The sequence below is a fragment of the Cryobacterium sp. Y11 genome (assembly GCF_002929535.1).
Lineage (GTDB): Bacteria > Actinomycetota > Actinomycetes > Actinomycetales > Microbacteriaceae > Cryobacterium.
This window is the reverse complement of sequence record NZ_PJJO01000057.1, coordinates 1-115,343: the sequence shown is the minus strand read 5'-3', so window position 1 is coordinate 115,343 and position 115,343 is coordinate 1. Positions and strand designations below refer to the sequence as shown.

Below are 115,343 nucleotides of genomic sequence, written 5' to 3'. Positions count from 1 at the left end.
CCGAACCAGAACTCACTGCCGGCTCCACCCGCACTCTGCGCGAACGTAGCGTCGGAGAGCAGCGCGGTGAAGATACCGAGCGTGATCGCGAGCTGTTGCAGCGAGCCGAGGCGCCCACGCATCTGCCGCGGCGAAATTTCGGCTATGTACGCCGGTGCCACAACGGATGCGAGACCGATGCCGAGTCCGCCGACCACCCGCCAGATGATCAGGTCGACGACGCCGAAAGCGAAGCCGGAGCCGATCGAGCTGACCAAAAACACCACGCCACCCAGAACCATCATGGGGATACGCCCGTAGCGGTCGGCGAATCGGCCACCGAAAAACGCGCCGGCTGCTGCACCGAGGAGCGCGCAGGCCACGGCGAATCCGGTCAGGGTCGCGTTCAGGCCGAATTCCTCCTGCACGGCGTTGACGGCACCGTTAATGACGGAGGAATCGAAACCGAATAGAAAACCACCGAGCGCACCGGCAACGGCCAGCGCGATGACTTTTCGGTTATTGCTGGGCGTTCCACGGTCTGAGGCCGGAATGGATGTGGTCATCGTGCTGTGTCGGTCAAGTGCCGCCCCCTGTATCGTGTATGCCCCGCGCGGGGCTGGATCAACGTGTGTGCAACCTGACCAGCCTACTTCGGGTGCCACTCATTTCTGACTCAGCTGTCTCCGCGTGCGGCGGGCGTTCAGCGGGGCCGGGCTACTATCCGAAGATGGGCAGATTCACGGACAGCTGGCGTTCGCATCTTCTGGTAACGCTCTCGGGCAACAGCGAGGGCCGCCCGAAATGGGTCAATCAGATCGCCACGGGCGATGACGCCGGATACTTCGGACCGGGGAGCGCAGCCTGGGCGGTGCACGGCGGAATGGCCACTATGGTCGCTGGTATTCGCGCCTTGCTCATGCAGACCCTGCACCCGGGCGCGATGGCCGGTGTGCACGATTGGTCTCGCTATCATGAAGACCCGCTCGGACGTCTGTCGGGAACGATTCAGTGGCTCGTCACCGTGACCTTCGCTGACACGGTTGTGGCCCAGCGCGAGTCGGGCCGGGTCGAACATTTTCATGAACGTGTCGCCGGAACCTACCTCGATGCGCGAGGAGATGAACGCCCCTATACCGCGGGCGACCCCGAACTTCTGTCGTGGGTGCACGTGGTATTCACCGACGCCTTCCTGCAATCCCACCTGCTTTGGGGCGACGCGATCCCCGGCGGTGCCGACGCCTACGTCAACGAATGGGCAACGGCCGGCGAGCTGATCGGCGTGCAAAACGCGCCGCATTCCGCCACCGAGCTCGCCGACCAGCTCGAAGGTTTTCGCAGCGCCGGCATTCTGAAAAGCGATTCCCGCGTGGCCGACGCTGTGCGCTTCATCCGCTACCCGCCGCTGAGCCGCGGCATGCTGCCGTTTTACCGCATCATGTTCGCCGGGGCCGTCGCATCGATCCCCCGCGAGTATCGGGACATGCTCGGTCTGAAACGCTCGCGCCTGCCCGTCGTCTGGGCAACTCGCCTCGTTCTGGGGGCCGTTCGCACCCTGCTCGGCCCCACGTCGACCTCAGAGGATGCCGCCCGCGCGCGTCTCGCGCGCATCGTTCGCACCGACAATCTCGCTTCCGAGACGTAAGTTTCAGCACCCGCCTCGTTTCGTTAGATCAAGCCGTGGCGGCGGAAGGCGTTCCAGACGCCGTCGTCGAGCACGGCGGTGGTGACCTCGTCGGCGTGCGCCTTGACCGCGTCGGTGGCGTTACCCATAGCGATGCCAACTCCGCAGACCTGCAACATTTCAATGTCGTTGGTGCTGTCACCGATGCCGATCGCAGCTGCTGCGTCGATTCCCAGGTGGCCCAGCAGCTGCACAATGGTGCTGCCCTTATTGACCCCGCCAAGGGTCACCTCGCCGCTGCCCCCGCCCATGTGCGGGATGGTGCCGGTGATCACGTGGAAGTCAGGGCTGAGCGCCTCAGCCACGCGGTCGTACGCCGTCGAGTCAGCGGCGAGGAAAACCGATTTCGCGATCCCGGTGTAGCTGAGCGGGCGCACATTGGCGAAGGCCTTCACCTTCGGGTGTTCGTGGCGGTCGGTCACGGACGGAAAATTGGTGCTGGCGTAGCCGCGTCGTTTCCGGTTGTCCGCGTGGTACGACGTGAAGCGCGCACCTACCCCGGGACTCGGGAACAGCTGGTTGAGCGACTGCAGGTAGAAGTCGTACCCAGATTCCTCGTAGAAGTCGACCATGCGCGCCACCGCTGCTTCGGGCATCGTGCGGGCGATCACGAGTTCGTCGCCGACTTCGGCGAACCCGCCGCCGGCGCTAATTGCGCCGTCGAATCCGATGTCACGAATGGCGGAGTAGATCTCGACCGAAGCCCGCCCGGTGCTGAGATAGACGAGGTGGCCGTTGGCCCTGGCGGTGCGCACCGCCTCGATCGAAGACGGGGCAATCGTCTCCCCCGAATCGATGAGGGTGCCGTCGACGTCGAGGAAAGCGATGCGCTGCGAGGTCATGAAGTGCTCCAAACGAGGTGGCCCCCGGAACTGCCCGGGAGACCACCGAAAGGTTTAAACGTATATCTCGACGCTATCGGGTAAGGCTCGCGCCGTTGGACGTGATGACCTCGGCATACCAATCGACGGACTTCTTCTTGTAGCGGTTTAGGGTGCCGGTGCCGTCGGCGATGGCCTCGCCCACCTGCACGAGGTGATCGTTGAAGTATTCAATGCGGTAATCGTCGATGACGGTCTTGCGGCCGTCGATCATGACAAGCTCGTCCGTGGCGCCCAGACCGTTCTCCACAATGAAGAGCGGCTTCTGCCAGCGGTCCCAGAACTGGTTCAGCACGATGCGCAGACCGACGGGGTCGATCTGCCAGCCCCACTCCGAGGCCTTGAGCGTCGGGTTCTTAACGCCCGGAAAGATGTTGCCTTGGCCCATGATGCGTTGGGAAACGTCAGCGGTCTCGGCCACGCTCACGTAGTAGCTGAACGAGACGAAGTCGACGGTGTTCTTCTTGAGAATCTCGCGGTCCTCGTCGGTGATCATCAGGTCGACGCCCTGGTCGCGCAGGCTGCGCAGGTAGTAGCCCGGGTATTCGCCACGAACGTGGATGTCGCCGAAAGCGAGGTTCGTGCGCTCGGTGGTGAGCGATGCCATGACGTCGTCGGGGTCCGGCGAGAGCGGATACACCGGCATCGCGAGGATCATGCAACCCACCTGGGCGTTCGGAGCGAGTTCCCGGGCAGCTTTGGCTGCCAAGGCGCTGGCAGCGAGCTCGTTGTGCACGGCCTGGTAGAGGTTGTCATCGGTCGGTGCAGCAGCGCGCGGCGTGGCGATTCCCTGCAGCATGACGTCCTGAATTGACAGGCCCTTGCCGCCCTGGTTGTATGCCCGCTCGATCTGGTTCGCGGCCGTGGCGCCGCCCCAGAGGAAATCTGCGGGGAAGGGTGATGAATTAGTCATTCGTGTACTCCTTATTAATCGGTGCATTTTCGATGCCGTGTAGGGGTGGAGGAGCGGTCGGGCAGCTCCCCCACCGGTGCCTACTGTGCTTTCTGGTTCAGGCGAGAGCCAGTTCTTCTTCGGCAATGGCGAGGAAGAGCGAGTCTCCATGCGCCACTGGGCCTGATGCGGGCGACCCGATGGTCGGGTATTTTTGGGGTTCGTGATGATGACCGGGGTGATCACGTCGTATCCCGCCGCGGTGATAGCAGCGATGTCGAACTCGACCAGAAGATCTCCTGCCTTCACCTGCTGGCCCTTTTCGACCTTCACGGAGAAGTGCTTGTCGCCGAGTTTCACGGTGTCGATACCGATGTGAATCAACGCTTCAGCGCCGTCGGCGTGCGTCAGGCCGATAGCGTGCCCCGTGTGGAACGCTACGACCACGACGGCATCGAACGGGGTGTGCACCGCGCCGACGCGCGGCAGGATCGCGACACTGTGGCCCAAGGTGCCACCGGCGAAGACCACGTCGGGAACCTCGGTGAGCGCGACGACTGACGGGTACACGAGGGCACCGGCAATCGCGAGTGACGTGAACTGATCCGCCTTGAAGTACTTCGCTGCGGTGATCGCGAGCGCGAGCGGTAGAAAGTTGATGAACGCATCCGAAAGCGCGCCCAGCAGCGTATAGGTTGTGGTTGTGTTGTCGATCCAACCGAAGGTGACCGCAGCGGCAAGGAAGGCCTTGAGCAGGCCGGTTCCGGCCACAGCCCAGACCAACGGGGTGAAGATCGCGGAGATCATTGCGATGAAGCGGTTCAGAAGGTTGCCCTGTGGGCCATCCGACGCTGACTTCTCAGTGGAAGGGTTCCAAGATTTTGGGCAAAAAAGACCTGAACTCCTGCACCGCGTGTATGCGGTTCGAGTCCAGGTTTTACCTGCTTGCGCAGTAACGATCCAAGATGCTTCCACGGGTCGTCTTCGACCTGTATGTGTATGAAATTGGGCTAAGACACTGTCACGAGGCCGCGCCATCGACCACCTGGTTAGCCAGACGCTCAAGGTGCACGATGACGCACAACAATTCTTCGTCGGTGAGTTCGGAGGCGGTGGCGGCGCTCACGTAGAGCTTGACGTCGGCGGCAATGGCGTCGGAGCGCGGATAGCTGCGTTTGGCGAATTCGAAGAATGACGTGTCGGAGCCGCGCAGCATCGATTTCGCACCCAGTCACTGCAACAAAAACTGGATGTGCAGGATGAACCTGGCATAGTCAGGGCTCGCGGGGTCGAGTTGCACGCCGAGGCTGCGGCCGAGCATCCGTTCTGCTTCGTCGACGGCCAGGGTGACGACTTCGATCACGGGTACGGCACCGATACGAGAAGTTGCCGGGCATGGTCGGCCCCACTGCACTGCTCGAGGATGAAGGTTTTCTCGACCTTGGCCGGGTCGACGGAATCGGTCGGCAGCAGCTGGAACCCCAGCCCCCGCCCCATCAGTACCCTCTCCTGACCCAACTCGTCGATGGAGATGACGACGTTGTTGAGTACTTTGTGCGCAATCGTTGCCTGAGAGCGCGCCACCCCGCGTTCCGTCGCCAGAGAAACATACTAGAGCGGATGCCTGACCAGCGACCGATTACACCTCAGGAGCAAAGAAAGCGGCCACGGCCGTGCGGAGCGCCTGTGGATCGTTGACGTGGCAGAGTTCCCGCGCGGAATGCATCGACAACAGCGGAACTCCCACGTCGACGACGCGAATGCCCAGCCGGGTCGCGGTCAGCGGTCCGATCGTTGAACCACAGGGCACCGTGTTGTTGGAGACGAATTCCTGGTACTCGACGTTGGCCTGGGCGCAGATGCGCGCCCAGAGGGCTGCGCCATGGGCATCCGTTGCATAACGCTGGTTGGCGTTGATTTTGAGCAGCGGACCTCCGCCGAGGATGGGCGTGTTGGCCGGGTCGTGGCGCTCCGGATAGTTCGGGTGCACGGCATGTCCGGCATCGGCGGAGAGACACCAGGACTCGGCGTAGGCCTGCAGCCGCTCTGACACGGTGGCACCCAGGACGGCGCCGATGCGGGTGAGGATGTCATCGAGCAGCGGCCCGCTCGCGCCGGAACGCGACTCGGAGCCGAGTTCTTCGTGGTCGAAGGCGGCGAGCACGCTGATCGGGCCAGTGGTCTGTTCACTCGTCGCGATGAGGGCGCGCAGCCCGGCATAGACCGAGGAGAGATTGTCGAGGCGCCCAGCGGCGAAGAGTTCATTGCGGAGGCCGAAGGTGGCTGGCGGGTTGGTGTCGGCGGTCAGGATGTCGTAACCGGCGACATCCGCTGCCGATAACCCTGCCAGGCCGGCCAGATGGGCCACCAGGTCGGCCTCTGATGCGTCGCCAACGCCGAAGACGGGAGTGAGGTGGCGTTGCCGGTCGAGGGTGAGGCCGTTGTTGACCTCGCGATCAAGATGCACGGCGAGCTGCGGAATGCGCAGGAACGGACCGGTCCGCACCAAATGTTCGGTGCCATCGCGGGTGACCAGCCGGCCGGCGAGTTCGAGCTCGCGGTCGAGCCAGGAGTTCAGCAGCGGCCCGCCGTAGACCTCGACGCCGGCCTGCAGCCAGCCGTGTGAGCCGATCGTGGGCTTCGGTTTGAGCTTGAACCCCGGGGAATCGGTGTGCGCGCCAAGAATACGAAACGGGGTGGTCGGACCGGCGCCGGCCGGTTGCGACCAGGCGATGACGGCGCCGTCGCGCACGACGTAGTGGCCGATACCTTCAAAAGCCTGAGTCCAGTCGTCTGACTCGCTCTGCCGGATGAATCCGGCCGCGTCGAGGCGTCGGGCGACCTCTGCGGCGGCGTGGTACGACGACGGTGATGCTTGGAGAAAGGCGGAAAAATCGGCAATGTACTCGGGCTGTGCATCCATTTATCCATCCAACCACTCGTGCCGGGCAGTGGATGCCGCTGGCCGGGCTATGAATCGGAGGCGGCGATGATCGGTGCGTTGGACTGCAGCGCAGCCCGGGCGAAGGCGGCACCGCCAACGGTGACTGCACTGCGATCGCCGTGCCAGGCATCCGTCTGTTCGAACACACTGAGCCGGTTGAGCAGGCGCCATTTGGTATCGACGAGGTGCCAGACCGACTCCGTCGTCGGTTCCTGACCGTCGGACTGCGCCCAGCCGAGCGAACCGAGCGCGCGCGCGAGGGTCACCAGGTAGTCCTCGTGACGGGTGAGACCGCGGGTCGCAACGAACAGCAGCAGCAGCCGGGTGGCGTCACTCACTGCGGGCGTACGGCTGTGGTGAATGGTGCGGGCGAGGTGCCACCAAAGATCGCGGGGATTGCCGACGAGGGCACGACCCTTTTTGGTGAGCAGCAGCAGCCCCTTGCTCATGCGCAGCAGCCCAACGTCGCGCAGGTGCCCACGCAGTTCCTGCAGCGGACGCAGGTGCACCTCGCGGTTGACGCTGATCGGCCAGCCCCAGTCGAGCTCGGCTGCCGCCTCCACGACAACGGCCGGCGGAAGGTGCCCGGCCTTGGTCAAACGGATGCCGTCGGTGCCGACCCGGTTCAAAATCCACTCTGCTTGCACGACCATGCGCGCCATGGCCCGTTCCTGCAGCAGGATCGGGTCGCCCACACGCGCCTGTCCGATGAGTCGTCGAAAACCGACAACCGCATCTTCCGGCAGCCGCGTTTCGATCTCCTGAATCACGTTCACCCACCGAGCCTACTGAGCGATCGCGTTCAGCGGTGACGAATGCCCCGCGACACGCACACGACACCGCGCCGCTGACGGGCACAGCATTGTCGCTGTCATCGCCTTGTTGTCTCGTAGCATCCGGTGAAAAGGCTCGCCCTGGCGCACAAAATCCGCAGCGGGACTATTTGACCGACGGTAGATCGGCGACCACCACCATGAACGAGGTAAATCAGCTGAGCTCTGGCAATTGATTGTTACAGTGTCTTCGTCATTTCTAGTTCCTTCTTACTGGGGTCGAGATTGTAGGCGACGGTGTGGCCCGTGGCCATAAACCCCCGTCGTACATAGGCCTTTTGTGCGCGAATATTGTCTTCGTGCACCTGAAGAGTCAGCTGGTCGCCCTCCTTGCGTGCCCAATCCTCCACGGTATTTAGCAGGGCATCGGTCAGGCCCATCTTGATGCCTCGGAAATCAGGTGCCACGTACACGCCCACCAGGATCGCTCCGGTTTCTGGATCCGGTACGAATCCGGCCATCGTCCCGATCCAGCGCCCAGATTCAGCGATCGCGGCAATCGCGATGCCGTTTCCGCTGGCACCACGCTGTGCGCGCATTCTCCACTCGGCCTCGCCGTGACTCACGGCTGTCTCAAGCGTCTCGGTATATGCCGTCGGGGTATCCCGAATCATCTCAAGCCGCAATTCGCGGATCTCACGCCAGTCATCAGCGGCTGTTGGTCGTATCAAGAACTCAGGGGTGCTCATTCGGCGAGCCTAGCGACATCAACTGGGTTGGAATCACCGCGCAGACGATGTGGACGCTGCCGCATTCATCCGCAACGTTCTGCCTGCAGTTCTCTAGCCAGGCTGAACGGCGACATTAATGGCGTCCACGACGGATCGGGGCTGATCCACGGTGAGCACCAGTCGTGCAAAGTGCTCGTCAAGGAGCTCGATCACGACTGATTCCCTTGGTGCGCTGACGTTCCACAACGACTTGTCGCCGTCCTTGTTGAACGTTCCCGCCCATTTGCCCGGTATCGCCACCCGGGGCCTGAACGCTACTCCAGGCATGAACCACCGCTGCCGTCCCGCTTGGGGACCCTCTGCGGGACGCTCTCCCCAAAGTGGATCCCGCGCGAGCGGTTTGTTGGCAGGGCGGCGCAAAATTGCATCACTGGGATGCCGGAAGGATTGCTAGGTTCATTTCTTGAAGGCAGAGACTGTTACCGTCGGTGTTCGTGATCTTGACCGTGCGATCGCGTTGTATCAATCGGCCGTCGAGCTGGGTGAAACTGACCAGATTACTCTGGACGGACTCGCCGAATTTGATCTCGGCGCGTTCTGGCTCCAGCTGGCCTTGGCCCCAGATCTCGCGGGTCGAGATGGTATCTCTGTGAACATCAGTGTGCAGAATGCTGCGGTGGAGCGCGAGAGGTTTGTGGACCAGGGCCTGACGGTCACCGAGTTGTAGCGTTTTACAGGGGTGGTCGAGTTCTTCGAGCTGACTGATCTGGACGGCAACAAGATCGGGTTCGTCACCGAGTTGAGCTAACAGGCCGACGACCGCACGGGGAACCCCTGCCGGGTACTTTGCTTCGTATTATTGCGGCAGCGTGAGGCTGAGCCATCGTTCTTCGATGGCGTAGCCGAGATGTTCATTCATGCGGATGCTGCCGGTGTTGACCTGCGCGCCACCCGTGCCGAAGATCCTGACGCCGTCATCGGCCAAGGCCAGGATCGACGCCGCCTTAACGGCCATGGCAAGCCCCCTGCGGCGGTATGAGGGGTCGACGGACGTGAATTCGGTTTCTCCGCGCGCGGTGATCAAGCGGATGACGCTGACTGCCACGAGTTGCCCGTCATCGATGGCGCCAAAGATGCGGCAACCGGACCTCCAGAGTTCGAGCACGTCGGACTCGTCGCGGTGCGGCACTTCTGTCGCTGGCGTGTATGGGTAGTCGGCGTAGTTCAGGGCTTCCAGTGCCGTGACCTGAGGCGCCCATCTGGCGTCGAGTTCGTGGATAAGGAATGCTTGTTCCGTTGCCGCGACGACGGCCGTGTTCAGTCTCGCCAGGTCGGGGGGATCACTGAGACGCAGGCGGGCACCCCACGATTCGCCGACAACGACGTATCCACTCTGCGTTAGATGCTGCATTCGCGGATCGTTGAATTGGACTATCTGTAGATCCTCAGTCACCAGCACAGTTTGTCAGAGTGACACTTGATTTCCGACTGCAGACGAAATAGTGCGCCCTCGTGAGGAAGTGCCCGCCAACCCTTTACGGGACACATGCTGGACGGGCGCAATCGTCCTGTCGTTGAGTTTTTGAGTCCTCTTGGCGTAATGAAGTGTCTACAGGTAAATTTGCGTGTAATTATTTTGGTACACGGGAGCGAGAGGTTGTTATTGGACAGGCTAGAGAGAATCGCTGCCACAAGCACGGCGAGCATTCCTGAAGCGTCATCAGTCCAGGAGCTGTCGCATCATTCACGAACGGCGTTGGTGGTCGTAGCGCTCGGCCATCTTCTCGGACAGCAGCTGCGCAGCATCCGCCGCGGTGAGTTCCAGGCTCGCGCTTTCGTCGACGCCGAGTTCGCTAAGCGCGCGAACGAGATATAGCGGTAATGGCTCTTTCTGGGTCAGGGTTTCGGGCGCCCCGCGGTCCGGCAACTTCTTGTCACGAACACAGGCCCAGAATGCCTCAGCGTCAACGGTGAGCTGGGTTCGCAGGATGTGGGTCCACATTCCAGCAGAGTACGTCGACCTGTCGACGGGCCTGGAGATTCTCGTGCGGAGGATGTGCCCGTCCCAGAGCGCCAACTCATAGGTGCGGTGATGCCGGACAGGCTGTCCGGATGCGCCGCGCACGAGCTGCCACTGCTCCGCCACGCAAAAATCATCGTGGTCCTCGCGGGTCGCGGCCGGGTACTTACTCACCGCCGCTCTCAAGCCATTCGAGGAGCTCCTCGTCGGTTGAAAGTTTGATGAGCTGCACAAGCGCCCAGTTGTCGGCGTGATTCGGAGCATGCTCCAACCGGTCGTCCCAGTCTTCGGCGTACTCACGAAGCGATAGGGCCAGGTCAGCAAGCGCGCCGTCAACGTCCCTACCCTCAGACACGAAGGGGCGACCATCCATCAACGCAATAGTGCGGTCATCTTCCCGAGTAACGCGAACGCGCGGCGATACAGTTCGAGAGAAATATGTACGGAGCCGATCCACTGGCATGATCGCCGAGAGCTGACCGTCGCGCTGCAGGGTGACGGTCCGCCCGCGCGCGGTCGCATCGAACACTTCCTTGAGATGTGAGCGCGCTTCTGTAAAAGACTTGTAATCGGCGACGAGTGGCATTTCAACCTTCCGGCGTAGGTGACCCCGCGCGTGCGAACGTACGTCGAGTACGTCACGTACATGTTAGCCCGATGCCACCTCTCATGGCCGTCTCGGCCAAGAACTCACCTGTGGACTTCGGCGCTCTTTGGCGGCGTTCTGTGATCGCTCTGTGTCGCTAATTCCCGATGACGAGGATGCTGGCGGCGGCTTCGATGACGTCGTCGGTGATGGTCTCAAGTTGGTTGATCTTGAGTACTCGGTTGATTTGGGGGAAGAGGCGTTCGAGGAGGCGGAAGTTGCCGCGCGTGATGCGTTCGATCGCGGCGATGGCTTGCGCATCGGTGAAGTCGTCGGGGTCGAGGGTGCGGCCGAGGTGTTTCCAGTGGCGGTCGAGCACGAAGAGGAGTTCGTCGCGGCCGAGGGCACGGTAGTGGTGGGAGAAGCCGAGTCGACTGTATAGCTGGGGATAGTGGCGGAAGCGCTGGTCGATTCCGGGCATGCCGATAAGGATCATCGCGAGGTGGGTTCGGTCGTGCCGGTCGCGGAGGAGTTCAAGCGCGACAGGGGTGAGTCGTTCGGCTTCGTCGATGATGAGCAGTTCCACCAGGTGTGCAGCTCTGCCCGGTTTGAGTGGCACGGGGTCGAGCGTGCGGAGGTGTTCGTCGGCGCATATACCGACCCTGGCCTGCCAGTGGTCGACCTCGTCCATAAGCGTCTTGGGCCTACAGAGGACCTCGGGTGTGTAGAAGACTGTGCGGGATCGGTTGGCGAGAGCGTAGTGCTTCGCGTCGTGATCGCCGCGTGGTCCCCATTCGGTGAGGTAGGGCTCGAGGGCGTCCCAGTTGGCGTATCGGCGGGCGGAGTTGGTTTTGCCAACGCCGGCGTCACCGTGGCAGATCCCGATGGTCTTCTCTTTCCGGACGGCGTTGGCGAACTCCGTGAAACGGCGGTGCTCCTTGGTGACGATGAAGTCCTGATTCATTGCTAGTCCTCTTCATACGTACGCAGCCGTCGCCGGTGCGGTGCCGGCTCTACGGCCTGGGTTTCCTCGCGAGCGGCGACCGACGGGATGCGGTCGTTGATGCTGTGGCGAAGCTCGCGGCGGCGCGCTCGGCGGGCTGTTTCGATGTCGCGCAGGCTGAGCCGGAGATTGGGGTGGGCTTCATCGACGGCGACGCAGACAAAAGTGTCGTGGTCGTAGACCCGGATTTCGGAAACATCGCGCGGGTCGTAGCGGATGGTGATGGTGTGCCCCACGAAGGGGGCGAGCGTCGGGGCGAGGTAGCGCTGGCCTTGAAAGTGGATGCCGTCCCGCTGCACTGTTCGGCTCTTGGGGACGGTCAGCAGAAGTCCGTCGAGTTCCTCGAGACTGTCAGGCATCCGAGGCAGCCACCCTTCAGCAACCCAGGCGTCATGCGGGGAGGCGCCGAGCTCGCTGTGAATTCGGGCGTTGTAGGTAGCGATGAACTCTCCGATCGCTCGATCGAGATCGGGGAGGTTCAGTGCGGGTTCCGGCTTCCGGCTGCCGGGACCGAGGTGTCCGGGGAGGGCAGTGAGTAGCTCGGTGTTGATGGTGCCGAAGAACCGCTCGATCTTGCCCCGGCCCTGGGGTCGACCGACGATGGAGTGGATGAGGCGGATGTGCAGTTCGATGGCGGTTCGTTCGAGGTGGTGGCTGGTGAAGTCGGATCCGTGGTCGACGTGCAGGATGTCGGGGATGCCGCACATCGCCCACGTCGGATCGGTTTTACGCCAGATCGCTTGCCGCAGCGCGAGCGCGGTGTTGAGTGCGGAGGGTGCGCCGGTGAAGACGGTGTACCCACATATCGCGCGGGAATGATCGTCCTCCACCGTGGTCAGCCACGGCCGGTCGGGCTTCCCGTTGGCGCCGACGATGAGGATGTCGAGTTCGGTGTGATCCGCCTGCCAGGTCTGGTTAGGGCGATCAGCGCGGCGCCGAAATACGAGCTCGTAACGATCCCGATACGACACGGGCCCCTCCAACGCGAGAGTGACGAGGGCCGGATCCAATGCCAGGACAATCTCCCGCACCGTCGAATAGCTCGGCGCGAGCGCGCCCTGGTGCCGCGATTCGACCACAGCGAGACGGTGCAGCGTCGCCAGGCTCGGGCGTGGCTTCGTCAGTGCGAGCCGTTCAACGAACGCCACGACCGTGGCCGCGGTGCGTCGCGTTCCAGTGTCGGCGCGCGGGCGAGGGTCAAGCGCCACGATGCCGCCACCCTGGTAGAGCTGGTGCCAGCGTTGTAACGTCCGCGCGCTGATCCCCGTGTCCCGAGCGAGAGCCGCAAGCGGCACCTGGTCCTCGACGTGAAGTCGAAGAACCCGCCACCGCTCATCGCCGTCCATGACGCCGCTACATCGCTGCGCTCTCGCGGGCGGCGAGGGCGTGCTGGTGGCGGTAAAGCGTTGCGCGGCTCCATCCGACGAGGTGGGCGGCATCGGCGGCGGTACGTCCGCGCTTCCGGGCGGCGTTGACGATCCCGAGCTTGTCGGCGATCACTGTCGGGTCCACGGCTGGCCGGCCGAAGCGGGTGCCGGCAGTGCGTGCCGCGGCGATGCCGGCATTGACGCGTTCGACGATGAGTTCGCGCTCATACTCCGCCAGTGTCGCGAGCATGTTCAGCATCAGCCGACCGTTCGTCGTGGCGGGGTCGATCCCATCCGAGATCGAGCGGACGAGCACGCCGCGCTCCCGGAGCAGGTTCACCGTGTTGAGGACATCGATGAGGGACCGGCCGAGCCGGTCCACCCGCCACACAACAATAACGTCGCCGGGCTCGGCGTAACCGAGGAGCTTCTTCATCCCTGGACGCTCAATGGCCGTCTTGCTCCCCGAGGTGATATCCGCGAAGACGTCTCTCTTTTGTACCCCGGCTGCAACAAGTGCATCGAGCTGCAACTGCGCATCCTGACTCGCCGTACTCACTCGCGTGTAACCCAGCATCCTCATAAATTCATTCTGCCTCACAAAGTCCCTTCTGGGCCAGTGAGACACGATGAATGGCGAGACGACTTTCTGAGACAAAATCGGCGCCTACACTTCCGCGTTTTCCTGCACTTCGTCCACGACTCAATTTGGGCAGGTTTCGTGTCTCGTGAATCTGTAGCTTTCTGAGACATCCACCTCGAGCGGTTGAGGCCCGCTTATCGGTCTCAATCTCGGGCCGGGAACGGGGACAGGGACAGGGACAGGGACAGGGACAGGGACAGGGCGGCCATTCTTCGCCCGGTCGAATCGATTCCACACGATGGTCACGCGCACCTCTGCGATCCGGGCGATGGACTCGCGCAGCAAGCCGCGAGAGAGTACTGAGCAAAAACCTTGACGATACCTTGCACCGCATGATAACTTTTGCCGCATGGTACAAAACACAACAAGTACTCAATTGCGGCGAGGAGTGATCGGGCCCTGCATCCTCGTCCTGCTCAGCACCGGGCCACGGTTCGGCTTGCAACTCGTGCGCGAATTGGACGCGGTCGGCGGGTTACTGACTAGTCAAGGAACCGTGTACCCACTCCTCAACCGTTTGCACGACGGAGGTCTCGTGACCAGCCACTGGGAAGTTGACAAGGGCGAACGCCCCCGTCGCTACTACCGCATCACAGACGCCGGACGCGCCGAGGCAGAAACTTTTCGCGGCGATTGGGAGCACTTCTCCCACTCCGTGAGCACCCTACTTACTCATCTGACTCCCGCGACCACGGAAAGCGAAACAAATTGACGAACATCATCCAGCACCCGGCAATTGTCCACTACATGGCCCGCTTTGATGAGGAAGCCAAAGTTATCGGGGCCGCCCGCCGCCTCGAGCTCCGGGAAGAAATCGAATCGCACCTAACCGACGCCCTTGAAACGAGCGCGACAACCGAAGCAATCGCTGTTGTCCTTGACCAGCTTGGCACCCCCGCCGAAATTATTAGCCAGGAACTGGACTCAGCACCGGCAGGACAGCCCCGTGTTGCAGCTACGACGGTTGCTGATCCTGCCGGTCGGATCCTCTTGCTCGCCATCGCCGGAGTCGCAGTCGTCTGGCTACTCCTCAGCGCCACGCCCTTCGTCTTCGCTCTCTCTGCCCCACTACCAACCTGGCTACTCACCACGTGTGCAGCCGTCATCGTGGTCAGCGTGTCCGCACTGGTCGTCAGCATTCGCCGGCTACGGCGCAAGTAACCGAAGTTCAACCGAAACTTCTCAGCGCCTAAACCGCAGAGAAGCGCTCGCACCCTAAAGATCGGAATGAAATGAATCCATCCAATTTGCTTACAGAGCCACCACGCATCAGCCCGTCTGACATTGACCTTCCACCCACCGAGCCAATCGACATCACCGCCCTCATCTTCGGCCAGGAGAACAAGAATCTTCCACCCCGGTAGTCAGCGCACTCTGTGGCTCATTGGAATTGACCGACAAAGCCCGGGGTGATTCCGCACTTTGCTGCCGAGAACGGCGGGCACCATTCCAAGCGTTCACGGTACTCAGCGCGTCCCGTAGGGGGTCACCTTCTGAAGCGCCGGCACCGCCACGAAGCCATCACAGAACGCCGCCAAAGAGCGCCGAAGTCCGATAAGAACTCACCGCAACTGCACGCCCGCACACATTGACTCGAAGGTTGCAATGTGCCCGTAAGGGGAACCCTCTACGGGACGGATGCTGACCTCGGGTTGTATGTCCGCCACCTCAGCGCAGGCCGGATGGCAGGCGAGCGACGCGAGACCATTGGAATGGATTGTTGTACGTCTACCATTCCGACGAGTATTGATCGTGTGGGCTCAATCTTTTGGGCGCAGCACGCCCATCTGGTCGACGGCTGGCGCCGGCGGTCCTAGCCGCGGCTTGCCGGGTCCGGTATCACCTGCTCCGACGCGGTTGCTGCGTTCGGTCAAGCTAACGAGGGCGAGGTGGCGGTCGGCGCTCCAGCAGATCAGTCGACCCTTCTGGTCCTTGTTGCGCCCCAGGATGCCCGCGTCGGCGAGCTGTACCAGCGCGCGATGTGCCGCTGCCGTGGACACTCCGTGCCGGGCAGCAACAGTTTCGATGGTCAGCACGGGCTCGCTGGCCAGCGTGTCCAGAATGCGCAAGATCACAGCATCCTTGCGCGGAGTGGCCGGCGAGATCTCGTGCTGTCTGCGGTAGTGGCTGAGTTCCTCGCGGACAGTCAGGTCAAGTGCCTCGATGTCGACAGACAAACGCACTGCGTTTGCGGCAGCCAGCTCAGCCGCGTGGGCGAAGCCAATGATCCACTCGTCCAGGCGAGAGGGCTGTACCCGGAAGGCCGTCAGTCCCTCGAGGTACGCATCCTTGTTACCCGCAAACACCGTACTAATCGGGATCAGCACGTGCCGCAGCGCATCCGTTCGGCGGAGGATCGTGTGGATGAGTGCACGTCCGGTGCGACCGTTACCGTCGATGAACGGGTGGATAGTTTCGAACTGGGCATGAGCGATCGCAGCCCGCACGATTGGATTGCCCGCTGTTGCACTCACGAATAGGCACAGATCATCGACCAGGCGCAGCACCTCAGTCTCCGGCGGAGGCACGAAGTCTGCCCGGAGCGGGCTCCAGCCGGGCCCGCCCACCCAATTCTGCTCAGTTCTCAGCCCGAGCTTGAGCGCGGGCTCGATGATGTGCTGCAGGCGCTCGATGTCGGCCGTGGTGACAGCGCGATCGCGATCAGCAAGCTGCGCGATCGCCGCCTCAGTAGCGCGCACGTTCGCAACGACGTCCACCGCAACGCGCGTTCCCTGCTGAAGGAGCTCGGCGATAGCGAGCTTCTTGGGGGTGACGCTGTTGCCTTCGATCCATGACGACGAGATGCTCTCGGAACGAATCAACAGGTGATTGAGGTAGCCCCCGCGGGCGCCGATGCGCTCGTCTGCACGCGCGAGCACCGCCAGAGCGTCTTCCGCAGCCTGCTGCGCTTCCCGGCCGAGTTGCGGCACCGGGGTGCCAAGCGCGTCGGGAACGTACGCTTGATAGTGCCCCGGCGCCCTGTCCTGACGGCCGAGGTGCGTAGCGTCTTCCGGGTTCCAGAGCAGGTCAACGTAGTGGGGCATGAGTCGCTTCTAACGTCAAGGACTGAGTAGGTATATTTACTTTATTAGTAATAAAGGTTATTTTACCCAATGACGCTTCTACTTGTCCGTTTTGCTCCCGTGAGTCTAACCGGGAGCAGGCTGATCGCCAGAATCTGACACAGCACCGTGCTCTTGGCAGGGGACGCCTCGTCGAAGGCCTAACCGTCACCAACTGGAAGCTCGCCCTCAACCAACTCGCCCTGGTCTACCCAGACCGAATCAACCCCCACCTATAACCAATTCCACATCACTTACACAAACTACTTGACAAGCTCGCGGAGTAATGTTCCGGCAACCCTCGGGCGCGGGTTCCTGACCGCGACCCGGTCAAAAAAAAGGGACCAACATTTAGAAGACAGCGACCTCATCGCCCTGAGCCTGCCCGAGATCAGACACCTCCTCGTCCGTCTGATCTTCAGCTAGCCGCCGAACCCTGAACACGTCTTCACCCGTTCACGCTGGCGACGCTGACATCAACAAACCGCGAAACGACATCACTATCGAACCCGCGGACACGCCCCGTAAACGCAGCTGTAGTACTAGGCCCACTTTCTGTTCGCCCATCTTTCGAATACCCCGACGATGGCATCCGTCAGTTTTCCGAGAATGGCCAACAGAATGATCGCCAGAAAAATGCGGTCGACTCGGCCATTGCTTTGTGAGTCGATGAGCAGGAAGCCGATGCCCATCGACGACGCGATCAGTTCGGCGGCAACCAGGAAAAGCCAGGCCTGGGCGAGGGCGAGTCTGAGGCCGGACACGACGGAGGGAATGACAGCGGGCAGTTGCACGAGGGCGAAGAGTTTGACTCCCTTCAGCCCGAAGGCGCGCCCGGCTTCGACGAGCTGGCGGTCGACGTGTCGAAGTGCGGTCGCGACGGTCGTGTAGACGGGGAAGAACGCGCCGATCACGATGAGGGTGATTTTGGATTCCTCGCCGATCTTGAGCCACAGGATGAGCAACGGAACCCAGGCGAGCGATGGAACGGCTCTAATGGCGCCGAGGGTTGGCGCGAAAAAGATGTCGGAGGCACGAGAGAGACCGACGAGGGCGCCGAAACCCAGTCCGAGGCCCGCGCCGACCACGAAACCGATGAGCACCCGCTGAGTGGAAATCGCCACGTACTGGCCGAGCAGGCCGCGCTTGGCCAGGTCGATGCCGGCCAACCAGACCATCTCGGGCGAGGGCACTTGCGAGACGCTGAAGATGCCGAGAGAAGTCGTGAGTTGCCAGGCCGCCACAAGGATGATCGGCAAGATAGCGCCGCTGCCGATGACGTACCACGCGCGTGCGGAGAGTCGACGTCCGACGGGGCGCTTCGCCCCGTCCTCCAGGTGCTCTGCACGTTCGGTCGCCGCCGGCACGTCGACTCGGGAGCGCACCCCGGCTCCGGGGCCGACCGACTGACCAGGCGACGCGCCGAGCAGCCCGCGGCGCTCTTGTCCGCTGTTGGTGAGCTTGTCGCGTGGCGGCATTCGTTTAGTCTTTCATTCGTGTATCCGGTTTCGCCCTTCATTCGAACCGAGGGCGCGAACGGCGAGCGAAGCTCAAGCAAGGAGAGTACGGCTAGCCAACTGCTGACGGGTCAGCCTTCGTGGCGAAGGTGTCGTTGATCAGGGTGTTGAGCGCATCGTCAATCTGGCTCTGCTCGGCGACGTCGCCTATGGCGACGAAGATCGGGCCGATCTTTGCCAGGATGGAAAGCTGCGCCTCACCGGGCACGTTGTCGACGCCGAGATTGCTACGCTCGGCGATAACCTTGGTGGCGACGGCCAGGTCGATGCCGGCGGCGTCGGCTAGGATCTGTGCGGTCTCATCCGGGTTTGCCAGTGCCCAGGCGCGGGCCTGCTCGTAGACGTTCACCACGCTCTGGGCGACATCCGGCTTCTCGGCGATGAATTTTTCTGTCGCATTGAGAAAGCCAAAGGTATTGAAGTCGACGTTGCGATAGATTAGCTGCGCATCGGCCTCTTCGGCGCCCGCCATGATCGGGTCTAGCCCGCTCCATGCGTCGACGGAGCTGTTCTGCAGGGCAGCCCAGCCATCGGCGTGCTGCAGGTTTTGCACGGTCACGTCGTCCGCGCTGAGGCCGCCGGCCGCGAGTGCCTGGAGCAGGAAAAAGTACGGGTCGGTGCCCTTGGTGGCCGCGACCTGCTTGCCCTTGAGGTCGGAGACGGATGTGATCGGCGAGCCCGCTGGAACGACGAGCGCCGCCCACTCCGGCTGCGAGAAAATATCGATGACGTGGATAGGTAAGCCATTGGCGCGAGCTAACAGCGCGGCCGACCCGGCAGTGGAGCCGACGTCGATGGCTTCGGCGCGCAGTAATTCGTTGGCCTTGTTTGAACCAGCCGAAAACACCCAGTTGACGGTGATTTCCTGCTCGGCGAGTGCGTCTTCGAGCCAGCCCTTCTCTTTGATCACGAGCGAGAGCGGGTTGTAGGTCGCGAAGTCAATGTTGAGCGTGCCTCCCTGCGTGAGCGTTCCGCCTGCCGTGGATCCAGTATCTGGGACTGCCGATTGGTTCTCGCCGGCAATGCAGCCGCTGAGGAGCAGTACGGCTCCGGCGGCGATGGCGATGAGTGCCGTTAGAGTCAAGGGCCGTTGTGTCATGACTTTTCTCTCGTGTGGGTGCGGTCTGTGGATGTTCAGGGGTCGGTACGGGAAGATCAGTAGGGGAACGCGGGGATAGTGGATTTCGCCGCGATGCCGAGACCAGCCAACAGCCGCCCACGCAATTCGGCGAGTTCCGCGGAGCCGCGGTCCCGTGGGCGCGCGCCGGGAACTGTGAGTTCCTGCAGAACGGTCGCCCCGTAGACGCGGTCGGCCACCGCAGTGCGGTCGGCCACCGCAGTGCGGTCGGCCACGTCGGTCCCCTCCTCTTTATCGGTGCCATCCTCATAGCCAAGCAGGATGATGCGGTCAGCCAGCTGAAGCGCTTCGTCGACATCGTGTGTGACGAGAAGAATTGTCGTGGGTGCGGCGACGTGCACGTCGAGCAGCAGGTCCTGCATTTTGAGTTTGGTCAGTGCGTCGAGGGCACCGAATGGTTCGTCAAGGAGAAGCACGCCCGGATTGCGCGCGAGCGCGCGGGCAAGGGAGGCACGTTGCGCCATGCCGCCGGAGATCTCGCGCGGACGATGTTCGGCGAAACCCGACAAGCCGACAAGTTCGAGCAACTCTGCCACCCGGTTGCGGCCGACTGCCCGCGAGGTTCCGGCCGGAAGACCGAGCGTCACGTTTGCGGCGACCGTGCGCCACGGCAAGAGGCGCGGTTCCTGGAAGCCGACCGCGCAGCGCGCATCGATGCCGGCCACCGGTGAACCGTCGATACGCACGCTGCCCACGCTCGGCGAATCGAGACCGCCTGCAATGCGAAGGAGCGTCGACTTCCCGCATCCGCTGGTGCCAAGAATCGCAAGGACCTCGCCGGGCCGCACCGTCAGCGACACGTCCCGCAGCACCGGGTACATAACACCGCGCGCGCCACGCTTCTTCTCCGAGGCGAAGGCGCGACCGACCCCGACGAACTCGACGGCGAAAGCACAGTTGGTCGATACATGGCCGCCGGGCAATGCTTCCAAGCTCGTTGCAGCCCCGGTGCGGGTGGTTGTGGCGTTCGGCATAAGTCCGGTCTAGTCATTGGTTGGGCGGGATGGCGATGGAGGCCTGGAGTGGTGGGCTTGGCTTGCCTTGAATCGACGGTACAGAACAGCGATCGGTCAGGGTAATACCACCGCAACCCGGCGTAACAGAACCCTGCAGAAACTCTTGCGATGATTACCCCATGACTCGAACCGTTGCCAGAGCCCTCGTATCACCAGTACAGCCATAGGCATGGGCCGCCTGTATGCCGAACATGCTGTCGCTGAGGGCGCGAAGGCCGTGACTCCCTGGGATCGGGATGCCGCATCGCTGACCTCGACCGAAGCAACGCCCGGCGCTCAGGCCTGTGCGGACACGCGTGTAGTGACCTACGTCGTCGACATTTCCGACCTGGGCGCGATCGACCGGATTGCCCAGCAAGTGCGCGTCGAGGTGGTCGACCCCGATATTGTGATCAACAATGCTGGCATCATCCGTGGCAAATAATTCTGGGTGTACGACATCGGTGACGACATCCGCCCGAGCATGAAGGTCAGCACGCTCGCGCCCAGGTATATCACGCACGAATTTCTGTCCGCGATGATGAAGAATATCAACCTGGCCTTGCCCCCGTTGGGTGGACACCTCACCAGAGAGAATGTTCACATGGGAAAGACACGCAGGGAATTCACTCCTGAGCACAAAGACGAGGCCGTGCAGCTGATGATCAACACCGGCGAGACCGGAGTCACCGAGTCTGAACGGGCCGAGTTGCTCCGGTTGCGGAAAGAAAACGCGGATCTGAAACTTGATCGGGCTTTTCTAAAAGAAGCGTCCATCTTCTTCGCCCAGGAACCGTCGGATACGGGCGCAAAGCGTTCGAATTGATTGGCGTAAGAAGACCAATTTCACCATCGCCCGTATGGTCCGCCTGCTTGAGGTGTCCCGATCCGGCTACTACGTCTGGCGCGACCGGAAACCATCGGACCGCATCATTCGGCGGGAGAGCATCGAGCAGAAAGTAACCGTGGTTCCACGGCGACTCCGACGAGGTCTACGGCTCGCCGAGAATCCTTACCGACCTCCGTGCCGACGGGGAAACTATCTCACGCAAAACCGTCGCCAAGACCATGCAACGCCTCGGGCTCGTGGGCATCTGCCCGAAAAAGTGGAAGACCAGCACGATCATCAGTACAGAGCAAGTCAATATCGTCTGCGTAATGGCACTTTTTTTCAAGGCCGACGAGGGCAGCCGTGCGTCGACACGACCATTTCGGACCGACCACCGTTCGTAGCTGGTTGCAGTTTCCTGAACGCCTTTTCGCGGATGCACAAATGGAAAGCGGGGCGGGAATGTCGGTGGTATCTGGCACCCTTGAAGGATGACCGACACCCGCGCATCCGCTCTGGCCATTCTGCGTACTCTCGTGGGGCGGGACGACGCCGATTTTCATGACGGGCAATACGAGGCGATTGAAACCCTGGTCGACCAGCGAAGACGCGCCCTCGTGGTGCAGCGCACCGGGTGGGGCAAGTCAGCCGTGTATTTTGTGGCGACCCTGTTGCTGCGGCGCCAGGGCGCCGGCCCCACCATTCTGGTCTCACCCCTGCTCGCACTCATGCGTGACCAGGTCGCCGCTGCGGCCAGGGCCGGCGTGCGAGCGGTCTCGATCAACTCGTCGAACGCACACGAGTGGACCGACGTGCAACGCCTGCTCGAGGCTGACGAGGTCGACGTGCTTCTGGTATCGCCCGAACGACTCAACAACCCGTCGTTTCGCGATGAGCAGCTGCCCGCCCTGATCGCGCGCGTCGGACTTCTCGTGGTCGACGAAGCGCACTGCATCTCCGATTGGGGCCACGATTTTCGCCCGGACTATCGCCGCCTGCGCGACCTCATCGCCCAGATGCCAGCCGGCGTGCCCGTGCTCGCCACAACGGCGACCGCCAACAGCCGGGTGGTGCAGGATGTCGCGGAGCAGGTGGGCATGGTCGCTGCCAGTTTCGACCAGGCCGGCGCCGGAACTACGACCGGTACCGCAGAGGTCGTCACCATTCGCGGCCCGCTAGCCCGTTCCTCGCTGCGGCTCGGCGTGCTACGCCTACCCGATTCGCGCGCCCGTCTGGCCTGGCTGCTCAGCCACCTCGGTGAGCTGCCGGGCAGCGGCATCATCTATACCCTCACCGTGGCAGCCGCCGAAGACACCGCCCGGCTCCTGCGGGGCGCCGGCCACGCGGTGCGCGCATACACCGGGCAGACCGACACGGCCGAGCGGGAAGAGTCCGAGGGGCTGCTCAAAACCAACCAAGTCAAGGCGCTCATTGCCACGAGCGCCCTCGGCATGGGCTTCGACAAGCCCGATCTCGGTTTTGTGCTGCACCTTGGCGCGCCGTCCTCCCCCGTTGCCTACTACCAGCAGGTCGGGCGCGCTGGACGTGCCACGGCGTCGGCCGACGTGCTCCTACTGCCCGGCGTCGAAGACGAGGCCATCTGGCACTATTTCGCGACCGCCTCGATGCCGAGCGAGGCCAAGGCCCTCGCCGTGATCGGCGCGCTCGAAGCCGCCGGAGCTCCCCTGTCGACGCCGGCGCTGGAGGCCAGGGTCGACCTTCGGCGCACTCCGCTCGAGCTGCTGCTCAAAGTACTCGACGTCGACGGCGCCGTGCACCGGGTCAAGGGCGGCTGGCAGTCCACCGGGCAGCCCTGGTCGTACGACGAAGAACGGTACGAACGCATCATTGCCGCGCGGCTCGGCGAGCAAAGGGCAATGCTCGAATTTGAAAGCACCACCGGCTGCCGGATGGAATTTCTGCAGCGGGCCCTCGACGACGACACCGCCGAACCCTGCGGCCGCTGCGACAACTGCCAGGGCGTGTGGTATCCGGTCAACCTAGCCGAGGGAGCAGCGGCCACGGCCACGCAATCGCTCGACCGAGTCGGCGTCGCCATTGATGTGCGCGCCCAGTGGCCCACCGGCATGAGCAGCCTCGACATCGCGGCGACCGGCAAGATTCCGCTCAACGAACGTGCGGAGCCCGGACGCGCCCTGGCCCGGCTGACCGACCTCGGCTGGGGCGGCCCCCTGCGCGACCTGTTTGCGACTGGGGCAGCGGATGCCCCAGCCACACCGGCCATGCTGGCCGCCTGTGTGCGCGTGCTCGCCGAGTGGGGGTGGGTGAAGCGGCCGGCAGCCATTGTGTCAATGCCGTCGCGGCAGCATCCGCTTCTGATTGATTCGGTCGCTCGGTCACTGTCGTCGCGCGGCCGACTACCGTGGCTTGGCGCCCTCAGCTGGTCGAACGGCGGCCCGACCGGCGAGCCGGGCGGCAACAGCGCCTACCGCCTGGCGAGCGTGTGGGACCGCTTCATGGTGGGTCCTGACCTCGCCGAGGCGCTCGCACCGTACGCTGGTCGCCCGATTCTGCTCATCGACGACCTGGCCGACAGCCGCTGGACCCTGACAGTGGCAGTACGGGTGCTGCGTCAGCACGGCGCCTCGGATGTGCTTCCGTTCACGCTCGCGCTGCGCTCCTAGCTGGCAGGCGCCCCGCCATCGGGGGCAACTGGAATACTCGAACCCGACTGTGCGTTGTTACGCTGGTAGGCCGCTACCTGCGGCTTCCGCACAATCTGGGCGACACCCGCGCTCAGCCCCACTTAGCTTGTAAGGCATTTCTCTCATGAAGTTCAGATTCATTCCGGCTGCCGTGCTCAGTGTCGTCGCCCTCGCCCTCACCGGCTGCTCCGCCTCGAGCGCTACCGACGATTCGCTGAGCAGCGTACTCGACTCCGGCACCCTCGTGATCGGCACCGAGGGCACCTACCGGCCGTTCTCGTTCCACGAGGGCGGTTCGGGCAAACTCACCGGCTACGACGTTGAGGTGGCGCGCGCCGTAGCCGCCGAGCTCGGCGTCGAGGCCACGTTTGAAGAAACCCAGTGGGATGCCATTTTCGCTGGTCTCACCGCCGGCCGCTGGGATACCATCGCCAACCAGGTGGCGATCACGCCTGAGCGTCTCGAGACCTACGAGTTCTCCACGCCATACACCTACTCCACCGGTGTCATTGTGGTTCCCGCGGACAACACGTCGATCACGTCGTTTGCGAGCCTGGCCGGTCTGACCACGGCGCAGTCGCTGACCAGCAACTGGTATAAAATGGCCACCGAAAGCGGCGCGAACGTCGAAGCTGTCGAGGGTTGGGCCCAGTCGGTCACCCTCGTCGAGCAGGGTCGAGTGGATGCCACGGTCAACGACAAACTGACCTTCCTCGACTACCAGAAGACCAACGACGCTACCAACCTGAAGATTGCCGCCGAAACCGAAGAACGCTCCGAGACCGCCTTCGCTTTCGCGAAGGACGGCACGGCTTTAGCCGAGGCCGTGAGCGAAGCGCTGTCGACCCTCAGCAGCGACGGAACACTCGCCGAGCTCTCCGATAAGTACTTCGGCGACGACGTCAGCCAGTAATCTGACTATTCGATGATTCAGCCTGATTGGGAGTTGTTCGTCAACTCGCTGTGGCCGCTGCTCGATGGCGCGGTGCGCGGTACGATCCCGCTTGCCCTCGCGTCGTTCGCAATCGGTCTCGTGCTCGCGCTTGTACTCGCTCTGATGCGCTTGTCATCGAAACGCGCTCTCGCCGCCATCGCCCGCGGCTATATATCGATTGTGCGTGGCACCCCGCTGCTCGTGCAACTGTTCGTGATCTTCTATGGACTGCCATCGATCGGCGTGCTCATCGACCCCTGGCCGAGCGCCATCGTGGCCTTTTCAGTCAACGTCGGCGGCTATGCGGCCGAGGTCATTCGGGCCGCGATTCTCTCGGTCCCAAAGGGTCAGTGGGAAGCCGCATACATGATCGGCATGTCGCGCAATCGAGCCCTCACCCGCATCATCCTGCCGCAGGCTGCCCGGGTGTCGGTGCCACCGCTGTCGAACACGTTTATCAGCCTGGTCAAAGACACCTCGCTCGCCTCCCTGATCCTCGTCACCGAACTGTTCCGCGAGGCGCAGCAGATCGCAGCCTTCAGCCAGAAATTCATGCTTCTCTACCTCGAAGCAGCCCTGATCTACTGGGTTATCTGCCTGATACTCTCCACTGGTCAGGGTTTTCTCGAGAAGCGATTGGACCGCTATGTCGCCCGTTGATCTGCCCGCCGGCGTTGGTTCCGGCCGAACGGATGCCGCTCCTCTACTTCGCGTGCGCGGTCTGAAGAAGAGTTTTGGCAGCAATCGGGTGCTGGAGTCGGTGGATCTGGCTGTCGGCCCTGGCCGGGTGCTCGCGCTAATCGGACCCTCCGGCTCGGGCAAGACCACGATTTTGCGCTGCCTGAATGGGCTCGAACTGCCCGACGGCGGCACTATCGAGGTCGCAGCCGCCGCCAGTGCTGACGCTGACACTGGTCAGGGCCGGGGTTCCACATCGACCGCGGTAGTCGTCGATTTCGCCGCGAAGACCTCGCCGAAACAACTCGCGGCCTTGCGCGACCGGTCAGCCATGGTGTTTCAGCTCTACAACCTGTTTCCGCACAAAACCGTTCTGCAGAACGTGATTGAGGGTCCGGTCGTCGTGCAGCGCCGCCCGCTCGCCGAGGTTACGGCCGAGGCGCTCGCCCTGCTTGAGCGGGTCGGCCTGACCAATAAGCGAGATAGCTACCCGTTCGAGCTCTCCGGCGGCCAACAGCAGCGGGTCGGCATCGTGCGTGCACTGGCTTTACGACCGCAGCTGCTTCTGTTCGACGAACCGACGTCCGCTCTCGATCCGGAACTCGTCGGTGACGTACTGCGTCTGATCAAGGAGCTCGCCGACGAGGGCTGGAGCATGGTGATCGTTACCCATGAACTCGAATTCGCCCGCGAGGTCGCGCACGAAATAGCATTTGTCGACGGCGGAACCATCGTCGAGCACGGTGACCCGAAACAGCTACTGCGTCACCCCCAGCAGGAACGCACCCGCCAGTTTCTGTACCGACTGCTCAACCCGTTCTAAACCGTGGGCACCGAAGCGGTGGCGCTACGGGTGGGGCGTGATGATCACGACGGTGATGCGGTCTATTCCAGGGCCGTAGTGCCAGTAGATGCGACCGGCCGTTGGCGTGCGGTGTTCAATGTAGGAATCCCAAACGGCTTCCCCCTTCTTACCGGCGAGCGACACATACTTGTGGGAACGCAAGGCAGGGTCTTCGGGGTTCAACTGCAGCCGGCCGAGCGCAGTACGTACCCGCTTCAGCCGACCGACGAGCTGTGGTTTCGCTTCCAGTATGGAGAGCCCGGAGGCCGCCTCTCTTGTCAGAAGGAGCGTAAAACTCATGACCGGGGCTCTGCTGTGGCGCTCTCGTTTTCGAGCGGATGCTCATCTTCCGCGTACCGAGTGAAGTCACCACCCTCGCTCGTTTCGTCCTTAGAACTGTGTTCGAGTCCACGCACCAGAGCGGCACGAATGCCCGCGTCGTCCCAGACCAGCAGTTCGCGGCGAGGAATCGACACGAGTGGAGTCAACAGAATCTCACCCTCAGCGTTCACGGCAACGGCGTACCGATCGTCACGGTGCACGCCGGCCTTGCCAAAGGCCATTCTGGAACGCTCGTCGGCGCTCACTTCGCCCATCGGAACGAAATCCGACTTCAGTTCCACCATGTCGTCACCCAATCATCTGGTGGCAGTGACTCGCAAGGGTAAACACCCTGGCAGGACATTGCCCGTCTGGAAAATGAGATTACCCCAGATCTACATGTGGGTAAACCCCTAGTCAGGACTTTCTAGAGACGTATACTTCGCACCGGGATGCAATCACCCTGAGCGTATTCGCGCCAGCACAACGAACCGCGAACCCGCAAACCGCACTGCGGCGCGGCAACCAGGGCCAGCCTCGGTGCTCCCGCTGGGGCCACACACAGAAAGATCAGTCCGGCCGGTAGGGCGATCGGACTGATCTAGACAGCTGTAATATACAGCCCCGTAGGCACCCGCTCAAGCACCAGAACACTTATTTTTGACCCAGTTTGCGCGGGCAGGTTACCGGGCTGGGCACGTCACGGCCTGCAGACCGATCGAACGCAGCGACCGTGATTTTTGCTTGGTGCGGGGAACTGGACCGGGCGGGGTGTCGGCCCGCTCCAGAAGGTAACGGGTGACCGTGTTCCAGTCGGGAAACTTCGGGGTCAGAAATTTAATGAGCTCGCCCTCGAAGCGATCAGCGCCAACGGCAGACCCGTCATCCACCAGAAAGTCACCACGGTTGAGGTGCTTGTGGTGCGAGAGAATCAGCCTCTTATAGGCTGGGCCGTTGGTGCCGGCTCCCAGGTGTTCCTGTACCCACTCCAGTTTGTGTTGCCAGGCACTCGCGTTGCCCCACGGCGCCATTGACAAGATGTACGTATCAAACGACTGAGCCAGGGTTTGGAAGGCCGCGATGGCACCGCTGATCGGTTCCATGCGGGCGAAAATGCCGGGTACTTCATCGAGACGTTTCTCGTAACGGCGGTACTCCGCATTGGTGAGCCGGTCGATGCCCGACTGTACGTTCACGAGGGTGTTGTCGAGGTCGATGTAGAGAATCTTTTTCATGCGTGCTCCCTGGCCTGCGCGCGTCGTTGCGCAATGTTCTGATCGTGACAGGGTCACCCCGGATCGGCAATACCTGAGAGAAACTTCATCGCCCGGGGCACTCCGTCACCCGGCGCCATCACCCTGCGTCGTCACCCGTCTCAATGCGGCTGTATCCCTGCTCAGTCACGACGATGCGCAGCGCCGCCGGGATCTGCTCCTTCATCGAGTCAACGTGGCTGATCAGGCCGATCGTGCGCCCGCCAGCACGCAGCGTATCCAGCGTGCTCATGGCCGTCTCGAGGGTTTCAGCGTCGAGCTGGCCGAATCCCTCGTCGACAAACAGAGTGTCGAGGGTTATGCCGCCTGCCTGCCCGGTCACGACCTCAGCGAGCCCCAGCGCGAGGGAGAGGGAGGCGAGGAACGTTTCGCCTCCCGACAGGGAATGGGTGGCCCGAGCGCGACCCGTGTATTCGTCACGGATGGCCAGCCCCAGACCAGACCGCGCCCCACCAAAGGCGAGCGAATCATCGTGCTCGAGGGTGTAACGGCCGCTCGTCATGGTGCGGAGCCGCGTATTGGCGGCCGCTACGATCTCTTCAAGCTGCGCGGCCAGCACGTAATTCTCCAGCCGCATCCGTTTCGTGTTGGGCTCATCACCGTGCACCACATCCGCTAGCTGACGCACCTGCTGCTGCACCCGCTGCAGCTGACCGGATGCCGACAACAGCGCGGCGACTCGGCCAGCGATTTCGGAGAGGGTCGCGCTCCGCTCGAGTAGGGAACTGTGGCGGGTCAGCGCGGCATCGCGGGCGATGCTGGCCGCGGCAAGGTCAGCTCTGCTCGGTTCTACGTCGACCGGTGCGGAAGGGAGGCCGGCGAGGTCGGGGTGCGCGAGCACGGCACGGGCCGTCGCCAGCCCGTCATCATGCACGCGCAGCGCGCTCGTGCGCCGCTCGATCTCTGCCTGGTCGAGTCGAGCGGTCAGCGCCGTCTCCTCATCGGTGAAGTCTTCTTCAGCCAACTGCGTACGCAACCGCGCGCTGGCGGCGTCGTGCGCCATGCCGAATTCGTCAACCAGGCTCAGTGCACTGGCGAGCGTGCGAGCCTGGTCTAACTCGTCGTGAAGGTGGCTCGCCTGGCCGCGAACGGTCTCGAATTGGCCGCGCTGACCGATCACGCGATCGAAGACGACCTGGCGCGCGCTGACCGCTGTGGCATGCGCCGTACTGGCCCGATCACGCTGACCGCGCAGCGTCTCGACACTCGCGGCCGCGCTGGTCGCACTGGACTGCAGCTGGCTGAGCTCAGCTTGCAATTCGGGCAGTATGGTGGCGGCCCGACCAGCCAGTCGGTGCGCTTCGGACGCTGCGTCATGCTCGGCCGTGAGCGCGGTTACATCACGGCCGCTGGTGACCGCGCGCGCTTCGGCCAAACGCAGGTCGACCGATTGCACCGCATTCTGGGCCAGGAGGAGTTGACTTTGCCGGTCGGAGACCGTGCTGCGAGCGGTGTCGATATCGTGGGTCGTGACGGGCTCATCGTGGCCGAGGGCCGGTTGCGGGTGCGCCGTTGACCCACAGACAGCACAGGCGTCCCCGGTGACCAGCCGTGTAGCGAGCTCAGCGGCGAATCCCGAGAACCGCCGGGCGAGCACGCTTTCATAGTGCGCTGCCGCATCGGTGTTGTCGCCGCTCGCTACCAGCTCTGCTTGCTGTGCACTAAGGAGGGTGACGCTGAGACGGTCGATGGTCTGTGCTGCGGCCAAGGAGAGCGCGGCCCGGTCGAGCGTGATTGTGGTGTCACCGTGGCGGGCGGCCGCGCGCAGCGCTTCGGAGTACTCAGCGGCGATCGTGTCTATTTGTTCTGGCAGGGCCTCGGCCTGAGCACGGGCGTTCTCGAGATCGGTCGTGCGCTCGGTCTGCTGGGTCAACAGCTCGGCGATCTCGGCGTCGAGCGCTGGCAGGGCGAGCTCATCGGTGAGGGCGTCATCGAGCGCGCCAAGGCGGCCGAGCAGTCCGTCGATGACCGACTGGAGCTGCTCAAGCGTTTCGGGGGGCGTCGCATCCGTTTGCCCCCGACCGGCGGTATCGACGCCATGAACGTCGGCGGAGACAGCACCAACCGCGGTTGGCACGGCCGCGCGGCCACGCTCGCGCACTGACTGCGCGGTAACCAGCGCGGCCCGTGCAGCGTCGAGCGCGCCGGCAGCTTCGCGGCGCTCACGAATCTGTGGCCACACTCGAGCGGCGCGGGCAGCGTCGTGTAGCTGGGCCCGCTCTCGACCGATGTCGTCTTGCCGGGCCTCGAACGCAGCCAGAGCGCTCACGGCAGCGGATAGGCGCGTCTGACGCTGCTCGGTCTGCACCAGCAACTGGTGTCGGTCTGTCGCTGCGGTCAGTTCTACGATGGCGTGCGCCTGTTCGGCAGTTGCAACGTCGAGCTGTCCGGTAAGTACCTGCTCGGCGTTGGCGAACCACTCCGCAGTGGGCGCGGCACCAGCAGCGTCGGCGAGTGGCCCCTCGTCGCGGAGCAGCAGCACGGCAGCGGCTTGCTGCTGCGCGAGGTCGCGCTGGCTCGTCGCCAGCTGCTCATCCAGGCCCTTGCGACGCAAAATCAGCGCCGCCTCCAGCTGCTCGAAGCGGCTGGTATTGAATAGGGTGCGCAACACCGCGCGACGTTCCTCGGTCTTGGCCAGGAGGAAACGTTGGAATCGATTCTGCGCGAGCAGGATCACCTGCAGAAACTGGTCGACCTTCAGCGGGAGGATCGCGTCGAGCTCGTGCCCGACGGCAACGGGCTTGGCTGCGATGCCGCGCCAGGAGTCGCCATCGAGAATCTGGAGTACAGCGGTTGGCGCGGCCCCGGTAACCCCGGTGCCGCTCTTCTTGGGCCTCTCATAGGGTGGAGTGCGCAGTAGCCGGTACCTGGACTGGTTCACGCTGAAGTCGAGTTCGACAAAGGTCGGGTCATCCACGTCACAATGATCGCTGCGTAATTTAAGTTCACTGCCGTCGAAACGCGGAACCTGGTTGTACAGGGCGAAACAGATGGCGTCGAGAAGGCTGGACTTACCGGCACCGGTCTTGCCGGAGATCAGAAAGATGCCGTCGTCGTCGAAGCGTTCAAAGTTGACGAGCTGCTCGTTCTTGTATGGTCCGAATCCGGCCAGGCGCAAGCGCAGAATTTTCATGAGTTGGCCGCCCGCGTCGACTGTTCGGTGAGAAGTTCGGCCAGGAGCGCGGTCTCAAAGTCGGTCGGTCCCACGCCATTGCGCACGAACGACAGGAAGCCGGCGATAATCTCGGGGTCGCTCGTGGCGGTTCGAATGCGCTCGGCGTAGCTGCTGTCACCGACATCCATTTGAATGGCCGGGCGGTGTTCGAGCGCGACCCCGTGCGGAAACCGTTCCTGTAGGGAGCGCATGGCATCGAGCGGTCGCACCTGATCGGTGAGAATCGCCTTCACCCAATCCCCCTCCCGGTCGGCGTAGGCCGCATCCTCCAGCAGATCGCTCAGCTCGCCGGTGAGCACGGTGAGTCTGCGCGGAACCGGCAGGTCAACCCACTCGACGGCGCCCAGCCCCCCGGCATCGAGTTCGACCAGCCAAACCCCGCGCGGTTTTTCGGCCTCGGCGAAGGAGTAATGCAGCGGCGCCCCGGAGTATCGCACCCGCTCGGTCAGTGTGGCCCGACCGTGAATGTGGCCGAGGGCCACATAGTCGCATCCGTCAAAGACGCCGAGCGGAACCACATCGAGTCCGCCGGCGGTGATGTCACGTTCCACATCACTCGCCGCACTGGCCGGCATGACCCCGGCGGCGAAACAGTGTGAGAGCACCACGCTTCGGCCACCGCGCACAGTTAAATCTTCGCGAATCTGAGTCATGGCAAAGTCGAGCACCTGTTCGTGTGTTTTCAGCGGCACGCCGGGATAGAGATGTCGAATGAGTACGGGCTCCAGGTACGGGATGCCATAGAAATGCACCGGGCCGTATTCATCAGTGATGCTGATCGGCTCGAGATATTGTTCGGGCCGGGTCACGACATGAATTCCCGCGAGGGCAGCCCACTCCGACTGGAACCCGAGCCTCGTCGCCGAGTCGTGGTTGCCGCTGGTCATGACAACGGATGCTCCGACCGCCTTCAAACGCCGCAAGGCGCTGGTCAGCAGCGCGTAGCTCTCTTTCGAGGGCATCGCAGAGTCGAAGACGTCGCCAGCGACCGCCACCACGTCGACACCCCGCACGCGCACGATCTCAATGAGCGCATCGAGCACTTGGCCGAGGTGTTCGAGCGTCGAATGGGTATGGAAGGTGCGCCCGATGTGCCAGTCCGAGGTGTGCAAAATCTTCATACCATTCACGCTACCGCCGACCACTGACAGGACCGACCGCGCAGCTGCCGCGCGCAAATTCTTTGTTTATCTTCTATATTCTTGACAAACAAAAATAAACACAGCTAAAGTCAATGAAACCAACTTTTTGTGGCCAGAGTCACTCATCGCCCCGGAGGCATCCGTGTTCGCCGAAGAACGTCAACTCCTTATCGCCGCGCTCGTGGCAACCGAGGGCCGGGTCACCGTGACCGAGCTCGCCACGCGTTTCGCCATCACCGCCGAGACCGTGCGGCGCGACCTCGACACCCTTGAAGCCTCCCGTCAGTTGCGCCGCGTGCACGGCGGCGCCGTCTCCATCGACCGTCTGAGCTTGTCAGAGCCGAGTCTCGATGAACGCCAAACGCAACGCCGGGGCGAGAAATCGCGCATCGCCGACGCCGCCGTCCGCATGATTCCGACCAGCCGCACCGGTTCAATCCTGCTCGACGCCGGCAGCACCACCGAACTCCTTGCCGATCGATTGGCTGGCTGGACCCCCGCCAACACCGGCGACCAGCTGCTCGTGATCACCAACGCCGTTCCGATCGCCGGCAAATTGTCCAGCAACGACGCCATCAACCTGCACATTCTCGGCGGCCGGGTGCGCGGCCTCACCAGCGCAATCGTCGGCGCCGGAACGGTCGCCCAACTCGCAGCTCTGCGCCCCGACATCGCCTTCATCGGTGCCAATGGCATCAGCGCGGGCTTCGGCCTCAGCACACCAGACTCGGTCGAAGCCGCCGTTAAATCCGCGATCGTCGCCGCGGCCAGGCGAGTCGTCGTGCTCGCCGACTCGTCCAAACTCGACCAGGAAACGCTGGTCTGCTTCGCTGCCCTGGCCGCGATCGACACTCTGATAACGGATGCCGAACCATCCGCCGCCCTGGCCGAAGCCCTGGCCGCGGCCGACGTCGACGTGGTGATCGCATGATCGTCACCCTGACCCCCAACCCGAGCCTCGACCGCACGATCGAACTGGCCGGCCCGCTTGAGCGCGGCGAGGTGCAACGCGCGGTCGCAGCGCACAGCGAACCCGGCGGCAAGGGCGTCAACATTTGCCGCGCCCTCGCCGCGAGTGGCATCTCGAGCCTCGCCATCCTGCCGGGCGACGCGACCGACCCGGTGCTGCTCGCCCTGACCAGCCACGGAATTCCGCACCTCGGCCTCCCGATCGGCGCGCCGCTTCGCAGCAACGTAGCAATCACCGAACCCGACGGAACAACCACCAAACTCAATGAACCCGGGCCGGTGCTGAGCCTTGCCCAGCAGAACGCCCTCGTCGACCTCGTGCTTGAGCGAGCGGTCGGCGCCAGCTGGCTCGTGCTAGCCGGGTCGGTTCCGCCGGGAGTGCCAGACGATTTCTATGCCCGTATCATTCGCGACGTGCGTGAACGCCTCGGAGCTGCGGCACCCCTCGTCGCCGTTGATTCCTCCGGTGGCCCCCTAGCCGCTGCGGCCCGGGCCCGGCCCGACCTGCTCAAACCCAACGCCGAGGAGCTCGCCGAGCTCAGCGGACTGTTCGACGGTGCCACGCTCGAAGCGAACCCCGAGCTCGTCGTCGACGCGGCTCGCGTTCTCATCGCTGGCGGCGTCGGAGCCGTACTGGCTACTCTCGGCGCACAGGGCGCCGTGCTCGTCACGGCCGAGGGCAGCTGGCTCGCCACCACTCCTCCGATGATCGCCGTGAGCACCGTCGGCGCCGGTGACTCGGCCCTGGCCGGCTATCTGCTGCACAGCACCGCCGGAGCGAGCGCCCCCGATTGCCTGCGCCAGGCCGCAGCCCACGGCGCCGCCGCGGCTTCCCTCCCTGGTTCCACTGTTCCTGCCCTGCGTCAAACCAACCCCAGCGATGTCACCGTGACGCCGCTGGCATCAACCACACATCCAAAGGAGGATGACCAGTGAGTGCACTGATTACCCCGGAGCTCGTTGTTCTGGACACCTTTCTCGGCACCGAGCCGAAAGACGTCATTCGGCACCTGGCCGAGCTTGTCGTCGGCGCCGGCCGCGCCACCGAGATCGAGTCGCTCTATGCGGATGCTCTCGCTCGCGAAGCGAAGACCGCCACCGGAATCCCTGGTGGCCTCGCCATTCCACACTGCCGTTCCGCGGCTGTGCGTGAGCCGACACTCGCCCTGGCTCGCCTATCAACCCCGGTCGACTTCGGCGCGAAAGACGGCCCAGCTGATCTGGTCTTTCTGATCGCGGCGCCGGAGGGTGCCGACCAGGAACACCTGAAGATACTGGCGACGCTCGCCCGCTCGCTCATGAAGAAGGACTTCACCGCCGCCCTGCGCGGCGCATCGACTGCGAATGAGATCGTCGCACTCGTGAACACCGTTGTCGCCCCGGTTGCCGTTCCGGCCGGCGCCCACGCCGAAGGCACCGACAATAACGCCAATGCCGGCACCGGCCCTGCCACGTCAGGAATGAAGCGCATCGTCGCCGTGACGGCCTGCCCAACCGGTATCGCGCATACCTATATGGCGGCCGACTCGCTCGTGGCCGCTGCCAAGGCCCTGGGTGTTGACCTGCAGGTTGAGACACAGGGTTCGGCCGGCCTCACCCCGCTCGACCCCAGCGTCATTGCTGCCGCCGACGCCGTGATCTTCGCCGTTGACGTCGACGTGCGCGGCCGGGAGCGTTTCGCTGGCAAGCCGGTCATCACTGCCCCGGTCAAGCGCGGTATCGACGAACCGGGCCGGCTGATCGAGGAGGCCCTCGCGGCAGCCCTCAACCCGAACGCGCGCCGCGTGAGCGGTACCGCAGACCTCGGCGGAGCATCCGATGAGAAGAGCGAGCACTTCGGGCAGAAGCTCAAGCGCGCACTGCTCACCGGTGTCAGCTACATGATTCCCTTCGTCGCCGGCGGAGGGCTACTCATCGCCCTCGGCTTTTTGCTCGGCGGCTACGAGATCACCGAGGTCGCCGATGACGTCGTGCTGAACAATAGCCTGTTCAACCTGCCCGACGGCGGCATGCTCACCTACCTCGGGGCGGTCTTCTTCAAGATCGGCGCCCTGTCGATGGGCTTCCTGGTTCCTGCGCTGGCTGGCTACATCTCCTTCGCTATCGCCGACCGCCCCGGTATCGCACCGGGCTTCGTCGCCGGCGCCGTCGCCGGGTTCATGGGCGCTGGCTTCCTTGGCGGCATCGTCGGCGGCCTGCTCGCCGGTGTCGTGGCCGCGAGCTTCACCAAGCTCAACGTTCCGCGCTGGCTGCGCAGCCTGATGCCCGTCGTGATCATTCCGCTGGTCGCGTCGATCGTCGCCTCCGGTTTGATGTTCATCGTGCTCGGTGGGCCCATCGCCCTGCTCACCGTAGGACTGGGCGACTGGTTGAACGGCATGACCGGGGCATCCGCTGTCATTCTCGGCGTCATTCTCGGCCTCATGATGGCCTTCGACCTCGGCGGCCCGGTCAACAAGGTCGCCTACGCGTTCGCCGTCGCCGGCCTCGGCGCCGCTAGCCTGGCCAACCAGGCGCCGTGGCAGATTATGGCCGCGGTCATGGCTGCGGGCATGGTGCCACCGCTCGCGATGGCCCTCGCCACCGTGCTCGACAAGAAGTTGTTCAGCCTGGTCGAGCGCGAAAACGGCAAGGCGGCCTGGCTGCTCGGTGCGTCATTCATCTCCGAGGGCGCCATTCCGTTCGCCGCCGCCGACGTGTTCCGAGTGATCCCTGCCAGCATGCTCGGTGCCGCCGTAACCGGCGGGTTGTCGATGGCCTGGAATGTCACGAGCAAGGCACCACACGGCGGAGTGTTCGTGTTCTTCGCGATCGACAACTTCTGGCTGTTCCTACTCGCCATTGCGATCGGTACCGTGGTCTCCGCCTTCGCTGTGGTCGGCCTCAAGCGCTACGCCGTGCGCAAGCGCCCGGTTGATGCCCCGGAAGTCGTTCTCGCTACGGTCTGACAAGATAGGAACCAACCGTTATCGCTACCCGCGCACAACGGAACGCAGGGCACCACGTAGTACAGAGGCGCCAGCCGAATGCTGGGCAGACAGAATCGAGAATGATCGTGCAGACGCTTTCCGGCAAGGCCCCTTTTGATCAGGCCGAAACCGGCCGCACGTTCACCGGAGTTGGCGTCAGCCCCGGCCGCATTATCGGTTCCGTCCTAATGATGCCCCACGCGGTGCGCGAACCGGGCGTCGGCGAGCGTCTGGCCGACGGTACGTCGGCGGAGGAGGCATCCGCTGCCCTTCGTGCTGCAGCGAAAGCCGTGCAGACTAACCTCACGGCACGCTCGGTTGGCGCTTCCGGCGCCGGCCGGGAGGTGCTCGAGGCGACCGCCCTGATGGCTAACGACCCGATGCTCGTCAAGGCCGCCGTCAAACTCATCATCAATGGCGCCTCGGCGGAGCGAGCTATTTGGGACGCGGCCGCCTCGGTGGCCGAGATGCTGCACAACCTCGGCGGCTACATGGCCGAGCGGGCGACCGACGTACTCGACGTGCGCGGTCGCATCGTCGCCGAGCTACGCGGCGTGCCAGCCCCCGGAATTCCCTACTCGGACACACCCTTTATTCTGGTCGGTGAAGATCTCGCACCGGCCGATACCGCCACCCTCGACCCGTCGAAGGTGCTGGCGCTCGTCACCTCGAGTGGCGGTCCGCAGTCGCACACCGCCATCATTGCTCGCGCCCTGGGATTGCCGGCCGTGGTCGCAGCACTAGGCGTCGATGGCCTGACCGATGGTGCCCGGGTTTTCGTTGATGGTGCGGCCGGCACGATCCTGGTCAACCCAGGGGGGGCTGAGGTCGCCCTAGCTGAGGCGTGGGAGACGACAACCGCCGCCCTGGCCCTGTTCGACGGAACCGGACGGCTGGCCGACGGTCACCTGGTTCCGCTGCTCTCCAACGTCGGCGGAGCCGCTGACGCGGTTAAGGCCGCTGCCGCTGGTGCCGAGGGCGTTGGCCTGCTGCGCACCGAATTCTGCTTTCTAGAACGCGAGACCGAACCTACCATCGCCGAACAGGTTGCGGCCTATCGCGGTGTGTTCGATGCGTTCCCCGGCAAGAAGGTCGTCGTGCGTACCCTGGATGCCGGCGCCGACAAGCCACTACCGTTTCTTACGGATGCCTCGGAGCCGAACCCGGCGCTCGGCGTGCGCGGCTACCGCACCGATTTCACCTCCCCCGGAGTGCTCGAGCGCCAGCTTCAGTCCATTGCCCAGGCCGCCGAGGATACCCAGGCACAGGTCTGGGTGATGGCCCCGATGATCGCAACGGCAGAAGAAGCCGAACATTTTGCCGGCCTCTGCGCCGCAGCGGGCCTGAAAACGCCCGGCGTGATGGTCGAGGTTCCCTCGGCTGCACTCACCGCCGCGAGCATTCTTCAGCACGTCGATTTCGTCAGCCTCGGTACCAACGACCTCACCCAGTACGCCATGGCCGCCGACCGGCAGCTCGGCACGCTCGCAGCGCTCAACACACCGTGGCAGCCCGCCGTGCTGCACCTAATTCGGCTGACTGTGGCCGGGTCCATCGACGAAGGCAACAACAAGCCGGTCGGCGTCTGCGGGGAGGCCGCCGCCGACCCAGCCCTGGCCGTCGTGCTGGTCGGCCTCGGCGTGTCAACCCTGTCTATGACAGCGCGCGCCCTCTCGTCCGTCGCCGCGGTGCTCGCGAGCGTCACTCTGCCGGAGGCCCGGCAGCTCGCTGGTCTGGCGCTCACAGCGCATTCAGCAACGGATGCCCGTCGCCTCGTTCGTGAGAAACTCCCCATACTGAACACGCTGGGTTTGTAACCCGAACATTGCTCTATCTGCCTACCCTGGAGGACCCTATGTCTGAACGAACCGCCGTCATCGCAAGCCGCGTCGGCCTGCACGCCCGCCCAGCCGGAATCTTTGTCGCCGCCGTCGGGGAGCTGCCCATTGAGGTCACCATCGCCATGGCCGGCGAACCGGCCGATGACGCGATGGATGCCTCGAGCATCCTCTCCATTATGAGCCTCGGTGCGTCCAACGGCGACACCGTCGTGCTGCGGGCCGACGGCGAGGGTGCCGACGACGCACTCGACTCCCTCGTGAAAATCCTCGAGACCGACCTCGACGCCGAATAATTTCTTCTCCCCGTTTCTGAGCAATCCTTTACCGCACGCAACTAGGTAACTAAGCTAAGTAAACCTTGAGGGCACCCTGCCATCTCGAAACCGGCGCACCTACCGGAACCTGCAGCATCACCTGTGCGAGCGAATAGGAACCTACCGTGACTGAACGACAGACGTACCTGGGCAATGTCGAGAGCACCAACGACTCCGAGGAACACAGCATCAAGGACTGGACCGATCTCGGCCAGGAGATGTGGTCGTATCTCACGGGCAAGGGCGCGGCCATCAACTACACTTTCATCGATATGGTCGTTGAGGTCCCCCGCGATATCGGCCCAGACGCCCCACGCGCGCTCTGGAAGCTCAACGGCACGCTGCGGGTTACCACCAGCGACGAGAAATCACTCGGCGCAGACCCTTTTCGGGGCTGACCGTGAGCTCCCGAGCGGGCTCCACAGCGCGGGACTCGAAATCTGCCGGCTCTCGCATCAGTCTGCAGATCGATCTTGCGTTCTCCCTGGCCGAGCTACCGGGTGAAATCGGCCTTTTACCCGCTGGTTCCAGCCCAGAATCGACGGGAGCGGCGTTCGGGGATTCCTTCGGGAAAGAGGATGCCCTGCAGGGCACGGTCACCGCCGACGGTACGGAAATTGCCGTGTTCACGAGCAACCCCGAAATGTTCGTGCGGGGGCGCGCGCTCAACCTGGAACCGCTGCGCACGTTGGCCTCCGAGTTGGCGTCCCGCGGTCTGACTGTGGCCATCACTGGCCCGGACGGGCTGATCGCCCGACTGGGGGACGTGCAGGCATCCGTCACCCAACGTCTGCTGACGCGGTCTCCACACATCGTTCTCGGGTCACGTAACGCCCTCGGGCCGCTCCTGCAGGCACGAACGCGGGGGCAGGCGCGCAGGCCGGTCGCCATTCCGCTGCCACCATCAACCGTGTTTCCCCTCGCGCCGACGTTCGAGCGCCGCAGCCGGCGCAGGGTCACGACGACGCACTACCGGTCGGGTAGCGGGCGGCCGCGCCTGATTTTCGTTGTGGGTTCGGAGAATTGGAACGGGCAGATGCCCCGGGAATTTAACCTGCTGCCGGGTATTACGACGATCGGCTCATCGAACAGCGCCGACCTGCAATTGCCCGGCCTGAAACCAGTGCATGCCGAGATTCGCCACGATGACAATGATGAATATCGACTGTTTGCGATCGGTGCGGTCGCGGGCAGTTCCCGGCCGGTCGATGACGAGCACGGCATGAACAATGGCCTGATTCTGCGTACCGGTTCGCGACTCGAGATGGGGCCGTGGCGGATGGGCTATTTTCGGGAGGAGTTCGCCGACCATGGCCGCCCATTCGGCGGTCGCGTTGGCGGCGAACTGGCCTACCAAAAACCGCAGCCACCCCGACCACGCGCTTGACGTCCGCGGGGTGCCGCGCCTTCTGCGGCACCCTTAGGGTGTGAAGAGTCCGGTCCAGACCGCGCGCGACCCCGATTCTCCGATGAGGGCGACGGTCACCACCGATCCGATCGCGCTCACCAGAACGACCAGGTCGAGAATAACGGTGGCTACGAGACGCCTCGTACGGCTCGGCACAGCCGAGGCGAACCGGGCGCCAGCGGCGGCTAGATAGCGATACCACAACCATTGCACGGCGGCAACGATAAAGAGCCCGATCACCCACGGCAACAACATTTTGCCAAGCGACGTGTGCGTGCCCATGAGCGGCGTGACATTGACGATGCGCGACTGCAGCCACTCTCCCGCCTGTACCGCCAGGGGAACCAGCACCAGCGCGGCGAGGGCAACGAGTGGCGTCACGATGCCCAGCCGTCGCCGCGCGGTCGGCCAGAACGCGGTGAGCAGAAGGCACAGTGCAGCCAGCGGCACCACGATCACCACCGCGTGCACGATGAGAACGTGCAGCGGCAGTCCGTTGAATTCCCAATCGATGTTCATCAGCTTCTCCCCTGTTATCTGTGTGCGCAGTGCCGGGGTGCGCGACGGCAACCGCGCACATTGGTGCGCCTGATCATTGCACGATTCGAAGTGCTGCAACGTGATTGGGGCAGCTGGCTGCGGGCGGACGCCAATCCTCGGGGAACGCCGGGTTTCGCCACCGGTCGCTACAGCATGACTTGCCGGAGGCAAAATACCACCATTTCCGGTTTTCTGCTGTCCCCATCAATGGGGAGGACGTCACCCTGTCTGTCCCCGCTAGCGTGGAAGGATCGAACCGATTACCTGAGTCGGCGATGGAACGGACAATCATGAAAATGCTGCAGACAGAATGCCCAGAATGCCAACAAATGGTGTGGATCACGTCGGACACGCGCTTCGCGACCTACCATTCCCTGGCCAATTCCACAGCGGATTGCCCCGGTTCCCGAATGATCGTTCCAGTACCCCCGAAACAGACCGCCGCCAGCCGTCGTCGCGCTCAGGCAGAGTTGCTCGAGTGGGCACACGCCACGAGCTCGGTCAGTGCAGCATAGGCGACCAAACTCAGCCCGTTGAGGCGGCGGTGACTCGCCGCTTGTCGCACGTCTGGCGCAGCCGTCATGGGTGCACTTCCCATTTTTTCTTTTGCCAGCGCCTGATCGTTCGGTAGAATCTGCACGTCACTGCCGCAAAACTGACCGACTCCTACCGGCGAAAGCACGGGAGCAGATCCGATTTTTGATTTTTGTCAGCCTCTTCTCAGGCCATGCCCCGTACCGTTACACACGGAGTTCCCCCACTCCACGATTGGCCCCGGCATATTTCTCACCTCCCCCCAGGCGAGAAGTGCCGGGGCTTTTTCGGTTCTACCGAGATGCCGAGCGGGCGCCGCACGTTGCACCGCCCAGTCGCGAGATGCCACCTGTGGCCCCATGAACGTCCGGCCAGCGGATGCCTCCGGCTCGCCGGGAAGGATCGCTACGCGGCTAGGGCGGTAGCGTTGACAGCGAGAACGCGAGCCTCGTGCTGCCGAGCGAGCCCGGCGAGGAGCAGGGCGAGCTGGCCGACCGGGGAGTCGGGCGCCTCGGGGTGCCACTGCACGCCGGTGATCGGCGCACTCTCGTGTTCGAGGGCCTCGATCAGACCGTCGGGAGCGTGGGCCGCCGGCACGAGCCCGCTGCCGAGACGCCCAACGCTCTGGTGGTGCGCACTCTGAACCGAGATGTCGATCCGGCGAAGGGTCCGGCTCAGGGTGCTGTCAGCGGCCAGGGCTACGCCGTGGGTGGAGAGGATCTGGTCGATCGGCACGCCAACATTTTTGTGAATTCCATCATCAATGTGCTGCACGATGCTGCCGCCGAGGGCAACGTTGATAATCTGCAGGCCCCGGCAAATGCCCAGCAGTGGGGTGCCGAGTGCCAGCGCGCGCTGCACCAGAGCGATTTGGCCCTCGTCGGCGGTGGCGAAATGGTGCGTCTCGCCCTCGTATCCCGTTGAACCGCCGTAGAAGTGCGGCGTGATGTCTTCGCCGCCGACGATGACGAGGGCGTCGGCATCCGCTGTAATGTGCAGCAGGTCGGCGGGCGTGACATCGGCAGCGGCCACCCTCGTGACCGACCAGCCGGCAGCGGCAGCATCGGCGGCCAGGCGGGAATTGAGCACCTGCACCTTGGCGTGATACGCGGGGCGATCGGGGCGCGCTGCGGTGACCTCGACGACGGCGAGCATCCGCTTCGTGAATTCTTCGTTCATGCCGGGCTCCCGTCGGTGTCGATTCTGTTGCGCTGGTCTCAGTTTGCGGGTCCCGCGGGTCGCGAGTGAGCGCCCGTGTAACACGGGGCAACGTTCTGGCACACACACACAAGCGGATGCCCCGGCCGAAACCGGTGCTGGCTACAGCCGTCGTCGCGACGACGGCTGTAGTGGTTGTCATTGTCGGACCGGTATTAGACACGCGCAAGAGCACGCCGATGGCATCAATCTCGAACCAGGCCACGGCCTGCGCGGCCAACAAATTAGCGACGGTACGGTCCAGGGCCAGCGAGTGCCAGCCGGTTTTAAGCCCAGCGGGCAGGGTGGCCATCGTCGCCAGCTGCCCGTCGAGACCGGCGGCCCCGGCGGCGATCACACTCGAAGCTGACGGCATAGTGAGCGCCCAAGAACTTAACCTGAATCCACCATTCGGCATGCGGTTTTGACGGTGCTTTAAACCGATAATGCCTATCTGATCAGGTGAAATAGGACTTGTCTCGTGTTCAAATACACCGGCCAGATGAACACCTCGTAGATGCACGTTTCCCACACTACTGGTGCCGTTTCTGCATCATTCGACGACGCCATGTTATACGTTGCGAAAATCTCCCCGCCCGAAATGAGCACGTCCGTGCTGAACGTGACGTCGTTAAGAACGTTGAGGGCCGCTGATGCCGGCAGCGCGGCACACACCCGCAACCGGAAACGGACGATCAACGTGGAAATTTTCGGTGCTACCGATATTTTCCTGAGGAGTCCCCGTCAGTATAGAAGTCAGAATCACCCCCATTATGGGGATTATCTCCTGACAAGCGGGGTAGGGCATGACGCATCGCGAATGGTCGCCGCTGACCTGTTCCCAGACTCTCCCGACTCGTAGACCCTAAACTTTTCAGGTGTACCGGCTCGGGACCCCTCGTTGCCGACCGACTTCTTCTGAAAGGACCTCCGAATGACCAAGCAGTCCATTTTCGGCCGCATCTCCCAGCTCGCGAAGGCGAACATCAACGCCATCCTCGACTCGGCAGAAGACCCCCAGAAGATGCTCGACCAGATGGTGCGCGATTTCTCCAGCAGCATCTCCGACGCCGAGAGCGCGATCGCGGAGACCATCGGCAACCTGCGCCTGCTCGAAGATGACTACCGCGAAGACCAGGAAGCCGCCGTTGAGTGGGGTGGTAAGGCCCTCGCCGCGAGCCGCAAGGCCGACGAGCTGCGCCTCGGCGGCAACACCATTGACGCCGACAAGTTCGACAACCTCGCCAAGGTCGCCCTCGGTCGTCAGCTCACCTCAGAGAAAGAGGTGCGCACAGCCGAACCGCAGATTCAATCACAGACCGTTGTCGTCAATCAGCTCAAGACCGGCCTGAACACCATGAAAGAGAAGCTGGTGCAGCTCACCAACAAGCGGGCGGAGTTGGTCGCACGTTCCAAGACCGCACAGGCGCAAGCCCAGGTGATGGACGCCGTCAAGAGCATCGACATGATGGACCCGACCAGCGAGGTCAACCGCTTCGAAGACAAAATTCGCCGCGAAGAAGCTAAGGTTCGCGGCGCCCAGGAGCTTGCAGCGTCGAGCCTCGACGCCCAGTTCGAAAGCCTCGATGACCTCGGCGAGCTCACCGAAGTGGATGCCCGCCTCGCCGCCCTCAAAGCTGGCAACACCGCCGCGCTCGAGCGCTAAAACGGAGGCTGCCTCGCCGGTCGAGGCACGAGAAACGAGACCCACCAAGGATCTCGATCGCTCGCACGCTCGCGCATCAATCAACGAGCCCCTCCGCAGCCCGATCACCAGCGAGCGCGGCCTCCACAGCGAGCCATCCCGCATCCACTCACCCGGCCCCGTAAATCAACGACATTGGCGAAGCGAATGCCGCTAGCCCCGGCCACTGCGCCATACTGAAGTATGGCTCCCACCTTCGTTGTAGTGCCGCAATGGCAGGGTTCGATTTCTCCGCGCGCAATGCGTCTGGTCGATGGGGCCGCGGCCGTTCAGGGCGATCTGCCCTTTTCGGCCACGCGACTGGTCGACGTTCCGGTCGAAGCCGGTGACGCCCTCGATACCGGCGTGCGTCGGTTCTCGACGATCCAGCAGGTGCGTGAGCGCCACACCGCGGTGCTGGGCGACACGACCGATTGGGCGCTCTCAATCGGCGGCGACTGCGGCATCTCGCTCGCGGCCGTCGAACACGCGGCCCGCTTGCATCCGGGTGACCTGGCCGTCGTCTGGTTCGACGCCCACCCTGACCTGCACACGCCCGAATCCTCGCCGTCTGGCGGATTCTGTGGCATGGTGCTGCGCGCAATCAGCGGAGAGGGCCCGGCCGAATTGAAGCTCGCCGCAGCCAGCACTGTGTCGCTCGACAATGTCGTGCTCGCTGGCATTCGCGATGTCGACGATGCCGAAGACGAACTGCTCGAGGAGCGGAGCCTCGTGAGCATCTCCTGCTCTGAATTGACCGACCCCGCCGCCCTCGTTGCTGCCGTGGCTTTAACCGGCGCGAAACATGTCTTCGTGCATATCGACCTCGACGTGCTCGATCCCGCTGCGCTTGCCGGCCTGAACGATCTGATTCCGTTCGGGCTCAGCGTTGCCGATCTCGGCGGCGCGATCACCGCGCTTCGCGCCGAGTTCACCGTCGCCGGGGCGACCATTTGCGGGTTCGCGCCGGCTTCGCCCGAGGCTGCGAGCGATGACCTTCCGAGCATTCTGCGCATCATCGGGGCGCTCACGCGCTAGTCGACGCTTGGACTACCCATCTAATTTTTCGCGCATAACTCCTGCAATTTCAGGCTGGCCGAAGCCGCACCCGCGTCATTCCGGGCAAGGTCTGAGGACGTCCACACGAATTGCAGGAGTTATACACGCGCGGGGGCTGTACGTACACGCCGCGTCCGCCCAGCCGCGTCACCCAAGCCACTGGAGGCAACATGACCGATCAGCCCCGCATCCTCACCGAACGTCGCGGCCACATTCTGCTGATTGGGTTCAACCGGCCCGAGAAACGCAACGCCGCCGATTTCGCCCTGCTCCAGCAGCTGGCTCTCGCCTACGGCGAACTCGACCGCGACCCCCAGCTGCGCGTTGGCCTGGTCTACGCGGTGGGCGAGCACTTCACAGCTGGTCTCGACCTCGCCGATATCGGCCCGAGGCTCGGTCCGACCGGACTCGAGATGGTGCCGGAGGGCGGCATTAATCCGTGGCAAGTGGATGGCCAATCCCTCACCAAACCTGTCGTCATCGCCGTGCAGGGCACCTGTCTCACCCTCGGAATCGAGCTCATGCTCGCGAGCGACATCGTGGTCGCCGCCGAATCGACCAAGTTCGGCCAGATCGAGGTGGCCCGGGGTATTCTGCCGTTCGGTGGCGCCACGATTCGGTTTCCGCGCGCGGCCGGCTGGGGCAACGCCATGCGCTGGCTGCTCACCGGCGACCTGTTCGACGCGGCCGAGGCGCATCGTCTGGGCCTCGTGCAGGAGATCGTTCCCGACGGCGCCCAGTTTGACCGGGCGCTCGAGCTCGCCGCGAAGATCGCTGCCCAGGCGCCCCTCGCCGTGCAGGCCACCCTGGCCAACGCGCGGCTGGCGCAGCGGGACGGTCCAGCATCCGCTGAAGAAGCGTTGCAGCCGTCGCTGGCCCGCCTGATTCAGACCGAGGACTCCCGCATCGGCATGCAATCCTTCACGGCCCGCACCGCCGCCATCTTCGTCGGCCACTAACCCGGCGCGGAGCCCCACGGGCTCTCGCATCCACTCGCGAGATTCCAGCTGTGGCCCCATGATAGGTCTTCTAGGGGCCACAGGTGGCAGGTCACGAACAGCCGAGCGGCCAGAACTGGCAGCTCGCGCCGCCGCCGGCTTCGTCGCCCACAACACTCCCCTACCTCGTGCGCATCTCCCTTCTAAACCGGGTCCGAGCGCGAACCTCGCGGTAGGCTGCATGAAACCGATCGCGCCATCTCAATGAAGGAGATTCCATGTCGAAGAGCTACGACGTCATCGTGATTGGCGGAGGCGCTGTCGGTGAGAACGCCGCCGACCGCACAGCACAGGGTGGCCTCCGCACGGTCATCGTCGAAAGCGACCTCGTCGGCGGGGAATGCTCCTACTGGGCCTGCATGCCCTCGAAAGCGCTACTACGGAGCGGCGTAGCCCTCGCGGCGGCCCGGCGCGTGCCCGGCGCAGCCGAGGCCATCACCGGAACCGTCGACGTGCGCGCCGCCCTCAAACAACGCGACTCCATTACCAGTCACTGGAACGACGACGGCCAGGCGAAATGGCTCCACTCGGCTGGCATCGACCTTGTGCGCGGCCACGCCCGCATCACCGGCACGAAAGAGGTCACCGTGACCGCAGCCGACGGAAGCGTGACGGTACTCACCGCCACGCATGCCGTTGTCGTGAGCACCGGGTCAGCCGCGTTGCTGCCCGACATTCCCGGCCTCGCCCAAACGAACCCGTGGACCAGCCGTGACGCGACGAGCGCCCAGCAGATCCCCGCCCGCCTCGCCGTGATCGGCGGCGGAATCGTCGCTGCCGAGATGGCCACAGCGTATGCCTCGCTCGGCTCGACGGTGACCGTGATCGCCCGCAGCTCCCTGCTCGGCGGGCACGAACCCTTCGCTGGCGAACTCGTCACCGCAGCCCTCCAAGCCAGCGGAGTGACCGTGCTCGTCGGCCCATCCACGATCAAGGCGCACCGTGAAGACGACACCGTCGTGCTCACCCTCGACGAGGGCAGCACCGTCACCGCCGAGAAAGTGCTGGTCGCCGTTGGGCGCACCCCGCGCACGCACGACCTGGGCTTGGATACCGTCGGACTCGAGTCTGGCGACTGGCTCACAGTCGACGACACCATGCTCGTGCAGGGCGACTCCCCCGCACTGGCCGGCGACTGGCTCTACGCCACCGGCGACGTCAACCACCGCGCCCTGCTCACCCACCAGGGCAAATACCAGGCCCGCGCGGCCGGCGACGCGATCGTGACCCGCGCGGCCGGCAGCGCCGTCGACGACGCCCCGTGGGGGGCGCACGTGGCGACAGCCGATCACGCTTCCGTTCCCCAGGTCACGTTCACCGACCCGGAGGTGGCTTCGGTCGGGCTGACCGCAGCGTCTGCGGTGAAGGCGGGGTTTCGCATCCGTATTTTGGATTACGACCTGGCCAACCTAGGCGGCGCCTCGGTACTCGCGGTCGGTTACGTCGGCAAGGCGCGGGCGATCGTCGACCTCGACCGCGAGGTTCTACTCGGCGTGACCTTTGTCGGGCAAGACGTTGCTGAGCTACTGCACTCGGCCACGATCGCCATCGTCGGCGAGGTACCCATCAACCGCCTCTGGCACGCGGTGCCCAGCTTCCCGACGTTGAGCGAGGTCTGGCTGCGCCTGCTCGAAGCCTACGGACGTCCAGGGTTCGCCGACGCCAACGAAAACGAATAGCGGATGCGCCGCCTCCTCTTTGATTCATCGGTCAGCCGGGCCGGCTACCTCTACGCCACCGCGGTCGGGCTGGTCTGGGGCTCAATCTGGAGCACAGGACGGGTCGAGAAGCGCGCTGGCCTGTACGTGTTTCGCGGCATGCCGCCGTGGACCTTTGGGCGCGGCGGCTCCTGCGTTGGCGGTTGTTATCTCACCAATCACAACGTCACCGCGGATGTGCTTGAGCATGAGGCCGTGCACAAACGCCAGTGGCAGCGCTTCGGCATGGTTTTTCCGCTGCTCTACGCGGTTGCCGGGCGCAATCCGCTGAAGAACCGCTTCGAGATCCAGGCTGGCCTGAAAAAGGGCGGCTACCTGCGCTAGGTCGGCCGCCGTGGTTCGCGACCCGCAGCATCCACTCCCGCGAGGGGTCGAGAATCGCCCCAAACCACCCCTCGAACGGTCGATCTGCGCCCCCCACGAGCAGCACCAGCGCACACAAAACCGCCCGGCCTGAAAAAGGCCGGGCGGTGCAGGACGTGCTACTGAGCCGCCACGTACTCCGCGTCGAGCGCGGCAGCCTCAGCGAACACGGCGAGGTTCGCGCGCAGCTTGGCACCGAGATCGGCGTCAACACTGGTCCAGTACCAAATGGCACGCTCGGTCACCTCTGGGCGCGTCACTCCGCTGATGGCACCGGTGATGGTGTCGAGGAAGCGTGCCTTGGCGGCGTCATCGTAGACCTCGCGGTACAGCGTTCCGGCCTGGCCGAAATCGCTGTCCTCGCTGCGGAGGGTCGCGGCGGAACGCAGCAGCTCGCCGTCGCTCTCCCAGGAGCCTTCGCCGGCAGCTGCCGGGTCAGCGACCGGACCACCGAGGGAGTTGGGAGCGTAGTTCGGTTCGGTCGGCGCGTTGTAGTAATGACGCTGCGCACCGTCCTGCGAGTAGTTGTTGACCGGGCTCAGGGCAGCGTTGATCGGCAGCTGCGCGTAGTTGGTGCCCACGCGGTAGCGCTGCGCATCTGGGTAGGAGAAGATGCGCGCCATGAGCATTTTGTCGGGGCTCGCCGCAATTCCGGGAACGAGGTTGGCCGGCGAGAACGCGGCCTGCTCGATTTCGGCGAAGAAGTTCGCCGGGTTGCGGTTGAGGGTGTGGGTGCCGACCGGAATGAGCGGGAAGTCAGCGTGCGGCCAGACCTTGGTCACGTCGAACGGGTTGAACCGGTAGGTCTTGGCCTGCTCGTACGGCATGACCTGCACGGAGACGTTCCAGGACGGGAAGTTGCCGGCGGCGATAGCGTCGGAGAGGTCGCGACGGTAGTAGTCGGCGTCGGCTCCGGCGATGAGCTCGGCCTCTGCCCCTTCCATCTCGATGTTGCCCTGATTGGATTCGAAGTGGTACTTCACCCAGAAACGCTCGCCCGCGGCGTTGATCCACTGGTACGTGTGCGAGCCGAAGCCGGGCATGGTGCGCCACGAGGTCGGCAGGCCGCGGTCACCCATGAGGTAGGTGACCTGGTGGGCCGATTCCGGAGAGAGCGTCCAGAAGTCCCACTGCATGGTCGCGTCGCGCAGGCCAGTGCCCGGCAGGCGCTTCTGCGAGTGGATGAAGTCGGGAAACTTAATGCCGTCACGAATGAAGAACACCGGGGTGTTGTTGCCGACGATGTCGTAGTTACCCTCGGTCGTGTAGAACTTGACCGAGAAGCCGCGCACGTCGCGCCAGGTGTCCGGGCTACCCTGCTCGCCCGCGACACTGGAGAAACGCTGCAGGGTCGGGGTCGTGGTGCCTGGCTGAAAAACGGCCGCGCGCGTGTACTTCGAAACGTCACCGGTCACCACGAACTCGCCGTGCGCTCCGCCACCTTTGGCGTGCACGATGCGCTCCGGAATGCGCTCCCGGTTGAACTGGGCGAGCTTCTCGACCAGGTAGCGGTCGTGCAGCGCGGTGACGCCGTCGGCGCCGACGGTGAGCGAGTGCGCGTCGCTGGCGACGGGCGTTCCCGTCTGATCGGTAGTGGGCTTGTTAGTCATGGTGCTCCTTGGGTCTGGATCGGCAACGCGGCGTGAGTGAAGAAAATTATGGGTGGGTAGTTTCCAGCTGGCACTGTGCGCAGAGGCCCCAGTAGATGACCTCGGCGGCGCGCACATCGAAACCGAGCGCATCCGCTGGGGTGAGGCAGGGGGCGTGGCCGACGGCGCACTCAACGTCGTGCACGACGCTGCAGCGGGTGCAGACGATGTGATGATGGTTATCGTCGACCCGACGTTCGAACAGTGCTGGCGAACCGGCCGGTTCAATCTTGCGTACCAGTCCGGCAGTGGCGAAGGCGGCAAGCACCCCGTATACGGCCTGCAGGGAGGTGCCCGGAAGCTCGGAGTGCACCGCGCCGAACAGGGCATCGGCGTTGGAGTGCGGAGAGTCGGAGAGTGCACGCAGCACGGCCAGACGCGGCGCAGTTACCTTGAGACCGGCCAAACGGATACTGTCGGCCAGCAACCCAGCGTCGGCCACACGCTGGCTCGAGTCGGTCATCATGCGTTCACCGTAGCATTTGTTTTGAGTAATTCAAAACAAGCCACAAAGTATCTACCTAGCTAAGATAGCGATCACCGAGGTTCTGGGAGGAATCGTGCTCGCGATCACGCGCTTCATCACCGGCAAACGCACCGCCTGGGCGGTACTGCTCGGCACCGTTATTGCCGTCGGAGTGCTATTCGCGGTGCTCCCTGCCAATGAATCCGCGGACTTTCCGACCGCCGGCCTGCCCGAGAGCAGCCAGGCCGCCCAGGTCACCGAACTTCTCGCCGAGTTTCCCTCGGCCGACCAGACGGCGGCAATCGTGGTCTGGAGCCGGGACGGCGCCGCCCTCACGGAGGCCGACCAGAACGCGATCACCGTCGCAGCAGACCAACTCGGTGCCATGTCGATCGCCCCGAAAGCGACCACACCGCGGTTCAGCGATGACGGGCGGGCTGGGCTGAGCGTGGTGCCGCTGGAGTCGGCGAGCGCGACGGCCGATATTGCCAAGACGGCCACCGACATCCGTTCGACGGCGTCGAACGCCCTGCCAGTTGGACTAACCGCCTTTGTCACCGGACCGGTCGGCTTTCAGGCCGACATTACCAACGCCTTTGCCGGAGCCGACTTTCGACTCTTGCTCGTAACGGTGATCGTGGTCGCGGTGCTGCTCATCGTGACCTACCGCAGCCCAGTGCTCTGGATCGTGCCCCTGGCCGTTGTCGGCCTCGCCGACGGTCTCGCCGGCAAGGTCGCCGGCGCACTGGCCGAACCGCTCGGTTTCACCCTCGACGCCTCGATCTCGGGCATTCTCTCCGTGCTCGTGTTCGGTGCCGGTACCAACTATGCGCTGCTGCTCGTGGCCCGTTATCGGGAAGAACTACTGCACACCGAGAATCGCACTGCCGCGATGCGCACCGCCGTGACGAGCGCTGGCCCAGCCATCGCGGCGAGCGGCGGCACGGTCGCGCTGAGCCTTCTCACCCTGGTCTTCGCCGAGCTAGCCGGCAACCGCGCACTCGGCATCGCCTGCGCCATCGGCGTGCTCATCGCGATCGGGTTTGCTCTAGTCGTGCTGCCGGCCGCGCTCGTGGTGTGCGGGCGTGGCCTGTTCTGGCCGTTCATTCCTCGGGTGCAGGATCAGGCCGCATCGGTGCGCACCGGCTTCTGGACCAGGCTCGGTCGGGGTGTGTCGAAGCACCCGGCGACCATCACGGTGGTGTCGGTGGTGGCCATCGGTTCCCTCGCGTTCGGGCTGAACGGCGCCGCCGTGGGGCTCTCCCAGGCCGACCAGTTGCTCGGCAACCCGGAGTCCGTTCGTGCGCAGGAGATCGTGGATGCGTCTTTTTCGGCGGGGCTGACCAGCCAGACGGTCGTTCTGGCACCAGAGACAGCATCCGCTGACGCCGTGGCTGTCGCCCTCGCCGCCCGGGGGGTCTCCTCGGCGGTGGCCGGCGAGAACGCCGATGGCCGCACCCGCATCGACGTCACGCTCGACAGTGAACCGGGCAGCGATACGACCTTTGCGACTATCGCCGCACTGCGCACCGATTTAGCGGATGCTCCTGGCGCGGTTTCGCAATCACTGGTCGGGGGCAGCGATGCCACGGCCCTCGATACGAAGATCAGCGCCGAACGGGACCAGGACCTGATTCTGCCGCTGATCCTGGGCATCGTGTTTCTCATTCTGGCGCTGCTGCTGCGCTCCCTCGTGGCGCCGGTACTGCTGATTGCGACCGTGCTCGGCACCTTCTTCGCGAGCCTCGGCGCCTCGAACCTGATCTTTCAGAACCTGCTCGGGTTTGCCGCGTTCGACACCAACGTCGTGCTGTTCTCCTTTCTCTTTCTGGTGGCGCTCGGCGTGGATTACAACATCTTTCTGACCACGCGAGCGCGGGAAGAAGCCCGGCGCCATGGCACGCGGGAAGGCATGGTGCGAGCGCTCTCCTCGACCGGCGCGGTGATCACGAGCGCCGGAATTTTGATCGCGGCGGTATTCGCCGTGCTCGGAGTGTTGCCGGTTGTGGCGTTGACCCAAATCGGCGTGATCGTTTGCATCGGGGTACTGCTCGACACCCTCGTCGTACGCACCGTGCTGGTTCCAGCCCTGGTGTTTCTGGTCGACGACCGGTTTTGGTGGCCGTCGCGGCCGGTGGCGGCGCGCCGGTAGGCACGCGCCGGCAGGCTACGCCGGCTCGGGCGGCACCCGATCCTGCCAACGGATGCGGCGCTCCAGCTGCGCACCGAGCGCGAGCAGCGTCGCCTCACCGCCGGGTCGACCAATGAGCTGCACGCCCATCGGCAGGCCGTCGTCGGTTTGGTGCACCGGCAGCACGATGGCTGGCAGCCCGCTCACATTGATCATCGAGGTGAACGGTGTGTACTGCACCTGCTGGGCGAAGTTCGCCTCGCCGTCGTGAGCGTCGTACCAGCCGACCGGCCGCGGCGTCAGCGCCATCGCTGGGGTGAGCACGGCATCAAACTTCGACAGCTGGTGAATGAACGAGCGCTCGAACGCGCTCAGCGCGGCGAGCGCCTCGGCCAGGTCGCGGGCCCCAAGCGCGCGTCCGCGGGCGAGCAGCCACTGGGTCAGAGGCTCGAGTAGGGCGATTTCGGCCTCGGTGTTGGCGGGGATGCTCGCCGCTCCGGCCTGCCAGATGGTTCTAAACGCCGGCGCGAAGCTCGGGTCGGGTACCAGCGCTGTCTCTTCGAGTCCGTGGTGCAGGGCGGCGAAACCCGTGACGGCGAGGTCGAGCGCGGCCTGCGCTTCGGGGGCGATCGTTATGGAGTAGTCATCGTCCCAGGCCGATGTGGTCATGACGCCCAGCTGAAAGCGGCCCTCAGCGCGCACGGCGGCGGCCAGCAGCGGGGCCTCGTCTCCCGGGGCTCGAAGGGCGAAGTGGTGGTCGGGGCGACCGTCTCGGGGCGCGATCATGGCGTCGAGCAGGAGCGCGGCATCCGCTACCGTGCGCGCCAGGGGGCCGCCGACCGACAGACCGGCCAGCTTGTCGATTCCGGATGCCGCCGGCACCCGTCCGCGGGAGGGTTTCAGCCCGACGAGACCGCAGGCGGCAGCGGGTATGCGAATCGAGCCGCCACCGTCGGAGCCGGGGGCGAACGGCACGAGGCGCGCAGCGACAGCGGTGGCGGCACCGCCACTGGATCCCCCGGCACCGAGGTCGAGGTTCCACGGGTTCCGAGCCGGCGGCGCAGCGAGACTTTCGGTATAAGAGGGCAACCCGAATTCTGGCGTGTTGGTCTTTCCCAGGCTGACTCCCCCGGCGTCGTCGAGCGCCAGCACGAGGTCGTCCGACTCCTCGGGTACGTAGTTCGCGAACAGGCGCGAGCCGAACCCGGCTGGCACCCCTGCACGTGATTGCAGGTCTTTGTCGGCAAACGGGATGCCCCAGAGCGGCGCGGTGCGCGGCATCCGTTCTTCGACGAACCGAGCCCTGACCCTGGCCGTCTCCGCTGTCACCGTGACGAAGGCACCGAGCGCCGGATTGAACTTCTCGATGCGGGCGAGATAATGCCCGGCGAGCTCGCTCGGGCTAATGTCGCCGTTCTGCAGGGCCTGCCATTGTTCAAGGGCGGTCAGTTCGTGTGGATCAGCCATGACCCGAGCCTACTTCGACCGGGCCGGCCGGCCAGCCAGCACTGGCCGTTGCCGCGCAACGAGGCTAGCTTTAAGCCATGGCTAGCGCTTTGTACAACCCCATCGGCACCACCGCGCTCATCACCGGAGCGTCGAGCGGACTCGGCGTCGGCTACGCCCACGAACTCGCCCAGCGGGGTGCAGATTTGGTGCTCGTCGCTCGCCGGCAGGCCCGCCTCGAAGCCCTCGCGGTCGACCTGGCCGAGAAATACGGCACCGTCTCCACCGTCATTCCGCTCGATCTCACCGAAGCGGATGCCGTTCCCGAGCTGGTGCGCGACCTCCGCGAGCGAAAGATCACCATCGGAACGCTGGTAAACAATGCGGGATTTGCCACCTTTGGCACCGTGCTCGACTCCGACCAGGCGCGCGAGCGGGAGCAGGTGGCACTCAATGTGCACGTACTGACGGCGCTGACCCACGCCTTTCTGCCCGATCTGGTCGAGACCGCCTCGCTGCATCCACACACGGCGGCCCTCGTCAACCTGGCCAGCACCGCTGCGTTCCAGCCGGTGCCGCGCATGGCGGTATACGGTGCGACCAAGGCCTACGTGCTCAGCTACACCGAGGCGGTCAGCTACGAAACCCGGGCCAGCGGCCTGAAAGTGACAGCAATTTGCCCGGGCCCGGCCGACACCGAGTTCTTCGAGGTCGCCCAGACCAGCAGCGGCAAGAAGGGCACGCCGCTGACAGTCGACGAGGTCATGCGCGCCTCTTTCTCGGCGCTCGACCGCTCGGTGACCCCGTCGGTCGTGCTGGTCGGCGCCCGCAACGCACTGCTGGCCCGAATAGCCAGCATCTACCCACGGCGCGCCGTATTGAACGCCGTCGGCCGAATGAACACCCCCCGCGACGCCAGGTAGCGCAGTTAATCAGCGCATCCGAACTTGCAAAAGCCCGGTGAGGGAGGCGCCGGAGCCGTGGAATACGGTCAGGGTGGATCAGGCCGAGGTGAGCGCCATCCGCTAGATTTTGCCCATGACGAAACCACAAGGGGTTGGCCCCTACGAGAAAGTGACGCAGCGCGCGTGGCCGGAATGGGTTGCTCTGATTGATGGGAGGGGCGGCAGAGAACTTTCTCATCCCGACATCGTGCCGCTGGTGCAGCAGGAGATTGCGCACCTGAATCTCGCGAACGACGGCTGGTGGGCGCAGGGCATCACGATCGCCTACGAGCAGCACATCGGCCGCCGCATCCCTGGACAGCAAGGCGACGGCACCTTTGCCGCCAGCATCAGCAAGACGGTACTGGGCTCGATGGATGTGGCTCTCGCTGCCTGGATCGCCCTAGTCGACGGCCGCACCTCGTTCAACGGGATCAAGGTGACGGACGGGCCCACCACTTCAGCGACCGGGAAGTGGCGCTATTGGCGTTGCGGGTTGGAGGATGAATCTCGTGTCAACGTCACTGTTAACGAGGCGGCACCCGGCAAGTGCCGGGTGGCGGTGCAACACGGTCAGCTTGTCTCGTCAGAGGCTGCGTCCGACTGCAAGGCATATTGGAAGGCTCTACTCGCTGGGCTGTGACCGGTGCACGTTGTCACCGATCACTGATCGGAGACGCATTGCTGGCTCGGAGCCTGCACGTGGCCGACATCATGAGCCGAACCTCGACCAGCTTCGCAAAAGTCAACGGTGACCGCGTGTGGTACCCACCAGAAGAGTAACCAACGAGGCTACCAGTTCGGATCCGAGCCGGTAGTGGAGTTCTTGAGCGAGCATGCACCGCGAACAGTCATCCCCGGTGACGCCGGGTCAGAGCATGGAGCCGAGGTCGGAGCCGATCGAGGGGTAAGTCGCGGTCGTCGATTTCAGCTGTCGAGTGGTGAGACCCAGCTTGATGGCGAGGCCGAAGGTGTTGATCAGTTCCGCGTAGTCGGGACCGAATAGATGAGCCCCGAGAATTTGATCGGTCGCCGTATCGATGATGACCTTCGTCGCCGCGGCGGTCTCGCCGACTCGGTAGTTGGAGTACCAGCCACCGGTGTCGTTGTAGCGCACAGTGATGTCACGGCCGTCTCGGCGGGCTTCGTGCTCGAGCATGCCGACACGGTTCAACTCGGGGATTGTGAAAACGGTTGTGGGGACCCCGGCGTAGTCGGGCACGGTAGTGGTTCCCTTGAGCATGTTCGACGCTGCCACCTTGCCCTCGAACACCGCTACGGGGGTGAGGCGACGTCCAGGGGTGTCGGCAACGTCGCCGGCGGCGAACACCGCGGGATTGCTGCGGCTTTGCAGGTGTCCAAAAACATCAATGCCCCGTGGACCCCAGGCAATGTTCGCAGCTGCAAGATTCAGACCGTCGAGGTATGGAACCCGGCCGGCACCGTGCACCACCAGATCGGTGTCGATCATGGTCTTAACGCCAGCCTGATCGACCGCTACCTGAAGCCCCGTTGCGGTGCGAGTTACTTTGGTGACCGTGCTTGAGCGGTTCACACGGATGCCGACATGCTCGCTCTTGCGCACGACCACGTCGACGAGGTCGGGGTCGAATTCGCGCAGCGGGCGGTCGCCGCGATCGACGATCACACAGTCCACGCCAGCTCGGGCTGCGATATGCGCGAACTCGAACGAGACGAAACCACCACCGACGAACACGATCCGACCGGGCAATGCCTCGAGGTTGAGAAAGTCGGTACTGTCGATCAGGTGCTCATGGCCGGAAAAATCGAGCGGGCGCGGCCCCGCGCCGGTAGCGATCAGAAACCGCTTCGCCCGGTGCTGCACGCTGTCGATCTCGAGATGATTTGGTCCCGCGAATTGGGCCGTGCCATGAAAGGTTGCCACGCCGTTTCGCACGAGTTCGTCTTCAATACCCCGCGGCACACCATCGGTGAAGCCTCGCTTATGACGCATCAGGGCCGACCAGTCAAGCGTCAGCTCGTTCTCGCTGATGCCCTTGCCCCGCATCAGGTGAGCGGCATCGATCACTTCAGCGCCCCGGCGCAGAATCTTCTTCGGATCACATCCGCGCAGCGCACACGTGCCGCCGTACGGGAGCGAGTCGACAATGCCAACCCGCCACCCCTTCGCAGCGCACCTGTTGGCCGCTGTGATACCGGCCATTCCGGCGCCGATAACGAACAGATCGTATTCCTCAGTCATACCGTGCTCCTTCCCGCTCAGAGAGTTGTCTTACACACAAGTATTCTCCGCCGGGCTGCGGAGCTGCCCGAAGATAACGAAACGGGGCCAGCGGGCCTACTTCAGGCTTTTTTGCAGCAAAATAGTGCCGAGCCAGCGCTCGAACTTGAAGCCGACTTTACCCATGCGGCCGATCTCCTCGAAGCCGGAGTCGCGGTGCAGCTTGATCGAGGCATCCGCTCCCTGATCGGCGATGACGGCAATGATTTCCTTGAGGCCGGCCGCCTTCGACCGTGTGATCAGCTCGGCGAGTAGCTCGCGGCCAAGGCCCTTACCAGTCGATGCTGCGCCGAGGTAAATCGAGTTTTCGACCGTGAACCGGTAGGCCTTCTTCTGCTTCCACGGGGCGACCAGGGCGTAGCCAAGAATTTGACCAGCCGGCGACACCGCAACGATGAACGGCATTCCCTGCTTGGTCAGATAGTAAAACTTGTCACGCCACTCGGTGAGCGTCATAGCATCTTCGTCAAAGGTGACGGTGCTGTTGGCGACGTAATAATTATAGATTTCGCGAATATCCGGCAGGTCGGTCGCCTGCACCTCGCGCATCGTGTAGTCAAATGGCGCCTCGGTCGCGATTTCCGGCCGCAGGTGGCGGGGCAGCCGACGACGAGGCTCGTATTCTTCCTCAAGCACCGGGCACTCCCCTTTCTGGTTGATTCCAGATTACCGGAAGCGCCCACTGCACCGGTGCAGCCCCCTGCAGGGTGAGCAACCGATTGGCGCCGCTGAACGGCTTCGAGCCAAAAAATCCGCGGCGAGCCGACAGCGGACTCGGATGTGCCGATTCGATGACCGGTGTGTCGCCGAGCAGGGGCTTCAGCTTGCCGGCATCCTGTCCCCACAAAATCGCCACGAGCGGATGCCCCCGCCCCACCAGCGCACGAATAGCCTGGTCGGTCACCGCCTCCCAGCCGCGCCGCCGATGCGAACCGGCCGCGCCGGCCCCCACGCTGAGCACGCGGTTCAGCAGCAGCACCCCTTGATCGGTCCAGGCCGAGAGGTCGCCGTGCTCGGGGCGCGGCAGGCCGAGATCGGTTTCGAGTTCGGTGTAGATGTTACCGAGGCTGCGTGGCAACGGCCGTACGTCGGCGTTGACGGCGAAGGCCAGACCGAGCGGGTGCCCCGGAGTGGGGTACGGGTCCTGCCCGACGATGAGCACCCGCACGGCATCAAACGGCTGGCGAAAGGCGCGCAACAGGTGCTCAGGAGCTGGCAGCACCTCGCGGCCCGCTGCGCGTTCGCTCGCCAGAAACTTGCCGGCTCCGGTGAGATCATCGGCCACCGGCGCGAGCGCCCGGGCCCAGCCCGCGTCAATCTGACCGCTCGCGGCGAGCTCATCAAGGGTCACCAGGTCACCGTTCGCACCGGCCAGGCCGGACAGCGAGCGAACGCGCGGGCGCCTGATCGCTGGCGGTGCGGCATCCGTTTGCCGAGTGTCACGGCCGCACCTAGGCGCCGATGGTGCTCACGAGCACGCCGCCGTCGGCCTGGCTGACGTTCCAGACGCTGCCGGCTCCGAGCACGGTGAGCGCACCCTCGCCGACCACGAGCACGGTGTTTTCGTCGATGGCGAGGCCACCATCGATGAGGCCGGCCTCGGTCGCGGCGATCAGTCGGGATAGGCTGCCGGACTGGGCGGCGTGCACGTCGACCGTGACGTCGAGCAGTCCGATGCCCTGGGCCAGGGTGATCTCGTCGAGGCCTTCCGAGACGTGTTCGGGCGTGACCTCGACGCCGCCGATGCGCCAGCCGCCGATCAGGGCCCGTTCGGCCGCGATCATGGCACCAGCCGAGAAACCGAGGTAGGGCACCCCTGCCGATACCTGACGGCGGATCTCGCCGGAAATAGGCGCGACAGCAGCCAGGTAATCGGGCGTCACGCCGCCGCCAATGACGATGCCGTCGACCGCGCCCAGGGCGGTAAGGTCGCCGGTATCACCGGGCGCGAGCGCGGTGCGGCGGGTCTGCACGCTGTCGCCGAGCGATGCGGCCAGTTCCTCGGCATGGGCGCTGCCGGGGCCGACGGTGATAATGGCGACTAGGGGCTCGTCACGGCCGGCCTGGATGGCCCGAGCGGTGACCTCGGCCAGGAATGTTCCAAACACGTCGGTGTCGTGCGCGGCGGCTCCCCCGCCGCCGACCAGGTGCACGCTCACGCGGTAGCCGCCGTTTCGGTCGAGAGGGTGGACGCGTTATGGGCATCAAGTGTCATTCAGCAATGCTAACCACAACGCAATGCTAACGAGGTTGCGAACCAGGCAAGCAACAAATGGATGCCGCGCTGCCAGCTGGCAGCGCGGCATCCATTCTGAAGAAATCGCTACGGAACCTGACGCTGGTCGACACCGGTGTAGGCCGACAACGGACGAATCAGGGCGTTGCTCTTCTTCTGCTCCATAATGTGCGCGGTCCACCCGGTGATGCGCGCTGCGACGAAGAGTGGCGTGAAGGTGAGGGTGTCAAAGCCCATCAGGTGGTAGGCCGGGCCAGACGGATAGTCCAGATTGGGCAGAATCGCCTTACGCGACGTCATTGCCGTCTCGAGGGCCTCGTACAGTTCGAGCAGTTCCGGCTTCTGGTAATGGTCGACCAGGGTGACGAGCGCGGCCCGCATGGTCGGAACCCGCGAGTCGCCGCTCTTGTAAACGCGGTGCCCGAAACCCATGATCTTGCGCTTCTCGGCGAGCGCCTGGCCCAGCCACGGTTCGGCCCGCGCGGCCGATCCGGCGCCGAGGCCAATCTCGGTGAAGGTGTGCATGACGGCCTCGTTGGCGCCGCCGTGCAGCGCCCCCTTGAGCGCCCCGACCGCGCCGGTCACCGCCGAGTACAAATCGGACAGGGTGGAGGTGATGACCCGCGCGGTGAACGTCGAGGCGTTGAAGGAGTGCTCGGCGTACAGAATCATCGACACGTCGAAGGCGTTGACGACGACGAGCTCGGGCACCTCACCGAACGCCATGTGCAGAAAGTTCGCCGAGTAGCCAAGGTCGTCGCGCGGTTCGACCAGGTCCAAGCCGTGCCTCCGGCGCTGGTCGTACGAGACGATCGCGGGCAGCTGGGCGAACAGCCGAATCGACTTGGCGAGGTCGGATTCCGGTGACGGGTTCTCGGCGTCCGGATCGCTCGCGCCGATGACGCTCACCGCGGTGCGCACGACATCCATCGGGTGGGCGGTGAGCGGCAGCTCGTCGATGATGCGCTTGACCACCGGGCTGAGGTGGCGCAGCGACCGCTCGAGCGCCTCGAAGTCGGCGAGCTGCGGCTCGGTGGGCAGTTCGCCGTGCCAGAGCAGATAGGCGACCTCTTCGAAGCTCTTCTTCGCCGCGAGCTCCTCCACCGGATAGCCCCGGTAGAGCAGCGAGTTAGTCTCTGGGTTGACCTTGGAGACCGCGGTGGTGTCAACGACGACGCCGGTCAGGCCCTTGTATACGTGTGGCGCGAGTGTTTCCGTGTCAGACATTGTGCTCCCCTTTATACCGGTGACGAAGTCGAAATGTGCGGGTTCAACGTGAAATCGAAGATACCCGAATCGAAGGTGCTGTACGACGCATAATCGAGCAATTCGTATAGGTCGGCCCGGTGCTGCATCTCGGGCAGCATCTCGCGGAGCGACCCGTGCTGCTCGATCGCGTCAAGTCCACGCGCCGCCGACCCCATTGCGAGGCGCAGCAGGGACACCGGAAAGATCACCAGGTTCATGCCCACGTTTTCGAGCTGCTGCACGGTGTACAGCTCACCCTTGCCAAACTCGGTCATGTTTGCCAAGATCGGCACCGACACGGCAGACCGAATCGCTTCGAACTCGGCCAGGCTGCCCATCGCCTCGGGAAAGATCGCGTCAGCGCCGGCATCCTGCAGCTGCTTCGCCCGGGTCACCGCGGCGTCCAAGCCGTCAACGGCACGAATGTCGGTGCGCGCCATCACGAGAAAGTTCGGGTCCCTGCGCCCATCGACGGCCGCGCGGATGCGCTTGATCGCGGTGTCGGCATCCACTACCTGCTTTCCATCGAGGTGACCGCAGCGTTTCGGGTTGACCTGGTCCTCGATGTGCATGCCGGCAAGTCCCGCGTCTTCGAGGGTCTGAATGGTGCGCGCCACGTTCATCGGTTCGCCAAAACCGGTATCAGCGTCGACAATCGCTGGCAGGTCGGTCATCCGGGCGATCTGCTGCGACCGGCCAGCCACCTCGGTCAGGGTGGTCAGGCCGATGTCGGGCAGGCCGAGGTCGGCCGAGAGCACAGCGCCCGAAATGTAGACGCCCTCAAACCCCTTCTGCTGGATCAGCTTGGCCGAGAGCGGGTTGAACGCCCCCGGATAGCGCAAAATCTTGCCATTCGACAAGCCGACTCGCAGTGCGATGCGCTTGTCGGCTGCGGTCGTGCCGGCGTACAGCATTAGAAGATTCCGTTCGGCGTGGCGATCGACGCGAGCAGTCCAGGCTTGGCCACGATGGTCAAGCGACCGAGTTCGGCCGCCTCGAGCTCGGGCAGGCGCTGGGCCAGAGAGAGGAAGCGTTCGATCTCCGATGCCTCCATAACCGGCTCGGCCAGGGTGCGGAACTTGTTGATGTACTCCGCGCGGGCGAAGGGGCGAGCGCCAAGCGGATGCGCGTCGGCCACAGCGATCTCGTCCACGAGGCGCATCCCGTTGGTCAGTTCGATTTCCACCCGACCGCCGAAGGCCTTCTCGGCCGGGTCGAGGGAGTGGTAACGACGCGTCCACTCCGCATCTTCGGTCGTCGTGACGGTCTGCCACAGGGCGATGGTGTCTGGCCGGCTGGCTCGCTCCGGACTGTAGGAATCAACGTGGTTCCAAGCGCCGTCCTGCAGCGCGACCGTAAAGATATACGGAATGGAGTGGTCGAGCGTCTCGCGGCTCGCCGTGGGATCGTACTTCTGCGGATCGTTGGCTCCGGAGCCGATGACGTAGTGCGTGTGGTGGCTGGTGTGCAGCACGACCGTCTTAATCGCACCGGCGACGAGCAGCTCGGGGTGCTCATTGTGCAGCTTGCGGGCGAGGTCGATCCAAGCCTGGGCCTGGTATTCGGCCGAGTGCTCCTTGGTATAGCTGTCTAGGATGGCACGCTTGATGCTTCCGGGCTTCGGCAGCGACACGTCGTAGGAGCCGTCCGGGCCGTCGAGCAACCACGCGATGACGCCGTCTTCGCCCTCATAAATGGGAGTCGGGCTGGTCTCGCCGCGAAGCGCCCGGTCGACGGCCTCGACGGCCATCTTGCCGGCGAAGGCCGGGGCGTGCGCCTTCCACGACGAGATCTCGCCCTTTCGCGACTGCCGCGTTGCGGTCGTCGTGTGCAGGGCCTGGCCGACGGCCTGGAAGATGATTTCCTTGTCGAGTCCGAGCAGGGTGCCAATTCCGGCGGCGACCGACGGGCCGAGGTGGGCAACGTGGTCGATCTTGTGTGCGTGCAGGCTGATCGACTTCACCAGGTCGATTTGAATCTCGTACCCGGTAGCGATACCGCGAATGAGGTCACGGCCGGTCAGGCCGCGCGAGGCGGCGAGGTGCTGGGCGACGGCCGTGATCGGCGGGATATTGTCGCCGGGGTGCGAGTACTCGGCGGCGAGGAAAGTGTCGTGATAGTCGAGCTCCCGCACGGCAACACCGTTGGCCCAGGCCGCCCATTCCGGGGAGACGCGGCGCGCGGGGGCGAGGCCGAACACGGACGCTCCGTCGCCGCCGTTCGAGCGCGGGTGGGCGAGCGCCTGCGAGCGAGCGGCAATCACCGGGCGCCGGGTCAGACTGGCCGCAGCGACGGAGGCATTGTCAATCACGCGGTTAATGACCATCTCGGTCACCTCCTCGGAAGCCGGGGCCGGGTCGGCGGCGACCTCGGCGATCTTCCAGGCCAGCTGGTCCTCGCGGGCCAGGTTCTCGTCGCTTGTGTGAACTCGAACGTGGTGAAGCTGCACTGTGGATCCCTTCGTTAGTTTGGCAGTTGGTCGGCCGACACTGCCAAGTCCTCGTCGATCGCCGCGAGGACGCTCACAAGGCTCTGGTGAAGATGAATATGGGTGGCATGGGCAGCCAGCGACGGATCGCCAGCAATGATGGCGTCGAGAATCAGCAGATGCTCGGCGGCCGCAGCATGGAGCCGCAGCGTATTTCTCCGAGCCAGCCGACGAATTCGGGCCAAGTGGGTGCGTACGGCACGCAGGGCGCCGACGAGAAAGGGGTTTCCGACCGCGGCATCGACGGCGTCTTCGAATTCGTCGATCAGTCGGTAATAGCGGTGCACGCCAACGTCGCCCTGTTCCAGCAGCTGGGGGGCGTTGACGAACTCCTCACGCAGCAGGGTAAACGGGGCGGGATCGCGGCGAATCGCGGCCAGGCGGATGGCCTGCACCTCGAGCGCTTGGCGCAACTCATAGAGTTCGGAGATGCTGTCAACCGAGATGTCGGTCACTTCAAAGCCGCGTCCGCGCCGGCCAACGACGAGGCCGTCAGCGATCAAACGGGCAACAGCCTCGCGCAGCGGGGTACGCGAAACGCCGATACGTTCGGCTTGTTCAACTTCGAGCAGAGCGGCGCCGGGAGCGAGGAGCCCGGTGACGATCTCCCCGCGCAGCTGACGGTAGGCCCGCTCGCTGGCGCGGAGCGGTACCTCTAACCCCAACATTGCGGTTTCTGTATACACAAGTGCCATCCTATTCCACACTGCCGGGTTATATGCAATACTTCAACCACTCTTTGTATACAGAGACTCTTCGATGGAGAAGGTAGACATGAACGGCGAATCAGGTGGCGGCTACCGGGAGGCGTGGCGACGCAGCATTTCGTCGCCCGAAGACTTCTGGCTGACGGCTGCAGCTGGCATCGACTGGATCACCCCACCGACCATGGCGCTTGACCCAAACGGCCCCGCGACCGGCAGCTGGTTTCCCGGCGGCAGGCTCAATACGAGCTACAACGCGCTCGACCGCCATGTTCTGGCCGGGCGCGGCGCCTACACAGCGCTGATCTATGACTCCGCCATGACCGGCACTCGGATCAAACTCAGCTACCTCGAACTGCTCGGCCGGGTCGCCCGGTTCGCCGGCGTGCTCCGCGCCAATGGCGTCGGCATCGGCGACCGCGTCATCATCTACCTGCCGATGATTCCCGAAGCCGTCATAGCGATGCTCGCCTGTGCCCGCATCGGCGCGGTGCATTCCGTCGTGTTCGGTGGATTCGCCGCGACCGAACTGGCCGTGCGCATTGATGACGCCCGACCGAGTGTCATCGTGACGGCATCCGGAGGTCTGGAACCCGGTCGCACGGTGCAATATTTGCCACTCGTCGCCAAGGCGATCGCCCTCAGTCAGGGTTCGGTGCACACCGTGATCGTGCGTGACCGCGAAAGCGTCCCCGGGTCGGCCGCTGACTACCGGGGCCGAAACGAAACGGATGCCGTCTGGCTCGACTGGGCAGACGAAGAGGCCACGGCAGCTCCGGCCGACCCTGTGGCCCTCCGCTCCGAAGACCCGCTCTACGTTTTGTACACCTCAGGCACCACGGGACAGCCCAAGGGCATCATCCGCGACAACGGCGGCCATGCCGTCGCCCTGAACTGGTCGATGCGCAACATTTACGATGTGGGGCCGGGCGACGTGTACTGGGCCGCGTCCGACGTCGGCTGGGTGGTTGGGCACTCCTACATCGTCTACGCGCCGCTCCTGGCGGGCGCCACCACCGTGATCTACGAGGGCAAGCCGATCGGCACACCGGACGCCGGCGCCTTCTGGCGCGTCGTCGACGACTACCAGGTGAAGGTGTTGTTCACCGCGCCGACCGCCATCCGCGCCATCCGGCGGGTCGATCCCGACCTGCTCGAGCTGAAAAACCACGACGTGTCGAGCCTGACCAGCCTGTTCTTAGCCGGGGAGCGCCTCGACCCCGAAACCTTTCACTGGGCCAACAACGGGCTGCACTGCCCGGTTGTCGACCACTGGTGGCAAACCGAGACCGGCTGGGCGATCTGCGCCAACCTGCTCGGTATCGAGGAGCTGCCGACCAAGCCGGGCTCGGCTACCGTTCCGGTGCCCGGGTTCGACATCGTCATCTTGGACTCCACGGGCAAACCAATCGAGAAAATCGGCAAGGACGGCAACATCGCCATTCGGCTCCCTTTGCCGCCAGGCACCCTCCGCGGGGTCTGGGGCAGCGAGGAACGGTTCGCGAGTTCCTACCTGAGCGTCTTTCCCGGCTACTACGCCACCGGCGACTCCGGGCATTTCGATTCCGACGGCTACCTGTTCGTGATGGGCCGCACCGACGACGTGATCAACGTGGCCGGGCATCGACTCTCGACCGGTTCGCTCGAAGAAGTGCTCACCCTGCACCCCGCCGTCGCCGAGTGCGCGGTGCTCGGTGTGCACGATGCCCTCAAGGGTCAGCGCGCCGCTGGTTTCGTGACCCTCAAAGTGGGCACTAGTATCGACCACAGCACACTGACCGCAGAACTCGTCGCCCTCGTGCGGGAGCATATCGGGCCGGTTGCCGCTTTCCGCGACGTCACCATACTTGACCGACTACCCAAAACGCGCTCGGGAAAGATTCTTCGCAAAACCATTCGGCAAATCGTCGACGGCGAAGAATATTCCGTTCCCCCCACCATCGAAGACCCCACCGTTCTTGACGATCTCAAACGCGCGCTGTCGGCATCCGTTTAAACAACCCGTCGAGATCACTCCACACCGCACACTCTCCATTTTTTGCGATACCCGCATTTTTCGTCCCTGAGGCAAGGAGGCCCCATGAATGAAGCAATAAACGACGCCCCACCGAAGTCCCTTATCGATTACGAGGCGTTTGAGAAAACTCCCCGTTTTCTGGAGTTGAAGCGCACCCGCAACGGGTTCGTCGTGCCCATGGCAATCTTCTTTTTTGTCTGGTACATCGCCTATGTACTCGCCGCAGCATATCTGCATGACTTCATGGCGACGCCGGTGTTTGGTCGCATCAACATCGGACTGCTCCTCGGCCTCGGCCAGTTCGTCACGACGTTTGCCATCACGATGACCTACGTGACCTTTGCGAACCGCAAGATCGACCCCCGCACCGAAGAACTTCGCCTTGAGCTCGAGCGGATGGAACAACGATGAACGCAGTGCATTCCCTGGTCACGCTGGTCAAACCGGTGGAAAACAACCCGGTCCTGAACATCTCGATCTTTCTCGCCTTCGTCGCGGTCACCCTGATCATCGTTATTCGCTCCGGACGCAACAACAAGTCCGCCGCTGATTATTACACCGGTGGCCGTTCGTTCACCGGACCGCAGAACGGGTTCGCCATCGCCGGCGACTACCTGTCGGCCGCATCCTTCCTCGGCATTGTCGGTGCGATCGCGATCAGCGGTTACGACGGATTCATGTACTCGATCGGATTCCTGGTCGCCTGGCTCGTTGCCCTGCTGCTCGTTGCAGAGCTCATGCGCAACACCGGCAAGTTCACCATGGCCGATGTGCTCTCTTTCCGGCTCAAGCAGGGCCCGGTGCGAGTGGCAGCGGCAACGACCACCCTGGCCGTGTGCTTCTTCTACCTGCTCGCGCAGATGGCCGGAGCTGGCGGACTCGTCTCGCTGCTGCTCGGCATCAACGACAAGCTCGGGCAGTCCATCGTGGTCACCATCGTTGGCGCCCTGATGATCGTCTACGTGCTGGTCGGCGGTATGAAGGGCACCACCTGGGTGCAGATCGTCAAGGCGTTCCTGCTTATCCTGGGTGCGCTCGCCATGAGCATTTGGGTGCTCGCATTGAACGGGTTCAACCTGTCGGCACTGCTCGATAGCGCGGTTGCCGTCTCGACCTCCGTTCCGGGCGATGCGATCCTGGCCCCTGGCCTGAAGTACGGCACAAACCCGCTCGACTTTATCTCGCTCGCCCTCGCCCTGGTTCTGGGAACAGCCGGTCTGCCGCACGTGCTGATGCGTTTCTACACGGTTCCCACCGCCAAGGAAGCGCGTCGCTCGGTGGTCTGGGCCATTTGGCTCATTGGTGCGTTCTACATCTTCACCCTGGTGCTCGGCTTCGGCGCCGCGTCACTCGTCGGTGCTGACACTATCGAGGCCGCTCCCGGCGGCGTGAACTCGGCGGCCCCGCTGCTCGCGCTCGCGCTCGGCGGTCCGCTGCTGCTCGGCTTCATCTCGGCCATCGCCTTCGCGACGATCCTGGCCGTTGTGGCCGGCATCACCATCACGGCGGCGACGAGCTTCGCGCACGACATCTATGGCTCCGTCATTAAGAAGGGCAAGGGAAACGCCGACGACGAGGTGAAGGTCGCTCGTCGCACCGTGATCGTGATTGGTATTCTCGCCATCGCCGGTGGTATCGGTGTGCAGGGGCAGAACATCGCATTCCTGGTGGCCCTGGCTTTCGCCGTCGCGGCGAGCGCCAACCTGCCCACCATTCTCTACTCGTTGTTCTGGCGTGGCTTCACTACCCGCGGCGCGGTCTGGAGCATGTACGGCGGACTGGCCTCGGCCGTGCTGCTGATCATCTTCTCGCCGGTGTTCTCTGGCACGGACACCTCTATGTTCGGCGCTGACGTGAACTTTGCGATTTTCCCGCTGAGCAACCCCGGTATCGTCTCGATCCCACTCGGGTTCTTCCTAGGCTGGCTCGGATCGGTCACCAGCACGGTGAAAGAGAGCCCAAAGCTCGCCGCCGAAATGTCGGTGCGTTCGCTCACCGGCCACGGCGCCGAGAAGGCCGTCGAGCACTAACACGCAGTTGCAGCATCGGGCCGGCCGGGATCTCACGATCCCGTCCGGCCCGTTTGCCGTTCCGTTGGTTTCGCAGACACAGTGGCGATGGGCCATAGCGATCTCGGCCGGCTCGATCAACGGATGGGGGCGAACAGCAGACACGGTCGCGTCGGACGATGGCGCTCTCGGCGGGCGACCCAGAGCAAAGAGCACGCTGTGGGGAAGGAAAGTCGGAAACTTTTGGATGAGTTCGATCAACGGATGCGGGCGAACCGCCCCGCAGGCGGTGCGTTGGCCGGGCGGCTCGCTCCAGTGCAAAAGCGGCTCGATACGTCGGCAGGCTGGCTCAGTTCCGAGCGCGGCATCGGGTCAGCGGGCACCACTTCACGGCGCGCAGGACTTGCGCCGCTGCGCGGTAGGCCGAACTCCCGCGCACTGGCGCAGATCCCGCGCGACGAGTTACGCGGGAGTTCTGGCCGGACCAGTACTCCCGCGTACTGGCGCACCTCCCGCGTAGCTTGCTCAGCCAGCGCCACCTCCGTACCCGAACTCCCGCGCACTGGTGCAGTCCCGGCGCAGCGCGGCTCAGCCGAACGGATGCCCACTCTCTCAGCTCCCGCGCACGGGCGCACGTCCCGCGCACCGGCGCACGTTCCGCGCACTGGCGCACCTCCCACGCATCGAAAAGTCGCGGTCGCGCCGAAAAGCCACGGCCCGCGCTCAAGAACCGGGCTTAGGGCTCGCGCACCGTGAGGGGGCCGCGCGCGATGCGGGTCGGGGCCGCCTGGGCGACCGGCTTGATCACGATCAGGTCGAGGTTCACGTGCGCCGGGCGCTCAACGCTTGCGACGATGGTCTCGGCGATGTCCTCGGCCGAGAGCGGATCTGGCACGTTGTCGTAGGCTGCGAAAGCCTTGTCGGCGTCACCGTCGAAACGAACCAGACCGAACTCATCCGTTTTGACCATGCCAGGGGCAATCTCAATCACCCGAATCGGCTCGCCCGAGAGCTCGAGGCGCAGCACCTCGGTCATCGCGTGCGCGGCGAACTTGGCCGCGTTGTAGCCGCCACCGCCAAGATAGGCAACATGCCCGGCAATCGAGGTGACCGTGACGATGTCGGCCGAACCTGCCCCGGAATCGATACCGGCGCGCAGCAACGGCAAAATGGCTGTGGTTACCCGCTTGACGGCGAGCACGTTGATCTCAAACATCCAGGCCCAGTCGTCAATACTGCCGGCCTCGACGGTGTCGAGGCCCTTGGCTCCGCCGGCGTTGTTGACCAGGGCGTGCACCGGGCCGAGGTCTACGAGGTAGTCGCGCAGTGCGTCGACATCCGCTTGCTGCGTCAGGTCGGCGGTGAAGACATCCGCTCCCGTCTCCGTTCCAAGAGCCGCGAGGCGGTCGGCCCGCCGCGCGACACCCACCACGTTCCAGCCATGCTCGCGGAACAGGCGCACGGTCGCCGCCCCGATTCCCGAACTTGCCCCGGTCACCACAACTCTTCGAATACTCATTTCTCCATTGTGGCGGGAGAATGGATTGAATGAGCGCACTGGCCACTACCACCACTCAACCGCAGAAACGACGCGTACCCCTTTGGGACAACGCGCGCTGGGTCGCGATCACCCTCGTGGTGATCGGCCACGCCATTCTCAAACTCATCGGCGAAGCGGATGTCGCCTACACGCTCTATCTATTCATCTACACCTTCCACGTGCCGGTTTTCGTCGCGGTGAGCGGCTACTTTGCTAAATCGGGGCCGCCCGATGCGCGGCAAATGCACCGCCTGATCACGGATCTGTTGCTGCCCTACCTGATCTTCGAAACGATCTGGACGTCGGTGCGCTGGCTTTTAAGCGGCAACTTCGTTCTGGACCGGTTGATACCCGACTACTCCACCGCGAGCTGGACCCTATGGTTTTTGCTCGCCCTGCTGGTCTGGCGGATAGCTTTGCCCTACCTCGTGCTGCTGCGCTACCCCCTCATCATCAGCATTATCGTCTCGGTCGGAGCCGGCTACCTGCCAAATATTGACGGCACGTTCACCCTGGCCCGCACCCTCGCGCTGCTCCCGTTCTTCGTGTTCGGCTGGAAGCTGCGGCAGTGGTTGTTGACCGAGACCTGGCTGCATCTGCGCACGGGACTGATCTGGCGCTGGCGGGCCGGTGCGCTGGCAGTGTTCGCCGGCTTGTACGTGGTGATCGCGTTCACTATCGACGGCCTGCGCGCACTGAAAGTACGACGTTTTTTGCTCTACGACGAGTCGTACGGGGCGTTTGACTACTCCTTGTGGTGGGCCGGCGGCATCCGTTTGACGGTCATGGTTCTGGCGTTTGCGCTGATTGTGGCGTTCCTTATGCTGATCCCGAGGCGTTCGACCTGGTTCACCGATTTCGGCGCTGCAACGATGTACATCTACCTTCTACACACCTTTTTTCTCTATCCGCTGAGGGAGAGCGGCCTCTTGGACGGGCCACAGCCGGGCTGGGTGCTGCCGGCCATGATCGTGCTGAGCGTTGCCATTGCGATCGTGCTGTCGCTTCCCGTAGCTCGACGGGTGACGCGCCCCCTGGTGGAACCGAGAGCACGCTGGCTGTTCCGGCCGAGCGCTGCGACACCAACTGGAACCATCGTGCTCCCGTACCGCGATCGCAAGTAGGTGTCGTTCATGACGCCGTGTTGCGCACCCGTTGTCGGGGCGGTATCGACGTCCCTAGACTCGTTGCCAGAGCAGGGACGGACCCAGCTGTGAGCCGGAGGCCATCGTGACCGATAAATCTTCATCGTGGAAGTTCGAGACCAAGCAGGTTCACTCCGGAGCGCAACCAGACCCGACCACCAACGCTCGGGCCACTCCGATCTACCAGACCACCTCGTATGTCTTCAATAGTGCCGAGCATGCCCAGAACCTGTTCGCGCTGGCCGAATTCGGCAACATCTATACCCGCATCCAGAACCCCACCCAGGCCGTCGTCGAAGAGCGTGTCGCCGCCCTCGAAGGCGGAACCGCGGCGCTACTGCTGTCCAGCGGTCAGTCAGCATCCACTTTTGCGGTGTTGAACATCGCCCAGGCCGGCGACCACATCGTGTCGTCGAGCTCGATTTACGGTGGTACCTACAACCTGTTCAAGTACACCCTGAGCAAGCTCGGCATCGAGGTTACCTTCGTCGAAGACCAGGATGACGCGGCAGAATGGCAGCGCGCCGTACGCCCCAACACCAAGCTGTTCTTCGCCGAATCGATCGGCAACCCCCGCATCAACGTGCTCGACATCAGCATGGTAGCGGATATCGCCCACGCCGCCGGTATTCCGCTGATCGTCGACAATACGATCGCCACGCCGTACCTGATTCGCCCGTTCGAGCACGGAGCCGACATTATCGTGCACTCGGCCACGAAGTTTCTCGGTGGCCACGGCTCTGTTATCGGCGGCGTGCTCGTCGATGGCGGAAAGTTCGAGTGGTCGAAGAATGTCGAGAAGTTCCCGGGCCTGACCGAACCCGACCCGTCGTATCACGGTGCGAGCTACACCACGGCCGTCGGCGACGGCATCGCTTTCGTCATCAAAGCGCGCGTGCAGCTGCTGCGCGACCTCGGAAGCGCCATCGCCCCGGCGAGCGCGTGGCAGCTCATTCAGGGCATCGACACGCTCAGCCTGCGCGTCGAACGCCACGTGCAGAATGCCCAGACCATCGCCGAGTGGCTCGACCAGCACGACGACATCGCGTTGGTGCACTATGCCGGACTGCCGTCGAGCCCCTGGTACGCCAACGCTAACAAGTACGCGCCGCTCGGCGTCGGTGCTGTGCTCTCGTTCGAGCTGAAGGGCGGTGTCACAGCTGGCCGAGCCCTGGTCGACAACCTGAGCCTGTTCAGCCACGTCGCCAACATTGGTGATGTGCGTTCCCTGGTCATTCACCCGGCCTCAACCACGCACTCCCAGCTGACCCCGGAGCAGCAGCTCACGGCCGGTGTCACGCCCGGTCTGGTGCGACTCTCGGTCGGCATCGAAAACATCGTTGACCTGATCAATGACCTCGAGGCCGGCCTCGCCGCAGCCCGCGCCGCCGCCGCGCGCGACCGCGCCGACGCCTAACGGGCTCTCTCGCCCGGGCGCGCGACGTACCATGCGCCCGGGCTGTTCATTCAACTAGCAGAATGGACGTGTATGGATTGGCAATCATCGGCAGACACGGTCCCGTCGAGCTTCATCACCGAAGCTCAGACGCGCTCGGTCCTTGGCAAGCCTCCGGCGACGGGGGCTTGGCGTGACGGCGACCCGGTGGGCAACCGCCAGTTCGCCAATCTCGGTCCGCTGACCTTTGAGACCGGCGGCAGCCTCCCCATGGTGCGGCTGGCCTTCGAGACCTGGGGCACCCTGAACGCGGCCCGCGATAATGCGGTGCTCGTGCTGCACGCCCTCACCGGTGACAGCCACCTAGCTGGCGCGCCCGGCCCCGGTCAGAACACGGGCGGCTGGTGGGACGGCATCGTCGGCCCGGGGCTCGCCATTGACACCGATACCCACTTCGTCGTCGCCCCGAACATGCTTGGCGGCTGTCAGGGTAGTACGGGGCCAGCCTCGCTCGCCCCCGACGGGCTTGAATGGGGAATTCGATTTCCCTACGTCACCATTCGCGACCAGGTCAGCGCGCAACGCGTGTTCAGCGATCACCTCGGTATCGATCGCTGGGCTGCCGTCGTCGGCGGGTCGATGGGCGGCATGCACGCCCTCGAATGGGCGATCGAGACGCCTGACCGGGTCGAGCGCCTAATCATTCTGGCGGCGCCGCCGGTCACCACGGCCGATCAAGTTGCCCTTAACTCGGTGCAGATCGAAGCTATTCGCACCGACCCCGCCTTTCGGTCCGGCGATTACTACGATGAAGCGGATGGCGACGGCCCGACCCGCGGGCTGGCCCTGGCCCGAAGAATGGCCCTGCTCAACTACCGCAGCCCGGCCGAACTCAACGCCCGGTTCGACCGTGGCTGGCAGAGCGGTATCAGTCCGCTCGGCGCAGGCGGCCGCTTCGCCGTGGAATCGTACCTCGACTTTCACGGCAACAAATTCACCAGACGGTTTGACGCCAACAGCTATATCGTGCTCGTCGAGGCCATGAACTCGCACGATGTCGGACGGGGCCGCGGTGGCGTCGCCGCCGCCCTCGGCCGGGTCACCGCCCAGTCTGTCGTGGTCGGAATCGACAGCGACCGGCTGTTCCCGGTCGACGGTCAGCGCATCATCGCCGCGCACTTGCCGAATAATATCGATGGACCAACCGCCGTTGTGCTGGAATCCGGGTACGGTCACGATGGCTTTCTCATTGAGAACGACGCGATCGGCGCCCAAATTCGACGATTATTGGGCTAGACCGCGCGTGTTCGCCGGGTATGGTGCTGGTATAACACGTTAATTTTCAACCGAAACGGCACCCATGCAACGCATTCTCAAGGAGCGCGATCGGCTCCTTCGCAGAGCGGTGCAGGCGGCCGGGCTGACCGGCTCTGCCACGGCCCTGGCCTGTTTGTTGGTTCCCGGCGGCATTGAGGGTAATCCTCGTCTGGCAGCCACGGTACTCATCCTGCTGCTCGCGGCCGCGCAGTACCTGCTCGGCAGCACCGGCGCCCTGCGCTGGGTGGTGCTCATCGTGCTCTGCGGGGAGGGCATCATCCTGCTCGTCGGCTTCGCCAGTCACCCCGGCGCGCCCCAAAACCTGATCGAGGTGAGCGTGATCGGAATGGTTGCCACCGCGCCCATGAGCGCCGTTGCTGCGGTCTTGATCACGAGCCCCCGCCGACTACTCTTACTCGGTTTCTTCTTTGTACTGACCATCTCGACCGTGGCCGTCGTGACGATCAACACCCCAGACCAACTCATACTCCTCGTCCTGACCGTGGCGATGTGGTTCACCTTCACTCTCGCGTCCTGGTGGATCGCGCAGAGCGTGCCCCGAGTGATGCACCGCATCGCTGCGATCGGGCGCGCGCACCGCGCCGAACGGCACGCAAGCGAACTCGAGGCGCAACGCCGCCAGGACGCCCGGTTACTGCACGATACGGTGCTGGCGACGCTGACCTTACTGGCCCATTCCGGCGTTGGCGTCAGCCCGGCTGCTCTACAGAAACAAGCCGGAGACGACGCCCGTCTGCTGCGCCAGTTGCGGTTGGGCGGTCTGCCCACCCCCACCCGTTCGGGCGTGTACGCGCTCGAACCGGCCTCGGTGCTCGCCCTCGGTTACACGCTCGAAGCCGTGCGTGCGCGGTTCGAGCGGTTGGGTCTGACGGTCAACTGGCACGGGAGCGGGCAGGTCCAGCTGCACAGCAACGTGCTCGACTCTTTTCTGCTTGCCCTCTCCGAATGCCTCGAGAACGTGCGCCGGCACGCCGGTGTCGACCACGCCGACGTGACGATAACGGATGACGACACCACGGTTCGCGCGATGGTCACCGACACCGGAGTCGGCTTTGACCTCGGCCAGGTCGGCTCCGAACGGCTCGGTGTTGCCGAATCGGTGATCGCTCGCCTGCGTGACGTCGGTGGCAACGCCCGACTGTTTTCCTCGCCGGGGGCCGGAACGACGGTTGTTTTGGAAGTTCCCAAATGAGTACACTGAGCGACACCACACCCATCGACATCGTGCGCACGCGTGGTGTGGGTGCGCGCCTGCTCGGCGCACCGGACGAGCGTAGCTGGCCGACAACATCCGTTGGCCAATCGACCAGGGCAGCGCTATCGCCGCTGCGGTTTCCGCGGTCGAGTCTGCGCGGCGAAAGCCATTTCGCCGGGTTCAAGTCCGATCAGAACGGTTTAGGCGCTCGGCACCTCGGTATTGGGATGAGCATCAGTGGCGGCGTTATTGCCCTGTTTTTGCTGGCGCGGTTGGCGGTCGAGTGGAACGAGACCCCCACCCCCACGCTGAGTGTGACGGCCTGGCTGGTGCTCGCTGCGACCGCCGTCTGCGTGAACATGGCGGTGCGCCGGCTGTCATCTCGCCTGCCGCTGTGGCTGTTTCTGCTCGCCATTGCCGCCTGCGCGATCGTGGTGGCGCTCGACATGGCAGGGTCGTGGGGCATTTCGGGCACGGCTCTTTTTCCCACCGCTGCACCGGCCGTTGGAGCATTTTTGCTGACGATAGTGACGCTCCGAGAATCCCGCGATATCACCGTGGCAGCGCTCGCCCTCGGTGTCGCTATGGCTGCTGCGACCCTGTTCGAAGTCCGCACCGATGTGCTGACCCTGGGCCCGGATATTCTCGGGGTCGCGCTGGCCGTCGTACCGCCGGTGGTCGGCGCGAGCATTGTGCATGCGTTTCGCCGCATGGTGCAGCGCGAACTCGACCTCGTGCTCGTGCAAAGCACCGTGTCGCAGCCGCGATTCGCGGTTGGCATGCTCGCCTCGGAACAGCTAGCTCGGCTCGACCTCGACGCTGAGACCCTGCTCGACGATGTCGCCCAGGGGCGCACAGCGCTCCCGCTCGCCGTATCGACGGCCACGACCGCAGCCTCGCTGGCCACTCAACTGCGCCTACACCTGAACGAGGGTCGCACCGAGACCTGGCTGCACCACGCCATCACGGAGAGCGAATTTCTCAGCCCCGTGGTCTCCCTGAGCGATCCGGCCGGCTTGGCCGGTCTGCTGTCGCCGACACAACGCGACGGGCTGCTGCTAACGATTTGGCTGCTGATCGGGGACACCCAGCGGTCGGGAGCATCCGTTTCACTGCGGCTTGGACCAATTGCCCCCACACATGGGGTAGGACCGCAGCATCAGGTGCGTTTTCCGATCGAACTCACCACAACGGGGGTATCCCGGCGGCGCGTCGATCCCGAAACATGGCAGGCAATTAGGGCCATTGGACCCCATGTGGATTCGAACCGCGACGGTAGTCTAAGGGTAGACATCGAGTGCAGTGTGGACAATCCTGCTGACGCCTAGTATTGGGGATATAGGCGATATGGTGCACACCGTAGGAGGTAACACATGACGATTACACCCCGTCCGATCCGCTTGGCCCTTGTTGACGATCACCGAATGCTTCTCGGGGCGCTCACCGAGTGGATTCGTAGCGCCGCTGACGACATCGAGATGGTAGCTGCGGTGACGACCTGGCCCGAACTGCTCACCCATCCGCAGTTCCCGGTGGACGTCGTGCTGCTCGACCTCGACCTCAAGGACAACATTCCGGTCTCCCTGAAGATCTCGACGCTCAAAACGACCGGGGTGAAGACGGTGCTGATGAGCACCTATTCTGAGCCTGCGCTCGTGCGTGAAGCCCTCGCGGCCGGCGCCCTCGGCTACCTCGTGAAGAGCGAGGAGGCGAGCATGATCGTGGACGCCATTCGCGCCGCCTATAACGGTAAGTCCTACATCTCCGCCGAGCTCGACTACGCGCTCAACTCGACCGAAAACGTTGAGGGCCCGCGGCTGAGCGCCCAGGAACGCCGCGTGATGGCGCTCTACGGTGCCGGCGAACCGGTCAAGGCCGTCGCGTACCAGCTCGGCATCTCCGAGGAGACCGCCAAGAGCTACCTCAAGCGTATTCGCGAGAAGTACCGCCTGGCCGGGTATGACGTTGGCACCAAGGTTGCGCTGCGCAAGCGCGCCATCCACGACGGAATCCTGCTGCAGACGGACTAGTGCAGCCTCCATTTAGTTTTCGCTGAACACCACCGGCTCGCAACACTGTGCGGGCCGGTTCGTTCGTTAATGCGAGCGCACGACCTCGACCAGCTGCGTGCCGTATGGCACATACTGGCCGCGCAGGCGGCGGCGCCGGTCGATGCTGAAAGTGAGCAGGGTCAGAAGTACGCCGAGCGTGCTCAGGGCGACACCGATCCAAATCGGGGCGAGGTAGCCGAGTCCAGCGGCGATCACCACGCCGCCGAGAGCCGCGCCCAGGGCGTTACCGGCGTTGAGCGATGAGTGGTTCAGTGCCGCCGCGAGCGACTGACTCTCGTGGGCCACATCCATCAGCCGAGCCTGAATGGTCGGCGAGAGAGCGGATGCCGCCGCCCCGATAAAGAACATGCCGATCACAAGCCCCGCGAGCGATTGAGCAGAGAGGCCTAGCGTGACCAGGGCCGCGATCAGCACGCCGAAGGAGACGTACATGGTGCGGCGCACGCTCCAGTCCGCCATCGCTCCCCCGGCAAAGTTGCCGGTCGTCATGCCGAGGCCGACGACGACGAGTATGATCGGCACCGCCGCCGCGGTGAGCCCGGTTATTTCAATCACGAGCGGGGCGACGTAGGTGTAGACGGCGAACAAGCCGCCAAAGCCGATGGCTCCAATCGACAGGGTGATCCATACCTGTAGTTGACTGAACGCCCGCAACTCGGCGCGCATTGTGGCCTTCGGGTTGCCGTTCTGGAACGGTACGAACACGGCGACGGCTACGAAGGTGAGCGCGAAGATCGCTGCGACGACCAGGTAGGCGATGCGCCATCCGCTCGCCTGACCGATCCAGGTGATTGTTGGCACCCCGATGACGTTGGAGATGGTCAGCCCGCTGAGCACGATGGCGATGCCGCGGGCACGCTTGCCCGGGCCCATCAGGTGTGCGGCGACGAGCGAGGCGATGCCAAAGTAGGCGCCGTGCGGCAGCCCGGCCACGAACCGGGCGGCCAGTACGGTCTCGAAGGTCGGCAGTAGTGCCGACGCAATCGTGCCGAGGGTGAACGCGGTCAACAAGGCCAGGAGCAGCTGTTTGCGCGGCCAACGCGCCGCAGCGGCCGCAATCGTCGGCGCTCCGACGACGACACCGAGGGCGTAGGCAGAGATGAGCCAGCCTGCCTGGGCATTGGCAGCATCCGGTGCAGCGGCATAGAGGCCGGGAAGCAGGTCTGCGGCGAGGTTTGGCAGCAGACCCATGGCAACGAATTCGGTCGCGCCGATGGCGAACCCACCCAGGGCGAGGGCGAGCAGGGCAAGACGAATACGGGTCGACGACAGCTGCGTCGACCCGTCAGAAGTGAGGGGCATGCGATAAGCCTATGCCCCGTACGCTTGCGCGGGTGATTCCCGTCGCGCGCAGGCCTGGATCATTCGGGGGCGGGTGGTCCGGCGGTGCCGCGGGGCACATCTCGCGAGTGCTCGGGCACACTCATGGGCCGAAGATGGCATCTCGCGTGTCGACGGACGGCACCGGGGAGCCAAAGATGGCTGCTCGCTAGTTGATCACTCGGAGAGAGCGGTCTCCAGGCGCGCGAGCTTGCCGGTCAGCTCGCCGGTGTGGCCCGGGCGGATGTCGGCCTTCAGCACGAGGGAAACGCGCGGCCCGAAGGTGCCCACCGCCTCGGTCGCGGCCTTGATAACGGCGAAGACCTCGTCCCACTCGCCCTCGATGGTGGTGAACATCGAGTCCGTGTGATTGGGCAGGCCGGATTCGCGCACGATGCGCACGGCTGCGGCGACCGCGTCATGCACGGACCCCTGCGAGTCGGCAGCGACGGACGGTGCGACAGAGAATGCTACGAGCATGGTGGCTCCCTAGAGGTGGTGGTCGATAGTGCGAAAAGACGGTGGCGTGAGTCGGTACAGTGCCCAGAGCGCCCAGCCGAGCAGTACGAATTCGAGCAGATTGCGCACGGTCAGCACCAGCACCATGACCGGATTGGCCACCAACACCCAAGCGTAGAGGTATGGGTAGACGACCTGAGTGAGCGCGGCGAGCGCGAGACCGAGCAGCGCGGGTGTGCGCCAGGGGCGCCCGGTCAGCACGAGCCCCAGAATGATCGGCGCAGCCAGCCAGCTGATGAACTGCGGCGAACCGACCTTGTTGAACGCGATCATGGTGACCGTCAACGCGAGCGTCAGCGGGGGAAAGACTTCCGGCCAGCCAGTTCCCCGGCGTTGGGCCCGCACGCCGAGCAGCAGCACGCCGGCGGCGGCGAGCGCGAGCAGCGGAGTCATCGCTCCACTCATGGCGATGGTGACAGCGCCGGCGATTTGAAACGTGAGAATGTGCTGGTCGTAGTAGATGAAACTGCCAGGAACGCCCAGCGCGGCCTGCCAGAGCCACGGCACTGCGACGGGCGATTCGATCTGGATCCCCCGCCCCGCCTGCTCGGCCACGAAGCTCAGGACGTGAATGCCGCTGCCTCGGGCCAAGCTGAGCGACACGGCCACGGTGATGACCGCCGCGGTGACGGCGGCGGCAACCGCGAGCATCCGCCAGCGCAGTTTCGACGCCACGAACAGGGCGGCCAAGGCTGCAACCGGCCAGATTTTGATCCAGGTGGCTAGGGTGAGCAGAACTGTGCCCCAGAGCGGGCGGCGGCCAAGCCAGAGCAGCGCGGCGATGCAGAGCGGAACCGTGACCGCGTCGATGCGCACCAGCGCGATCGGGCCCAGCAGGACCAGAAAGGCCAGCCACCACCAGGCCGCCGCGCGGTGAGAGCGCACGAGCACGAAGAACGCCCCGGCGTTCATCACGGTCACCAGCCCAAACCAGGTTCCGAGGTAGGCCGGGCCACCGAAGGCCACCGCGCTGACAATCGGCACGAGCGCGAGCAGCGGGTAGACGAAGTTCTCGGTGATTCCCACAATACTTCCGCCGACTGCGCTCTCGGCCCAGCGGCGGTAGACGATCTCAACGTCGCCGAGCGGATACCCCGGACCAAACACGGCCAGAACGATCAGCAACAGATGCACGAGTACGAAAGCGGTCCAGAGCGCGGCGAGCGGATACCGCACCAACTGCTGCGCAGGCCACGTGCCGGCAGCGCCGTGGGTTTCGTCGTGAATTCGCACGCTTTACCTTGGCACAAGGCGGAGAGCCCAAGGTACCGCGCGCGTTGCGGCACGCCGCGCCAGCGTCAGCGCGCCGGGAGACCCCCCGCCTCGCTCCCGTGGTTGAGGAACGCTGCGACCGCCCGCGGCACGGCGTCGGCCACGTCGAGGGCCGCGATCGGGCCCCCGGCGGAGGCTAGATTCGCGGCCTCGGCATGGATCAGTGCTGCGGTGGCCGCGAGCGGCGCGAGGGAGGCGGCATCGGCTTCAAGTTGGTCATAATGGGTCGCCAGCAGCGCCCCGAGAATGCCGCCGAGCACGTCACCAGACCCCGCCGTCGCCAGCCAGGCCGGCCCGGTAGACACGGTCAGACGGGCACCCGCCGGAGACGCAATGTGGGTGACAGCGCCCTTGAGCAGCACCGTCACGTCAAACACTCGAGCGGCACGAATCGCCCACTCCCCCGGATTGGCGGCGATCTGAGAGGCCGAGCCCGGCTTGGCCTCTCCCGCGAGCATCGCGGCCAGTTCGCCGGCGTGTGGGGTGATCACGGTCGGCCCGATCGCGCGCGACACCAGGTCGAGGGCGCCGGCGTCGATGACGGTGGGCAGACCCTCGGCGAGGGCGTGTTCGAGGGCCGCGGTGACGGCATCCGTTCTCGTGCTGGCGTTGATGCCGGAGCCGATCAGCCACGCCTGAACCCGACCGGGCACGGTGACGATTTCGGGGCGGCGCTGCAAGACGAGGTTCTGGGCCCGGCGTGGACCGAGGTAGCGCACCATGCCGAGGCCGGTGCGCACGGCCGCGTCGACGCCAAGAACCGCGGCGCCCGGGTAATCCTTCGACCCGGTGCGCACGCCGAGCACGCCGCGCGAGTACTTGTCATCACCGGTCTGCGGCCGATAGATCCAGTCGCGGGCCTGTTCGGCCTCCCATTCGAGCCAGCCACGCGGTTTCACCATGCACCAACGATAGGTCGTTTCCGAGCTGCGCGCGCTACTCGCGGCGGGTGGCGTCTTGTACTTCGCCGACGAGCTCCTCGATGATGTCCTCGAGAAAGAGCACCCCCGTAGTCACACCCTCTGCGGTGAACGAGCGCGCGAGGTGCGCGCCTGAACGGCGCATGGTCGCGAGCGCGTCTTCAAGGTCGGTGTCTTCGAAAATAGAAATTAGGGCACGGATGCGTTTGGCCGGAATCTTTCCAGCGTAACTATCTGGTGCAGCCGACGCCGACGCAATATCCAGGTCGAGCACATCCTTGAGGTGCACGTATCCGGTGAGGTACCCCTCGGCGTCGGCGAGCACGTAGCGCGAGAACCCGTGGCGCGTCACAGCCTTCTCCACGTCGGCCGGTGTGGCCAACTCCGGCAGGCTGACCAGTTTGGACAGGCCGACCGCAACGTCGCGCACCTTGAGGTTGGTGAACTCGAACGCCGCGGTCAGGGCGCCGGTTCCGTCGCTCAGCACGCCCTCCCTGGTGGACTGGGTGACGATCGTGGCGACCTCGTCGAGTGTGAACGCACTCGTCGCCTCGTTCTTCGGCTGCACCCCGAACAGGCGCAGCGCGCCGTTGGCCAAGGCGTTCAGCGTAACGATCAGCGGCTTGAATACGCGAGCGACGAACACGAGCGGCGGCGCGAGCAGCAGCACGGCCCGGTCAGGCACCGAGAACGACAGGTTCTTCGGCACCATCTCGCCGAACACGACGTGCAGGTAGGAGACCAGCAGTAGCGCCACGATGAACGCGATCGTAGCAATATACGCTTCCGGCAGGCCGGTCAAGCCCAGCGGCACCTCCAGCAGGTGATGGATGGCCGGCTCTGACACGTTCAAAATGAGCAGCGAACAAACCGTGATGCCCAGTTGGGACGTTGCGAGCATCAATGTCGCGTGTTCCATTGCCCAGAGCGCGGTCTTGGCGCTGCGCTTACCAGCCTCGGCGAGGGGCTCGATCTGCGAGCGGCGAGCCGAAATAACGGCGAATTCCGCGCCAACGAAGAAGGCGTTGGCGGCGAGAAGCACGACCAGCCAGGCTAGTCCGGCCCAGTCACTCATGTGCCGCTCACCTTCTTCTGATCTGTACTGGTGTCACCGTGCGGCGTGAAGCGCAGCCGGTCAATGCGGCGCCCCTCAAGGCGCTCAACGGTCAAAAACCCGCCGCTGACCGGCACCCGGTCACCGACCACCGGCAGCCGGCCCAGCTCGCTCATGACAAAACCGGCGACGGTCTCATACGGGCCCTGCTCCGGTACCACGACGCTCGTGCGTTCGAGCAGTTCGTCTGGACGAAGCATGCCGGGAAAGGTCAGGGAGTCTGGCGAGCGCACCACTCCGGCACGGGAGCGGTCGTGCTCGTCGGCAACCTCACCGACGAGTTCCTCGACCAGGTCTTCGAGCGTGACGACTCCGGCGGTTCCGCCATACTCGTCGACGACCACGGCCATCTGGTAGCCACGTCCACGCAATTCGCCCAGCAGATCGTCGAGTTTCATGGTTTCCGGCACCCGAATCGGATTGGTCTCGAGGGCCGACACCGGCACATCCGCTCGCCGGGTGCGAGGAACAGCCACCGCCTGCTTGACGTGCACGATGCCAACGACGTCGTCGACGCTCTCATCGACGACCGGAAACCGCGAGTAGCCGGTTGACCGGGTGAGATCGATGATGTCCTGCGCCGAATCGGTGCGGTGGATGCTCGCCACCCGCGGGCGCGGCGTCATCACATCGGATGCCGTGTGTCCAGAAAAGCGCAGCGTGCGGTGCAGCAGCGTGGCGGTGTCTTTTTCGAGCAGCCCCGCGCTGGCCGAGCGGCGTACCAGCGAGGAGAGCTCCTCGGCGGTGCGCGCTCCGGAGAGCTCTTCTTTTGGTTCAATACCGACGGCGCGCAGCAGCCCGTTGGCGCTGTTGTTGAGCAGCAGCACGGCCGGTTTAAACACGGTGGTGAACAGGGTCTGGAACGGAATCACGACGCGAGCGGTGTGAATCGGCAGCGCCAGCGCAAAGTTTTTCGGCACCAGCTCACCGATAATCATGGAGACGAGCGTCGCCGTGACGATGGCGATGGTCGTGCCGAACACCGGCACGATGTCTACCGGCAGTCCGAGGGCGCTCAGTGGGCCGCGGAGCAGCGACGACAGGGCCGGTTCGATCGTGTATCCGGTGAGCAGGGTGGTCAGGGTAATACCCAGCTGCGCGCTCGACAGGTGCGTCGAGGTGATCCTGAGCGCCGCAATGGTCAGACCGAGGCGAGTTTCCCCGCGCTCTTGCCGCGCTTCGAGATCGGCGCGGTCGAGATTTACCAGAGCGAATTCACTGGCGACGAAGAAGCCCGTTCCGACGGTCAGGATGAGGCCAAAGCCGAGCATGATCAGCTCAGACAAGGAGTTCACCGCCGACGGTTACGGGCGAAGGTTTGTGATGTGCGGGTTTAGCGGTGGGAGGGTCATCCATTATCCGCATCACTATACCGGGCAGAGCTACCAGGAAACTGGGAGCGCCTTCCCCTCTTCGTAGCCGGCGGACGACTGAATGCCTACGAGAGCTTTCTCGTGAAAATCGGCGACGGTGGTGGCCCCCGCATAGGTGAACGAGGAGCGCACGCCGGAGGTGATCATGTCCAGTAAATCCTCAATCGAGGGCCGCAGCGGGTCGAGGTAGATCTTCGAGCTCGAGATGCCCTCGGCAAACAGGGTCTTGCGGGCCAGGTCGTAGGCGTCGAGCCGGTTGAAACGCTCCTGAACGGCCTTGGTTGACGCCATCCCCCAGCTTTCCTTGTACAGCGCGCCACGGGCATCCGTATTGAGCGTGCCGGGTGCCTCGGTCGTTCCGGCAAACCAGGAACCGATCATGACGGATGCGGCTCCTGCGGCAAGCGCGAGCGCCACGTCCCGCGGGTACCGCACCCCACCATCGGCCCAGACGTGGGCGCCGAGTTCCCGTGCAGCCGTGGCGGTCTCGAGCACGGCCGAAAATTGCGGCCGACCGACGGCCGTCATCATCCGGGTGGTGCACATGGCGCCGGGGCCTACCCCCACCTTCACGATCGTGGCACCGGCACCGACCAGGTCGCGCACGGCGTCCTTGGTCACGACGTTGCCGGCAACGATGGGCAGCCCGAGGTTCAGGTCGGCGACGATGCCAATCGCGCGCAGCATGCCGTCCTGGTGCCCGTGCGCGGTATCGATCACGAGGATGTCGACGCCGGCAGCACTGAGCGCACGGGCCTTCGCGGCAACATCTCCGTTGATACCTATCGCCGCGGCAACCTTGAGCCGGCCGTGCGCATCCAGCGCGCTCTGGTACAGGGTCGAACGCAGGGCGCTCTTGCGACTGAGCGTTCCCACCACAACACCGTGGTGCAGTACCGGCGCGAAGTCGATGTCGGCCTCGGTCATGAGGTCGAACGCACGGCGCGGCCCCTCAACGTCATCGGCATCGAGCGCGGTCAGCTCACCGTGCAGCAGATCGCCGAGGCGAGCGTCAGGCAGGGCGGTCGCCAGCCGACTGGCGACGATGCAGCCGAGGTAGTCACCGTTTCCGGAATGAATCACGAGTCCCTGCCCTGCAACGGCTGGAACCTGCCGCAATGCCGTTTCGACGGTGTCGTCGGGGGCAAACACGAACGGCGTGTCGAAACGAACTGACTGGGATTTTACCCAACGAATGGCGGCGTCGAGATCTTGCAGGTGCATGTCCTGCGGCAGCACACCGAGGCCGCCGCGGCGCGCCAGCGAGGCTGCCAGGCGCGGCCCTGTGACCGAGTTCATGTTCGCCGACACGATGGGAATCGTCGTACCGGTGCCGTCGTTCGGGGCCAGTGAAACATCCAAACGGCTCGTGATATTCGATTGCCCCGGCACTAAAAACACGTCGGAATAGGTCAAATCATGGCTGGGCGTCGTTCCATAGAACTGCATACCAAGAACGCTAGCCGCTCAACAGGGTGTTAATGGCCGCGTGCGATGGGATTAGGCTGGATAGGAAGACTGACCTGGCGGTCACGATCGTCAGCGACAGCCTCCATGAAAGCGCAGAATGACCCGGCAACCTACGCGAGCCGAGGTCATCCAAATTCAAAGCAGAGAGTGGGCGATCCCACGGTGTCAAGCCAGGTAACCGGTGGAGCTTCTGACGACACAACGTCAGGCGAATTCGGAGCAAACGAGTGGCTCGTTGACGAATTGTATGAGCGATACCTCATCGACAAGAACTTGGTTGATGAATCGTGGTGGCCGGTCCTAGACAGCTACCACCAAACCGCCACGGCTCCCCTCGACGGTGTAGTTCTCACAGCGGATGCCGCCGCACCCGCACCCGCTCCCCCGGCGCCGGCCGCGCCGGTAGCAGCATCCGCCCCGGTGACCGAGAACCAGCCGACGGCGCGCACCACCTCGAGCGCACCGAAGCCGGCCCCGGTTCCAGCTGACGCCCCGGTCACGAGCCCGCAGGCCGTTGTCGTTGACAGTTCGGAGCCGGTCAAGCAAGACAAGGTCTCGCCGCTGCGCGGCATGGCAAAGTCGCTCGCGACCAATATGGTCACGAGCCTGACCGTACCGACCGCCACGAGCGTACGCACCATCCCGGCCAAGCTGCTCATCGACAACCGCATAGTGATGAACAATCACATGAAGCGGGCTCGTGGTGGCAAGGTCAGTTTCACTCACCTCATCGGCTGGGCGCTGATTCGGGCGCTCAAGATGTTTCCGAGCCAGAACGTCTACTACGACGAGGTCGACGGCAAGCCTTCGGTCATCGCTCCTGCCCACGTCGGCATGGGCCTCGCCATCGACATGCCCAAGCCAGACGGCACCCGCGCCCTGCTCGTTCCAGCCATCAAGCGCGCAGACACAATGACCTTCGGCGAATACCTCGCCGCTTACGAAGACCTCGTCACCCGGGCGCGTCAGAACAAACTCACCGCCGACGACTTCTCCGGCGCGACCCTGTCGCTGACTAACCCGGGCGGCATCGGCACCGTGCACTCCGTGCCCCGCCTTATGAAGGGTCAGGGCTGCATCATTGGCGCTGGCGCCCTCGATTACCCAGCCGAATTCCAGGGTTCGAGTCTGCAGGTACTCACCGGTCTGGCCATCTCCAAGACCATCACTCTCACCAGCACCTACGACCACCGCGTCATTCAGGGTGCCGGTTCGGGCGAGTTTCTCAAGATCGTGCACGAGCTGCTCATCGGCCAGCACAATTTCTATGAAGAGATTTTCTCGGCCCTGCGCATTCCGTACGAGCCGATCCACTGGGCTCCGGACATCAATGTCGACCTGGCGAGCGCGGTTGATAAGACCGCCCGCGTGCAGGAACTGATCAACTCGTTCCGCGTGCGTGGCCACCTGATGGCCGACATCGACCCGCTCGAATATTCCCAGCGCAGCCACCCCGACCTCGATATCGCCACCCACGGTCTCACCTTCTGGGACCTGGACCGATCCTTCGTCACCGGCGGTTTCGGTTCGAAGCGTCAGATGCTGCTGCGCGACATCCTCGGCGTACTCCGCGACTCCTACTGCCGCACCACGGGCATCGAGTACATGCACATCCAGGATCCGGCCCAACGCAAGTGGGTGCAAGAAAAGATCGAGAAGTCCTACGTCAAGCCCACGCACCACGAGCAGATGCGCATTCTCGGCAAGCTCAATGAGGCCGAGGCTTTCGAAACGTTCCTCCAGACCAAATATGTCGGTCAGAAGCGTTTCAGTCTCGAAGGCGGCGAGTGCACCATTCCGCTGCTCGACACCATTTTGCAGGGCGCTGCCGAGCAGGGCCTCGACGAGGTCGCTATCGGCATGGCCCACCGCGGCCGTCTGAACGTGCTCACCAACATCGCCGGCAAGACCTATGGCGAGATTTTTCGCGAGTTCGAGGGCACGCAAGACCCGCGCACCCTGCACGGTTCGGGTGATGTGAAGTATCACCTCGGCACCATGGGCATGTTCCGCGGTGAAGACGGCGCCGAGATTCCTGTGTCGCTCGCGGCGAACCCCTCACACCTCGAAGCCGGCGACGGCGTGCTCGAGGGCATCGTGCGGGCCAAACAAGATCGCAAGCCGATTGGCACCTTCTCGACCCTCCCCATCCTCATCCACGGTGATGCAGCGATGGCCGGTCAGGGCGTGGTGTTCGAAACCCTGCAGATGTCCCAGCTGCGCGGCTATCGCACCGGCGGTACCGTACACATTGTGGTCAACAATCAGCTCGGTTTCACTACCCTGCCGCAGGATGCCCGCACCAGCGTCTATGCCACCGACGTCGCCAAGACCATTCAAGCGCCGATTTTTCACGTCAACGGCGATGATCCAGAGGCCGTGGTACGAGCTGGTGAACTCGCCTTCGCTTACCGCCAGGAATTCAAGAAAGATGTCGTCATCGACCTCATCTGCTACCGCCGTCGTGGCCACAACGAGGGCGACGACCCCTCGATGACCCAGCCGCTGATGTACAACCTGGTCGAGGCCAAGCGCAGCGTGCGCAAACTGTACACCGAGGCGCTCGTCGGCCGTGGTGACATTACGGAGGAAGAGTACGAAGCCGCCCACCGCGACTTCCAGGACCGTCTCGAGCGTGCCTTTGCCGAGACACACGCCGCGCAGACCGCGTCGATCCCGATCATTACGCCAGAGGTGGCTGCTCAGGCCAAGGCTGACGCCGATGCGCAGGCGCGTGAAGACGCCGCCGGAGAGCCCGAGACGACCGGGGTTGCCGAGAGCGTAATTCACCTCATCGGTGACGCGTTCAACAACAAACCCGCCGGGTTCACCGTGCACAACAAGCTTCAGCAGTTGCTGGCCAAGCGGCTCGACATGAGTCGCAATGGCAACATCGACTGGAGCTTCGGCGAACTACTTGCGCTCGGCTCGCTGCTGGTCGAGGGTACCCCCGTGCGATTCGCCGGACAGGATGCCCGCCGCGGCACCTTCGTGCAGCGCCACGCTGTGCTGCACGACCGGGTGAACGGCCAGGAATGGCTGCCGCTGGCCAATCTCAAAGACAACCAGGCCCGATTCTGGATCTACGACTCGCTGCTCAGCGAATTCGCCGCCATGGGCTTCGAGTACGGCTACTCGGTAGAACGCGCCGATGCCCTCGTACTCTGGGAAGCTCAGTTCGGTGATTTCGCCAATGGGGCGCAGAGCATCATCGACGAGTTCGTGTCGTCGGCCGAGCAGAAGTGGGGCCAGCGGTCATCCGTTGTGCTGCTGCTGCCGCACGGTTACGAGGGTCAGGGCCCTGACCACTCCTCGGCCCGCATTGAGCGGTTCCTGCAGCTGTGTGCCGAAGAAAACATGACCGTGGCGCGCCCGTCGACGCCTGCGTCGTACTTCCATCTGCTGCGCCGCCAGGCGTACATGCGTCCGCGCCGTCCGCTGATCGTGTTCACGCCCAAGTCGATGCTGCGCCTGCGCGGAGCGACGAGCGCCGTAGCCGAGCTGACCAGTGGCAAGTTCGAGACGGTCATCGACGATGTGCGCATTGCCGACAAGAGCGCCGTCAAGCGCGTGCTGTTCATGGCCGGCAAGATCTATTACGATCTGCTGAACGAGCTCACGAAGAACCCGAATCCCGAGATCGCCCTCGTGCGTATTGAGCAGTTCTACCCGCTGCCCGCCGTTGAACTCAAGAACGTCGCCGCCGAGTACCCGAACGCCGAACTGGCCTGGGTACAGGACGAACCGGAGAACCAGGGTGCTTGGCCGTTCTTCTACCTGGAGACCAACAAGCTCGGGCCGCGCGCCGTGCGCCTGTTCTCCCGCCCGGCTTCGGCCTCGCCGGCTGCCGGTTCAGCCAAGCGTCACGCGATCGAGCAGGCAGCACTACAGCGCGACGCACTCACGCTGTAGGCCGCGGTGTAGCACAAAAATGGAGGGTGACGATGGTCACCCTCCATTGCTATATCGGCAGCATCCGCTCGCCTCGCGCCGACGTGCAGCATGTCGACGATTTCGCGCTCACATCATCGCGAGGTCAGACCATCGACTCGACAGGCGACGCTGTGCTACGCGGGCCCGTCGGTCTAGTGCGAGGCCTGCAGTGCACGCAGCTTGAGCAAGACCTGATCACGCAGGTCTTCCGGCGCTGTTTCCTTGCAGGCGCGCTGCATGACCTCGGTCATGGTGCGCCCGACGAGGTGCTCTGCGCTGCAGTCGGTGCAGGTAGCAAGATGCTGCTGAATGTCGGCCGCATCATCTTTGCGAAGTTCGTTGTGCAGATATTCTTCGAGTTCGGCCTTGGCCTTCTCGCAACCACAATCGGTCATTTTCTTGCGCTCCCGGATGTATTTTGGCCCAGTCCGCGTTCGGCCGCGTAGCCGGCCAAGAGCTCCCGCAGGAGTCGCCGGCCACGGTGCAGGCGACTCATCACTGTGCCAATGGGTGTTTTCATGATTTCGGCGATCTCCTGGTAGGAGAAGCCTTCGACGTCCGCGAAGTACACGGCAAGTCGGAAGTCTTCGGGAATAGACTGCAGGGCGTTTTTGACGGCGCTGTCCGGCAGGTGGTCGATGGCTTCGGCCTCGGCCGAACGCCCCGACGTGGCGGTCGTCGATTCGGCGCCGCCGAGCTGCCAGTCTTCAAGCTCATCGATGGTGCCCTGGTAGGGCTCACGCTGCTTCTTGCGGTACTGGTTAATGAAGGTATTGGTGAGAATTCGGTACAGCCACGCCTTGAGGTTGGTGCCCTGTTCGTACTGCGCAAACGCGGCGAAAGCCTTCACAAAGGTTTCCTGCACGAGATCCTGCGCATCGGAGGGGTTGCGGGTCATGCGCATGGCCGCTGCGTAGAGCTGGTCGAGAAAAGGCAGAGCCTGCTCTTCAAACAGTCCGCGCGTCTGCTCGCGCAATTCGGCCTTGGTCGGTGCAACCAGTTTTGTTGCATCAATCAGCACAGATTCCGAGTTCGTTTCGTGGGTCGTCGTGTCGGTACTCGTCGTGCCATCACTCGCACGGGCAGCCGAATCCGTTACCTGGGTCGTCGTGTCGGTACTCGTCGTGCCATCACTCGCACGGGCAGCCGAATTCACGGGCGTGTCTGAAGTCATCACGGGCAATTCTAAGCCGTTACCCGCGGCCAAGGGTCGTTCCAACAGCATTGACACCGTTACGGGCCTCCCTCTAAGTGTTATCACCGACTATTCTGATAACCGATGTTGATCTCGAGATATTCCAAGCCGGAGTTCGATCCGTACGGTGATAATTCACCGACCGAAGCGGATGCGTGGTGGCCGGCGCCAACCACGGCCGTCCCGTTGCAGGCGGTGTTGGCTTTGCCGGGCTCAAAATCGTTGACCAACCGGGAGCTGGTCGCATCCGCTCTCGCCAGCGAACCGTCGTTACTACGGGCACCGCTGCACTCGCGGGACACCGATCTCATGGTTGATGCCCTGCGTCAGCTCGGCGCCACCATCGAGGCCGTCGCCGGTGCTGGACAGTTCGGCTCCGACTTGCGAGTGACCCCGCCAGAGGAGCTGCTCGGCTCGACCACGATCGATTGCGGCCTGGCTGGCACGGTTATGCGATTCTTGCCGCCGCTGGCCGCCCTCGCCCTCGGACCGACCACGTTTGACGGTGATGCCGGTGCGCGGCGCCGGCCGATGGGGCCGATCATCGGCGCCCTGCGTGACCTGGGCGGGGATATCAACGACGACGGCAAGCGCGCCCTACCCTTCACCGTGCACGGCCGCGGAACGGTCACCGGCGGCGCCGTGACCATCGATGCTGGCGCGTCGAGCCAGTTCGTGTCGGGGCTACTGCTGGCCGGCGCACGCTTTGAGCACGGGTTGCACCTGACCCACTCCGGCGATCGACTGCCGAGCCTGCCGCACATTGAGATGACCATCGAGGTGCTGCGCGCTCGAGGCGTCGCCGTCGCCACCCCGACTGTCGGCGAATGGGTTGTTGAACCCAGTCTTCTTTCGGGCCGCACTGTCGATATCGAACCCGACCTCTCTAACGCTGCGCCGTTTCTGTGCGCTGCCCTCGTGGCCGGAGGAAGCGTCACGATCACTGGCTGGCCTTCTGACACGACGCAGGTCGGCGCAGACCTGGAGCAGCTTCTGCCGCTCTTCGGCGGGGCCGTCACCCGCGCCGCAGGCCGCCTCACGGTCACCGGCGGCGAACGCATTAGCGGCGTTGAGCTTGATCTCTCCACCGGTGGCGAGCTCGCCTGCACCCTGGTGGCACTGGCAGCCCTGGCTTCAACGCCGAGCACGATCACCGGCATCGGACACATTCGCCATCATGAGACCGACCGGCTCGCGGCCCTCGCCACGGAGATCAATCGGCTGGGCGGCAAGGTCACCGAACTGCCCGACGGCCTGCGAATCGAGCCCGCGCCCCTGCACGGCGGTCAGTGGCGGAGCTACGACGACCACCGGATGGCCACGGCCGGCGCGCTGATCGGCCTCGCCGTACCCGGCGTCGACGTCGAGAACATCGGCACCACGGCCAAGACGCTCCCCCAGTTTCCCGAACTGTGGCACGCGATGATTACCGAAGCGGCACTGTAGATGCCGGTGGTGCCGCCCGTAGATGGGTCTGACGATTCCGAGGATCTGGCTGGAGATCCCGGCGACACCTGGTGGGCATCTGCCGACGACGACGAACCCGAGTTCGACGAGTCGAGCGTGCGCGTGCGACCGGGCCGCACGGGCAGTAAACCCCGTTCCAAGACCAGACCGAGCCACGAGAACGCGCTGACCGGCCGCATCCTCTCGGTTGACCGGGGTCGCTATACCGTCATGCTCGACGAAAACCTGTCCACCGAGCGACGCATCACGACCGCCAGGGCGAGCGAACTGCGCAAGAAGGCCGTCGTGAATGGCGATCGGGTCGACATCGTCGGCGACACGACCGGGGCGGAGGGCAGCCTGGCCCGCATCGTGCGGATCGTGCCGCGGGACACCCTGCTCCGGCGGAGCGCCGACGACACCGACGCCGTCGAGCGTGTGATCGTGGCCAATGCCGATCAGATGCTGATCGTGGTCGCTGCGGCCAACCCGGAGCCGCGCATCCGCCTGGTGGACCGTTATTTGGTCGCCGCCTATGACGCCGGCGTGCAACCCATTCTCTGCATCACGAAGACCGACCTTGCCGATCCGGCCGCGTTTCTGGCCAACTTCGCCGGCCTTGACCTGCCGGTGTTTCAAAGCGGCGAGGGTGGCATGCCGATCGAACAGATTTCCGCCGCGCTGGTCGGGCACGACACGGTCTTCGTCGGCCACTCCGGCGTCGGCAAGTCCACGCTGGTGAACGCACTTGTACCGGGCACCAACCGGGCCATCGGCGTCGTGAACACCGTTACCGGGCGCGGACGTCACACCTCGTCGTCGACGGTGTCACTGCGCCTCCAAACGGATGCCGGCCGCGGCTGGGTCATCGATACCCCCGGCGTGCGCTCCTTCGGCTTGGGCCACATCAACACTGACAATATTCTCAAGGCCTTCACCGACCTTGCACGCGTAGCCGAGCGCTGCCCGCGCGGCTGCACCCACCTGCCCGATTCTCCGGACTGCGCCATCATCGAAGCCGTCGAGGCCGACGAGCTCGGCGCCACCGGCCGGGTGCGCCTCGACTCCCTGCAACGCCTGCTCGCGACCTTCGCCCCCGCCCGCTGAGGGCCGGCGCGCTCCCGCTGCCCGCTCGCACCGGGTAGGTGGCCCGCTCCAATGCACAAGCAGCTTAATACGTCGGCCAGATGGCCCAGTTCCCAGCGCGACTGCGGGTCAGTTCTGACAACTTCACGTTGCGCGGGGATTACGCCGCTGCGCGGGAGGCCCAACTCCCGCGCACTGGCGCAGCTCCCGCGCGACGCGCTCCACCAGCGCGAGCTTGCCTCACGATGTGAGTGTCAGAGACCCTCGATACGATGGATACATGACGGATTCAGCGCGCCTTGCAGTCGGCGATACAGCCCCGCAGTTCACCCTGACCGACCAGGATGGAGCATCCGTTTCGCTGGCTGATTTCGCCGGCAGCAAAGTTGTCGTGTATTTTTACCCGGCGGCCATGACGCCCGGCTGCACCACCCAGGCCTGCGACTTTCGCGACAACCTGGGGTCGTTGAAATCGGTCGGGTATCAGGTGCTCGGCCTGTCGAAGGACGCCCCGACCAAGCTCAAGAAGTTCCAGGAACACGACGCGGTCAACTTTCCGCTGCTCAGCGACACCGCGCTGGATGTGCACCGCGCCTATGGCGCCTGGGGCGAGAAGAACCTCTACGGCAAGGTCGTGACCGGCGTGCTGCGATCGACCTTCGTGCTCGACGAATCCGGCATCATCACTCATGCCCTCTACAACGTCAAGGCGACCGGCCACGTCGCGAGCCTGCGCAAGAAGCTGGGCATCGACGTCTGACCTTCTCAGGCCGCCGCAGACGCGCTCGACTCGGCTGCAAGCGTGACTCCACGGATATCTCGCGGATCCTGCTGAGTATCATTCCAATGATCGTCTTCGCGGGCATCGGCGTGTTGGCGGTTCTGCGACGCAGTGCCGAAGTAACGGAACGATCTAACCGACGAGCTGGAGAAGCGCGTGACGGCGCCCAACCGGAACGTCCTGCCGTAGCAGTCTGATCGCAGCAGTCATGATCTCAGGGCCGGCCGTGGGCTGCTCAGTCGACGTCGGGCTCGGGTTCCCGGCTGGTTGTGGAGACGACGCGCGGAGTGAAGACCAGCACGAGCACGACGATAGACGGGAGTAGCAACGCCCAACCGACGTCAGGCCGGGCGTAGATTCCTTGAAAGCAACCGATGGCGATCATAATCTGCACCAGCTGCCAGGTGACCGCTGCTCCACGTATCCATGGACGCCCGCGCAGGGTCCCCACCGTGATGGCGCTCACCCAGACAGCGGCGATCACGGCGAGCGCCAGCAGCGCGAGTGCGCCACCCATCGAGCTGGGGGTTTCGACGAGCAGCTCGAGTACCCACCAGGCACTCAGAGCCCAGAGCGCGATCGCCTCGAGAGCAAGGAGACCGATGACTACCCCCAAAAGAGGGGCGCGACGAAGTGCCCGGAGGCCAATCCAGGCTGGACGCCGCGCGTCAGACCCGCTGTTCACAGCGAAATTCCATACAAAACTATTGATTTGATACCTCTATTATGGGACGATATTTGAGGCCCGGTTGACGCTCACAGGGACGTGAGCTGTTTCAACGCGGTTATCGCGCAGATCCCACTTTCCTGCAACCGGCCTTCACCCCTGCAACTCTGGCCAATCGGCCGTGCACCCATGTAATAAAAGGAGCATCCCTATGGACTGGCGCGATAAAGCTGCCTGCCTCACCGCTGACCCGGAACTTTTCTTTCCGGTCGGCAACACTGGACCCGCTGTGGACCAGATCGAAAAGGCTAAGTCGGTGTGCGCCCGATGCAACGTCACCGAGGTGTGCCTCCAATACGCGCTCGAGACCGGTCAGGACTCGGGAGTCTGGGGCGGCCTGAGCGAAGACGAACGCCGCGCTCTCAAGCGTCGCGCCGCACGCGCTCGTCGCGCCTCGTAGCGGGCCGCTGCACCGCCTCAGCACGTGGCTCCTTACGAGCCTGCAACCCAGAACGCGAGCCTACGGCCATCCGGTATTCCCGGCGGTCGCAGGCTCGCTTTTTTGTACCAGCCTCACCATGAGTGAGTGAGGTGAGGCGGCGGGTCGGCTGCGGGCCGCCCACGGCAGCGTCACGGTCCGCTCCGGCCAGCCAGGGGCATCCCGTCGCCGGGCCCACCTTGTGAACACGGGCCCAGTTTATAAACGAGGCCCAGGGACGGGGCCCGGGCCCCGTCCAGAAAGAGGGCGGGGCTAGCTCTCCTGCATGAAGCGGAGGGGGATTTCTATGGTGACCTCGGTGCCGCTGCCCATCATGGTGTGCCAGTCGATGGTGCCGCCGAGTTCACCTTGAATCAGGGTGCGTACGATCTGGGTCCCCAGTCCCGCCCCGACCTTGCCCTCTGGCAGGCCAACGCCGGTGTCGCGCACCGTCACGGTGAGTGTCTCTTCGTTGCGCTGCGCCTCAATCGACACCTCGCCCTCACGCCCGTCGAGACCGTGCTCGACCGCATTGGTGACCAGTTCGGTCAGCACGAGCGCAAGCGGCGTCGCATAGGCGCTCGGCAGCGTTCCGAAGCTGCCGGACGACTTCGGGTGCACCGTCGTATTGTGAGCGGATGCCACTTCCACCGTCAGCAGCAACACCCGCTCGAACACGGCGTCGAAGTCGACGATCTGGTTGAGTCCCTCCGACAGGGTGTCGTGCACCACGGCGATGGCCGCAACGCGGCGCATGGCCTGGGTCAGTGCTTCACGTGCCCGGTCGGACTGGGTGCGTCGCGCCTGGATCCGCAGCAATGACGCAACGGTCTGCAGGTTGTTCTTCACCCGGTGGTGGATCTCACGAATGGTGGCATCCTTGGTGATCAGTTCACGTTCCTGGTGTCGCAGCTCGGAAACGTCCCGCGACAGAATGATCGCGCCGATACGTTCGCCACGATTGCGAATAGGAATCGCGCGCAGCGACACGGTCACACCGCGCGCCTCGATGTCGGTGCGCCACGGCGCCCGACCGGTAACAACGAGCGGCAGCGACTCGTCGACGACCGCGGTTCCGGTCAGCAGCCCGGTGGTGACCTCAGCGAGCGACTCACCTTCGAGCTCCTCGATGAACCCCATGCGATTGAAGGCAGACAGCGCGTTGGGGCTCGCGAACGTTGTCAGGCCGTCGACATCGACGCGCAGCAAACCGTCAGACGCTCGCGGGGCGCCCCGCCGAGGGCCGGTCGGGGCACCGAGGTCGGGAAAGTCACCCGACGAGATCATCCCGAACAGATCGTTGGCGCAATCGTTGAAGGTCAGCTCTTGGCGTCCCGGCGAGCGGGCCTCACTCAGGTTGCTGTGGCAAGTGAGCACCGCCACCGGGGCATCCGTTACCGCGGCACCGGTTGTGCTCAGCCGACGCAGTACCGGGATGGCCCGCACGCGGGTGGGAGTCTCCTCGAACCAGTCGGGGGCCGTGGCATCGACGATTCGTGCGCTCTCAAAGGCTTCGGTGACCTGATTGCGCCACTCCACCTTGATGGGCTGACCGACGAAGTCCCGATAGAACAGCGTCGCGGCGCTCGACGGCCTCGCGTGGGCAACGGCGACAAAGCTGCCGGACGTCGAGGGAACCCACAGGACGATGTCCGCAAAGGCGAGGTCGGCCAGCAACTGGCCGTCCGCAACGAGCATGTGCAGCCAATCCACGTCTTCCGCGCTGCTGCGGCCCTGGGCAAGTACGAGATCACTGAGAGTCGACACCCTCACTAGCCTAGGTGCCCGCACGCTCTCGCGCCGCACGTTTGGCATCAGTATCGTCCGGGTGTCGGGCTGAGCCTCAGCCCGATAATTCGCCACGGCCCGCGTGTGAGATGTGTGAACGGGCGCCACCTTCTCAGACACCCGCCACGACGAGGATGACGCCGGCACGCACCGAAAATCGCGGCCGGTCAGAGGGCAGGTACGGCCTTCGACGCTCGCCGACGCACCCGCCGCGGCACCCGTTCGGGCTTCTCGGCCGCAGCGACAATCAACTGATCAAGCACAAAACGACGGATGCCCAGGCGAGCCGGAGACTTCGGGCTCGCGTCCCGTAGCGTGCGGCCGGTCAGCACTGCGGCGTCGAGGGCCTCCTGATCGTGCGGAATGAGGATGGCTGATTCGATGCCCCCGAAACGCAACAACATCGCCGCGACTTGCCCGCGGGGATTGAGACCGACAGCGCTGCCCCGCACGCGGTTCATGACAACGCTGACCGTGCCTCCGGTTGTGACGTCGGCGAGGTCGCCCCAGGCGCGCAAAAACCGGGCCATGCCCACCGGGTCGGCGAGCCCACAGGCCACGACGTGATCGGCAGCCCGGAGGGCGGTCACTGTGGCAGCATTGCGGCGGGGCGCCATGATATCGCTGGTGAGTTCTTCGTCGCTTTCGAGGCTGAAACCGGTGTCGAGCACAACGTAATCAACCCAATGCCGCAAGGCATCGATGGTGCGCGTGACCCGCTCGGTGGAGAGTTCCGGCCACCGGGACGGCCGTCCGAGCCCGGTGAGCACCCAGAAGGCTCCCTTGGGAGAGTTATACCGTTGCGCGATGCGCTCGAGCTCCGACTGGTTCAGGCTATCGCTGCCGGCCAGGCGGCACGCCGCCGCAAACCCAGGTGCCTCGTCAAGCATGCCCAGGCTCGGCGCAACCGATGCGCTGTACGTGTCGGCGTCGGCCAGCACTACGGTGTGGCCGGCCGCCGCGATTTCCGCTGCGATGTTGATGGCGAGGGTGGTGCGCCCCGGCGCTCCGGATGGCCCCCAGACTGCGATAACGGAACCCGCGTTCAGCGCTCCCCCGGTGAAGTGCCGCTCGCCGACCCGCAACGGCACCACGACACCGGAGACGAGCAGATCTTCAATTTCTGACCAGTCGCAGGGGCTCGACACGGTTTCATACAGGCCGAGGCTACCAGCGTGGCGTCGTTCCTGCTCGGTCGAAGTCAGCGCGACCACCCGAATGCCGCGTTCGTCGCAGGCCGCGATCAGTTGCCCGGTGAGTGACTCCTGCCGGCCGCTGACGACAACGACGTGCGGCTGCCCGTGCGAGAGGGATTCCAGAAATTCCCGGGCGGTATCAACGCGAGTGACGACGGCGTGACCGCAGTCGACGATGTCGGACAGCATCCGTTCTTCGGTCGCGCGATCCACCACGAGCGCCAACCGGGCCACGCTACGGCCCCGCCGAAGTAGTCAGCGGGGTGTTGATCGGCACGATCGCGAGTGCATCACCGTTCATAATTGCCTCGAGCACAGCGGCCACGGTGACCTTGGGCACGAGCAGTTCGACCGATTGGCCATTATCGGCCGCGATGATGCCGGTCGGCTCAACAATGCGCACAACGGATGCCTGCGCCACAAGAATTGTCGGCGGCGCGTACTCGCCCGGCTCTGTCGCGGCAGCAGACCAGGTATCCACCACGGAACCGGGGCCCACCGTGGCGGCTAGCCGGCCCGGCACGTCAACGACGACGCTGGTGAGCTCTTCGCCGGATGCGTCACCGACCATAGACCGCGCGACCAGCTCACCGGCCAGAATGGTGCGGGTGACCAGCAGATCGCGGTTGAGCTTGGCGGCGGGCACCAGATAAAGCTGTGCCGTTCCGCCCAGCTGCACCCGGGTTTCGACCAGATCGGTCTTTGCGAGATGGTCACCGACCACGAGCGTGTGCCGCGCGGTGTAGACCACGCTCGTTTGGTCGCTTCCGGTCACGATCGCGCCCACCCCGGCAATCGAAGCGGCCACGAGCACGAGGCCGATAATGAAGCGTGGGTCCACCCAGAAGCGGCGGCGTGTGCTGGTGGAGCCCGGTACCTTCATCGGTTACCTCTTCTGCTCGAAAGCGATTCGCTCTATCGTGGCCCAGTTCGACAAACCGTGCAGAAGTTATCCACAGCCTTGACAGACGCCCGCCGACAGCCACCGGCGGCGCCGATTATCTCAGCCGGACGACATGGATCTGCCAGAACGGCACGAGTCGGTAATGGGCGATCTCGGTGGCACGCCTGAGGGTGCCCAGCGGATGCACCGCCAGATCAAGATGGTCACGCGCCACCCGGTCAATGGTTCCGGCCAACACCCCACCGCGCGTGTCGATTTCTACGCTGCGCCGCCGCCGACAGAGATCGCGCAACACGAACGGAAACCCCACTCGTTCGACCTGCCGTCCGGCCCCGTCCGATTCCACGGCGAGTGAAGCCATGGTCTGCTCGTCATTCAAGAGCACGCCGGCAATGGCCGACAACGGGATCACACACTTCGCACGTACGGTCTCGGCATCGACCAGCTCGGCGGCGAGCCAGTCCCGGCCGAGGGCGGTCGGCCGGAGCACAACGGTGTCCCCCGACACGAGAACGATGCGCAGCCGAACGGCGCCGCTCAGGCCAACCGAGCGCACGACGTTACTCAGTCGAGTGCGCAGCGACAGCTTTTCCAAGCGCTGGCGTTCCTCGTGCAGGCGCAGGTCAGTTGTCTCGGCGTTCAGCTCGCGTTCGAGCTGGCCTTCCAGGTCATTAAATAGGTCATCCCAGCGCACACGTCGACGGTAGCCGAAGCTGAACATTCCCGCTCGGGTTATGCACAGGCTCTTTAAGCCCTCGACAGCGCCGGAACCAAGCTGCTTAGGTTTCCGCCACCGCAGCGTGAATGCTGCAGCCTGAATCAGGAGGAGCAATGACGCCACCGATGACTGGCCACCAGTCTGCGCAAGCCCGCGAGCCGGAGCACAACCACGACGGCGAAGGCCTCGGCCTGGAGCCCGGCCTCAACCGGGCTCTGCCTGATACGGAACCGATGCTGCGCGCCCTGGCGCTTCGGTCCCTCGAGGTCATCGCTGGGGCCAGGGACCTGGAGCAACTCGCTCGCTGGGTGACCGACGAGGTTTATGCCCACCTGAGCCAGCGGGCCTCGATCGCAGCACGAGCCCGCGCCATCACCGGGGTGGTCGCTGCACGCCCGATGCTCACCGTTAATCGAGTCAACCAATGGCCCAGCGACGATGGCACGGTCAACGCCGTTGTCGTGGTCTACGACAACCGAAGACCACACGTCGTGTCACTGAAGCTCGAAGACCGGGGCAATCGGTGGCGCGCCACCGTCGTCGCCGTGCTCTGACCTCCGCCGGCTACGTCGTCTTCTTACCCTGCGAGCGTCGCTCGGCCCGGTTCACCGGAGCTGCCCCCTCGGTTTTCTGACCGAAGGCTCCACGCTGGGGCGGTCCGGCTGGCGCGGCCGGCTCCTCGCTCGCCGTGGCGGCCGTGGCGGTACGACGGGCCCGGTCGGTGGCGGCTTGCTGAATCTGGCCGCGCTCGTTGCGTACCTCAACCCCGCCCGAGTCGCTCGGTGCGGTATAGCTGAGCTTCTCCTCCGCGGCGTCGCCCGGTGTGAGCCCCTTGGCAGCGACGACCGGTCCGGTTACCGCTCCGGCACCCGCCGTCACCTCGACCTCAAGGTTGAACAAGAATCCGACGGTCTCCTCGCGAATTTGCCCCATCATCTGCTGAAACATCGCGAAACCCTCACGCTGGTATTCGACCAGCGGATCGCGCTGCGCCATGGCGCGCAGGCCAATGCCGTCTTTCAGGTAGTCCATCTCGTAGAGGTGATCGCGCCAGCGGCGGTCGATGACCGAGAGCACCACGCGGCGTTCGAGCTCGCGCATGGCCGGGGATCCGAGGGAATCTTCCCGGCGCGAGTAGGCGAGTTTGGCGTCGGAGAGAATTTCGCGGCGCATGAAGTCGCGGTTGATTTTGCCCTTATCGCCGGCTTCGGCGACAACCTCGTCGATGGTCAGACCAACCGGGTAGAGGGTCTTCAGCTCGGTCCACATGGCGTCGAAGTCCCAGTCGTCGCCGTTGCCCTGGCCGGCGTGCACGTCGAGTACCTCGTCAATGACGTTGGTGAGGAACGTCTGGGTGCGCTCGTGCAAGTCGTCGCCCTCAAGAATGTGGCGGCGGTCGCCATAGATGGCTTCGCGCTGGCGGTTGAGCACGTCGTCATACTTGAGCACGTTCTTGCGGATCTCGGCGTTGCGACCTTCGACCTGCGACTGGGCACTGCGGATGGCGCGACTGACGACCTTAGATTCGATAGCCATATCGTCTGGCACACCCTGGCGACCCATCAGAGCCTCAGCGGCGCCGGCGTTGAACAGGCGCATCAGGTCGTCGGTGAGAGAGAGGTAGAAGCGGCTTTCGCCCGGGTCGCCCTGGCGCCCGCTACGTCCGCGTAGCTGGTTGTCGATGCGGCGTGACTCATGGCGTTCGGTACCGAGCACGTAGAGTCCACCGGCGGCGATGACTTTGTCTGCCTCTTCGGCTACACCCGCCTTGACGGTGCTGAACACGTCGTCCCAGGCGAGCTCATATTCGTCGGGGGTCTCGACCGGGCTGAGGCCCTTGGCATTCATCTCGGCGACGGCGAGAAATTCAGCATTACCGCCGAGCATAACGTCGGTACCACGACCGGCCATGTTGGTGGCCACCGTGACCGAACCGAGTCGGCCGGCCTGCGCCACGATCGCGGCTTCGCGCGCGTGGTTCTTCGCGTTCAGCACCTCATGCCGCACACCCTTCTTGGCCAGCATCCGGGAGAGGTATTCACTCTTTTCAACGCTCGTCGTACCAACCAGAACCGGCTGCCCAGCCTCGTGGCGCAGGGCGATGTCTTCAACGACCTGACGAAACTTAGACTCTTCGTTCTTGTAGATCAGGTCGGACTGATCGAGACGTTTCATCGGCTTATTGGTGGGAATGGCCACAACGCCGAGCTTGTAGGTGCTCATGAACTCGGCAGCTTCGGTCTCGGCCGTTCCGGTCATACCGGAGATCTTCGAGTACAGGCGGAAGTAGTTCTGCAGGGTGACGGTGGCCAGGGTCTGGTTCTCGGCCTTGACTGCGACACCCTCCTTGGCTTCGATGGCCTGGTGGATTCCCTCGTTGTAGCGGCGGCCCATCAGAATACGGCCGGTGTGCTCGTCGACGATGAGCACCTCGCCGTTCATAACGACGTAGTCCTTGTCTTTCTTGAACAGGGCGTTCGCCTTGATGGCGTTATTCAAAAAGGAGATCAGCGGGGTGTTGGCCGACTCGTAGAGGTTGTCGATCCCGAGGTAGTCCTCGACCTTTTCGATGCCAGGCTCGAGCACACCGATGGTGCGCTTCTTCTCGTCGACCTCGAAGTCTTCATCGGGCACCAGGCGCTTGGCCAGGCTGGCGAACTCGTTGAACCAGCGGTTCGCTTCGCCGGAAGCCGGCCCGGAAATGATCAGCGGGGTGCGAGCCTCGTCGATGAGGATCGAGTCGACTTCGTCGACGATGGCGAAATAGTGCCCGCGCTGCACCATGTCACTGGCCTGCCACGCCATATTGTCGCGCAGGTAGTCGAAACCGAATTCGTTGTTGGTGCCGTAGGTAATGTCAGCGGCATACATTTCGCGGCGTTGAGCCGGAGTCTGGCCGGATACGATGCATCCAGTCGTCATTCCCAGCGCGCGAAAAACGCGACCCATGAGTTCACTCTGGTAGCTCGCCAGGTAGTCGTTGACCGTGATGACGTGCACGCCGCGGCTGCTGATCGCGTTGAGGTAAGCAGCGGTGGTGGCGACCAGCGTCTTACCTTCACCGGTCTTCATCTCGGCGATGTTGCCGAGATGAAGGGCAGCTCCACCCATGAGTTGCACGTCGAAGTGACGCAGCCCCAGGGTGCGGGTGCTCGCCTCGCGCACGGCGGCGAATGCCTCTGGCAGCAGGTCGTCGAGTGATTCGCCGTTGGAGTACCGCTCCCGAAGGGTGACGGTCTCGTTCTTCAGCTCCTCGTCGGTGAGCTCGTGGAAATCTTCTTCCAGCGCGTTGATGGCTTTCGCATAGTTTTCCAGGCGGCGCAGAACGCGACCCTCGCCAACACGAAGAACCTTTTCAAGAATTGACGCCACGAATGTACTCCACTAGTCAAACGGTGCACGCATGCGCGGGAGCGGTGGACTGTTCCCGCGCATGCGTGCGCTTATCGTCTGGCGGCTGCCAGAGCGCCGACCTGGTCGGCAACTAAGGCAATGCTAGTTGGTCAGTTGCCACGCTCGCTGGCAACGGGCACAGCCTCCCGCAACTCACTGGACGAACCGTCGAGCTCGATGACTCCGTAGTCCCAGCCCTTGCGGCGGTACACCACGCTGGGACGGTTGGTTTCGATGTCCTGAAACAGATAGAAGTCGTGGCCGACGAGTTCCATGAAGTAGAGCGCATCGTCGACGGACATGGGCGCGGCGGCGAAAACCTTGCGACGGATGACAACGGGGCAGTACTCGTCTTCTTCGACGGCAGCCGGGGCATCCGCTTGCACGATCGGAATCGCGCCGGTGCGCACCCGTTCGAGCGTTTCCGGGTTGGCCGGAACGATGTCGATGACGCTGAAGCCGACCGAGGCTGCCTCGTGCAGCGAGGTCGGGCGGTGGGCACCACCGCGGTGCACCTTCTTGCGGTCCTTGGCCCGACGAACGCGTTCGAGCAGGCGACCCAGCGCCACGTCGAAGGCGGCGTATTTGTCGGATCCGTCTGCTTCGGCCCGCACCAGTGGGCCCTTGCCGATCAGGGTGAGTTCGACCCGGTCATTGCCGGCGGCTGCGCCGTTCTTCTCGTGGTGACGGCTGACCTTGATCTCGAGAGCGACGATCTTGTCGGCGAGGAGGGCTATTTTCTCGGCCTTCTCCGTCGCGTAATCCCGGAAGCGATCGGTGATCCCAAGGTTGCGTCCGACGATGTTTGTTTCCATGACGACCTCCAGTTTGGCGGACCACCCTCAAACCGGGCGATCATTACGCGCCTTTGTTTCAACCGTAGCCGGGGCGATCGGATATGTCACAGTATTTGTTGATGAGTTTGCCGAGTGCGCATTTACCGAGGCAGCAGGCGGCGTGTTTCGGCCAGTGTAGCCAGCCCTACGACGGTACCGCCGGCCGCGAACACGGCGCGGCGCGCCTCGAGCAGCGTCGCCCCCGTCGTCACGATGTCGTCGACGAGAATCACCGCAAACCCGTCGAGCGGATGCCGCGCGAGAAGACTTCGGCTCTTGTTCGCGGCTCGCGCGGCACGGCCGAGGCCCACCTGATCGACGGTGTCGCCGCGTTGAGCCAGCAACGGGGTCGCTCGGAGGCCCGCGCGATGGAGCAGGGTGTCAACGGGGTGGTAGCCGCGGAGACGCCAGGCACTGCGTGACGACGGAACGGTGACCAGGTACACCCCGGGGTCGATCAGCCGGGGAACACGTGACGCGGCACTGTCGGGCCGCATACTGCTCGGTACCGCGCTGCTCGGCACCGCGGCGAGCGCGGCCACGATGGCTGCGCGCAGGGGCATCGCGAGTGCGGCAGCGGCATCCGTTCGCCCGCCGTCTTTGTAGGCCGCGATGACCTGGCGTGCGACCCCCTCATAGGTCAGGGCCGACCAGATCAGAACGTCGTCACGAGTGACCGGGTGCACGTCGGGCTGCAGGGCGCGACGGCAGGCGGCGCAGAGCGCACGGTCGGCGCGGCCGCATCCGCTGCACTCGGTTGGCAGCGCTACCGCCCAGGCATCGAGGCTCGCCCGGGTGAGTTGATCGCGCAGCCGCCGGGTCATGGGAGCAGTGTGGCCCGGTGGCGCACGCGCCGGCTGCCGGGGCACCCATGTGTGCAGAACCGGGCGCGGTACTGCCTGTGGAGGAGACGCCGCGCTGGCGCGGACCACGCCGGCTGCTGCAGCCCGGGCGGAGGATCAGCCGCCGATGCCCTGCTGGGTGGCCAGCAGCGTCACGTCGTCGATCCGGGCCTGCCAGCCAACGCCGCGCTGCACCTCGAGACTTCCGGTGCTCGAGAGCGCACGCAAGTCTCGCACCGAGTTGCTGCCGACGATGAACTCGCTGCTCGCCGGCGATTCGAGGGCCCCGCTCACACCGCCGATCTGCTGCGCGACAATGCGTTCAGTGCCGCTCGTCAGGGTGCTGAGCGAGGCGACGGTCAATTCATCGACCCAGGTCGCGTCGAGGCCAACTCCGCCGTCCGAGGCGAGCAGCACCGGTGCGCCGATGCCGGTCGGTACCGATCCGGTGCGCATAATGGATGCGACGACGAACCGGGTTTGGGAACCGGTGCCGAGCAGGGCGATCAGCCGGGCGCCGTCCCGAGAGATTTTCAACGCGGTGATCGATGTGGCCTCCGGCCAGGGAGTCTGCAACGCGGTCGCCTCCCCCGCAGGGTCGTACACCAGGAGCGCGCTCGGGTCGTTGGCCGGAACCGACCAGACGAACCGGTCGTTGTCGATCGACGGCGCCAGCAGGCCCGAACGGGAGTCGAGCAGTTGTGGGTCGTCTCCGGTTCGAACGACGTACACGCCGCCGGCGGCGAGCACCGCGGCCGTTCCTTGACCCGATGAGAGCGTCACCGCCGTCGGCGCCAAACCGACGATGGTGTCAGACAGACCGTCGATGGGGGTGATGGTCTCTCCGGTTGCGGCGAGAAAACCGAACTCCTCACCGCGCAGCACAAGCGCCCTGGCGTCGACGCGAGGGTTGACGATGGGCCCCGCCGAGCTGAGCTCGTCGATGGTTTGCGAGTTCTGGTCGATCGTGATCTCGACCGAGAGACCGGTGGGCAGGCTCGCCGCCAGTTGCACCTTCATGCGCTGCAGGGTTTGCCGATCTGCGCTCAGTGCCTCGCTGTTCAGATCGACCATGGCTTCGCGCCCGACCACCTGCACGGCATCCGCGGTGAGCGTGGAACCTTCGGGAAACGCGGTGACAACCGCGCCAGCCAGCCAGGCGCTGGGGCCATTCAGCACGGCGTTGACCAGTTTGGTCGGGGCGGATGCGCCGCGCGGGAACCAGCGCAAATCCGGCACGAGGAACCGAAAGCCGGGATCGTAGAAGTACACCGGTTGGGCGCTGAACACGTCATTGAACGTGTTCTCATCAATGACGGTACCGTTCGGGGCGACGCTGATGCGCCACTGACCGCCGATCTGCGTGAACTCGTAGCGGAGTGGCAGCGGGGTAGCGTCGACTTCGCGATATTCCCCGGTCACGCTTACCTCGGCGATCGGCGTCACCGCGACGAGTGTCGTGCTGGCGTCGAGTTCGTTCAGGGTGCGCCCCGTTCCGTCGTCGACGGTCACCCCGATGCTCGGATCCCAGGCCGAGGCGAATTCCGGGGTGAGGAATTCCCGGGCGATTTGATAATTATTTTCGGGGCTGGAGGAGGCGTCGATGAACCCGAGCAGAATGGACTCCATCGACGCGTCCTTCTGCGGCCGCGAGGGCAGAAAGACCGGGGCCGGGTTGTCGTCGGGGGCGACCTCGTTGCCGGCATAGACGATGCCGTCGCGGGGAATGCCGGTGCAGCCAACGAGCCCGACGGCCAGGGCTACGGCGAGCACCAAGGCGGGAACACGTCGGACTGGTCGGCTAAACATGCTCTCCCCCTCCTCGTTCAGGAACGTGCCCGGTCTCGCCCCGCGCCGCCGTGACGTCGTGCGGCGGTAGCGGAAGGGGCGACGATTCTAAAACGGCCCCCTTCGTGCGCGGCAGGGTCAGTCGAAAGCAGGAACCCGCGCCGGGACTGGACCAGACTTGCAGCCATCCGTTGTGCACGCTGGCATCTTCGCGGGCAATGGCCAGGCCCAAACCGGTACCGCCAATCGTGCGCTGGCGGGACGGATCGGCCCGCCAGAACCGGTCAAACACGTGCGCAACCTCGGCCTGGCTCATGCCGAGCCCAAAGTCGCGCACGGCGATCGCGACCGCCTGGACGTCGCTGTCGACCGAGACCACGACGGGCTGTCCCTCCCCGTGCTCGATGGCATTGCCGATGAGGTTCTGCAGCACCCGTCGAATGCGCCGCGGGTCGACGTCGGCGTTGAGATACCCGCCGGGGGCGACCAGACGCAGGTCACTCCCCTTGGTCTCGGCCAGCGAGCGCAGGCTGTCGATGGCATCTTCGGCGAGGTAGACCAGGTTGGTCGGTTCGCTCTCAAGCTGCACCGACCCGGCGTCGTAGCGGCTAATTTCAAGCAGGTCGCTCAGTAGCAGTTCGAACCGTTCCACCTGAGTATGGAGCAGTTCGGCCGTTCGTCCGGTCGCCGGGGGAAAACTCGCCCGCTGGTCGTAGAGCACATCTCCGGCCAAACGGATGGTCGTGAGCGGCGTGCGCAGCTCGTGCGAGACATCCGACACGAAGCGTTGTTGCACCTCTGACAGGTCAGCGAGCTCACGAATCTGGCTCTGCAGGCTGTCGGCCATGCCGTTGAAGGAGCGAGCCAGCGTGGCGATCACATCTTCGCCCTTCTCCGGAATGCGCACAGCGAGGTCTCCGGAGGCGAGCTTCTGACTGGTCTCGGCCGCGACCCGCAGCGGCGTCACGACGAAACGCACGACGATCCAGGACACCGCGCCGATCAGCAGCACCAGGGCGACGCCGGCAACGCCGAGGGTCTGCTGCACGAACAACAGCGTTGCCTCGGCATCTTGCAGGCTGTACGCAATGTACAGCTCGTAGCTGCCAGCCACCGGAACGGTGATCTGCGACCCGACCACGATTCCCGGGATGGTCGCAGCAGCGTCGCCGATCAGGCTGACCGATTGCCAGAACTGTTCCCCGTTGTTGCCCTGCACCTGGGAGCGCAGGTCGGTGCCGATGACGCCGGTCGATTGGCCGAACGTCGACGAGTCAAGCGGCGCGACGGTCGACGGATCCTGACCGGGCACCCGGAGCACGGCAATCAGCCGACTCGACGAGGTCGCCGAAATGGAGGTGCGGGCCGAACTGAGCAGGTTCTGCACCTGCACCCGATCGATCGCGTCGGAGGAGTCGAACAGGCTTTGGGCTGCGCTCGTGGCTCGATTCGAGTCGAGCAGCACCTGGCTGAGCCGGGACTGGAACAGGTCGTTGCCGATACTGACCGACATGTACACGCCTACCACCAGAATGGCCACTCCGGAGAGGGCAGCCGAAATTGTGACGGTACGAAATTGCAGCGAGGAACGCCAGGATGCGCGCACCAGCCTGGGCCAATTGCGCGGCCGGCTCCAATACGTTAGCTGCGGCACGAGCAGCCGAACCGTTTCTGCAGGGTGGCGTTCATCGTTGGCTAGCTGACAGTACCGGCGCGGTAGCCGACGCCGCGCACCGTCATGACGATTTTCGGGTTGTCTGGGTCGTGCTCCACCTTGGCGCGCAACCGTTGCACGTGCACGTTGACCAATCGGGTGTCTGCCTTGTAGTGGTAACCCCAGACCTGCTCCAGCAGCATTTCACGGGTGAACACCTGCTGGGGTTTGGCGGCGAGGGCCAGGAGCAGATCGAATTCGAGCGGCGTGAGGTTGATTGCGGTCTGGCCGCGGCTGACCTCGTGACCGACGGCATTCACGACCAGGTCACCGATGCGCAGGCTCAGCGCACCATTAACCGCTGGCGGACGCAGCCGGGTGCGGATGCGGGCAACGAGCTCCTTGGGGTTAAACGGCTTGACCATGTAGTCGTCGGCGCCGGACTCCAAGCCCTTGACCACGTCTGTGGTGTCGGAGCGAGCGGTGAGCATAATGATGGGCACGCCGGACTCGGCCCGGATCAGGCGGCAGACCTCGATGCCGTCGAGGCCGGGGAGCATGAGGTCGAGCAGGATCAGGTCCGGCTTCTCGGTTCGAAAAGCCTCGAGGGCAAGCGATCCGTCAGCGCAGAAGCCCGGGGTAAAACCCTCCCCGTGCAAAACAATACCGATCATTTCGGACAGGGCGGTATCGTCATCGATAACCAAAATGCGTGCGGTCATGGGTCTCTCTCGTCGCGCGATTCTACAAGCGTCTGTTCTGCACATGCCCTACTCAGCAGCAGATTGTCCATTAAGTAGGCCAAAGTCTGGCATAACAGTACCAAGGGTGCACTGACGGATTGGCCGCTCACGCATTTTGCGCAGTTAAGTATGCCAGCATGGAACGGTGACCGACAACTGGCAAGCCCCCGATTCCCCGGTTCCGCCCCAGTACGGGGCGTTGGGAACGCCACCCCCATACCAGCACCCCGGGGCGCAGCAGGGCTGGACACCCCCACCCAAGCCCGGACTGATCCCGCTGCGACCGATCGGTTTCGGCACGCTGCTCGCGGCATCCTTTCAGGTGTTGCGACGCAACCCCAAGGCCACGTTCGGCAGCAGCCTGATCATTCAGTCGGCAATCATGCTCGTCACCGTGCTGGTAGTCGGGCTGGTCACGTTCTGGGCCGTAGACCGGATCGATAGCGCCCCGCTCGACCAGCAGGACACCGTCGCCGCCGGATCGATACTGACCGGCGTGCTGTTCACCATCATTCCGATCGCCCTGTCAATCATCGCCTCCGCCCTGTTACAGGCCATCATCGTGGTCGAGGTGGCCCGCGCAACCCTCGGCGAAAAGCAACGCCTCGGCGCCCTGTGGCGCAAAGCGGCGACTCGCCTCTGGCCACTCGCCCTCTGGACCCTGCTGATTACCGCCGCGCTGCTGCTCGCCGTGGCCGTCATCAGCGGCATCGTGGTGCTTCTGGTCACCGTTGGCGGGGTTGCTGGCATCGTGTCCGGTGTACTGATCGGCGTGTTCGGCGGCTTGCTGCTCATGGCGGCGAGCGCGTTCATCTATACCAAAACCAGCATGGTACCGAGCCTGATCGTGCTCGAAAAAATGGGTGTGCGGGCATCCGTTATTCGGTCGTGGTCGCTCACTCGCGGCTATTTCTGGCGTACCCTGGGCGTGCTGCTGCTGGTCGGCCTGATCGTGCAGGTGATCAGCCAGGTCGTCAGCCTTCCGGTCTCGATCGTGCTCGGTTTCGGAACCGTGCTGGTCGACCCCACGGGTGCGTTCCTCGAAGAGTCGTCGATCATCACCCTCGTGGTCTCGCTGCTCATTGCCATCCCGATTGCGGCGGTGGCCGCGGTCGTGCAGTCGGCGGCCGTCGCACTGATCTATCTGGACCTGCGCATGCGCAAGGAGGGCCTCGATTTGGAGCTCGCCCGCTACGTCGAGTCGGCGGCGCAGGGCCTCGACCTGCCTGACCCGTATCTGGTGCCCGGGCCCTCGGCGCCATGACCGCGGCGTGGGTGCTGCTCCTCGGCGCGGTTGAGGTGCCGGTTGATCCCGACGCGCCGGATGCCCGCAGCTGGCTGCGCGAGGAACTCGCCAAGGCCCCATACGCCGCGGCCAGACCGACCTGGTTCGACCGGGCGTCGCAGGCTTTTCTGGACTGGCTGCAATCGCTGACGCTGCCGGGAGATGGCGGCGCCAACTGGCTGCCGGTTCTGGCAACGCTGGTCGTGGTCGCGGCCCTCCTGGCGAGCTGGCTGGTGTTTGGAGCTCCCCGCCTCGCTCGGCGACGACGGGCTGGCAGCGCGCTGTTCGGCGCGGTCGACCAGCGCAGCAGCGCCGAGATGCGCACGGCGGCTTCTCACGCTGCCAGCACAGGGCAGTGGAGCCTGGCCTGTGAAGAAATCTTTCGCGCCGTGGCCCGCGGGCTCGCCGAGCGCACCATACTCACCGTCAGCCCCGGCACAACGGCGCACGATTTTGCGGCGCGGGCGGGGCTTGCCTTCCCCCAAGCCGGGACAGCCTTGTCGAAGGCCGCGGATACCTTCGACCGTGTGCGCTACCTCGAGCGGGCCGGTACCGAGGCGGAGTATCGCGCCCTCGCCGCGCTCGACGCCGAGCTGCGCGCCGACGCGCCCGTGACGCTCGCCCCGCTGGCGGGAACGCTGTGAGCGTGCCCGTGGTCGGTGTTGAAACGGATGCCGATGGCGGTGCGGCGAGCATCGCCACACCGACCCTGCGCGCACTTCTCCGCCGCTCCTCGTTCTGGATCATCGCCGGAGCCGGCATCATCGGCGTGGCCGTCGTCGCCGTGCTCGTCTCCGGCGGCACCAACGTGGTCGGCCGCGCGCTGGCCGGCGACAACCCGTCACCGGCCGGTTCGATGGCACTGGTCGAGGTGCTGCGTCAACAGGGCGTCACCGTGCAACTGGCCGATTCCCTGGCCGAGGTGCGCAGCCTGGCCGGGAATAATTCGACCGTTTTGCTCTACGACGAGAATGGTTATCTGATCGATTCCCAGCTGGCCGAGCTGGCCCGGCTGGCCACCCGCACCGTCATCGTCGCGCCGGACTTTCTCGCCTTGCAGTCACTGGCACCGGCTGTCGGTTTCGGCGGGGTCTCTGGCGCCAAATCACTCGTCGCCGACTGCGCGCTGCCGGCCGCGAACCGCGCAGAGCAGATCATTCCGGGCGGCAATACGCTGTCGCTCCCTGGTTCAGGTACCGGCTGTTTTCCGAGCGGAAAAGACACGTTCTCGGTGGTGCAGAACGGCTCCACCACCCTGGTGGCCGACCCGCGGGTGTTCAACAACGAGAACGTGGCCGGCTTCGGCAACGCCGCGCTCGCCCTCGGCCTGCTCGGCCAGAGTGATTCCGTCATCTGGTATCTACCGACGCTCGCCGACCTGCCCCGCACGGGGCCGCCATCGCTCGCCGCGCTCACTCCCGGCTGGGTGACCCCGGTGTTGCTGCTTCTCGGCGTGACCGCCATCGCCGCCGCGTTCTGGCGCGGACGCCGATTCGGACCGCTCGTGGCCGAGAATCTACCGGTCACGGTGAAGGCGAGCGAGACCATGGAGGGTCGCGCCCGGCTGTATGCACGCAGCAATGCCCGACTCCGCGCCCTCGATGCGCTCCGAATCGGGGCCGTGCAGCGTCTCGCCACGACCGTTGGCCTCGGGCGCCTGGCCCCGTTGGAGGAGATCATCGGCTCCGTCGCCGCGCTCACCGGGGGCGCGCCGGCCACGGTGCGCAGCGTGCTGGTCGAGGCTGTTCCCACCAGCGACGCCCAACTGCTGGCGCTGTCGGATTCGCTGCTGGCTCTGGAACGCGCGACCAGCCGGGCCGTCGCTGCGGGGGCCGCGCCGGAAACGGGCGGGGTGGCATCCGCTATACCACCAGCGCTGTCCCCAACTGATCTGGAAACCGAAAGAATGGACCCATGACGATTCCTACAACGCCAACCCCCATGCCGGTCGACGAAGACGCCGCGGCCCTGCGCGCCTCGCTGAATCGGGTGCGTACCGAGGTCGGCAAGGCCGTTGTCGGTCAGGACGGCGCTGTCACCGGGCTGATCATCGCCCTGCTCGCGCGCGGGCACGTGCTGCTCGAGGGGGTTCCGGGGGTCGCCAAAACGCTGCTCGTGCGCACGCTCAGCCACGCGCTGAGCCTCGACACCAAGCGCATCCAGTTCACGCCGGACCTGATGCCGGGGGACGTGACCGGGTCGCTCATTTACGATGCGAGAGCCGGCGAATTCGAGTTTCGGCGGGGGCCGGTGTTCACCAACATCATGCTCGCCGACGAGATCAACCGCACTCCGCCGAAGACGCAGTCCGCGCTGCTCGAAGCTATGGAGGAACGTCAGGTCAGTGTGGACGGCGAGTCGCTGAAGCTGCCGGAGCCGTTCATCGTTGCCGCGACCATGAACCCGATCGAGTACGAGGGCACCTACACGCTGCCGGAGGCTCAGCTCGACCGGTTTCTGCTCAAGCTCGTGCTCGACGTGCCGCAGCGCACCGAGGAAATCGAGGTGCTGCATCGCCACGCGGCCGGATTCAACCCGCGTGACCTGGCCGGCGCCGGTGTCACGGCGGTGCTGGGTGCGGCCGAACTGGCGGCGGCGCAGGCTGCCGTTTCTCGGGTTGGCTCGAGCGCCGACGTACTCGCATACCTCGTAGACCTTGCCCGTGCCACGCGCGTGAGCCCCTCGGTCAAACTCGGGGTGAGCCCGCGCGGAACGACGGCGCTACTCGCCGCGGCCAAGGCCTGGGCTTGGCTGAGCGGGTACGACGCGATCACGCCCGATCACGTGCAGGCGATGGTGTTGCCCGTCTGGCGGCACCGCGTGCAGCTTCGCCCGGAAGCTGAACTCGAGGGCGTCTCGGTCGATGCGATTCTGCGCGGCGTGCTGCAGCAGGTTCAGGTTCCGATCTAAGCATGACGCTCAGCGGACGGTTCGTTTTTCTCGTCGCCCTCGGCGCCGTGCCTATCGTGCTGCTCGGAAACACCACCTCTCGGGCATTCGCACTGCTCCTGGTCTGGCTGCTGTTCGCGCTCGTGCTCGGCGGCATCGACCTCGCCCTGGCCGCTTCTCCGCGCGCCGTGACGGTAGAACGGATGCTGCCAGCCCGTGTTCGCCTCGGCGAATCGGTCACCAGCGAGCTGTACCTGAGCAATTCGGGCCGACGACGACTGGTCGGCACGGTGCGGGACGCCTGGCAGCCGTCGGCGGGGGCCGGCAACAACCGCAGCCCCGTTGTACTCCCTCCCGGCGAACGGCGCCTGATTTCCCTCGTGCTGACCCCGTTTCGGCGCGGTGAACGTCGAGTGGACCAGGTGACGGTGCGTTCCCGTGGGCCGTTGGGTCTCTGGAGCCGTCAGGTGACCCTAAACGCGCCGGGGCGCATCCGTGTTCTGCCACCGTTTCACGCTCGCAAGCATCTGCCGTCGCGCATCACCCGGCTGAAGGAACTCGACGGGCGCACCAGTGTGATGGTGCGCGGGCCGGGCACCGAATTCGACTCCCTGCGCGAATACGTGCGCGGCGACGACGTGCGCTCGATTGACTGGCGGGCCACCGCCAGACGCAACGACGTGATGGTGCGCACCTGGCGGCCGGAACGGGATCGGCGGGTGGTCATTCTGCTCGATACCGGGCGCACGGCAGCGGCCCGCGTGGACAACGAGCCGCGGCTGGACACCGCGTTCGAGGCCGCATTGCTGCTCGCCGCCCTCGCCTCGGTCGCCGGTGACCGGGTGGATTTTCTCGCCTTCGACCGGCGGGTGCGCGGCCGAGTGCAGGGCGCCAGCGGGGCTGCACTCCTGTCGCAGATGGTCGATTCCATGGCACTGATCGACCCGGAACTGATCGAGATGGACTGGGCAGCCGTGCCCGGCCAGATTCGGTCAATCACGAGCCAGCACGCCCTGGTCGTGCTGCTCACCTCGATCGACGCGGCTGGCGCGTCGACCGGGTTGCTGTCGGTGCTGCCGCAGCTGACCAAACGGCACACGGTGGTTGTGGCATCCGTTCTCGACCCGGTAACCGTTGAGGCGGCTGCGACTCGCGGCGACCGTGATGCGCTCTATCGGGCGGCGGCCGCTGAGCGGGCCCTGCTCGACGTGGCCCGCGTATCGGCCGCGATCCGCCAGCTGGGAGCGGATGTTGTCACCAACTCCCCCGCGCAGCTTCCACCAGCCCTCGCCGACAGATACATAGCGCTGAAGGCCGCTGGCCGGCTTTAACTCAGGCGCTGTAGATGCGCGTGCTGCCGGCCTCGAACTCGTCGAGATCGCCGGTTTCACCGGCGCGGTAGGCGCGGCCGCCGACGACGATCATGTAGGTCAGAAACGCGCCCAGCGCGACCGCTCCGATGCCAATCTTGACCGGCCACGGCCACGGCTGAGACGTGACGAAGCCCTCGATAATGCCAGAGACCAGCAGCACAAAGACCAAACCGATCGCCACCGTGAACAAGGCGCGGCCATCTTCAGCGAGTGCCTGACCGCGCGTTCGTGCACCGGGTGCGATCCAGGCCCAGAAAATCAGCACACCCCCGGCAGCCGCGACGAAGATCGCGGTGAGCTCGAGAAGCCCGTGCGGGGCGATATAGAGAAAGAACACGTCGCCCTTGTCGTGGGCGAACATCACGGCCGCCGTCGTCCCGAGGTTCATGGCGTTTTGCAGGATGATAAACGGCACGTAGAGCCCGACGATGCCAAAAGCGATGCACTGCGCGGCGATCCAGGCGTTGTTTGTCCAGACCAACCCGGTAAAGGATGCCGCGGGGTTCGCCGAGTAATACCCCACGAAGTCTTCATTTGCGATCTGGGCGAGTTGGGCATCCGTTCCCAGATTGGCCAATACCCGCGGATCATTGAACGCCCACACGGCGTACAGGGCGGCGACCGCGAATGTCACGACCGCGACCGCGAGGGTCAGCCAGCGCAACCGGTACAGGGCCGCCGGAAGCTGGGCCAGGAAGAACCGGGGAATCTGGGCCAGAACGTTGGTACTCACGCCGGTGAAACGCAGCCGCGCCCGCGACAGACCGACCGACAGCCGGTCGCCCTCCAGGGTCGAACCGGCCGTGGATTTGATGGCGGAGAGCTGGGTGGCGCCGGTTTGGTATCGCTCGATCAGCTCATCCGCGTGGGCACCGCTCAGACGCCGCCGGGCACCAAGCTCGGTCAGGCGGTCCCAGTCGGCGCGATGCGCTGCCGTGTATGCGTCTAGATCCATCTGGTTCAATAGTAGACATGAAGGAGACCTCACGTCTGTCTGACCGTTCCGACGCTGACGACCTCGCGCGCGATGACGAACTCGTGACGGGTGAGGCGGTTGCGCTCGACGTGCGGCCGGCCAGTGTCATCTTGCGGGCTGCGGGCTCGATTATTGACACCATCGCCTACGCGGCCCTCTACCTGCTCATCTTGCTGGCTTTTTTTGTCGCCTTCGGTCAGAGCGTGGACGCGGCGCTCAGCCAGGCGGTCGTGATTGCCGCGCTGGTCTTCTCCCTGCTGATCGTGCCCGTGCTGGTCGAAACCCTCACGCAGGGCCGTTCCCTCGGCAAGCTCGCCATTGGCGCCCGCATCGTGCGCGATGACGGCGGAGCTATTTCCCTGCGGCACGCGTTCATTCGTGCCCTCACCGGCGTTCTGGAGATTGTGATGACCGTCGGAGGGCTGGCTGCAACGGTCGCACTACTCAATGGCCGCTCGAAGCGACTCGGCGACCTCATGGCAGGAACCTACAGTCAGCACGAGCGCGTGCCGCGCAACCGCGCGGTCGCGCGGCCGCTCCCCGAGCCGCTCGTGGCCTGGTCACAGACCGTCGACATCGCCCGGCTGCCCGACCGTTTGTCGCGCCGGGTCGCCCAGTATCTGCGCCAGTCCGCCCACCTGACGTCCTTGACGCGCGAACGCCTCGCTCAAGCTCTGGCCGCCGAGGTCACCCCGTTTGTGTCCCCGCTGCCCGACGCTCCCGCCGAATTCTTTCTGATCGGCGTCGCCGCCGTTCGTCGCGAACGCGAGTACACCGCGCTCCTGCTCGAGCGTGAGCGCCTCGCACGTCTCGCCCCGGTACTAACCGGGCTCCCCCACGGCTTCCCCAACCGCTAGTTGACCACGCACTGAGTGCGTGGCCTCTTCGATCGGCCAGAAGGCGGGTTTCGCAGACCGGTCACGTCGTGCCTATTGCGGTCTCGGCAAGCTCGACCAGCGGATGGGGAATGCCGCTCGCGGAAAGTTTAGCCAGGCGGTCGGGACGTCGACCTCGGCCAGCGGATGGGGAACGCCGCTCCCGAGGCCGTAGTTAGGTCGTCGGAACGTCGACCTCGCGCACGTTCGGGCGCCCGTCCCGCCAGTCACGTGGGCGGGGTGTCGGGATTTTCGCGGGGTGTCGAGTTATGGCCGTTTTCCGGGAGGTATCCGCATGCTTTTCGCGGATGCCTCTCGGAAAAGGGTCATTGTTTGAGCTGAGGAGTGAGTGTCCCGTCGCCCCGCAGGGGTCCAGTCTCGTTTCACAGACCGTCAGGGTCGTGCTTATGGCGGTCTCGTAGGCAAGCCTTGGATCGAGCCTGTCGAGATTTCGACCAACGGTGTGTGGGTTAACGCAAAAAGGCCACCCGAGGGTGGCCTTTTTGTTTGTTTCTAAGTTAAGTCCGGCGGTGTCCTACTCTCCCACAGG

106 protein-coding genes and 1 pseudogene (1 of these 107 running past the window's edge) are annotated in these 115,343 nt (G+C 64.5%); 48 read left to right on the top strand and 59 right to left on the bottom strand.

Annotated elements, in window-relative coordinates:
• Positions 1-545, bottom strand: the start of a protein-coding gene (locus tag CXY75_RS11190) for a sugar porter family MFS transporter (protein WP_104082900.1). Its footprint begins 931 nt before the window's first position; only the first 545 of its 1,476 coding nucleotides appear in the window; it begins with the start codon at positions 543-545; the stop codon falls past the left edge of the window.
• A gap of 164 nt (positions 546-709) precedes the next feature.
• Between CXY75_RS11190 and CXY75_RS11185 the strand changes: the two genes are divergently transcribed.
• Positions 710-1,624, top strand: coding sequence for an oxygenase MpaB family protein (locus CXY75_RS11185; RefSeq protein ID WP_104082899.1), 915 nt, complete (start codon positions 710-712; stop codon positions 1,622-1,624).
• 23 nt (positions 1,625-1,647) lie between these two features.
• Here CXY75_RS11185 and CXY75_RS11180 read toward each other — a convergent pair whose 3' ends face one another.
• The 8 genes from CXY75_RS11180 to CXY75_RS11150 form a co-directional block, all read right to left on the bottom strand.
• Complete coding sequence (locus tag CXY75_RS11180) at positions 1,648-2,505, bottom strand: Cof-type HAD-IIB family hydrolase (RefSeq protein WP_104082898.1); 858 nt, start codon at positions 2,503-2,505, stop codon at positions 1,648-1,650.
• A 73-nt stretch (positions 2,506-2,578) separates the two neighbouring features.
• Positions 2,579-4,243 (bottom strand): family 1 glycosylhydrolase, encoded by a 1,665-nt coding sequence (locus CXY75_RS21040; RefSeq protein ID WP_158251186.1) that lies wholly within the window; start codon positions 4,241-4,243, stop codon positions 2,579-2,581.
• A gap of 214 nt (positions 4,244-4,457) precedes the next feature.
• Positions 4,458-4,652 carry a hypothetical protein gene (locus CXY75_RS20530; protein WP_104082896.1) on the bottom strand — a complete coding sequence of 65 codons (195 nt, stop codon included), beginning with the start codon at positions 4,650-4,652 and terminating at the stop codon, positions 4,458-4,460.
• Between the two features lie 15 nt (positions 4,653-4,667).
• Positions 4,668-4,799, bottom strand: a complete 132-nt coding sequence (locus CXY75_RS20755) for a hypothetical protein (protein WP_255411786.1) — start codon at positions 4,797-4,799, stop codon at positions 4,668-4,670.
• Complete coding sequence (locus CXY75_RS20525; RefSeq protein ID WP_104082895.1) at positions 4,796-5,020, bottom strand: CAT RNA binding domain-containing protein; 225 nt, start codon at positions 5,018-5,020, stop codon at positions 4,796-4,798. The genes CXY75_RS20755 and CXY75_RS20525 overlap by 4 nt, the downstream gene beginning before the upstream one ends.
• Before the next feature lie 55 nt (positions 5,021-5,075).
• A complete protein-coding gene (locus CXY75_RS11160) occupies positions 5,076-6,359 on the bottom strand; it encodes a M18 family aminopeptidase (RefSeq protein WP_104082894.1) in 1,284 nt (427 codons plus the stop codon).
• Between the two features lie 47 nt (positions 6,360-6,406).
• Positions 6,407-7,156, bottom strand: a complete 750-nt coding sequence (locus CXY75_RS11155) for a hypothetical protein (RefSeq protein ID WP_104082893.1) — start codon at positions 7,154-7,156, stop codon at positions 6,407-6,409.
• Positions 7,157-7,392: 236 nt separating this feature from the next.
• A complete protein-coding gene (locus CXY75_RS11150; protein WP_104082892.1) occupies positions 7,393-7,902 on the bottom strand; it encodes an N-acetyltransferase in 510 nt (169 codons plus the stop codon).
• 445 nt (positions 7,903-8,347) lie between these two features.
• Between CXY75_RS11150 and CXY75_RS11140 the strand changes: the two genes are divergently transcribed.
• Positions 8,348-8,611 carry a hypothetical protein gene (locus CXY75_RS11140; protein WP_104082890.1) on the top strand — a complete coding sequence of 88 codons (264 nt, stop codon included), beginning with the start codon at positions 8,348-8,350 and terminating at the stop codon, positions 8,609-8,611.
• Positions 8,612-8,740: 129 nt separating this feature from the next.
• Here the strand turns inward: CXY75_RS11140 and CXY75_RS11135 are convergent, their stop codons facing one another.
• The 6 genes from CXY75_RS11135 to CXY75_RS11110 all read right to left on the bottom strand — a co-directional run bounded on the left by CXY75_RS11135 (position 8,741) and on the right by CXY75_RS11110 (position 13,443).
• On the bottom strand, positions 8,741-9,295 hold the full coding sequence (locus tag CXY75_RS11135; RefSeq protein WP_104082889.1) for a GNAT family N-acetyltransferase: 555 nt from the start codon (positions 9,293-9,295) through the stop codon (positions 8,741-8,743).
• A 333-nt stretch (positions 9,296-9,628) separates the two neighbouring features.
• Positions 9,629-10,078 carry a cytotoxic translational repressor of toxin-antitoxin stability system gene (locus CXY75_RS11130; protein ID WP_104082888.1) on the bottom strand — a complete coding sequence of 150 codons (450 nt, stop codon included), beginning with the start codon at positions 10,076-10,078 and terminating at the stop codon, positions 9,629-9,631.
• Positions 10,071-10,490, bottom strand: a complete 420-nt coding sequence (locus CXY75_RS11125; protein ID WP_104082887.1) for a prevent-host-death protein — start codon at positions 10,488-10,490, stop codon at positions 10,071-10,073. The genes CXY75_RS11130 and CXY75_RS11125 overlap by 8 nt, the downstream gene beginning before the upstream one ends.
• A 157-nt stretch (positions 10,491-10,647) precedes the next feature.
• Positions 10,648-11,454, bottom strand: coding sequence for an AAA family ATPase (locus tag CXY75_RS11120; RefSeq protein ID WP_104082886.1), 807 nt, complete (start codon positions 11,452-11,454; stop codon positions 10,648-10,650).
• A gap of 2 nt (positions 11,455-11,456) precedes the next feature.
• Positions 11,457-12,839 carry a Mu transposase C-terminal domain-containing protein gene (locus CXY75_RS11115; RefSeq protein WP_104082885.1) on the bottom strand — a complete coding sequence of 461 codons (1,383 nt, stop codon included), beginning with the start codon at positions 12,837-12,839 and terminating at the stop codon, positions 11,457-11,459.
• Positions 12,840-12,846: 7 nt separating this feature from the next.
• The gene (locus tag CXY75_RS11110) at positions 12,847-13,443 is read right to left on the bottom strand and encodes a recombinase family protein (protein WP_104082884.1); all 597 of its coding nucleotides are present in this window, start codon (positions 13,441-13,443) and stop codon (positions 12,847-12,849) included.
• Between the two features lie 409 nt (positions 13,444-13,852).
• Between CXY75_RS11110 and CXY75_RS11105 the strand changes: the two genes are divergently transcribed.
• From CXY75_RS11105 to CXY75_RS20750, 3 genes are all read left to right on the top strand, one after another.
• Positions 13,853-14,215 carry a PadR family transcriptional regulator gene (locus tag CXY75_RS11105; protein ID WP_104082883.1) on the top strand — a complete coding sequence of 121 codons (363 nt, stop codon included), beginning with the start codon at positions 13,853-13,855 and terminating at the stop codon, positions 14,213-14,215.
• Positions 14,212-14,664 (top strand): hypothetical protein, encoded by a 453-nt coding sequence (locus CXY75_RS11100; RefSeq protein WP_104082882.1) that lies wholly within the window; start codon positions 14,212-14,214, stop codon positions 14,662-14,664. The genes CXY75_RS11105 and CXY75_RS11100 overlap by 4 nt, the downstream gene beginning before the upstream one ends.
• Before the next feature lie 71 nt (positions 14,665-14,735).
• Complete coding sequence (locus tag CXY75_RS20750) at positions 14,736-14,867, top strand: hypothetical protein (RefSeq protein WP_255411784.1); 132 nt, start codon at positions 14,736-14,738, stop codon at positions 14,865-14,867.
• A gap of 396 nt (positions 14,868-15,263) precedes the next feature.
• Here CXY75_RS20750 and CXY75_RS11095 read toward each other — a convergent pair whose 3' ends face one another.
• The 4 genes from CXY75_RS11095 to CXY75_RS11080 form a co-directional block, all read right to left on the bottom strand.
• Complete coding sequence (locus CXY75_RS11095; RefSeq protein WP_104082881.1) at positions 15,264-16,547, bottom strand: Fic family protein; 1,284 nt, start codon at positions 16,545-16,547, stop codon at positions 15,264-15,266.
• 560 nt (positions 16,548-17,107) lie between these two features.
• Complete coding sequence (locus tag CXY75_RS11090) at positions 17,108-18,043, bottom strand: ABC transporter permease (RefSeq protein WP_199182433.1); 936 nt, start codon at positions 18,041-18,043, stop codon at positions 17,108-17,110.
• 91 nt (positions 18,044-18,134) lie between these two features.
• Positions 18,135-19,181: an aliphatic sulfonate ABC transporter substrate-binding protein gene (locus CXY75_RS11085; RefSeq protein WP_104082880.1), complete on the bottom strand. Its 1,047-nt coding sequence runs from the start codon at positions 19,179-19,181 to the stop codon at positions 18,135-18,137.
• 56 nt (positions 19,182-19,237) lie between these two features.
• Positions 19,238-20,194 carry an ABC transporter ATP-binding protein gene (locus CXY75_RS11080; RefSeq protein ID WP_104082879.1) on the bottom strand — a complete coding sequence of 319 codons (957 nt, stop codon included), beginning with the start codon at positions 20,192-20,194 and terminating at the stop codon, positions 19,238-19,240.
• A gap of 211 nt (positions 20,195-20,405) precedes the next feature.
• Here CXY75_RS11080 and CXY75_RS11075 point away from each other — a divergent pair, with 211 nt between their 5' ends.
• The 7 genes and pseudogenes from CXY75_RS11075 (at position 20,406) to CXY75_RS11045 (ending at position 26,145) form a co-directional block, all read left to right on the top strand.
• A complete protein-coding gene (locus CXY75_RS11075) occupies positions 20,406-20,660 on the top strand; it encodes an SDR family NAD(P)-dependent oxidoreductase (protein ID WP_104082878.1) in 255 nt (84 codons plus the stop codon).
• A gap of 6 nt (positions 20,661-20,666) precedes the next feature.
• On the top strand, positions 20,667-21,041 hold the full coding sequence (locus CXY75_RS11070) for a hypothetical protein (protein WP_104082877.1): 375 nt from the start codon (positions 20,667-20,669) through the stop codon (positions 21,039-21,041).
• 164 nt (positions 21,042-21,205) lie between these two features.
• Positions 21,206-21,448 (top strand): annotated as a pseudogene (locus CXY75_RS21035) (IS3 family transposase); the annotation flags it as partial.
• A gap of 87 nt (positions 21,449-21,535) precedes the next feature.
• Complete coding sequence (locus CXY75_RS11060; protein WP_104082875.1) at positions 21,536-23,689, top strand: DEAD/DEAH box helicase; 2,154 nt, start codon at positions 21,536-21,538, stop codon at positions 23,687-23,689.
• A gap of 145 nt (positions 23,690-23,834) precedes the next feature.
• Positions 23,835-24,623, top strand: a complete 789-nt coding sequence (locus CXY75_RS11055; protein WP_104082874.1) for an amino acid ABC transporter substrate-binding protein — start codon at positions 23,835-23,837, stop codon at positions 24,621-24,623.
• A gap of 12 nt (positions 24,624-24,635) precedes the next feature.
• Positions 24,636-25,304, top strand: coding sequence for an amino acid ABC transporter permease (locus CXY75_RS11050; RefSeq protein ID WP_104082873.1), 669 nt, complete (start codon positions 24,636-24,638; stop codon positions 25,302-25,304).
• A complete protein-coding gene (locus tag CXY75_RS11045) occupies positions 25,291-26,145 on the top strand; it encodes an amino acid ABC transporter ATP-binding protein (protein WP_104082872.1) in 855 nt (284 codons plus the stop codon). Before CXY75_RS11050 ends, CXY75_RS11045 begins: the two co-directional genes overlap by 14 nt.
• 24 nt (positions 26,146-26,169) lie before the next feature.
• Here the strand turns inward: CXY75_RS11045 and CXY75_RS11040 are convergent, their stop codons facing one another.
• The 5 genes from CXY75_RS11040 to CXY75_RS11020 all read right to left on the bottom strand — a co-directional run bounded on the left by CXY75_RS11040 (position 26,170) and on the right by CXY75_RS11020 (position 32,057).
• Positions 26,170-26,466 (bottom strand): hypothetical protein, encoded by a 297-nt coding sequence (locus CXY75_RS11040; protein WP_104082871.1) that lies wholly within the window; start codon positions 26,464-26,466, stop codon positions 26,170-26,172.
• Complete coding sequence (locus tag CXY75_RS11035) at positions 26,463-26,792, bottom strand: hypothetical protein (RefSeq protein ID WP_104082870.1); 330 nt, start codon at positions 26,790-26,792, stop codon at positions 26,463-26,465. The genes CXY75_RS11040 and CXY75_RS11035 overlap by 4 nt, the downstream gene beginning before the upstream one ends.
• A gap of 378 nt (positions 26,793-27,170) precedes the next feature.
• The gene (locus tag CXY75_RS11030) at positions 27,171-27,722 is read right to left on the bottom strand and encodes a hypothetical protein (RefSeq protein ID WP_104082869.1); all 552 of its coding nucleotides are present in this window, start codon (positions 27,720-27,722) and stop codon (positions 27,171-27,173) included.
• Positions 27,723-27,840: 118 nt separating this feature from the next.
• Positions 27,841-30,894, bottom strand: a complete 3,054-nt coding sequence (locus tag CXY75_RS11025; RefSeq protein ID WP_104082868.1) for an AAA family ATPase — start codon at positions 30,892-30,894, stop codon at positions 27,841-27,843.
• Positions 30,891-32,057 (bottom strand): exonuclease SbcCD subunit D, encoded by a 1,167-nt coding sequence (locus CXY75_RS11020; protein ID WP_104082867.1) that lies wholly within the window; start codon positions 32,055-32,057, stop codon positions 30,891-30,893. The genes CXY75_RS11025 and CXY75_RS11020 overlap by 4 nt, the downstream gene beginning before the upstream one ends.
• Positions 32,058-32,220: 163 nt before the next feature.
• On the opposite strand from CXY75_RS11020, the gene CXY75_RS11015 reads away from it, so the two are divergent.
• The 7 genes from CXY75_RS11015 to CXY75_RS10985 all read left to right on the top strand — a co-directional run bounded on the left by CXY75_RS11015 (position 32,221) and on the right by CXY75_RS10985 (position 39,558).
• Positions 32,221-33,009, top strand: a complete 789-nt coding sequence (locus CXY75_RS11015; protein ID WP_104083046.1) for a DeoR/GlpR family DNA-binding transcription regulator — start codon at positions 32,221-32,223, stop codon at positions 33,007-33,009.
• On the top strand, positions 33,006-33,983 hold the full coding sequence (locus tag CXY75_RS11010; protein ID WP_104082866.1) for a 1-phosphofructokinase family hexose kinase: 978 nt from the start codon (positions 33,006-33,008) through the stop codon (positions 33,981-33,983). Before CXY75_RS11015 ends, CXY75_RS11010 begins: the two co-directional genes overlap by 4 nt.
• Positions 33,980-35,995, top strand: coding sequence for a fructose-specific PTS transporter subunit EIIC (locus CXY75_RS11005; protein WP_104082865.1), 2,016 nt, complete (start codon positions 33,980-33,982; stop codon positions 35,993-35,995). The genes CXY75_RS11010 and CXY75_RS11005 overlap by 4 nt, the downstream gene beginning before the upstream one ends.
• Positions 35,996-36,096: 101 nt before the next feature.
• Positions 36,097-37,833, top strand: coding sequence for a phosphoenolpyruvate--protein phosphotransferase (gene ptsP, locus CXY75_RS11000; RefSeq protein ID WP_104082864.1), 1,737 nt, complete (start codon positions 36,097-36,099; stop codon positions 37,831-37,833).
• 38 nt (positions 37,834-37,871) lie between these two features.
• A complete protein-coding gene (locus CXY75_RS10995) occupies positions 37,872-38,150 on the top strand; it encodes an HPr family phosphocarrier protein (RefSeq protein ID WP_104082863.1) in 279 nt (92 codons plus the stop codon).
• Between the two features lie 146 nt (positions 38,151-38,296).
• Positions 38,297-38,569 (top strand): hypothetical protein, encoded by a 273-nt coding sequence (locus CXY75_RS10990; RefSeq protein WP_233201849.1) that lies wholly within the window; start codon positions 38,297-38,299, stop codon positions 38,567-38,569.
• A 2-nt stretch (positions 38,570-38,571) separates the two neighbouring features.
• Positions 38,572-39,558: an FHA domain-containing protein gene (locus CXY75_RS10985; protein ID WP_233201848.1), complete on the top strand. Its 987-nt coding sequence runs from the start codon at positions 38,572-38,574 to the stop codon at positions 39,556-39,558.
• Positions 39,559-39,591: 33 nt separating this feature from the next.
• Here CXY75_RS10985 and CXY75_RS10980 read toward each other — a convergent pair whose 3' ends face one another.
• Positions 39,592-40,098, bottom strand: a complete 507-nt coding sequence (locus CXY75_RS10980; RefSeq protein WP_104082862.1) for a hypothetical protein — start codon at positions 40,096-40,098, stop codon at positions 39,592-39,594.
• Positions 40,099-41,058: 960 nt separating this feature from the next.
• Positions 41,059-41,832, bottom strand: a complete 774-nt coding sequence (locus tag CXY75_RS10970) for a gamma-glutamyl-gamma-aminobutyrate hydrolase family protein (RefSeq protein WP_104082860.1) — start codon at positions 41,830-41,832, stop codon at positions 41,059-41,061.
• A 952-nt stretch (positions 41,833-42,784) separates the two neighbouring features.
• Between CXY75_RS10970 and CXY75_RS10960 the strand changes: the two genes are divergently transcribed.
• The 5 genes from CXY75_RS10960 to CXY75_RS10940 all read left to right on the top strand — a co-directional run bounded on the left by CXY75_RS10960 (position 42,785) and on the right by CXY75_RS10940 (position 47,633).
• Positions 42,785-43,516 (top strand): PspA/IM30 family protein, encoded by a 732-nt coding sequence (locus tag CXY75_RS10960; RefSeq protein WP_104082858.1) that lies wholly within the window; start codon positions 42,785-42,787, stop codon positions 43,514-43,516.
• Positions 43,517-43,738: 222 nt separating this feature from the next.
• Positions 43,739-44,572, top strand: a complete 834-nt coding sequence (locus CXY75_RS10955; protein ID WP_104082857.1) for an arginase family protein — start codon at positions 43,739-43,741, stop codon at positions 44,570-44,572.
• Positions 44,573-44,763: 191 nt separating this feature from the next.
• Positions 44,764-45,552, top strand: a complete 789-nt coding sequence (locus tag CXY75_RS10950; RefSeq protein ID WP_104082856.1) for a crotonase/enoyl-CoA hydratase family protein — start codon at positions 44,764-44,766, stop codon at positions 45,550-45,552.
• A 257-nt stretch (positions 45,553-45,809) separates the two neighbouring features.
• Positions 45,810-47,270, top strand: a complete 1,461-nt coding sequence (locus CXY75_RS10945; protein ID WP_104082855.1) for an NAD(P)/FAD-dependent oxidoreductase — start codon at positions 45,810-45,812, stop codon at positions 47,268-47,270.
• 3 nt (positions 47,271-47,273) lie between these two features.
• Entirely contained in the window at positions 47,274-47,633 is a 360-nt protein-coding gene (locus tag CXY75_RS10940) for a Fe-S oxidoreductase (protein WP_104082854.1), read from the top strand.
• A 158-nt stretch (positions 47,634-47,791) separates the two neighbouring features.
• Here CXY75_RS10940 and CXY75_RS10935 read toward each other — a convergent pair whose 3' ends face one another.
• Positions 47,792-49,282: a catalase gene (locus CXY75_RS10935; RefSeq protein ID WP_104082853.1), complete on the bottom strand. Its 1,491-nt coding sequence runs from the start codon at positions 49,280-49,282 to the stop codon at positions 47,792-47,794.
• 46 nt (positions 49,283-49,328) lie between these two features.
• Positions 49,329-49,787 (bottom strand): Fur family transcriptional regulator, encoded by a 459-nt coding sequence (locus tag CXY75_RS10930; protein WP_369826714.1) that lies wholly within the window; start codon positions 49,785-49,787, stop codon positions 49,329-49,331.
• Between the two features lie 94 nt (positions 49,788-49,881).
• Between CXY75_RS10930 and CXY75_RS10925 the strand changes: the two genes are divergently transcribed.
• The gene (locus CXY75_RS10925) at positions 49,882-51,939 is read left to right on the top strand and encodes an MMPL family transporter (protein ID WP_104082852.1); all 2,058 of its coding nucleotides are present in this window, start codon (positions 49,882-49,884) and stop codon (positions 51,937-51,939) included.
• A gap of 15 nt (positions 51,940-51,954) precedes the next feature.
• On the opposite strand, the gene CXY75_RS10920 is transcribed toward CXY75_RS10925, so the two are convergent.
• Positions 51,955-53,385, bottom strand: coding sequence for an amidase (locus tag CXY75_RS10920; RefSeq protein ID WP_104082851.1), 1,431 nt, complete (start codon positions 53,383-53,385; stop codon positions 51,955-51,957).
• A 77-nt stretch (positions 53,386-53,462) separates the two neighbouring features.
• Between CXY75_RS10920 and CXY75_RS10915 the strand changes: the two genes are divergently transcribed.
• Together CXY75_RS10915 and CXY75_RS10910 are read left to right on the top strand one after the other, a co-directional pair.
• Entirely contained in the window at positions 53,463-54,287 is an 825-nt protein-coding gene (locus CXY75_RS10915; RefSeq protein ID WP_104082850.1) for an SDR family oxidoreductase, read from the top strand.
• A gap of 115 nt (positions 54,288-54,402) precedes the next feature.
• Positions 54,403-54,951: a hypothetical protein gene (locus CXY75_RS10910; protein ID WP_146069447.1), complete on the top strand. Its 549-nt coding sequence runs from the start codon at positions 54,403-54,405 to the stop codon at positions 54,949-54,951.
• 228 nt (positions 54,952-55,179) lie between these two features.
• Here CXY75_RS10910 and CXY75_RS10900 read toward each other — a convergent pair whose 3' ends face one another.
• The 8 genes from CXY75_RS10900 to CXY75_RS10865 all read right to left on the bottom strand — a co-directional run bounded on the left by CXY75_RS10900 (position 55,180) and on the right by CXY75_RS10865 (position 63,229).
• Entirely contained in the window at positions 55,180-56,532 is a 1,353-nt protein-coding gene (locus tag CXY75_RS10900) for an NAD(P)/FAD-dependent oxidoreductase (protein WP_104082848.1), read from the bottom strand.
• Between the two features lie 96 nt (positions 56,533-56,628).
• Positions 56,629-57,207, bottom strand: a complete 579-nt coding sequence (locus CXY75_RS10895; protein WP_199182432.1) for a GNAT family N-acetyltransferase — start codon at positions 57,205-57,207, stop codon at positions 56,629-56,631.
• Positions 57,200-57,922, bottom strand: coding sequence for a uracil-DNA glycosylase (locus CXY75_RS10890; RefSeq protein ID WP_233201847.1), 723 nt, complete (start codon positions 57,920-57,922; stop codon positions 57,200-57,202). Before CXY75_RS10890 ends, CXY75_RS10895 begins: the two co-directional genes overlap by 8 nt.
• 100 nt (positions 57,923-58,022) lie before the next feature.
• Positions 58,023-58,730 carry a Type 1 glutamine amidotransferase-like domain-containing protein gene (locus tag CXY75_RS10885; protein ID WP_104082846.1) on the bottom strand — a complete coding sequence of 236 codons (708 nt, stop codon included), beginning with the start codon at positions 58,728-58,730 and terminating at the stop codon, positions 58,023-58,025.
• Positions 58,731-58,894: 164 nt separating this feature from the next.
• Positions 58,895-60,034, bottom strand: coding sequence for a bifunctional 2-methylcitrate synthase/citrate synthase (locus tag CXY75_RS10880; protein ID WP_104082845.1), 1,140 nt, complete (start codon positions 60,032-60,034; stop codon positions 58,895-58,897).
• 11 nt (positions 60,035-60,045) lie between these two features.
• Positions 60,046-60,969 (bottom strand): methylisocitrate lyase, encoded by a 924-nt coding sequence (gene prpB / locus CXY75_RS10875; protein WP_104082844.1) that lies wholly within the window; start codon positions 60,967-60,969, stop codon positions 60,046-60,048.
• Positions 60,969-62,504, bottom strand: a complete 1,536-nt coding sequence (locus CXY75_RS10870; RefSeq protein ID WP_104082843.1) for an MmgE/PrpD family protein — start codon at positions 62,502-62,504, stop codon at positions 60,969-60,971. The genes prpB and CXY75_RS10870 overlap by 1 nt, the downstream gene beginning before the upstream one ends.
• A gap of 14 nt (positions 62,505-62,518) precedes the next feature.
• Positions 62,519-63,229 carry a GntR family transcriptional regulator gene (locus CXY75_RS10865; RefSeq protein WP_369826713.1) on the bottom strand — a complete coding sequence of 237 codons (711 nt, stop codon included), beginning with the start codon at positions 63,227-63,229 and terminating at the stop codon, positions 62,519-62,521.
• A gap of 88 nt (positions 63,230-63,317) precedes the next feature.
• Here CXY75_RS10865 and CXY75_RS10860 point away from each other — a divergent pair, with 88 nt between their 5' ends.
• From CXY75_RS10860 to CXY75_RS10850, 3 genes are all read left to right on the top strand, one after another.
• Complete coding sequence (locus CXY75_RS10860) at positions 63,318-65,243, top strand: AMP-binding protein (RefSeq protein WP_104082841.1); 1,926 nt, start codon at positions 63,318-63,320, stop codon at positions 65,241-65,243.
• Positions 65,244-65,327: 84 nt separating this feature from the next.
• Entirely contained in the window at positions 65,328-65,675 is a 348-nt protein-coding gene (locus CXY75_RS10855) for a DUF485 domain-containing protein (protein WP_104082840.1), read from the top strand.
• Positions 65,672-67,294, top strand: coding sequence for a cation acetate symporter (locus CXY75_RS10850; protein ID WP_104082839.1), 1,623 nt, complete (start codon positions 65,672-65,674; stop codon positions 67,292-67,294). Before CXY75_RS10855 ends, CXY75_RS10850 begins: the two co-directional genes overlap by 4 nt.
• A 715-nt stretch (positions 67,295-68,009) precedes the next feature.
• Here CXY75_RS10850 and CXY75_RS10845 read toward each other — a convergent pair.
• Positions 68,010-68,792, bottom strand: a complete 783-nt coding sequence (locus CXY75_RS10845) for an SDR family oxidoreductase (protein ID WP_104082838.1) — start codon at positions 68,790-68,792, stop codon at positions 68,010-68,012.
• 29 nt (positions 68,793-68,821) lie between these two features.
• Between CXY75_RS10845 and CXY75_RS10840 the strand changes: the two genes are divergently transcribed.
• From CXY75_RS10840 to CXY75_RS10815, 6 genes are all read left to right on the top strand, one after another.
• A complete protein-coding gene (locus tag CXY75_RS10840; RefSeq protein ID WP_104082837.1) occupies positions 68,822-69,937 on the top strand; it encodes an acyltransferase family protein in 1,116 nt (371 codons plus the stop codon).
• Between the two features lie 106 nt (positions 69,938-70,043).
• Entirely contained in the window at positions 70,044-71,375 is a 1,332-nt protein-coding gene (locus tag CXY75_RS10835; RefSeq protein WP_104082836.1) for a bifunctional o-acetylhomoserine/o-acetylserine sulfhydrylase, read from the top strand.
• 72 nt (positions 71,376-71,447) lie between these two features.
• Positions 71,448-72,650, top strand: a complete 1,203-nt coding sequence (locus CXY75_RS10830; RefSeq protein WP_104082835.1) for a homoserine O-acetyltransferase — start codon at positions 71,448-71,450, stop codon at positions 72,648-72,650.
• A gap of 64 nt (positions 72,651-72,714) precedes the next feature.
• Positions 72,715-73,884 carry a sensor histidine kinase gene (locus CXY75_RS10825; RefSeq protein ID WP_104082834.1) on the top strand — a complete coding sequence of 390 codons (1,170 nt, stop codon included), beginning with the start codon at positions 72,715-72,717 and terminating at the stop codon, positions 73,882-73,884.
• Positions 73,881-75,215: a hypothetical protein gene (locus CXY75_RS10820; protein ID WP_104082833.1), complete on the top strand. Its 1,335-nt coding sequence runs from the start codon at positions 73,881-73,883 to the stop codon at positions 75,213-75,215. Before CXY75_RS10825 ends, CXY75_RS10820 begins: the two co-directional genes overlap by 4 nt.
• A gap of 45 nt (positions 75,216-75,260) precedes the next feature.
• A complete protein-coding gene (locus CXY75_RS10815) occupies positions 75,261-75,917 on the top strand; it encodes a response regulator transcription factor (protein ID WP_104082832.1) in 657 nt (218 codons plus the stop codon).
• Between the two features lie 66 nt (positions 75,918-75,983).
• Here the strand turns inward: CXY75_RS10815 and CXY75_RS10810 are convergent, their stop codons facing one another.
• From CXY75_RS10810 to CXY75_RS10780, 7 genes are all read right to left on the bottom strand, one after another.
• A complete protein-coding gene (locus CXY75_RS10810) occupies positions 75,984-77,261 on the bottom strand; it encodes an MFS transporter (protein ID WP_104082831.1) in 1,278 nt (425 codons plus the stop codon).
• Positions 77,262-77,456: 195 nt separating this feature from the next.
• Entirely contained in the window at positions 77,457-77,759 is a 303-nt protein-coding gene (locus CXY75_RS10805; protein WP_104082830.1) for a thiamine-binding protein, read from the bottom strand.
• Positions 77,760-77,768: 9 nt separating this feature from the next.
• Complete coding sequence (locus tag CXY75_RS10800) at positions 77,769-79,031, bottom strand: glycosyltransferase 87 family protein (protein ID WP_199182431.1); 1,263 nt, start codon at positions 79,029-79,031, stop codon at positions 77,769-77,771.
• A 65-nt stretch (positions 79,032-79,096) separates the two neighbouring features.
• Positions 79,097-79,972: an ADP/ATP-dependent (S)-NAD(P)H-hydrate dehydratase gene (locus tag CXY75_RS10795; RefSeq protein WP_104082829.1), complete on the bottom strand. Its 876-nt coding sequence runs from the start codon at positions 79,970-79,972 to the stop codon at positions 79,097-79,099.
• 34 nt (positions 79,973-80,006) lie between these two features.
• Positions 80,007-81,065 carry a hemolysin family protein gene (locus CXY75_RS10790; RefSeq protein ID WP_104082828.1) on the bottom strand — a complete coding sequence of 353 codons (1,059 nt, stop codon included), beginning with the start codon at positions 81,063-81,065 and terminating at the stop codon, positions 80,007-80,009.
• Positions 81,062-82,375 carry a hemolysin family protein gene (locus CXY75_RS10785; RefSeq protein WP_104083040.1) on the bottom strand — a complete coding sequence of 438 codons (1,314 nt, stop codon included), beginning with the start codon at positions 82,373-82,375 and terminating at the stop codon, positions 81,062-81,064. Before CXY75_RS10785 ends, CXY75_RS10790 begins: the two co-directional genes overlap by 4 nt.
• A gap of 111 nt (positions 82,376-82,486) precedes the next feature.
• Positions 82,487-83,926 (bottom strand): GuaB1 family IMP dehydrogenase-related protein, encoded by a 1,440-nt coding sequence (locus CXY75_RS10780; protein ID WP_104082827.1) that lies wholly within the window; start codon positions 83,924-83,926, stop codon positions 82,487-82,489.
• Positions 83,927-84,109: 183 nt separating this feature from the next.
• On the opposite strand from CXY75_RS10780, the gene CXY75_RS10775 reads away from it, so the two are divergent.
• Entirely contained in the window at positions 84,110-87,859 is a 3,750-nt protein-coding gene (locus tag CXY75_RS10775) for a multifunctional oxoglutarate decarboxylase/oxoglutarate dehydrogenase thiamine pyrophosphate-binding subunit/dihydrolipoyllysine-residue succinyltransferase subunit (RefSeq protein WP_104083039.1), read from the top strand.
• A gap of 173 nt (positions 87,860-88,032) precedes the next feature.
• Here the strand turns inward: CXY75_RS10775 and CXY75_RS10770 are convergent, their stop codons facing one another.
• Together CXY75_RS10770 and CXY75_RS10765 are read right to left on the bottom strand one after the other, a co-directional pair.
• Positions 88,033-88,275 carry a zf-HC2 domain-containing protein gene (locus tag CXY75_RS10770; RefSeq protein WP_104082826.1) on the bottom strand — a complete coding sequence of 81 codons (243 nt, stop codon included), beginning with the start codon at positions 88,273-88,275 and terminating at the stop codon, positions 88,033-88,035.
• On the bottom strand, positions 88,272-89,054 hold the full coding sequence (locus CXY75_RS10765; protein WP_304481710.1) for a sigma-70 family RNA polymerase sigma factor: 783 nt from the start codon (positions 89,052-89,054) through the stop codon (positions 88,272-88,274). The genes CXY75_RS10770 and CXY75_RS10765 overlap by 4 nt, the downstream gene beginning before the upstream one ends.
• A 105-nt stretch (positions 89,055-89,159) precedes the next feature.
• Here CXY75_RS10765 and aroA point away from each other — a divergent pair, with 105 nt between their 5' ends.
• From aroA to bcp, 3 genes are all read left to right on the top strand, one after another.
• Positions 89,160-90,521: a 3-phosphoshikimate 1-carboxyvinyltransferase gene (aroA, locus tag CXY75_RS10760; RefSeq protein ID WP_104082825.1), complete on the top strand. Its 1,362-nt coding sequence runs from the start codon at positions 89,160-89,162 to the stop codon at positions 90,519-90,521.
• 45 nt (positions 90,522-90,566) lie between these two features.
• Positions 90,567-91,628, top strand: coding sequence for a ribosome small subunit-dependent GTPase A (gene rsgA, locus CXY75_RS10755; protein WP_233201861.1), 1,062 nt, complete (start codon positions 90,567-90,569; stop codon positions 91,626-91,628).
• A 259-nt stretch (positions 91,629-91,887) separates the two neighbouring features.
• Complete coding sequence (gene bcp / locus CXY75_RS10750) at positions 91,888-92,367, top strand: thioredoxin-dependent thiol peroxidase (protein ID WP_104082823.1); 480 nt, start codon at positions 91,888-91,890, stop codon at positions 92,365-92,367.
• A 256-nt stretch (positions 92,368-92,623) separates the two neighbouring features.
• Here bcp and CXY75_RS10745 read toward each other — a convergent pair whose 3' ends face one another.
• Entirely contained in the window at positions 92,624-93,073 is a 450-nt protein-coding gene (locus CXY75_RS10745; protein ID WP_233201846.1) for a hypothetical protein, read from the bottom strand.
• 193 nt (positions 93,074-93,266) lie between these two features.
• Between CXY75_RS10745 and CXY75_RS10740 the strand changes: the two genes are divergently transcribed.
• Entirely contained in the window at positions 93,267-93,515 is a 249-nt protein-coding gene (locus tag CXY75_RS10740) for a WhiB family transcriptional regulator (protein ID WP_035837005.1), read from the top strand.
• Positions 93,516-93,806: 291 nt separating this feature from the next.
• Here the strand turns inward: CXY75_RS10740 and CXY75_RS10735 are convergent, their stop codons facing one another.
• The 4 genes from CXY75_RS10735 to CXY75_RS10720 all read right to left on the bottom strand — a co-directional run bounded on the left by CXY75_RS10735 (position 93,807) and on the right by CXY75_RS10720 (position 98,115).
• Positions 93,807-95,300, bottom strand: coding sequence for a sensor histidine kinase (locus CXY75_RS10735; RefSeq protein ID WP_104082822.1), 1,494 nt, complete (start codon positions 95,298-95,300; stop codon positions 93,807-93,809).
• A 188-nt stretch (positions 95,301-95,488) separates the two neighbouring features.
• Positions 95,489-96,751 carry a regulator gene (locus tag CXY75_RS10730; protein ID WP_104082821.1) on the bottom strand — a complete coding sequence of 421 codons (1,263 nt, stop codon included), beginning with the start codon at positions 96,749-96,751 and terminating at the stop codon, positions 95,489-95,491.
• Between the two features lies 1 nt (position 96,752).
• Entirely contained in the window at positions 96,753-97,400 is a 648-nt protein-coding gene (locus tag CXY75_RS10725; RefSeq protein ID WP_104082820.1) for a hypothetical protein, read from the bottom strand.
• Between the two features lie 115 nt (positions 97,401-97,515).
• The gene (locus tag CXY75_RS10720; protein WP_146069446.1) at positions 97,516-98,115 is read right to left on the bottom strand and encodes a hypothetical protein; all 600 of its coding nucleotides are present in this window, start codon (positions 98,113-98,115) and stop codon (positions 97,516-97,518) included.
• Positions 98,116-98,252: 137 nt separating this feature from the next.
• Between CXY75_RS10720 and CXY75_RS10715 the strand changes: the two genes are divergently transcribed.
• Complete coding sequence (locus CXY75_RS10715; RefSeq protein ID WP_104082818.1) at positions 98,253-98,693, top strand: Rv3235 family protein; 441 nt, start codon at positions 98,253-98,255, stop codon at positions 98,691-98,693.
• Between the two features lie 10 nt (positions 98,694-98,703).
• Here the strand turns inward: CXY75_RS10715 and secA are convergent, their stop codons facing one another.
• The 6 genes from secA to mtrA all read right to left on the bottom strand — a co-directional run bounded on the left by secA (position 98,704) and on the right by mtrA (position 107,374).
• Positions 98,704-101,511 (bottom strand): preprotein translocase subunit SecA, encoded by a 2,808-nt coding sequence (secA, locus tag CXY75_RS10710; RefSeq protein ID WP_104082817.1) that lies wholly within the window; start codon positions 101,509-101,511, stop codon positions 98,704-98,706.
• Positions 101,512-101,642: 131 nt separating this feature from the next.
• Positions 101,643-102,347 (bottom strand): ribosome hibernation-promoting factor, HPF/YfiA family, encoded by a 705-nt coding sequence (hpf, locus tag CXY75_RS10705; RefSeq protein WP_104082816.1) that lies wholly within the window; start codon positions 102,345-102,347, stop codon positions 101,643-101,645.
• A gap of 122 nt (positions 102,348-102,469) precedes the next feature.
• Positions 102,470-103,192, bottom strand: a complete 723-nt coding sequence (locus CXY75_RS10700) for a ComF family protein (RefSeq protein ID WP_104082815.1) — start codon at positions 103,190-103,192, stop codon at positions 102,470-102,472.
• Positions 103,193-103,327: 135 nt separating this feature from the next.
• Positions 103,328-105,019, bottom strand: a complete 1,692-nt coding sequence (locus tag CXY75_RS10695; protein WP_104082814.1) for an LpqB family beta-propeller domain-containing protein — start codon at positions 105,017-105,019, stop codon at positions 103,328-103,330.
• Positions 105,012-106,604: an MtrAB system histidine kinase MtrB gene (gene mtrB / locus CXY75_RS10690; protein ID WP_233201845.1), complete on the bottom strand. Its 1,593-nt coding sequence runs from the start codon at positions 106,602-106,604 to the stop codon at positions 105,012-105,014. Before mtrB ends, CXY75_RS10695 begins: the two co-directional genes overlap by 8 nt.
• Before the next feature lie 89 nt (positions 106,605-106,693).
• Complete coding sequence (gene mtrA / locus CXY75_RS10685) at positions 106,694-107,374, bottom strand: MtrAB system response regulator MtrA (protein WP_104082813.1); 681 nt, start codon at positions 107,372-107,374, stop codon at positions 106,694-106,696.
• A gap of 166 nt (positions 107,375-107,540) precedes the next feature.
• On the opposite strand from mtrA, the gene CXY75_RS10680 reads away from it, so the two are divergent.
• The 5 genes from CXY75_RS10680 to CXY75_RS10660 are packed head-to-tail and all read left to right on the top strand — an operon-like array spanning position 107,541 to position 112,900.
• Positions 107,541-108,659 carry a hypothetical protein gene (locus tag CXY75_RS10680; RefSeq protein ID WP_104082812.1) on the top strand — a complete coding sequence of 373 codons (1,119 nt, stop codon included), beginning with the start codon at positions 107,541-107,543 and terminating at the stop codon, positions 108,657-108,659.
• On the top strand, positions 108,656-109,324 hold the full coding sequence (locus CXY75_RS10675) for a DUF4129 domain-containing protein (protein WP_104082811.1): 669 nt from the start codon (positions 108,656-108,658) through the stop codon (positions 109,322-109,324). The genes CXY75_RS10680 and CXY75_RS10675 overlap by 4 nt, the downstream gene beginning before the upstream one ends.
• Entirely contained in the window at positions 109,321-110,598 is a 1,278-nt protein-coding gene (locus CXY75_RS10670; protein WP_199182429.1) for a DUF4350 domain-containing protein, read from the top strand. The genes CXY75_RS10675 and CXY75_RS10670 overlap by 4 nt, the downstream gene beginning before the upstream one ends.
• Positions 110,595-111,590, top strand: a complete 996-nt coding sequence (locus tag CXY75_RS10665) for an AAA family ATPase (RefSeq protein WP_369826712.1) — start codon at positions 110,595-110,597, stop codon at positions 111,588-111,590. Before CXY75_RS10670 ends, CXY75_RS10665 begins: the two co-directional genes overlap by 4 nt.
• A gap of 2 nt (positions 111,591-111,592) precedes the next feature.
• A complete protein-coding gene (locus CXY75_RS10660) occupies positions 111,593-112,900 on the top strand; it encodes a DUF58 domain-containing protein (protein ID WP_104082809.1) in 1,308 nt (435 codons plus the stop codon).
• Position 112,901: 1 nt separating this feature from the next.
• Here CXY75_RS10660 and CXY75_RS10655 read toward each other — a convergent pair whose 3' ends face one another.
• Positions 112,902-113,897 (bottom strand): stage II sporulation protein M, encoded by a 996-nt coding sequence (locus CXY75_RS10655; protein WP_104082808.1) that lies wholly within the window; start codon positions 113,895-113,897, stop codon positions 112,902-112,904.
• A gap of 17 nt (positions 113,898-113,914) precedes the next feature.
• On the opposite strand from CXY75_RS10655, the gene CXY75_RS10650 reads away from it, so the two are divergent.
• Positions 113,915-114,775 (top strand): RDD family protein, encoded by an 861-nt coding sequence (locus CXY75_RS10650; RefSeq protein ID WP_104082807.1) that lies wholly within the window; start codon positions 113,915-113,917, stop codon positions 114,773-114,775.
• Positions 114,776-115,343 lie beyond the last annotated feature (568 nt).

Coding starts and splice junctions, on each gene's coding strand:
- CXY75_RS11040 (WP_104082871.1), bottom strand. CDS start 26,466: ATGAGTTTTACGCTCCTTCTGACAAGAGAGGCGGCCTCCGGGCTCTCC.
- CXY75_RS11060 (WP_104082875.1), top strand. CDS start 21,536: ATGACCGACACCCGCGCATCCGCTCTGGCCATTCTGCGTACTCTCGTG.
- CXY75_RS11080 (WP_104082879.1), bottom strand. CDS start 20,194: ATGCCGAACGCCACAACCACCCGCACCGGGGCTGCAACGAGCTTGGAA.
- CXY75_RS11180 (WP_104082898.1), bottom strand. CDS start 2,505: ATGACCTCGCAGCGCATCGCTTTCCTCGACGTCGACGGCACCCTCATC.
- CXY75_RS10920 (WP_104082851.1), bottom strand. CDS start 53,385: ATGGCTGATCCACACGAACTGACCGCCCTTGAACAATGGCAGGCCCTG.
- CXY75_RS10695 (WP_104082814.1), bottom strand. CDS start 105,019: ATGTTTAGCCGACCAGTCCGACGTGTTCCCGCCTTGGTGCTCGCCGTA.
- CXY75_RS11120 (WP_104082886.1), bottom strand. CDS start 11,454: ATGAATCAGGACTTCATCGTCACCAAGGAGCACCGCCGTTTCACGGAG.
- CXY75_RS10650 (WP_104082807.1), top strand. CDS start 113,915: ATGAAGGAGACCTCACGTCTGTCTGACCGTTCCGACGCTGACGACCTC.
- CXY75_RS10880 (WP_104082845.1), bottom strand. CDS start 60,034: ATGTCTGACACGGAAACACTCGCGCCACACGTATACAAGGGCCTGACC.
- CXY75_RS10915 (WP_104082850.1), top strand. CDS start 53,463: ATGGCTAGCGCTTTGTACAACCCCATCGGCACCACCGCGCTCATCACC.
- CXY75_RS11105 (WP_104082883.1), top strand. CDS start 13,853: ATGGTACAAAACACAACAAGTACTCAATTGCGGCGAGGAGTGATCGGG.
- CXY75_RS11075 (WP_104082878.1), top strand. CDS start 20,406: ATGGGCCGCCTGTATGCCGAACATGCTGTCGCTGAGGGCGCGAAGGCC.
- CXY75_RS10660 (WP_104082809.1), top strand. CDS start 111,593: ATGACGCTCAGCGGACGGTTCGTTTTTCTCGTCGCCCTCGGCGCCGTG.
- CXY75_RS20530 (WP_104082896.1), bottom strand. CDS start 4,652: ATGCTGCGCGGCTCCGACACGTCATTCTTCGAATTCGCCAAACGCAGC.
- CXY75_RS11135 (WP_104082889.1), bottom strand. CDS start 9,295: ATGCAGCATCTAACGCAGAGTGGATACGTCGTTGTCGGCGAATCGTGG.
- CXY75_RS10825 (WP_104082834.1), top strand. CDS start 72,715: ATGCAACGCATTCTCAAGGAGCGCGATCGGCTCCTTCGCAGAGCGGTG.
- CXY75_RS10980 (WP_104082862.1), bottom strand. CDS start 40,098: ATGAACATCGATTGGGAATTCAACGGACTGCCGCTGCACGTTCTCATC.
- CXY75_RS11125 (WP_104082887.1), bottom strand. CDS start 10,490: ATGCCACTCGTCGCCGATTACAAGTCTTTTACAGAAGCGCGCTCACAT.
- CXY75_RS10765 (WP_304481710.1), bottom strand. CDS start 89,054: ATGACTTCAGACACGCCCGTGAATTCGGCTGCCCGTGCGAGTGATGGC.
- CXY75_RS21040 (WP_158251186.1), bottom strand. CDS start 4,243: ATGATCTCCGCGATCTTCACCCCGTTGGTCTGGGCTGTGGCCGGAACC.
- CXY75_RS10930 (WP_369826714.1), bottom strand. CDS start 49,787: ATGATGACCGACTCGAGCCAGCGTGTGGCCGACGCTGGGTTGCTGGCC.
- CXY75_RS10780 (WP_104082827.1), bottom strand. CDS start 83,926: ATGCAGTTCTATGGAACGACGCCCAGCCATGATTTGACCTATTCCGAC.
- ptsP (WP_104082864.1), top strand. CDS start 36,097: ATGATCGTGCAGACGCTTTCCGGCAAGGCCCCTTTTGATCAGGCCGAA.
- CXY75_RS10970 (WP_104082860.1), bottom strand. CDS start 41,832: ATGAACGAAGAATTCACGAAGCGGATGCTCGCCGTCGTCGAGGTCACC.
- CXY75_RS11030 (WP_104082869.1), bottom strand. CDS start 27,722: ATGAAAAAGATTCTCTACATCGACCTCGACAACACCCTCGTGAACGTA.
- CXY75_RS11055 (WP_104082874.1), top strand. CDS start 23,835: ATGAAGTTCAGATTCATTCCGGCTGCCGTGCTCAGTGTCGTCGCCCTC.
- CXY75_RS11045 (WP_104082872.1), top strand. CDS start 25,291: ATGTCGCCCGTTGATCTGCCCGCCGGCGTTGGTTCCGGCCGAACGGAT.
- CXY75_RS10910 (WP_146069447.1), top strand. CDS start 54,403: ATGACGAAACCACAAGGGGTTGGCCCCTACGAGAAAGTGACGCAGCGC.
- CXY75_RS11050 (WP_104082873.1), top strand. CDS start 24,636: ATGATTCAGCCTGATTGGGAGTTGTTCGTCAACTCGCTGTGGCCGCTG.
- CXY75_RS10995 (WP_104082863.1), top strand. CDS start 37,872: ATGTCTGAACGAACCGCCGTCATCGCAAGCCGCGTCGGCCTGCACGCC.
- CXY75_RS11090 (WP_199182433.1), bottom strand. CDS start 18,043: ATGCCGCCACGCGACAAGCTCACCAACAGCGGACAAGAGCGCCGCGGG.
- CXY75_RS10715 (WP_104082818.1), top strand. CDS start 98,253: ATGACGCCACCGATGACTGGCCACCAGTCTGCGCAAGCCCGCGAGCCG.
- CXY75_RS10940 (WP_104082854.1), top strand. CDS start 47,274: ATGCGCCGCCTCCTCTTTGATTCATCGGTCAGCCGGGCCGGCTACCTC.
- prpB (WP_104082844.1), bottom strand. CDS start 60,969: ATGCTGTACGCCGGCACGACCGCAGCCGACAAGCGCATCGCACTGCGA.
- aroA (WP_104082825.1), top strand. CDS start 89,160: ATGTTGATCTCGAGATATTCCAAGCCGGAGTTCGATCCGTACGGTGAT.
- CXY75_RS10845 (WP_104082838.1), bottom strand. CDS start 68,792: ATGAGTATTCGAAGAGTTGTGGTGACCGGGGCAAGTTCGGGAATCGGG.
- CXY75_RS10955 (WP_104082857.1), top strand. CDS start 43,739: ATGGCTCCCACCTTCGTTGTAGTGCCGCAATGGCAGGGTTCGATTTCT.
- CXY75_RS11185 (WP_104082899.1), top strand. CDS start 710: ATGGGCAGATTCACGGACAGCTGGCGTTCGCATCTTCTGGTAACGCTC.
- CXY75_RS11095 (WP_104082881.1), bottom strand. CDS start 16,547: ATGCCCCACTACGTTGACCTGCTCTGGAACCCGGAAGACGCTACGCAC.
- CXY75_RS10810 (WP_104082831.1), bottom strand. CDS start 77,261: ATGCCCCTCACTTCTGACGGGTCGACGCAGCTGTCGTCGACCCGTATT.
- CXY75_RS10785 (WP_104083040.1), bottom strand. CDS start 82,375: ATGCTCGGCTTTGGCCTCATCCTGACCGTCGGAACGGGCTTCTTCGTC.
- CXY75_RS10820 (WP_104082833.1), top strand. CDS start 73,881: ATGAGTACACTGAGCGACACCACACCCATCGACATCGTGCGCACGCGT.
- CXY75_RS10700 (WP_104082815.1), bottom strand. CDS start 103,192: ATGACCCGGCGGCTGCGCGATCAACTCACCCGGGCGAGCCTCGATGCC.
- CXY75_RS10830 (WP_104082835.1), top strand. CDS start 71,448: ATGGATTGGCAATCATCGGCAGACACGGTCCCGTCGAGCTTCATCACC.
- CXY75_RS20750 (WP_255411784.1), top strand. CDS start 14,736: ATGAATCCATCCAATTTGCTTACAGAGCCACCACGCATCAGCCCGTCT.
- CXY75_RS10725 (WP_104082820.1), bottom strand. CDS start 97,400: ATGAAGGTACCGGGCTCCACCAGCACACGCCGCCGCTTCTGGGTGGAC.
- CXY75_RS11085 (WP_104082880.1), bottom strand. CDS start 19,181: ATGACACAACGGCCCTTGACTCTAACGGCACTCATCGCCATCGCCGCC.
- CXY75_RS10815 (WP_104082832.1), top strand. CDS start 75,261: ATGACGATTACACCCCGTCCGATCCGCTTGGCCCTTGTTGACGATCAC.
- CXY75_RS11110 (WP_104082884.1), bottom strand. CDS start 13,443: ATGAGGATGCTGGGTTACACGCGAGTGAGTACGGCGAGTCAGGATGCG.
- CXY75_RS10675 (WP_104082811.1), top strand. CDS start 108,656: ATGACCGCGGCGTGGGTGCTGCTCCTCGGCGCGGTTGAGGTGCCGGTT.
- CXY75_RS11025 (WP_104082868.1), bottom strand. CDS start 30,894: ATGAAAATTCTGCGCTTGCGCCTGGCCGGATTCGGACCATACAAGAAC.
- CXY75_RS10900 (WP_104082848.1), bottom strand. CDS start 56,532: ATGACTGAGGAATACGATCTGTTCGTTATCGGCGCCGGAATGGCCGGT.
- CXY75_RS11115 (WP_104082885.1), bottom strand. CDS start 12,839: ATGGACGGCGATGAGCGGTGGCGGGTTCTTCGACTTCACGTCGAGGAC.
- CXY75_RS10795 (WP_104082829.1), bottom strand. CDS start 79,972: ATGGTGAAACCGCGTGGCTGGCTCGAATGGGAGGCCGAACAGGCCCGC.
- CXY75_RS11020 (WP_104082867.1), bottom strand. CDS start 32,057: ATGAAGATTTTGCACACCTCGGACTGGCACATCGGGCGCACCTTCCAT.
- CXY75_RS10655 (WP_104082808.1), bottom strand. CDS start 113,897: ATGGATCTAGACGCATACACGGCAGCGCATCGCGCCGACTGGGACCGC.
- mtrA (WP_104082813.1), bottom strand. CDS start 107,374: ATGACCGCACGCATTTTGGTTATCGATGACGATACCGCCCTGTCCGAA.
- CXY75_RS10840 (WP_104082837.1), top strand. CDS start 68,822: ATGAGCGCACTGGCCACTACCACCACTCAACCGCAGAAACGACGCGTA.
- CXY75_RS10805 (WP_104082830.1), bottom strand. CDS start 77,759: ATGCTCGTAGCATTCTCTGTCGCACCGTCCGTCGCTGCCGACTCGCAG.
- CXY75_RS10770 (WP_104082826.1), bottom strand. CDS start 88,275: ATGACCGATTGTGGTTGCGAGAAGGCCAAGGCCGAACTCGAAGAATAT.
- CXY75_RS10665 (WP_369826712.1), top strand. CDS start 110,595: ATGACGATTCCTACAACGCCAACCCCCATGCCGGTCGACGAAGACGCC.
- CXY75_RS10935 (WP_104082853.1), bottom strand. CDS start 49,282: ATGACTAACAAGCCCACTACCGATCAGACGGGAACGCCCGTCGCCAGC.
- CXY75_RS11010 (WP_104082866.1), top strand. CDS start 33,006: ATGATCGTCACCCTGACCCCCAACCCGAGCCTCGACCGCACGATCGAA.
- CXY75_RS11150 (WP_104082892.1), bottom strand. CDS start 7,902: ATGAGCACCCCTGAGTTCTTGATACGACCAACAGCCGCTGATGACTGG.
- CXY75_RS10945 (WP_104082855.1), top strand. CDS start 45,810: ATGTCGAAGAGCTACGACGTCATCGTGATTGGCGGAGGCGCTGTCGGT.
- CXY75_RS11035 (WP_104082870.1), bottom strand. CDS start 26,792: ATGGTGGAACTGAAGTCGGATTTCGTTCCGATGGGCGAAGTGAGCGCC.
- CXY75_RS10850 (WP_104082839.1), top strand. CDS start 65,672: ATGAACGCAGTGCATTCCCTGGTCACGCTGGTCAAACCGGTGGAAAAC.
- CXY75_RS10960 (WP_104082858.1), top strand. CDS start 42,785: ATGACCAAGCAGTCCATTTTCGGCCGCATCTCCCAGCTCGCGAAGGCG.
- CXY75_RS10740 (WP_035837005.1), top strand. CDS start 93,267: ATGGACTGGCGCGATAAAGCTGCCTGCCTCACCGCTGACCCGGAACTT.
- CXY75_RS10860 (WP_104082841.1), top strand. CDS start 63,318: ATGAACGGCGAATCAGGTGGCGGCTACCGGGAGGCGTGGCGACGCAGC.
- CXY75_RS10950 (WP_104082856.1), top strand. CDS start 44,764: ATGACCGATCAGCCCCGCATCCTCACCGAACGTCGCGGCCACATTCTG.
- CXY75_RS10790 (WP_104082828.1), bottom strand. CDS start 81,065: ATGAGTGACTGGGCCGGACTAGCCTGGCTGGTCGTGCTTCTCGCCGCC.
- hpf (WP_104082816.1), bottom strand. CDS start 102,347: ATGGAAACAAACATCGTCGGACGCAACCTTGGGATCACCGATCGCTTC.
- bcp (WP_104082823.1), top strand. CDS start 91,888: ATGACGGATTCAGCGCGCCTTGCAGTCGGCGATACAGCCCCGCAGTTC.
- CXY75_RS11160 (WP_104082894.1), bottom strand. CDS start 6,359: ATGGATGCACAGCCCGAGTACATTGCCGATTTTTCCGCCTTTCTCCAA.
- CXY75_RS10855 (WP_104082840.1), top strand. CDS start 65,328: ATGAATGAAGCAATAAACGACGCCCCACCGAAGTCCCTTATCGATTAC.